Here is a 99,264-nt window from a genome sequence, read left to right on the forward strand (position 1 = left end):
CTCCGGGGCGAGGACCGCAGCCTGCCGCTGGCCGAGCGGCTGTCGCTGCGCCTGCATCAGCGCAGCTGTGGCAACTGCCGCCGCTTTGCGCGCCAGGTGGCGCTGATGCGCCAGGCGAGCGCGCGCTGGCGCAAGTTCAGCGAAGACTAGGAACAGGCCCTAACTCGTCGGCCCGCCTTCGTCCGGGTCGCCCGCGGCCGGTTGCGCATCGCCCGACAGCGAGATCGCGATCGCCAGCTTGATCGCATCGATCTGCGCGGCCAGGCCCATGCTGGGCACGCTGGGCTGGGTGCGCGCGGCCTGTTCGGGCAACGCCGGCAGGTGGATGAAGCCGCTCATCAGGCCGCGGCCGGCGAGGCGGTGCTGAAGCTCGAAGAACAGCTGGTTGCAGACGAAGGCGCCGGCCGACAGCGACAGCCCCGCCGGGTGCCCGGCGGCGCGCAGGCCGTCGCGGACGGCCTTGACCGGCAGCGTCGAGAAGTAGGCCGCGGGCGCATCGGTGCGCACCGGCGTGTCCAGCGGCCGTTCGCCGGCGTTGTCGGCGATGCGCGCGTCGATGAGGTTGACGGCCACGCGCTCGATGGAGACCTCGCTGCGGCCGCTGGCCTGGCCCAGCGCGATGACCAGCTCGGGCTTGAGCACCGCCAGCGCGTCGGCCAGCGCCTGCGGCGCGCCAACGAACGTGGTCGGCAGGCAGCGCGCATGCACCGTCGAGCCGGCAATGACCTGGCCGTGCAACGACCGCGCCACTTCCCAGGACGGGTTGATGACCTCGCCGCCGAAAGGCTCGAAGCCGGTGAGCAGGATGTTCATGAGCCCCATTCTCCCAGCCGGCGCTGCGCAGGGGCAGCAAGTTGAAACCGGTGTTTTTCGGGGCAAACCGCGCGCGGGCCGGCCTCCATAATCAGCCGGCAACCTGCCAACGCCCACGCATGAACGACCCGTCCCAGCCCCTGCCCTGGCCCCACGGCGACGCCGGCTCCTCCGCCGCCGGCCCGGCGGTTGCCGGGCCGGGTTTCTTCTGGCCCAACCCGCCCTACGCCGCCTACCCCCAGCCGCAGGTGCAAAAGGGCTCCGAGGCCTGCGAGATCCTCGGCCTGAACAACAGCCGCAGCACCGGCCAGTTGCTGCACATGGACGCCAGCGAGCGCATGGTGCAGATCAACGTGCCGCCGGCGCGCAACAGCATGCCGCTGAAGTTCAGCCAGTTCCGCGCCGTCAAGCTCATGCGGCCGGTGGTCGTGCCGCCGCGCGACGAGGGTGACAGGAATGCGCCGCTCAGCGTCGACCAGCGCCCGCGCAGCGACTTCCGCGTCGTCTTCAACGGCGGCGACGAACTCAAGGGCGTGACCATCGGCCACCAGCACGACAAGCTGGGCCTGTTCCTCTTCCCGCCGCTGTCCGACAGTGACGACTCGGTGCGCCGCGTCTTCATCCCACGCGAGGTGCTGGCGCATTTCGAGATCGGCGAGCGCATCGGCGACCTGCTGCTGAAGGATGCGCTCGTCACGCAGGAGCAGCTCGCGGCGGCCGCTGTCGAACAGACCGGCCTGCGCCAGAAGCGCGTCGGCGACATCCTGGTCGAGCAGCACATCGTCACCGCCGAGCAACTGCTGCAGGCCATCGAGCAGCAGGCCAAGATGCCCATGGTGCGCATAGGCGAGGCGCTGCTGGCGCTGGACCTGGTCTCGGCCGAGCAGCTGGAGCAGGCCCTGGTGCAGCAGCGCGACGACCGCTCGGTGCCGCTGGGCGAGCTGCTGGTGCGCCGGGGCGTCATCAGCCGTGCGCAGCTGCAGTCGGCGCTGGCGCGCAAGATGGGCTACCCGGTCGTCGACGTGGAGAACTTCGCCATCGAACCCGACGCCGTGCGCAAGCTGCCGCACGCGGTGGCCAAGCGGCTCGAAGTACTGCCGCTGGTGCTGCGCGATGGCCGCCTGGTCGTCGCAATGGAGGACCCGACGCGGCGCGATGCCATCGACGAGGTCGAGTTCATCACCCAGCTCAAGGTTGTGCCGACATTGACCAAGCTGGGCACGCTGCAGTTCGCCATCCCCTCGGCCTTCAACCGCTACGGGGCGGAGGCGCTGCCGCGCGGCGGCGGCGTCGATACGCTGCCCGACTTCACGCCTGACTTCGCGCTGGAGAGTTCCAACAAGCTCATCGAAAGCCTGGAGCGCGATAGCAGCGAACGCACCAGCAAGGAAGACGAGTCGCCGATCGAGCAGAGCGACAACAGCCTGGTGCGGCTGATCAACAGCATGATCATCGAGGCGCACAACCAGGGCGTGTCCGACATCCACATCGAGACCTACCCGGGCCGCGACAAGCTCAAGATCCGCTTCCGCCGCGACGGCGTGCTGCAGCCCTACCTGGAGCTGCCCCACACCTACCGCAACGCGATGATCGCGCGCATCAAGATCATGTGCGACCTCGACATCTCTGAGCGCCGCAAGCCGCAGGACGGCAAGATCAACTTCGCGCGCTTCTCGTCGCAGCACAGGCTGGAGCTGCGCGTCGCGACCATCCCGACCAACAACGGGCTGGAGGACGTCGTCATGCGCATCCTGGCCAGCAGCAGGCCCATGCCGCTGGACCGCATTGGCCTGACGCCGGCCAACCTGGCGGCCCTGAAGCACGCCGTCGCCCGGCCCTACGGCATGGTGCTGTGCGTCGGCCCGACCGGCTCGGGCAAGACGACGACGCTGCACTCGGCGCTCAGCCACATCAACACCGCCGATCGGAAGATCTGGACGGCCGAGGACCCGATCGAGATCACCCAGGCCGGCCTGCGCCAGGTGCAGGTCAACCCCAAGATCGACTGGACCTTCGCCAAGGCGCTGCGCGCCTTCCTGCGCGCCGATCCCGACGTCATCATGGTCGGCGAGATCCGCGACCAGGAGACGGCCGAGATCGCCGTCGAGGCGTCACTCACCGGTCACCTGGTGCTGTCGACCCTGCACACCAACAGCGCGCCCGAGACCATCACGCGCCTGCTGGACATGGGCATGGACCCGTTCAACTTCGCGGACTCGCTGCTGGCCGTGCTGGCCCAGCGCCTGGTGCGGCGCAACTGCAAGGCCTGCCAGACGGCCGAGCCGATGAACGAGACCGAGCTGGCCGAGCTGCTGGATGACTATCTGCACGTTTTCCCGGCCGAGTCGCAGCCGGCGAGGCCGGCGCTGATGGCGGAATGGGTCAAGAATCACGGCAAGGACGGACGCCTGATGAAGTTCAGCAGCCCGGGTTGCAGCACCTGCGGCGGCTCCGGCTACAAGGGCCGCGCCGGCCTGCACGAACTGCTGACGGTGTCCAAGAACCTGCGCCGCATGATCCAGACCGGCGCCCGCGCCGAGGAACTGCAGCAGGCCGCACTTGCCGAAGGCATGCGTTCGCTGCGCCAGGACGGCATCGTCAAGGTGCTGCAGGGCATCACCACCATCGCCGAAGTGCACGCGACGAGCAACGCATGAAGCCTCTTCGCCTCTTCTGAGCTGCCATGGCCGAAACCGCAGATACCGCTGCTGCCCCCCGCCCCAAGCTGCGCCTCGGCGACGTCCTCGTCGAGCAGCAGCTGATCTCGGCCGAACAGCTCGGCCAGGCGCTGGAGCTGCAGCGCGCCACCGGCAAGAAGCTGGGCCGCATCCTCATCGAGGCCAACCTCATCACCGAGGAGGCCCTGGCCCATGTGCTGGCGCGCCAGCTGCGCGCGCCCTTCGTCAACCTCAAGACCTTCCCGCTCAAGACCGATCTCGTGCGCCTGCTGCCCGAGACCCCGGCGCGGCGCTTCCGTGCGCTGGTGCTGGAGGAGCGCGGCGACACGCTGCTGGTGGCCATGGCCGACCCGCTGGACCTGTTCGGCTTCGACGAGCTGGCCAAGATCCTGAAGCGCCGCCTGGCCATGGCCGTCGTCGCCGACAGCCAGCTGCCCGCGGTCTTCGACAAGCACTACCGCCGCAGCGACGAGATCTCGGGCCTGGCCAAGGCGCTGGAGAAGGACATCGGCGACGCGGTGGACTTCGGCGCGCTGCAGGCCAGCGTGGGCCAGGAAGGCGCGCCGGTCGTGCGGCTGCTGCAGAGTGTGTTCGAGGACGCCACGCGGGCCGGCGCGTCCGACGTGCACATCGAGCCGCAGGAAGGCGAGCTGCTGATCCGCAACCGCGTCGACGGCATCCTGCAGACGCTCACGCAGGCCGACAAGCGCATCGCACCCGCGCTGGCGCAACGCCTGAAGCTGATGGCGGGCCTGGACATCTCCGAGAAGCGCCTGCCACAGGACGGCCGCTTCACGCTGCGGCTGTCCGACCGCACGCTGGACGTGCGCCTGTCCACCATGCCCAGCCAGTATGGCGAATCGGTCGTGATGCGGCTGCTCGGTCAGGGGTCGGCGCTGCGCCGGCTGGACCAGATCGGCATGCCGGACGACATGCTCAGGCGCTTCCGCGAGCTGCTCGGGCGCGACGCCGGCATGATCCTCGTCACCGGCCCGACGGGTTCCGGCAAGACCTCCACGTTGTACGCGGCGCTGGCCGAGCTCGACGCCGAACAACAGAAGATCATCACCGCGGAAGACCCCATCGAGTACCGCCTGCCGGGCCTCACGCAGGTGCAGGTCAACGACAAGATCGAGTTCACCTTCGCCAAGGTGCTGCGCGCCGCGCTGCGGCAAGATCCCGACGTCATCCTCGTTGGCGAGATGCGCGACGCCGAGACCGCCGAGATCGGACTGCGTGCCGCCATCACCGGCCACCTGTTGCTCAGCACCTTGCACACCAAGGACACCGTCTCCACGCCGTTCCGGCTGCTGGACATGGGGGCCCCGCCCTTCATGGTCGCCACCTCGCTGCAGGCCGTGCTGGCACAGCGGCTACTGCGCGGCGTCTGCAAGCACTGCGCCGAGCCGCACCTGCCCACGCCGCAGGAGCAGGCCTGGGTGGAGCAGGTGCTGGCCCTGAATGGCGAGACCGAACCGGTGAAGAGCGTCAAGGGCCGCGGCTGCGCCGAATGCAACGGCACGGGCACGCAGGGCCGGCGCGGCATCTACGAGATGCTGGAGCTGGACCCCGACATGGCGCTGGCCATCCAGAAAAGCGATGCCGGCGCCTTCCTGGCCGCGGCCCGACGCGCATTGAAGGGCAAGACCCTGGCCGACCGCAGCCTGGCGCTGGTGCGCGAAGGAAAAACGTCGCTTGCCGAGGCTGTGCGTATCAGCGTGGACGCTGAATGAGCGCCGCTCGCGTAGGTTGGGGTGAGCGCGGCGAACCCCAACGTGTCGCCCGCCGCCCAATGTCGGGGTTTGCACCCCAACCCACGACATGAACTTCGCCTTCAAGGGCCGCAACGGTCGCGGCGAGCTGGTGGAGGGCATCGTCGACGCCGCCAGCAGCGACGCCGTCGCCGCGCAGCTGATGTCCGGCGGCGTCGTGCCGGTCAGCATCGAGCCGACCAGCGAGGCCGTCAGCGCCGCAGGTGGCGGCAACTGGCTGCAAGCGCTGCTGGCCAAGCCCGTCACGCAGGAAGACGCGCTGGTGCTGACGCGCCAGTTCTATACGCTGCAGAAGGCCGGCGTGCCCATCCTGCGCTCGCTCGCCGGGCTGGAGGCGTCCACCAGCCACCCGTGCATCGTGAGCCTGCTGCAGGACGTGCGGGCCAGCCTCGACCAAGGTCGCGAGCTGGCCACGGCGTTCGCGCGCCACCCGACCGTCTTCAGCGCCTTCTACATCGCCATGACGCGGGTGGGCGAGCTGACCGGCCGGCTGACCGAGGTCTTCCAGCGCCTGTCCGAGCACCTGGAGTTCGAGCTCGACATCCGCGCCCGCATCAAGCAGGCGCTGCGCTACCCCACCATGGTCATCATCGCGATGGCCATTGCGCTGGTGGTCATCAACATCTTCGTGCTGCCCAAGTTCGCCGACGTCTTCGCGCACTTCAAGACCGAGCTGCCGCTGATGACACGCATCCTGCTCGGCTTCTCGGCCTGGACGCTGAAGTGGTGGCCCATGGTGGTCGCCGGTGGCATCGGCGCCACCCTGGCCTGGCGCAACTGGATCGCCACGCCCGGCGGCCGCTACACCTGGGACCGCTTCAAGCTGCGCCTGCCCATCGCCGGCGACATCGTTCTGAAGGCCACGCTGGCCCGCTTCGCGCGCAGCTTTGCGCTGGCCAGCAGCTCGGGCGTGCCCATCAGCCAGGCCATGACCGTGGTCGCGCAGACGGTCGACAACGCCTACATCGGCGCCCGCATCGAGCAGATGCGCGACGGCGTGGAGCGCGGCGAGAGCATCTCGCGCTGCGCGACGGCCACGGGCGTGTTCACGCCCATCGTGCTGCAGATGATCGCCGTGGGGGAGGAGACCGGCGAGCTGGACACGCTGATGACCGAGATCGCGCAGATGTACGAGCGCGAAACCGACTACGCCATCAAGGGCCTCTCCTCGGCCATCGAGCCCATCCTGCTGGCTGTCATCGGCGCGCTGGTGCTGGTGCTGGCGCTGGGCGTGTTCCTGCCGCTGTGGAACCTGGGCCAGGCGGCGACCGGCCGTTGACTGCTCCGAAGCGGCGCCTTGCGTGTGACGCTTGCAACGGTTTTCAGGTGGGGCTCGACGGGCTGGGGTCAAGGCGTGCGCTTTTCACTTCCGCCTACGGGCGGCAGGTCCGATAGTCCCGCCACCCCCGGACCACAGCGCTTGCAGCGCAGGAAGGCACCCCATGAACAAGTCTCAACAAGCTGGTTTCACCCTGATCGAGCTGGTGATGGTCATCGTCATCCTCGGCGTGCTGGCTGCCGTCGCCCTGCCGAAGTTCGTGTCCGTCGACACGGAAGCCAAGGCTGCTGCCCTGGCCGGCATCGCCGGCTCGCTGAGCTCGGCATCCGCTATCAACTACGCCGGTCGCAAGGTCAGCACGACAAAGGGCGTCGCCATTGCAAACTGCACCGACGTCGCGAACGCCCTGCAAGGCGGCCTGCCGACGGGTTACAGCATCACGGCGGCGAACATCACCGTCGACACCACGGTGAGCTGCACCCTGACGCAGACCATCAATGGCGTCACGGCGACGACCACCTTCTCCGCCACCGGCGTCTCCTGATGCCCCCGCCACGCAGTACGCGTGGCTTCACGCTGATCGAGCTCATCCTCGTCATCGTGATCACAGCCGCCCTGGCGGTGTTCGCCCTTCCCAAGGTGCTGGACACGACGCTGTGGCGGCTGCGTGCATTTGGGGACGACTTCCAGTCCCGCCACCAGGCCATGCTGCGCCTGGCGCTGCAGCAGCGCCGGCCCATCGTCGAGACCATCACCGGCACCGGTGTCAGCTGGGCCTATGCCAGCGGCGCCAGCCTCGGCGCCCTGCCCTGCCCGGCGACCGAATCCCCCTGCATCGCCGAAGGCGGCAGCCGCACGGTCACCTTCAACAGCGGCAACGGCGGCGCCGTCACGACCAGCACCGCGGCGGACCTGACCATCACGGTGGCTGCCGGCAGCTTCAGCCAGGCGTACCGCATCGCGACCGATACGGGGCTGATCTATCCCCTTCCTTGACGCCTGGCCCTCGGCAGCCCTGGGCTAGCATGAAGCGCATGCGCCTTCCCCGCCAGGCCCAAGGCCTCACGCTGATCGAGCTGCTGCTCTTCATCGTCGTCGTCGGCATCGCGCTGGCGGCCATGCTGCGCGTCTTCACGACGGCCACGCTCGCCAGTGCCGACCCCATGATCCGCCGCCAGCAGCTGGCCATCGCGGAGTCGCTGCTGCGTGAAGTGCAATTGATGCCCATCACCTGGTGCGATCCGGCGACCGCCGCCAATGTCGAGACGGCCACGTCCACCGCCGACTGCGGCGGCGCCGTCGAGAACATGGGCCCGGAAAGCGGCCAGACGCGCTACGGGCCGACCAACTACTTCGACAACGTCAACGACTACGCCGGCTTCTCCATGAGCGGCATCCGCGACCTCAGCAACACCGTGGTCAGCGGCCTTTCCGGCTATTCGGCCAGCGTGGCCGTCGCCGCCGCGGCGCTGGACTCGCTGACCGCCGGCAGCGGCGACGCGCTGAAGATCACCGTCACCGTCACCGGCCCCGATGCCAGCAGCCTGGTGCTGCAGGGCTGGCGAACCCGCTATGCGCCGCAATCGCCGTTCTGACGCCGGCTTTACGCTGATCGAGGCGGTGATGGTGATCACCATCACCGGCGTCGTCATCGCCATGGTGTCCATCTTCATCGCGCCGGCCACGACGGCCTATTTCGCCAGCAGCGCCCGCGCCCAGCTGGCCGACGAGGCGGACACGGCGCTGCGCCGCATCGCCCGCGACGTCGGCGCGGCGCTGCCCAACAGCGCCCGCATCAGCGGCCAGAGCCTGGAGCTGATCCCCGTCAGCGGCACGGCGCGCTACGCGGTCGAGTCGGGCAATCCGCTGCAGTTCGGCGTCACCGACACCGGCTTCGACATCGTGGGCCCGGCGCTGCGCCTGGCGAGCGCCAGCCAGCGCCTGGCCTGGTACAACCTCGGCACCGGCGTGCCCGATGCCGATGCCTACACGCAGGCCAACGTGCGCGTCTCGTCCTCCGCCGCCGGCAACGCAGCCAGCGTGACGCTGACCGGCGCGGCGCTGCCCAACGCGCTGCAGGCGCCGCCCTACCGCGTCTATGCGATCGAACAGCCCGTCACCTACCGCTGCGACACCGCCGCCGAGACGCTCACCCGCCATACCGGCTACGGCTTCCTCGCCACGCAGGCCGACCCGCCGCCCGGCGGCAGCGTCGCCGTGCTGGCCCGGCATGTGAAGGCCTGCAGCTTCAGCTTCGACACGCCGGCCTTCGCGTCGCGCTACGCCCTCGTGACGCTGCGCCTGCAGCTGGGTGTCAACGGCGAGACCGTGTCGCTCTATCAAACCGCCCACCTGGACAACTTGCCGTGAACGCGCGCGGATTCACGATGGTGTCCATGCTCTTCATCCTTGTGGTGCTGGCCGCGCTGGGTGCGGCGCTGGCCTCGTTGAGCCAGCGCCAGCACATGGGTTCGGCGGGCGAACTGGCGGCGGCCAAGTCCTACCAGGCGGCCTTCGCCGGCCTGGAGTGGGGCAGCCACCAGATCCTGCGCGCCGGTGGCACGCCGGCCTGCTTTGCCGCACGCCACATCGCGCTGCCCGACCAGCTCGCCGGCTACACCGTCACCGTCACCTGCACGCGCACGCCGTCCAGCGGCACCGTTGCCGATGGCGACCAGGCGCTGGCCTTCTACACGCTGGTGGCCACGGGCTGCAACATTCCCAGCGCCGGCGCCTGCCCCAACGGCGGCACGACGGAGCCCACCTACGCCGAGCGGCAACTGGTCCGCAACCTGAGCGCAAGCCCATGACACGCTGGTTGACCCGCGCCCTCGCCACAACGGCCCTGGCCTTGCCGACGCTGGCCAGCGCCGTCGCCTACGACCTGCCGGGCAACCCGCCGCCCGGCTGCAGCCGCAGCGGCAGCAACTACACCTGCCCTGGCATCAGCCTGGGCTACAACGACACGCTCACCGTCAGCAGCCCCACCAAGCCAGCGACGGTCACCGTCAACGGCAACTTCGACACCAACACCTCGCAGATCAACGTGGGGGGCGTGGCCAGCGACCTGACGCTGACCATCAGCGGCACGCTGACGCTGGGCTACCAGGCCAAGGTCACGGCCAACATCACGGCCACGGCCGTCAACGACACGGGGGGCGGTGGCGTCGTCATCACCGGCAACCTGGCCGCCACCGGAGGCAACATCTCGCTGGGCCACCAGGCCAGCGTCAGCGGCAACCTGTCCACCAGCGGTGCCGGCATCCTCACCACCGGCGCATTCGGCAGCGTTGGCGGCAACGTCTCGGGCGGCAGCGGCAGCATCACGATCAGCGAAGGCAGCTCCGTGGGCGGCGACGTCACCGGCACCGGCACCATCACGCTGGTGCAGAACACGACGGTATCGGGCAACGTCAGCGCCGGCTCGGGCTCGGTGAGCTTGGGCTTCAAGTCCCGGGTGACCGGCAACCTGACGACCACCGGCGCCGTCACGCTGGGGCAGGAGGCGGTGGTCGGCGGCAATGTCACCGGCGGCACGGGCCACGTGTCGGTCGGCTACGGCGCGACGGTGACTGGGACGCTCACCACCAGCAGCGGCACCATCGACTTCGCGCAGGCCGCCAAGGCCCTGGCCTGCGTCAAGTCCACCAGCAGCGCCAGCATCACGCTGGGCTACCAGAGCAGCGCCCACAGCGTCTGCTGCGGTGGCAGCTGCACCAACAGCTGCGTCGTCAACAACAGCACCGCACCGATGCCGGCCGCCTGCGCCGCCACGACGCCGACGCTGGTCTCCGGCACGCGCTACAGCTTCGAGTCGTACGACGTGCCGGGTTCCTACATCCGCCACAGCAACTACATCGGCTACATCAACCCGGTCTCGGCGAGCAGCGACTCGCTGACGCGGAACGACAGCACCTTCATCGCCCGCCCGGGGATCACGAACCCGGCGTGCTGGTCGTTCGAGTCGGTGAACATCCCCGGCTACTACCTGCGCCACCAGAATTTCATCCTCAAGCTCAACACCTACAGCGCGACGGCGCCCTACCCGGCGGACGCCACGTTCTGCCTGCGCAGCGGCCTGGCCAATCCGTCGGCGATCAGCTTCGAGGCGACCAACTACCCGGCCTACTACCTGCAGCACAAGGTCGACACCAGCATGATCCTGGCCACCGTCGACGGCACCGCCGCCGTGAACGGTCGGGCCACGTTCTACCCGCGCGCCGGCCTGGCGCCGGTGGTCGAGCACTACGAACTGTCGGTGCCCAGCGCCAGCCTCGCCTGCCAGGCTTCCACCTTGAAAGTGACCGCCTGCGCGGACAGCTCCAGCCCGTGCACCAACCCCGTCACGAACGCCAGCGGCCAGACCGCCACGCTCGCCACGACGGCCGGCACGCTGGGCTCGGGCACCGTTACCTTCGACGCCAGCGGCAGCGCGACGACCACGCTTGCGCACGGCGCCGCCGCCAACGGCAGCACGGCGACCGTGACGCTGTCGGGCGAAAGCTCGCTGGCCACCTCGGCACGCCGCTGCTGCCCCGACGGCGCCAGCTGCAGCGCCGCCAACAGCTGCAGCACCACGTTCAGCACGGCCGGCTTCCTCATCGCCGCCAGCGCCAACGGCGGCGCCACCACCGTGCCGGCGCAAACCGCAGGCACGGCGTCGAGCAGCTTCGTGCTGCGGGCGGTGAAGACCAACACGACGACCAAGGCCTGCGAAGCGGCGTTGACCGGCACGACGACGGTTAACTGGGGCGTGCAGTGCAACGACCCGGCCACATGTTCCAGCGGCAACCGCATGACGCTGACCGGCAGCAACGTGGTGGCGGTGCCCGGCAACGCTGCCGGCAGCAGCAGCAACAGCGCCGCGGTGTCCATGACGTTCGACGCCGACGGCACCGCGCCCTTCAGCTTCAGCTACGCGGATGTCGGCCGCGTGACGCTGTTCGCCAGCAAGCCTGCGGGCGGCCCGCTGAAGGCGGCGCTGAGCGGCAGCAGCAATGCCTTCGTCGTCAAGCCGGCGGGGTTCGTGCTGTCGGCCATCCGCTGCGCCAGCTACGTGGCCGGCTCCTGCGCGATCTCGGCCATCGCCAGCCCGGGCAACAACCCTGGCGCGAGCGCGGCCAACGGCAGCGCCTTCATGCCGGCCGGCCGGCCGTTCACGGCCACCGTGACGGCCGTGGACGCGGGCGGCAACGCAACGCCCAACTACGGCCGCGAGACCGTGCCCGAAGGCGTGACGCTCACCGCCACGCTGGTGGAGCCGGTGGGCGGCAATGCGCCGGCGCTGACCAACCCCAGCGCCTTCGGCAGCTTCAGCAACGGCGCCGCGACCGGCGCCACCTTCGCATGGCCCGAGGTCGGCATCATCAAGCTGACACCGGCGGTCGCGGACGGCAACTACCTCGGTGCCAACAACGTCACTGGCACGGCGAGCGGCAACGTCGGCCGCTTCGTGCCGGTGTCCTTCGCGCTCACCGCGGCGACGGTCACGCATCGCAGCGGCGCGGCGTGCTCGCCGGCATCGACCTTCAGCTACCTCGGCGAGGCGTTCAGCCTCGGCTTCACGCTGACGGCACAGAACGCAGCCGGCGCCGCCACGGAGAACTACGAGGGGGCCTTCGCCCGCCTGCCCCTCACCACGGCGACCCGTTTCAACCTCACCGGCGTCCACGGGGCCACTCAGTTCAAGACCGGCAACGCCTCCCTGGTGCTCGGGACCAGCAGCAGCGCCGCCGGTTGGGTCAATGGCGTTGCCTCCGTGACGCTGCCTGCCACCGCGGCGCGCGCCACCACGCCCGTCGGGCCCTTCGACAGCGCCGAGTTCGGGGTCGCACCGGTCGACGACGACGGCGTGGCGGTGGCATCGCTGAATCTCAACACGGACGCCGTCGCGGGCAACGACAGCTTCAAGGTGGGCACAATCCCTCTGCGCTTCGGGCGGCTGCGCCTCCAGAATGGCATGGGCCCCTCAAACCGCCCGCTCAGCCTGCCACTCGAAGCCCAGTACTGGTCCGGTACGGCGTACATCACCAACACCTTGGATTCCTGCACCCGCATCAGCGCCACCAATCTCAGCTTCGGCAATCTGCGCAACGTGCCGGCGGCCAACGCGGCCATGGTGGGCAGCGGCAGCACCATCACGGCCGGCAAGGGAAGCCTCACGCTGGCAGCACCCGGCAACAGCGGTCGTGCCCTCTACGACATCGCCCTGGCGCTGGACGGCACCACGCCGCCCGCCGATGCGTCCTGCCTCAACACCGCTGCCGGCTGGACACGCGCCAAGGCCGCGACCACCGGCGCCAACGTGGCCGCGCTGCGCGGCGCCTGGTGCGGCAACGCCGCCACCAGCGACCCCAGCGCCCGTGCGACCTGGGGCCTGTACCGCGGCGCCGACGGCGTGGTTTACCAAAGGGAGAACTACTGATGCGTTGGCCCTGGCGCCCCCGCGGCAGCTCGCAGCGCCTGACCCTGCGCCGCGCCGGCAGCCAGCACGCCTTCGTGCTGACCGATGGCGCCCCGGGTGACGAGCCCGCACGCCTGCTGCGCTGGGGCCTGCTGCCCGATGCGCGCCCCGTCCCCGCCGGCGAGGCCATCGCGCTGCTCGACCCGGCCGATTACCAGATCCTCAAGGTCGACACGCCCAACGTGCCGCAGGAGGAACTCAAGCCCGCCGCGCGCTGGCAGATCAAGGAGATGGTGGACGTCGACGTCGCCGAGCTGACGCTGGACGTCATGCACGTGGGTGGCGATGTCGACCGGCCGCTCCGACAGCTCTTCGTCGTCGCGGCGCGCAACAGCGCGATCAAGGCGCTGACGCAAGGTGCTGCCGGCCTCGCCGAGCAGGTCGGTGTCGTGGACATCTGGGAGACGGCGCTGCGCAACCTGCTCGCCGCCCAGGCGCGCGCCGACGATCTCGCCGCCCGCGCCTGCGCCGCCGTGCTGATCGACGAGGGCCATTGCATCCTGGTCGTCTGCGCTGGCGACGAGCTCTTCTACACGCGCCGGCTGGAGGGCGACCCCAAGCTGCTGGCGCGCGCCCGCGGCGACGACAGCGGCGCGGCGGTGGCGGAGCTGCCGCTGGGCTTCGAATACCAGCCCGGCGGCGCCTTCGACAGCCCCGGCGTACAGGAGTCGCCGTTGGTCGTCGAATTGCAGCGCTCCATCGACGTCTGGGAGCGCAGCTGGCCGGAGCTGCCGCTGGCGCGGCTGTACGTCGTCACGGCCGAGCACGGCCCCGAGGTCGCGGCGCTGATCCAGCGCGAGCTGGGCCAACGCACGATCGCGCTCGACCCGCTGGCCGCCTTCGCGCCCGACGCGCCCGCGCCGGAGGGTGACGCGCGCCAGGCGCTGGCCGCCTGCCTGCCACTGCTGGGCGCCGCCCTGCGCACCGAGACCCGAAAGCTCTGATGGCGCAGCAAATCAACCTGCTCACGCCCATCCTGCTGGCACCCAAGCGCTACCTGTCGGCGTTGACGCTGCTGCAGGCCACCGGGCTGCTGGTGGCCGCCGGCCTGGCGGCGGCGCTGTGGCTGCAGCAACGCGACCGCGCCGCCGAGGCCCGGCACCAGGCGCTGCTGGCCCAGTACGACGCTGAACGCCAATCCTTGGCCGCCGCCCGCGCGGCCCTGCCCGCACCGATGGACGCTGCCGCTGCCCAACAGCAGTTGCTGCCGCTGGAGGCCGGCAACGCGGAGCGGCGCGCGCTGCTGCAGGTGCTCGGCGCGGAAGGCGGCGGCAAGGACGGGCGCCGTCATTCCGACCTGCTCGCACTGATCGCCCGCGGCCTGCCTGAGCCGGCTTGGCTCAGCGAGCTGCGCTACGCGCCCGGCCGCCTGGAACTGGTGGGCGGCACGCTCGACACCACCGTGCTGCGCCCGTGGCTGACGCAGCTCGCGGCGCATCCCTTGTTGGCCGGCCAGCAGCTGTCGGCGCTGCGCGTGGAGCGCCTGGGCGCCCCCGGCACCGATGCCAGCAACCACCCGCTGCTCGAACGCGGCGACCCACTCGCGCAGGCGACGTTGCCGGTCTGGGCGTTCCGTGTCGTCAGCGCGCCGGCCCTGCCGGCGAGCGGCGCTTCGAGGGCTGCGCCATGAAGGCGCAGACGCCCATCGACCTGGCGCTGCTGCGCCGGCGCATGGCGCCGTTGCGCGCGGCCTGGGAACGCCAGGCCCGGCGCATCGACGCCCTGAGCCTGCGTGAACGCGCCATCCTGTTCGTCAGCATTGCAGCGGTGCTGGCGGCGCTGTTCGACACGCTGGTGCTGACGCCCCAGGCCGCCCGCGCCAAGCAGCGCAGCGAGGCGCAGGCCCGGCAGGCCGCCGAGATGACCGCGCTGCGCGAACAGTTCATCGCCCAGAGCCGCAGTGCCGACGAGCCGGCCGGCCAGCTGCGCCGCCAATTGGACGCGGCGCGGGCCGAGCGCACACGCCTGGACGACCAGCTGCGCCAGGCCGGCTCGCTCAGCGCCGGTGAAGGCCTGTCGGCCGTGCTGCAGCGGCTGCTGGCCCGCCAGCCCGGCCTGGTGCTGGAGCGCCTGACACTGCTGGAAGACACGCCCGTCGTCGCCCCCGCCGCCAGCCCTGCCGCGGCGCAACGCCCCGACCTGCCGCTGATGGCGGGCATGAACTGGCAAGGCGTCGAGCTTCAAGTGCAGGGCCGGTATGCCGACGCCCAGCGCTATCTGCAGGCGCTGGAGCGCGAGCTGCCCGGCCTGCGCTGGGGCGAAATGCAGCTCAAGGCCGTCGGCCACGGCGAGCCGCCGCGGCTGCAGGCCCAGCTCTTCCTGCTGAAAGTGCAGCCATGAAAGCCCTCGCCCTTTTGCTGGCCGTGGCACTGTCGGCCCATGCGGACGATGCGCCGCGCGACCCGACCGCCCTGCCACCCGCGCTGCGCAGCGCCATGGCTGCCGCGTCTGCGGCCTCGGCGGCTTCGGGCGTGCCAGCCGAGGCGGCGGACCACGCCATCCGTCAGGTCGTCTTCGCGGGCGGCCGCGCCTATGTCGTGCAGCGCGGCCGGCGCTACGCCGTCGGCGAGCAGCTGGACGGCGCCCGCATCGAGCGCATCACCGAGCAAGCCGTCTGGCTGCGCGAGTCCGGCCAGGTGCGCCGCGAGCCGCTGTACGGCGGCGTCGAGAAGCGCCCGCCCGCGCCACCTGCAGGCAGTGCCTCGGGCGTCAGGAAATCCAAGGAGAAGCCATGAAGGCCCCAGTCCCCCGTCTGCTGCTGCTGAGCGCGGCCACTGCGCTGCTGGCGGGTTGCGCCGACAAGCCCCTGCAGGTGGCGCAGCCCAGCCAGGCGCTGCGCGAAGAGCTGCAGGCCCAGCAGCGCCTGCCCGCGCCGGCGGCGTCTGCGCCGGTGGCGCAGGCCGTCCCCGTGCCGCTGCCCACTCCCACGCTCCCGGCCGAGCCGCGCTTCGACCTGATCGTCAACGGCGCGCAGGCGCGCGACGTCTTCCTGTCCCTGGTCAGCGACACGCGCTACAGCATGCTGGTGCATCCCGGCGTCGCGGGCACGCTGTCGGTCACGCTCAAGGGGGTGACGCTGCGCGAATCGCTGGACGCCATCCGCGAGGTCTACGGCTTCGACTATTCCATCGACGGCCGGCGCGTCACCGTGTTCCCGCCCACGCTGCAGACGCGCGTCTTCACGATCAACGCGCTGGCCCACCAGCGCAGCGGCCGCAGCGAGGTGCGCGTCAGCTCCGGCGCCGCGCCCGTCGGCAGCCCGAACAACAACGCCAGCGGCAGCGGCGGCACTGCCACCCCGGCCGGCGGCAGCACCAACACCGTGCTGCAGCAGGAAAGCAGCCAGCTCAGTACCCGGGTTTCCAGCGACTTCTGGGCCGAGACGACGACGGCGCTGCGCGCGCTGGTCGGCACTGGCGAAGGCCGCGCCGTCATCGCCAGCCCCCAGTCGGGCACCGTCGCCGTGCGCGCCATGCCCGACGAGCTGCGCCACGTCGAAGCCTGGCTGAAGGCCACGCGCATCGCCGTCGAACGCCAGGTCATGCTGGAGGCCAAGATCGTCGAGGTCGAGCTGCGTGAGGGCTACCAGAGCGGCATCGACTGGTCGCGCATCGGCAGCCACGGCGCCATCGGCCAGACCAGCGTCAACCCGTCCGTCCCAAGCGGCGTCGGTTCCATTATCAACCCGCTCGTCAGCAATGCGCGCGGGCTGCCGACGCTGTCCAGCGGCACGCAAAGCCCCGCCTGGTCCGACCTCATCCCGCTGCCGTCGGCCGGCGGCGGCACCTTCGGCCTGGCGCTGTCGCGAGGCGGCTTCCAGGCACTGCTCAGCTTCCTCGAAAGCCACGGCGACACGCAGATCCTGTCCAGCCCACGCATCGCGACGCTGAACAACCAGAAGGCCGTGCTCAAGGTCGGCACCGACGACTACTTCATCACGGGCATCAGCGGCAGCAACAGCGGCACGAACACCAGCAACACCGGCACGAACGGCACCACCAACCAGATCCCGACGCTGACGCTGACGCCTTTCTTCAGCGGCATCGCGCTGGACGTGACGCCGCAGATCGACGCGGCCGACATGATCACGCTGCACATCCATCCGTCGGTGTCCAACGTGACGGAGAAGGTCAAGCAGGTGGACCTGGGCGAGGTCGGCAACTTCCGCCTGCCGCTGGCCAGCGCGAGCATCAACGAGACCGACACCGTCGTGCGCATCCCCGACGGCCAGATCGTGGCCATCGGCGGCCTGATGCAGATGGAGGCCTCGCGCCGCGGCTCGGGCTTCCCGGGTGCCGACAGCAACCCGCTCACCTCCATGCTGTTCGGCAACCGCGCCAACAGCGGCCGCAAGCGCGAGCTGGTGGTGCTCATCAAGCCCAGCATCATCCGAAGCGCCGAGGACTGGGAGCAGCACAACCGGCTGGTCAGCGAGTCGCTGAACGACACCGAGAACCGCTCGCGCCGGGTGATCCGGCTGGACGGCAACACCGGCCCCGCGGCCAAGTGATGCCGGCCTGACCCCGCGCGACTCAGGCCGCGAAGTCGACGACGACCTTGCCAGCAGGCCGCGCCGTGCCGGCAGCCTCGATGGCCTCGGCCAGGCCGGTGAATGGCACGACGCGGCCGATGGGCAGCGCGATATCGCCGACAGCCACCTGCGCAGCCAACACCGCAAGCCGCGCCGCGTCGGGCCGCATCTGGAACCACGCGCCCGGCCGGCCCTGTGCCGCCTGCGCCGCGATCTCGGGCGCCGCCGTGCTCAACACGCGGCCGGTGGGCGACAGCGTTGGCCACAGCTGCTGCAGCGAGTCGCCGCCGATGAAGTCCAGCGCCAGGTCGACACCGCGGATGGCCGCCAGCGCCTGCGTCGACGCCGAGTCGATGACCTCGTCCGCACCGAGCTGGCGCGCATGGGCTGCCTTGGCGGCGCGCGCCGTCGCGATGACGCGTGCGCCGGCCCGCTTGGCCCACTGCACGGCCAGGCTGCCCACCCCACCGGTGGCGCCGTGGACGAGCACCGTCTGGCCCGCCTGCAGGCCGCCGTCCTCGAACAGGGCCTGCCAGGCTGTCAGTGCCGCGACCGGCAGGGCGGCGGCGGCCCGCATGTCCATCGTGTCAGGCACGGCGGCCAGGCGATCGACAGGCACGACGAGCAGGTCGGTGTAGGCGCCCAGACGACCCAGCGCACCGAACACGCGGGTGCCGGGCGCAAAGCCCAGGGCCGATGCCTCGGGGCCGACCTCCACCACCTCCCCTGCGAACTCGATGCCCAGCGTCGCCGGCAAGGCGAGCGGGAAGGCGTCCTTGACAAAGCCGGAGCGAACCTTCCAGTCGAGCGCATTCACGCCCGCAGCGCGGACGCGCACGAGCACCTCGCCATCGCCAGGCCGGGGTGCGGCCACCGCATCGACACGCAACCCCTCGCTGCCGCCGTAGGCATGCAGCCGCAGCGCGCGGTTGGGCTCGACGCGGGCAAGCGGGTAGTCGATGTAACCCCGCGGCCCGTCGCTGTAGAAGGTATCGCGCTGCGGCTCGTTCAGTGGCGCATGGTGGACGAAGCGCTCCAGCAGGTCGGGGTTGGCGAGGTAGGCGCTGCCGAAGACCACCGCGTCGGCACGCCCAGCATTGAGGTGCTGCACGGCGCTATCCTGCGTCAGCCCACCGCCCAGCAGGTAGGTGCCAGGGAACAGCGGCTTCAGGTGGGCGTGGTAGTCGATGCTCCATGGCGAAGTGGCGACGTGCAGATAGGCCAGCCCGAGCGGCGCGATGGCCTGCACGAGATGGGTGTAGGTGATCACCGGTATCGCGTCGTTGATGTCGTTGAAGCCCATCTCGGGTGAGATCTTGATGCCGACGCGCCCGGCGCCGATCTCGTCGGCCATGGCCTGCACGGTCTCGACGACGAAGCGCACCCGGTTCTCGACGGAGCCGCCGTAGCGGTCGTCACGCTGGTTGGTGCTGGACGACAGGAACTGCTCCGGAAGGTAGCCCGAGGCCGCATGCAGCTCGACGCCGTCGAAACCCGCGTCGATGGCGCGCCGGGCCGCCTGGCGGAAGTCGTTGACGATGCTGGCCACCTCGTCGGTGGCCAGCGGGCGCGGCGTGACGAAGTCGGCCGGACCGGTCGCCAGCCAGGTCTGGCCGGCCGGTTTGACGGCCGACGGCGCCACCGGCGTAGCGCCGCTGGGCAGCAGCGACGGGTGCGAGATGCGGCCGGTGTGCATCAGCTGCAGCACGATGAGGCCGCCGCGGGCATGCACGGCTTCGGTGACGCGGCGCCAGGCGGCCACCTGCGCATCCGTGTGTATGCCGGGCGTGCGGACGTAGCCCTTGCCCATGGCACTCGGGAAGGTGCCCTCGGTCACGATGAGGCCGGCGCCGGCGCGCTGGCGGTAGTAGGTGACGGCGTGCTGCGACGGCACACCGGTGGCGTCATCCGCACGGCTGCGCGTCATCGGCGCCATCACGAGACGGTTGCGCAGGTTCAGGGCGCCGGCGCGGACGGGGGTTTGAAGCGGATTCATCACGGGCTCCACAAGAGGGGTTCGGGTAGAGCGATGATGGATTGCGCCGAATTCGGAATAAATATGATGGAATGAAATAACTGATCCAAATTTGGAGCAATACATGGCGTCGCTGGGCGACATCGAACTGTTTGTGGAGGTGGCCCGCGCCAAAGGCTTCCGCCGCGCGGCGGACCTGCTGGACATGCCGAACTCGACGCTGTCGCGGCGCATCACCGAGCTGGAGCGCCAGGTCGGCGTGCGCCTTTTCCACCGCACCACTCGCAAGGTGGAGCTGACCGAGGCCGGCAGCGCCTACTTCCGCCGCTGCGAAGGTCTGGTGGCCGAGGCCAGGGTGGCGCACGAGGCGCTGCTGGACGTGGCCGAGCGGCCGAGCGGCGTGCTGCGCGTGTCCATGCCGGTGGACCTCGCCATCACCTACCTGGCTGCGCCGCTGCGGGTTTTCGCCGAGCGCTATCCGCTGATCGACTTCGAGCTCGACCTCACCGCGCGCCGTGTGGACCTGGTGGCCGACGGCTTCGACCTGGCCATCCGCCTGGGCGAGCCGCCGGCCACGCCCTCCAGCCTCATCGCACGGCGGCTGGGCGCCGTGAAGCGCCAGCTGTATGCGTCACCGCACTATCTGAAGGCAGCGCCACCCCTGGAACAGCCGCGCGACCTGGCCCGGCACAGCTGCATCATGCTGGTCAGCGCCCGGCAGGCGGGCTGGACGCTGCACGGCCAGGGCCAGCAATTGACCGTGCCGGTATCGGGGCGCTACGCGATGAACAGCCTGGGCATGTGCCGCGCGTTCGCCCGCCTGGGGCTGGGCATCGCCGTGATGGGGCCGGAAGACACTGAAGCCGAGCGGCACGCTGGCGAGCTGGTGCGCGTGCTGCCCGACTGGGCACTGGCGCCGCTGGCGGTGCACGCCATCACGGAATCGCGCCTCCTGCCGTCGCGGGTGCGGTTGTTCGTGGACTTCCTCGCCGAGACGCTGCAGGAGCGCTAAGCCCGCACGAGCAATGGCCGCTCGCCGGCCGCCACGACACGGCCCACCACGGCCGCAGCGTCGAACCCATGGCTGGCAAACAAGGCCAGCACGGCATCCACGGCGCTGGCGTCGCAGGACACCAGCAGCCCGCCGCTGGTCTGCGGGTCGGTCAGCAGCGCGCGGTCCTCGGCGGTGAAGTCCGCCGGCAGCTGCACGTCGCCGCCATAGCCCGCCCAGTTGCGGCCCGAGGCGCCGGTGACGAAGCCGCGCTGCGCCAGCTCGCGCACGCCGGCCAGCAGCGGCACGGCGCGCCAGTCCAGCTCCACCGTGCAGCCGGCGCCGCGGGCCAGCTCCAGCGCATGGCCGGCCAGGCCGAAGCCGGTCACGTCGGTCAGCGCATGCACGCCGGGCAACGCGGCGAGGTCCGGCCCCGGCGTGTTGAGCTGGGTCGTGGTGTCGATCATGCGGGCGTAGCCGTCGGCGCGGAGCTGCTCCTTCTTCAGCGCCGCGCTCATGACGCCCACGCCCAGCGGCTTGCCCAGCACCAGCACGTCGCCAGTCCGCGCATCGGCGTTGCGCTTGACGCGCTTCGGGTGGACGAGGCCCAGGGCCACCAGCCCGTAGATCGCCTCGACGGAATCGATGGTGTGGCCGCCCGCGATCGGGATGCCGGCCGCGCGGCAGACCGAGGCGCCGCCTTCCAGCACGCGGCCGATGGTCTGCGTGGACAGCACGTTGATCGGCATGCCGACAAGGGCCAACGCGAGGATGGGCCGGCCGCCCATCGCGTAGACGTCGCTGATCGCGTTGGTGGCGGCGATGCGGCCGAAGTCGAAGGGGTCGTCGACGATGGGCATGAAGAAGTCCGTCGTCGCGATCAGCGCCTGCTCGTCGTTGAGCTGGTAGACGGCGGCGTCGTCGGCTGTCTCGATGCCGACGAGCAACTCCTTCGGGATGGGCATGCCGGCCGTGCCCTTGAGGATCTCGGACAGCACACCGGGGGCGATCTTGCAGCCACACCCGCCGCCGTGCGACAGCGACGTGAGGCGGGGTTCGGCCGACGGGACGGGACAGGCAGGAGCGTTCATGGCGTGGGGTGGTTCGCAAACAGCGCGCCGACGATGCGGTGCAGTGTGGCCCGCTCAGCCTCGGGCGCAAGCAGCGCCGCGCGGGCGCCCGGCTGGGCGGTGAGTCGTGGCAGCATATCGGCATCGTCGCTGTCGCCCCCTCGCTGCCGCAACTTCTTCGCGACCGGGCGCAACGACGTGCCGGCTGCCTTTCGCAGCTGCGCGGCCGGCTAGAGTCCGGGCCGTGAAACTTTCCTTGCAAGACCTGTCCGCACGCCATGCCACCGCGCGCCGTGGTGCGATCGACGCGCTGGCCGGCCTGACCCTCGACATCGCGGCCGGCGAGCAGGTCGCCGTCATCGGCCCGTCCGGTGCCGGCAAGACGACGCTGCTCGAGGTGCTGGCCTGCGCCCGCCCGCCCTCGGCCGGGCGCCTCGCCATCGACGGCACCGACCCGTGGGCGCTGGCCCGCCGCGCGCTGCAGGCACTGCGCGGCCGGCTCATCCTGGTGCCGCAGGTGCCGCCACTGCCGCCGCGCCAGCGTGTCGTCACCGCGGTGCTGGCCGGCCGGCTGCCCAGCTGGAGCCTGTGGACGGCGTTGCGCTCGCTGTTCTATCCGGTCGACATCCCCGCGGCCGATGCGGCGCTGGAGGTGTTCGAGCTGGGCGACAAGCTGTTCGAACGCGTGGACCGGCTGTCGGGCGGCGAGCGCCAGCGCGTCGGCCTGGCGCGCGCGCTGGTCGCGCCGGCCCGCCTGTGGCTGGTGGACGAGCCGCTGTCGGCGCTCGACCCTGCCCGCGCGCAACGCGCCGTCGCGGCGCTGGTGCGCGAGGCCGGCACGCGGGGTGTGACGCTGGTGGCCACGCTGCATCAGGTGGACGCCGCGCTGGCGCATTTCCCGCGCATCCTGGGGCTGCGCGAGGGCCGGCTCCTGTTCGACCTGCCTGCGGCGCAGGTCACGCCCGAGCAGCTGGCGCGCCTCTACGCCCAGCACGAGGACGAGCTGCATGGCGCCGCACCGCCGGCGGCCGACGACCCGGCGCCCGCGCCGCCGGTGCTGATGCAATGCCGGTGAACGCCGCCGCGCGCCGTGATCCGGCCTGGCTGGGGCGACTCGGCCTGGCCAGCGTCGGGCTGGTGCTGCTGTGGCCGCTGCTGGTCGCGACCGAGTTCAAGCCCTGGCTGCTGCTGGAGGCCGACGCGCTGCGTGTCACCGGCCGCTTCCTCGGCAGCTTCCTGCCACCGGCCCTGGGCGGTGAATTCCTGTGGATGCTGGCGCGCGAAACCTGGCGCACCGTGGCCATCGCCACGGCCGGCGTGGCCCTCGCGCTGCTGCTGGCCGTCCCGCTGACGCTGGCCGCCACGCGCTCACTGTCCGTCTCGGCGCTGTCCGGGCGCATGGCCGCCCTGCCCTATGCCGTGCGCCAGGCGGTGCGGCTGCTGCTCATCGTGCTGCGCAGCATGCCGGAGTTGGTGTGGGCGCTGGTGTTCGTGCGCGTCGTCGGCCTGGGGCCGGCGGCGGGCGTGCTGGCGATCGCGCTGACCTACGGCGGCATGCTCGGCAAGGTCTACGCCGAGATCCTGGAAAGCGGCGACGCCCAGGTCACGCAGGCGCTGCTGCGCAACGGCTCCAGCCGGTTGCAGGCCTTCTTCTACGGGCTGCTGCCGCAGAACGCGGCCGAGCTGACGAGCTACACCGTCTACCGTTGGGAGTGCGCCATCCGCAGCTCGGTGGTGCTGGGGTTCGTCGGCGCCGGCGGGCTGGGCCAGCAGATGGACAGCTCGATGAAGATGTTCGCCGGCGGCGAGGTGGCGACGATGCTGCTGGTGTTCGTCGCCCTGGTCGCGCTGGCCGACCGCTTGAGCGCCGCGCTGCGGCGCGCGCTGGGCTGAACCATGGACAGCAAGCGCCGCCTGCCGCCGCCGCTGTTCAGCGCCCGTTGCCGCGCCTGCTGGCTGGTGGCCGGCGTGGTGGTGTTGGTCGTCGCCAGCTTCCTGTCGCTGGACCTGCACCTCGCGGCCTTCGCGTCGGGCGAGTCGCTGGCCAGCATGGGACATTTCGTGCGCGAGTTCTTCCCGCCGGACCTGAGCCCGGCCTTCGTCGGCCGCGTCGCGGCCGGCGCGTGGGAGACGCTGGCGATGTCGGCGCTGGGCACGCTGCTGGCGGCGCTGCTCGGCGTGCTGATGGCGCTGCCTGCCAGCCACGCGCGCGGCGGCGCCCGCGCCGGCATGCGGCTGCTGCTGAACGCGCTGCGGTCGGTGCCGGAGCTGGTGTGGGCCGCCATGCTGCTGATCAGCGCGGGCCTGGGCCCCTTCGCCGGCACGCTGGCGCTGGCCATCCACACCAGCGGCGTGCTGGGGCGGCTGTTCGCCGAGGCCGTCGAGAACGCGCCGCCCGGCCCCGGCGCGGCGCTGCGCACCCAGGGCGCGGGGACGGTGCGCGTGTTCCTGTACGCCACGCTGCCGCAGGTGCTGCCGCAGCTGATGAGCTACACGCTCTACCGCTGGGAGAACAACATCCGCGCCGCCGCCGTGCTGGGCGTCGTCGGCGCGGGCGGCCTGGGGCAGCTGCTGATGTTCCACATGGGGCTGTTCCAGATGGACAAGACGGCCACCGTGCTGATCGCCATGCTCGTGCTGGTCGCGCTGGTGGACGGTGCCAGCTTTGCGCTGCGCCGCTGGTTGACGCGTTAGGGCAGCGCGCCCGGCAGGTGGCTGGCCTCGCGCCAGCCCAGCAGCTTGCGCACCTCGGCCGGCACCGGCAGCGGTTGCACACCCTCGGGCACCCGCGCCAACTCGAAGCGGCGCAGCTCGGGGCTGCGGAACACGGCGCCCCGGTAATCCGAGAAGAATTTGCCCCGGGCCTCCACGCCCGGCACGGCCTCGCGGAAGTCGTCCAGGCCGGCGAATGTCGTCTGGCAGGCCGCACCCGCCACCGGCGCCCAGCTGATGAGCGGCTGGCTGGCCTTGGTGCCTTCGATGGCACCTTCCATGCGCACGTAGACGTTGCCGTCGACACGCTGGCTCATCGGTTGCATGACCTTGCCGCAGGTTTTCGGCCCCTGCTCGAAGCGCAGCAGCGGGCCCTTGACGCTGGCGTCGGCCACCAGCAGGTTGCCCTCGAAGACATGGCCCACGCGCTCGTGGACGTCCGGGCCGGTCTGCGGATGCCAGCCGAAGTGGTCGCCCTGCGCGCTGCGCTCGTTGCGGTCGATAAGTACCGGCGAATTGACGAAGGTGTTGTGGTGCAGCTTGGCGCCCGCGCTGTTGAGGATGCGGGCGCCCTGCTGGTTGTTGACAAACACGTTGCCGGCGACTGTCAGGCCCTTGGAGATTTCGAAGAAGACGCCGGCCATCGTGCCTTCGACGTGGTTGTCGACGAAGACGCCGTCATGGTTGCCGACGTCCCACCACACGCCGTTGGAGTAAGGCTGCTCGATGACGAGGTTGTCGCGCACGACGACGCGGTGGGACTGGTTGAAGATCTTGACCGCCGACGGGTAGTAGCCCGTCAGCCGCTCGACGTTGTTGCGCCGGACGATGTTGCGCTCCAGCAGCACGTCGGACGAGCCGATGACGTAGATGCCTTCGGTGCTGGTGTCACTGACCAGCGAATTGCGGATGACGAGCTTGTCACCACGGAAATAGCCGGCCACGCGCGAGCAATGGCTGATGGTGACGTTCTCCAGCAGCGTGCCGACGACCTCCTTGCCGTGCTCCGATTCCGGCGACGGGCCGACCGGGTCGTCGGTCGGTTCCTCCGACACCAGCGTGGACGGCTTCTTGCCCTCGATGTCGATGGCGCGGTAGGCGTATTGCGTGAAGGTGATGCCGCGCAGCGTCGGGCCCTTGCGATCCGACGCCTTGCCGTGCACCGGCCGCGACGGCCGGTGCAGCGCGATGTCGTGGGCGGTGATCTCGACCAGCTTGCCAGCCGGGTTCACGCCGATGTAGACATGGCCCTTGGCGTAGTCGATGTAGTAGCCCTTGCTGCCCATTTCGCCCACCCAGCCGGCGGACTGCAGCGCCTCGCCGTCGACGAACACCATGTCGTTGTTGAAGCGGTGCAGCGGCGTCAGGGCGCCTTCGCGGTCGGGCTGCCACCAGCCCATCGGCTGCGCGGGGAACAGCGTTTCCCACTTCGTGCGCCAGACGTTGTTCGGCAGCGCCTGCCAATCGGTGGCCACGCGGGTGCCCTTGAGCACGGGCGTCTCGTCCAGGTAGGGCTGGATGGTGATGCCCTGGTTGAGCTGCAGGCCGCCGGTGCGATAGGTGCCACCGCGCATGACGATGGCGTCGCCGGTGACGACACGGGCGATGGCCGCCTCGATGGTCGTCGGTTCGCCGACCGACGCGCCGGAGGCCTCGGCCTTGCCGTCCGGGGCGACGAAGTAGACATGCGCCGCCTTGGGCACGGCGTAGCGCTGCGGGATGGGGCCGTACGGGCCGCCCGAGGGTTGAGCCGTGGCGGCAGCCGAGGCGGCGAAAGCGCACGCGGCGACGGCCCAGCGGCCGATGCGGGCGAAGCGACGGAAGAACGGACGTGTCATGCGGTCTCCAGACTGTTCATCGCGGCGGCAGCCAATAGTTAGCGCTACCAACCTCTGAAAGGCAGACGCTAACACGCCCTCAGCCGTCGCGGCAAACTCCCATGAGAATCCCGACGAGCGTCACCGTGGTTTCGCTCCCACCAACCCCAGCGCCAGCGCGATGCCCACCAGCACGATGGCGCCGCCCATCACCATCTGCACCGTGATGGCCTCGTGCAGGAACAGCGCCCCCCAGACGATGGCGAACAGCGGAATCAGGAACGTGACCGACACGGCGTTCGTCGGCCCGACGCGGCTCATCAGTCGGAAATACAGCAGGTACGCCACGGCGGTGCACAGCACCGCCAGCCCCAGCGCGCTGCCCCAGGCGACCTGGCTGGGCGGCGTCGCCGGCCACAACCAGGCGGCGGGCAGCGCAAGCAACAGCGTCGCGGCGAGTTGGCTGCCCGTGGCCACGGCGAGCGGTGCGACGCCCGTCAGGTAGCGCTTGGTCGCATTGGCCGCGAGGCCGTAGCAGGCCGTCGCGCCCAGGCAGGCCAGCATGGCCCAGAAGCCGGAATGGTCGGCGCCAGGCTTGAAGCTGGCCTTGTCCCAGGCCAGGAAGGCGACGCCGGCAAAGCCGATGACGAGGCCCAGCACGCGCGACGGCGTCAGCCCCTGCCGCAGCCACACATAGGCGACGACGGCCGTCCACAACGGCGTGGTCGCATTGACGATGCTGGACAGCCCCGCCGTGATGGACAGCGCCGCGAACGAGAACAGCACGAAGGGAATGGCGCTGTTGAGCGCGCCGACCAGCAGCATGGCCTTCCAGTGCTCGCGCAGGCTGGCGAGCTGGCCGCGCGAGGCCAGCAGCGGCACGAGCAGCACGCTGGCCAGGCCCACCCGCACGGCGGCCAGCGCGATGGGCCCGAACTCGTGCGCGCCCAGGCGCATGAACAGGAAGGACGCGCCCCACAGCGCCGCGAGCAGGACCAGCTCGCCGATGTCGAAGGGCTTCATGCGGGGGCGCTTTCCAGGTTGAGCAAGGCCTTCTTGCGGTCCAGCCCGCCGGCATAGCCGGTCAGCGACCCATCGGCGCCGACGACGCGGTGGCAAGGCACCAGCACCGAGATCGGGTTGCGGCCCACGGCGGCGCCGAGCGCCCTTGCCGCACTGGCGCGGCCAAGGCGTTCAGCGAGCGCGCCGTACGTCGATGGTTGCCCCGGTGTGATAGCCAGCAGCGCCTGCCAGACCTCGCGCTGGAAGGCGGTGCCGGCCGGGTCCAGCGGCGGCAGCGCGAAGGGCTTGCCGCTGAAGTAGGCCGTCAGCGCCGCTTCGGTTGCCGCCAGCACGGCGTCGCTGCCGTCGTCCTCGGGCACGGCCAGCGGCCCGGGATGGTGCTTCTGGCCGTCGAACCACAGGCCCGACAGGCCGGCGGCGCTGCGCGCGGCCGTCAGCGGGCCCAGGGGCGTCGCGATGCGGCGCTGCAGGATGTGATGCTGGGTGTTCATGCATGTCTCCAGAGATGAAGGACGGCGTAGCTGCGGAAAGGCCGGTAGGGCTCCGCGGCTTCGAGATAGGCCTTGGGCGACAGCGGCGGCCGGTCGCCGCTGAGGGCCTTGCGCAGCACGACGTCGCCGGGAGGAAAGGCGTCGGGCCAGCTCCAACCGCGCATCAGCATGTAGCCGGCGGTCCAGGGGCCGATGCCGGGGATTTGCGTGAGTTCCTCGGCGGCCGCCTCGGGCGTGCCCTCGCGGCGGGCAAAGGCGAGTGTGGGCCAGGCCTGGGCCAGCGCGATCAGGCTGTCGGCACGGCGGCCGATGATGCCCAGCGACGCGATGTCGTCGCGCGTCGCGGCGGCGATGCGCTCGGACGTCGGGAAGAGGCGCTGGCAACCTGCCGGCGCCTCCGGCAATGGCTCACCAAAGCGTTCGACGAAGCGGCCCGTCAGCGTCCGCGCCGCGGCGACGGTGACCTGCTGGCCCAGCACCGCGCGCACGGCCAGCTCGAAGCGGTCCAGGCAGCCCGGCAGGCGCTGGCCTGGCACAGCCCCCTCGCCCAGCGCCTGCGCGATGGCCTCGGGGTCGGCGTCCAGGTCCAGCCAGCGGCGCAGCAGCGGCAGCAACGAACCGGCGGCCTGCCACAGCGTGGGTGACAGTTCCACGCCGACCTCGCCCGCCTTGTCGAAGCGCACGCGCAGCCAGCCGGCATGGCGCTGGCCGGCGTGGGTCAGGGCCAGCGAGCGCGTCACGCCCTGCCCCTCGACGACCTCGATGCCGGCAATGGCGCGCGGCGCCAGGAAGGCCAGCACGCCGGCGACGTCGTACGGCTGGCGGTAGCTCAGCCGCAGCCGCGACACCGACGCGGTGCCGCCGCCCTCGCGCCGCAACGCCGTCGGCTGCAGGCGGTAGTGCTCGATGAACGCCGCGTTGAAGCGCCGCAGGCTGGCATAGCCGGCCGCGAACGCGACCTCCTGCACCGGCAGCGTGCTGTCGGTCAGCAACGCCTTGGCCAGCAGTAGCCGGCGCGTCTGCAGGTATTGCAAGGGCGAGACGCCGTGCTCGGCCTGGAAGATGCGGCGCAGGTGGCGGCTCGTGATGCCCAGGTGCCGGGCGAGGTCCTCGACGCTGGCTTCCGCGTCGTCGCAGGCATCCAGCCAGGCGGCGGCCTGCTGGGCCAGCGTGCGCGACGCGTCCATCGTCGTCCACGGCAGCGCGCGCGGCGCCAGCTCGGGCCGGCATTTCATGCAGGGCCGGAAGCGCTCGGCCTCGGCCTGGGCCGCGGTCGAGAAGAAGCGGCAGTTCTCGCGCCGCGGCAGGCGCACGCGGCAGACCGGGCGGCAATAGATGCCGGTGGACGTGACACCGACGTAAAGCCGCCCATCGAAGCGCGCGTCATGCGCCTGCAGGGCGGCGTAGGCGGCGTCGGGCGGAAGGAGTTCTGACAACATGACGGCCAGTCTAGGCGGGGCTGCTGCCAGGGTCTGGCAGTTTTCGGACATGCCCCTGGCGGCCCTCAGCCCTCAGGGAAGGCGTCGGGGTGGCGCTTGCGCAGCTGGGCGACGGCGCCGCTGTCGACGAGCTGCTGGTAGGCGAGGCGCACCTTCTGGACCTGCTCGTCCGGCATGGCAGCGCCGGCCGCGGCATAGAGCTCGTGGCCCTGGTCCAGCAGCGTGATGCGCAGGCTGCCCGTGCTCTTGAAGCTGCGCATGACGGCGTCCGGGCCGATCACGGCTTCGACCAGGCCGCGCTGCAGCAGGTTCACCAGTTCGCCGTAATCCTTGCCTTCGACGACATGCCTGGCGCCGGCCGCCGCCAGCATGCTGCGGCTGACGGAGGCACGCATGGAGCCGATGCGGCGCTCCTTCAAGGAGGCGATGTCGCCGGACACCGGCCCGTCCGCGGCGCGCGTGACGACGGCGAAGCGGAAACGGCCGACCGGGAACAGCCAGCGGAACAGCGCTTCGCGGTCCGGCGTGCGCGTGATGACGAGGGCGGCATGGGCCTCGCGCGCCTCCAGCATGCGCAAGGCGCGCGCCCAGGGATAGAACTGCAGTTCCGCCGTCAGGCCGGCCTGGGCCGTCACGCGCTGGAAGAGCTCGAAGGCATAGCCCTCGGCGCCCTTGGCGCCGCGCCACAGATAGGGGGGCACCTCGCCGCTGACCCACAGCGGCGAGCCGGCCCATGCGCTGCTGCCCAGCCCAGCAAGCAGGCTGGCCAGGGTCGGCAGGAATCGGCGGCGCGGCAGCATGGCCGCACTCTAGCGTGGCGCCTACATGGCCTTGAACAGGTGGACGTAGGCCCGGCTGACGGGCAGCTCGCGAGGCAGAACGCCCTGCGGGCCGCGCATGCGCACGAAGAGCCGGCTCTGCTCGTCACGGCGGGTGCCGGCGAGGTGGTCGAGGTTGATGAGGGTCGAGCGGTGCACCTGCCAGAAGCGATCGGGGTCGAGCTGCGCGGCCAGTTCGACGATGGGCGTGCGGATCAGGTGCTCCGCGGCCGCCGTCTGCACGATGGTGTATTTGTCGTCGGCGTGGAAGTACAGGACGTCATCGACCGGGATCTGGTGCATCAGCTCGCCCTGGGCGGCGCGGATGTAGCGCAGCCGGGCCGGCGCGGCCGACGCGGCGGGCAGCAGGCGCTTGAGCGTCTCAGCCAGCGCCGCGTCTTCGCCCGCCGGCGCCTTGCGCAGGCGCTCGACGCAGGCAGCCAGGCGTTCGGCCTTCAGCGGCTTGAGCAGGTAGTCGACCGCACGCGCCTCGAAGGCATCGACGGCGTACTGGTCGTACGCCGTCACGAAGACGACGCGCGTCGCGCCCTCGATGCCCTGCGCCACCTCCAGGCCGGTCAGGCCCGGCATCTGGATGTCCAGGAAGGCGAAGTCCGGCTCCAGCGCGGTGATCGCCTCGGCCGCCTCGATGCCATTGGCGGCGGTGCGCACGATCCGCAGCGCCGGCCATGCCTGGGCGAGCTGGGCCTTGAGGTACTGGGCCAGGTGGGGTTCGTCGTCGGCAATCAGCGCGGTGGGGGCGGTCGTCATGGGGCGGTCGTGAGGGGTAGTTGGATGCGGGCCAGCGTGCCGCCGCCGTCGCGCGGCAGCAGTTGGAGCGACGCGGCGGCGCCGAAGCGGGCGGCCAGGCGCTCGCGGATGTTGGCCAATGCGACGCCGTTGCCACCGCGGCGCCGGGGGGCGTCCAGGCCCTGGCCGTCGTCGGCCACCTCGATCCACAACCGGCCGTCGACACGCCGTGCGCTGACAGCGACCGTGCCGCCGGCAACCTGCGGCTCCAGGCCGTGGTGGATGGCGTTCTCGACCAGCGGCTGGGCCAGCAGCGGCGGCAGCTCGATGCCGCCCAGCTCGGCCGGCAGCGACAGCTCGACGCGCAGCCGCTCGCCCATGCGCAGCTGCATCAGCGCGAGGTAGTCCTCCAGCATCGCGAACTCCTGGGCGAGCGTCGTCGCGTCGTTGCGCAACTGGCCGAGGCTGCTGCGCAGGTAGTCGGTGAAGCGTTCCAGCATCCGCTTGGCCAGCTCGGGATCGAAGTCGATGAGGCTCTGCACATTGGCCAGCGTGTTGAACAGGAAATGCGGCTCGATCTGGCCCTGCAGCAGCTTGAGCTGGGCCTCCGTGACGCGGGCCTGCAGGCGCTCCTGCTTCCAGCGCGAGCGGTAGCGCCAGCCCATCACCATGGAAATGAAGACCGAAATGCCAAGAAACTGTCCCCAGAAGCCCGGTTGGGACAGCACCGCCTGCCAGTTCCGCGTCAGCCAGACGCGGTCCACCACGGCCAGGCCGATGACGACGCCGAGGGCCGAACAGAAGGCCGACACGCCTGCATAGAACAGGCCGGAGCGCCAGTCGTGCCAGCCGACTATTGCGTCGAGCCAGCGTTGCGGCGCCAGCTTCTCGAAGCCACGGAAGACGCCGAAGAAGCACGCAGTCACGCAGGCGCTGACGAGCAAGTGACCGGGCACGGCATGGCGCCACCAGGCCTCTGAGCCGAACTGGCCGCTCTGCAGGCCATGGATGACGGCGAACAGGAAGCCGAAGCCGACGAGCCAGATCAAATAGATCACCATGCGCACGCGCAGACGGTCGGGCCGGTGCTTCATCAGCACGCGCTGGTGGCGCAGGGCCTGGGCGAATTCCTCACTGAACGTCATGGGCCCGAGTGTAGGAAGCCGAGGCGCCCTGCCCCCTGGATGAGCGACGGATCGACAGCCGGGGCGACGAGTGGCCGACATGTGCCGTGCCTACAATCCGCCGCGATTTCAAACCCCCAGCTTCAGAGGCAGTCCATGCAGGTTCACGCATCCATCTTCAAGGCCTATGACATCCGTGGCGTCGTTGGCCAGACCTTGAACGAGGACCTCGCCGAGCACCTGGGCCGGGCCTTCGGCACCGAAGCCAAGGCCCTGGGCGAGAAGGCCGTGGCCGTCGGCCGTGACGGCCGCCTGTCGGGCCCGGGCCTCGTCGCCGCGCTGATCCGCGGCCTGCAGAGCACCGGCCTGGATGTCGTCGACATCGGTGCCGTGACGACGCCCATGCTGTATTACGTCGCCGCCACGCGCGGCAAGCATGGCTGCAACTCCGGCATCATGGTCACGGGCAGCCACAACCCCAAGGACTACAACGGCTTCAAGATGGTGCTCAAGGGCGCCGCCGTCTACGGCGAGCAGATCCAGGGCCTGCGCCGGCGCATCGAGGCCGAGGACTATGCCCAGGGCAAGGGCCGTGTCGGTGCGATGGACATCGTGCCCGAGTACACCGCCCGCGTCGTCAAGGACTGCAAGCTGGCCCGCCCGATGAAGATCGTCGTCGACAGCGGCAACGGCATCCCCGGCGCCTCGGCGCCGGCCATCCTGCGCGCGCTGGGCTGCGAGGTCATCGACATCTACTCCAAGGTCGACGGCGACTTCCCCAACCACCATCCCGATCCCTCGCGCCCCGAGAACCTGGAAGACCTCAAGCGCATCGTCCACGCCTGCGACGCCGAGCTGGGCCTGGCCTTCGACGGCGACGGCGACCGCCTGGGCATCGTCACCAAAGACGGCGAGATGATCATGCCCGACCGCCAGATCATGCTGATCGCGGCCGACATCCTCAAGCGCCTGCCCGGCGCCGAGATCATCTTCGACGTGAAATGCACGCAGCGCCTGGCGCCGTGGATCAAGGAGCACGGCGGCAAGCCGCTGATGTGGATGACCGGCCATTCGCTGGCCAAGGCCAAGCTGAAGGAAACCGGCGCGCCGCTGGCCGGCGAGCTGTCGGGCCACATCTTCTTCGCCGAGCGCTGGTACGGCTTCGACGACGCGATGTACACCGCCGGCCGCATGCTGGAGATCCTGTCCCGTGACGCCGACCCCAGCGCCACGCTGCAGGCCCTGCCCAACAGCTTCAACACGCCCGAGATCAACGTGCCCTGCGCCGAAGGCGAGCACCACGAGGTCGTCAAGAAGCTCAAGGAACTGGTCTCGGCCAAGGACCTGCCCGGCGTCGAGGAGATCAACACCATCGACGGCATGCGCTTCGAGTACGCCGACGGCTTCGGCCTGATCCGCCCGTCCAACACGACGCCGGTGCTGGTGCTGCGCTTCGAAGGCCACACGCCGGAGGCGCTGGAGCGCATCCAGCACGACGTGCTGGCGCAGCTCAAGCGGGTGAAGCCGGACGCCAAGTTTGCAGCTGGGCATTGAACCCGCTAGGTGGCTCTATGCCACCTTGCTGCGGCTGCTGACGCCGCTCTACCTGCTGCGCCTGTGGCGCCGTGGCGCCAAGGAGCCGCTGTACCGGCGCGCGCTCGGCGAACGGCTGGGCTTCTACCCCGGCAAGGGTGAACCGGGCCGGCTGTGGATCCACGCCGTGTCGCTCGGCGAGACACGTGCCGCCAGCGCGCTCATCACCGCGCTGCGCGAACGCGAGCCGGTACTGAAGATCCTGCTGACCCACTCCACCGCCACCGGCCGCGAAGCCGGCCAAGCCTTGCTGCGCGACGGCGATGCCCAGGCCTGGCTGCCCTACGACACGCCGGGCGCCGTGCGGCGCTTCCTGAGCCACTGGCAGCCGCGCATGGGCGTGCTGATGGAGACCGAGGTCTGGCCGACGCTGCAGCGTGAGGCCGAACGGGCCGGCCTGCCCATGGTGCTGGCCAACGCGCGCCTGTCTGAAAAGAGCCTGCGCCAAGGCCTGCGGTTCGCCGCCTTGATGCGCCCGGCCGCGCGGCGCATGACGCTGGCGTTGGCGCAGACGGCGGCCGACGCGGAGCGCATCCGCGCTATGGGCACGGTGCGCGTGGAAGTCGCCGGCAACCTGAAATACGACATCGCCGTCGACCTCATGCTGATCGAACGCGGCAGGGCGTGGGCCGCGCAGCTCGGCCGGCCCGTGCTGATGCTGGCCGTGAGCCGCGAAGGTGAGGAAGCGGCGCTGCTGGCCGAGTGGGTCAAGCAGCCCGCGCCCCGACCGCTGCTGGCCATCGTGCCGCGGCATCCGCAGCGCTTCGACGAGATCGCCGCGTTGATCCGTCAGACGGGCCTCGAGCTTGCACGACGCAGCAGTTGGGCCGACGAGCCCTCGCCCGAGGCGCTGCAGGCCGATGTCTGGCTGGGCGACTCCATGCGCGAGATGCCGCTGTACTACGGCCTCGCGAGCGTCGCGCTGCTCGGCGGCAGCTTCGAGCCGCTCGGCGGCCAGAACCTCATCGAGGCGGCCGCCTGCGGCTGCCCGGTGCTGGCGGGGCCGCACACGTTCAACTTCTCGGAAGCGACCGACCTGGCGCTGGCAGCGGGTGCGGCCGAGCGGTGCGCGGACTTGCCGCAGGCGGTGTCGCGCGGACTTCGCCTGTGCAATGAGCCTCTCGCCCGCGCGACGATGAGCGCGCAGGCCCTGGGTTTCTCCAACGCCCATCGGGGCGCGGCCGCGCGCATGGCAGCGGCCTTGATGGCACTGCGATAACGCAGGCCGCGGGACCATCCCAACCGATGTGCATGTCGTTACGACAGGTAGCGAACACCGCATCAACTCGTTGTTAGATTCCCGCTCTTCCGGCTCAAGGACCGCACATGCTCGTTGATAGATTCCCGTTGATCTGCACGATCGCCATCGCCGCATTGCCACTCTCCGTGCATGCGCAGCCCAAAGGCGTGGGCGCCATCGAGGTGAACGACAAGGTCATCAGCATCAGTGGCAACGGCCATCAGCGCACCTTCCCTTGCAACGGCCGCAAGCTCGAAGTCATGGGCAGCGACCATGTCGTCACGACGACCGGCGAGTGTTCCCACGTCGATGTTTCTGGCGCGAACAACACCGTGAACACGGCCATTCAGGCCAAGGGTGTTTTGGAAGTGGCCGGGGCCAACCAGAAGGTCAACTGGAAAGCCGCCGGGGAAATCAGGCAAGAGATCTCTGGTTCCGACCACAGGATCGTGCGCGTCCCATAGGCACCTCGGCAGCGGCCCGTTCCCGCTCACTCCCTGACAAAACGCGGCGTGGCGCCGCCCTGGAACAGCGTCAGCGCCTTGCCATCGGCATCGAACTCGATCTCCAGCGGCGTGACCTTGGCGAAGAAGCGCCGCGGTGCCTTGGCGAACAGCTCGAACTCGGCCTGCCCCGTCGCCTGCGCAAAGAGGCGCTGGCCATCGGCCCGGATCGTCAGCTTGAACTGCGGCGTGACGGCATACACGCCGGCCAGCGCCTGCAACTGGTCGGCCGGCAGCGTGAGGCTGGCCTGACGCGTGGCGGCGAGGTCGCGCAGCGGCACGCTCTCATCGAGCAGGTGCAGCGCGAGATCGCCCACCGGCACCTGCGCGTTGGCCAGCACGACGCTGGCACGGCCACGGCTCGGATCCAGCCAGAGCGAGCTGCTGAAGCCGGCGGTGCCGCCGTCGTGCGAGAACAGCGTGCGGCCGTTCAGCGAGGCCAGCAGCCAGGCCAGGCCGATCGGGTTGGCCGGCGCGCCGCCGGCGGCGCGGCGCTGCAGGCACAAGGCAAATGCAGCTTTCAGGGGGTGCTCGTAGCCGCCCATCGCGGCGTCGGCATAGCGCAGCAGGCCGCGCGCCGAGCCGTGCAGCGCGCCGGCGCCGGCCGTCGTGCTCTGGAAATGCCAGGCCGGCACCGGCTTGCCTTGTGCGTCGTGGCCCTGCAGCAGCGCCGCATGGCCAAAGCCGATGTGCCGCTGCAGGCTCAACGGCTCCAGCACGCGGCGGGTCAGCAGCGTCGCGTAGTCGGTGCGCTGACGCAGCGCCAGCGCGTGCCCCAGCAGGCCGAAACCGAGGTTGGAGTATTCGAAGCGGCTTGCGCGCGCAACGCCCGGCTGCCAGCTTTTCAAGAACGCGCGCAGTGCCACCTCGTCGTAGTCTGCATAGGGGTCGTCGACGTTGGCCGGCGCCATGTTGGACGCCAGGCGCGGCAGGCCCGAGCGGTGCGTGGCGATGTCGACCCAGCGCAGCGGCTGGCCGGCGCTGTCGCGCAGCTGGATGCCGTCCACTTCGACGGCGTCTTCGAGCTTGAGTTCGCCGCGCACCACGGCATCCGCCAGCAGCAAGGCCGTGAAGGTCTTGGTGATGGAACCGACCTCGAACACGCTGTCGGCATCGGGGCGCGTGCCGCGCTTCGCAGCGCCGGCGAACTCGCTGTTGCCGCTGCTCAGCCGCCCGGCGGCCAGTGCGACGCCGTCTTCCCTGAGACGGGCCTCGAGCAGGTCTTGCATAGGCGCGGTTTCGGGCTGTGCAAATGCGGGCAGGCCGAGGCTGCCGGCGGCCAGCAGGCAGTGGCGGCGGGTGAGGCGATGGTTCATTTGGGTCTCCCGCGGCGCAGCATAGCGACGGGGGAGCCCTGCCCCGCCGGGCCTCCGCTCAAGGGCTTGACCACTTGAGCGGCACTTTCAAGCCCCGCTCGCGTCTCTTGGCGAACTCCAACCACCTCCCAGCGCCTTGACCAGCTGCGCCGTCGCAACCCATTGCGCGCCGCGCAACTGGGCCAATGCGCGCGCCGTGGCCAGCGGCGTGCGTTCGGCCTCCGTCACATCGAGGTAGCTGACGGCGCCCTTGTCGTAGCGGCTGCGTGCCACGGTCAGCGCCTGGCCGGCGGAGTTGAGCGTGCGGTTCTGTGCGTCGACGACGGCGGCGCGGCCCTGCAACTCGGCCAGCGCGTCGTCGACCTCGCGCAGCGCCTGCAGCATGCGGCCACGGAAACCGGCGAGTGACTCGTCGACCTGAGCCTTGGCGCTCGCCAGGTTGGCCTTGTTGCGGCCGCCTTCGAAGAGCGGCAGCGAGATGCTGGGGCCGAAGTTGTAGAGCCGTGCCGGCGCCGAGATCAGCGAGCCCAGGTCTTCGCTGGAGTAGCCGAAGCTGCCCGTCAACTTGATGGACGGATAGAAGGCGGCCTCGGCGATGCCGACCTGGGCCGTGGCGGCGTGCAGCTGCGCGAGGCTCTGGGCCAGGTCGGGGCGGCGCTGCAGCAGCTCGGACGGCAGGCCGGCGCGGATCTGCGGTGGCGCGGCCAGCGGCTTGGCGTCGAGCTTCAGTTCAGCGGCGGCCTGGCCCGTCAGTGCGGCGAGCTGGTTCAGCACCAGGGCCTGGCGGCGCGGCAGGTCGGCGACGTCGGCATCGGCGGCAGCAAGTTCGGCGCGCACCCGCTCCAGATCCTGCATCGTCGACGAACCGGCATCGAAGCGCGTCTGCGCGACCTGGAAGGCCTTGGCGCGGCTGTCGCGCAGCGCTTGCAGCGCGGTGGCTTCATCGGCCAGCGCACGCCACTGCCAGTAGCTGGCAGCGACGTCGGCGGTCAGCGCGACGCGGGCGGCGGCGGCGTCTGTCGTCGCGGCATCCAGCTGGGCCTGGGCGGACTCGGCCTGGCGCTTCACGCGGCCCCAGAGGTCCAGCTCCCAGCCGATGCTGGCGGAAAGGCCGAAGGTCTCGCCTTCGAACGTGACGGGTCGCCCTTGCAGCACCGGCGTCGTCGTGGCCTTGGCGGACGTGCGCAGGCCGCCGGCGCTGGCGCCGACGTCCACGCGCGGCAGCCGGTCGGCCTGGGTCGCGCCAAACACGGCGCGGGCACGCTCGATGCGCGCGGCCGCGGCGGCGAGCGTGGGGCTGGCTCGCAGCGCCTGCGCCTGCAGCGCGTCGAGCTGCGCGTCGCCGAACATCAGCCACCAGTCGCGCTGCAGCTCGGCGCCGGCCGCTGGCGCGGCCGCGCGGTAGGCGGCCGGTGCGTTGGCGGCGGGCGTTTGATAGTTGGGGCCCAGCGTCGTGCAAGCGGCCAGCGTGGCCACGGCGACGAGGGTGAGGACGGACTTGAGTTGGATCATGGTGATCTCCCGATTCAATGTGCGGCTTCGGCGGCGCTGGCACCGGCGCCGCCGAGCACCTTCTTGCTCATCCACACGATGGCCACGCAGGCGAACAGCGCGATGCCGAGGATGAGGAAGGCGTCGTTGTAGGCCATGACGAAGCTGTCCCGGCGCACGACGTTGTCCAGCGCCTTGAGCGCCATGTCCTGCGCCGTGGCGGGGTCGAAGCCGCGCGTGGTGAAGGTCTGCAGCAGGGCATCCAGCCGCGCCTGAGTGGCCGGCTCGTACAGGCTGACGGACTCGCCGATGCGGGCGCTGTGCAGGTGCTCGCGGTTGGTCAGCAACGTGGCCAGCAACGCGATGCCCACGGAGCCGCCGAGGTTGCGCATCATGTTGAACATGCCCGACGCACTGGGCAGCAACTGCGGCGGGATGCCGTTCACGGCGAAGTTGGTCAGCGTGATCATGATCAGCGGCTGGCCCAGTGCGCGCACGATCTGCGCCGCGATCAGCTCGGGGCCGGCGGTGTCGGCGCTCATGTGCGTGTTCATGAAGCAGGATGCGGCGAACAGCGCCAGGCCCAGGCTCATCATCACGCGGTTGTCCAGCTTGGTAGACAGCTTGGCCGCGAACGGCATGATGAACAGCTGCGGCAGGCCCATCCACATGATGACCAGGCCGATCTGCATCGGCGTGTAGCTGGCGATCTGGCCGAGGTACAGCGGCAGGATGAAGGCCGAACCGTAGAGGCCCATGCCGGTCGTGAACGCGATGACGCCGGCGATGAGGAAGCTCGGGCGACCGAGGATGTGCAGGTCGATGAAGGTGTTCTTGCGCGTCAAGCCGCGCCAGGCCCAGCCGTAGATGCCGCCCAACGCCAGCACGGCGGCCGTGATGATGAAGGGGCTCTGGAACCAGTCCTTGGCGTTGCCCTCCTCCAGCATCGCGGTCAGCGAGCCCAGGCCCACGGCCATGAAGGCGACGCCCCACCAGTCCACTTCGCGCAGCAGCTTGAGGTTCATCGGCTCCTTCTCCAGGCCGATGCTGACGCCCAGGATGAGCAGCACGCCGGGCACCCAGTTGATGTAGAAGATGCTGGGCCAGCCATACAGCTCGGTCAGGTAGCCGCCCACCGTGGGGCCCAACGTCGGTGCGAGCGTGGCGGTCATGCCGAACAGTGCCAGGCCGACGGGCCGCTTGTTCAGTGGCAGCTTGCGTGTGACCAGCGTCATCGCCATCGGAATCATCACGCCGCCCGTGAAGCCCTGCGCCGCGCGGAAGACGATCATGCTCTCCAAGCTCCAGGCCATGCCGCACAGCGTGCTGAAGAGCAGGAACAGCACGACGTTGGCGACGAGGTAGCGGCGCGTGGAGAACACCATGGCCAGGAAGCCGGCCAGCGGGATGACGACGATCTCGGCCACGAGGTAGGCGCTGGAGATCCAGGAGCCCTCCTCCTGCGTGGCCGACAGCGCACCGAGGATGTCGCGCAGCGAGGAGTTGGTGATGGCGATGTCCAGCACCGCCATGAAGGCGCCCAGCAGGCTGGCCAGCACGGCCAGCCAGGTGCGGCCGCTGACCTTCTGGTCGGACGGCGGCGGGAGGTAGTTCTCGTTGCCCATTTCGGGTCAGAGCTCTACTTCAACCTGCACCGACAGGCCCGGCACGATGCGCGTCGCGGCCTCGCCCAGGCGTTGAAGGCTCTCGGGCTCGAAGACGACCTTGACCGGCACGCGCTGCACGATCTTCGTGAAGTTGCCGGTCGCGTTGTCCGGCGGCAGCAGCGCGAAGCTGGCGCCCGAGGCGGGGGCGAAGCTGTCGACGTGGGCCAGCAGGTCATGGCCGGGGAAGGCGTCGACCTTGACGTGCACCTTCTGGCCAGGCTTCATGCGCGCGAGCTGGGTCTCCTTGAAGTTGGCGACGATCCAGGTCTCGGGCTCGACGATGGCGGCGAGCTGTTGGCCCGGCTGCACGCGCTGGCCGACCTCCACCGTGCGCTTGCCGATGCGGCCGTCGCTGGACGCGCGCAGCTCCACGTAGCCGAGCTGGTTCTGCGCATCCTTGAGCTGCGCCAGCGTGGCGCCCTTCTGCGCGGCGGCGGACTGGCGCGCACTCTCGGCAGCCACGACGGCCTCCTTGGCGGCATCGGCGCTGGCCTTCCTGGCAGCCAGGTCGGCACGGGCCACGTCGCGGGCGGCGAGCGCCGCGTCCAGCTCCTGCTTGGAAGTCGCGCGCAGCTCCGCGCCGAACAGCGCCTGGCTGCGCTTGGCCTCCAGCTCGGTGCGGGCCAGCACGCTCTCGGCCTGGGCCACCTGCGAGTTCGCGACGGCCGCCTGGGCCTTGGCCTGGGCGATCTGCGCGGCCGTCGTCGCGATGGCGGCGTCGGCCTGCGCGATCTGGGCCTTCAGGCGTTCGATCTGCACGGTCGCGTCGGCAGGGTCCAGCCGAAGCAGCACGTCGCCGGCCTTGACGACCGCGTTGTCCTGCATGTGCATCTCGGTGACGACACCGGCGACCCGGGTGGCGACCGGGTGCAGGCGGCCGGCGACGAAGGCGTTGTCCGTCTCGACGAGATGCTGGCTGCGCCACCACATGCGCCCGCCCAGCCCGATGCCGCCGATGAGCAGCAGCGCGCCGATGACGATCAGCGGGACGGGCGGGCCACTTTTGGCGGGCTTGGGGGCGACGGTGTCTTGCGGTGCGTTCATTGTTTTGGTTCCTTGGGATCAGAGATTCGGGTGGTGGTTCTGGGGCTGAGGCGGCCCATGCCGCCGGTCTGGAAGCGCTGCAGCGCGGCCACGACCTGGCCCTCGTCGCTCATCGCGAAGGGGCCGTGGCGCACCAGCGCCTCGCGCAACGGGTGGCCGCTGAAGCACGCCAGGCGCAGCGGGCCGTCGGCGACGATGCGCGCGGCGCCGCCTTCCGGCAGGCTGAGTGCGCGGCCCGCCGACAACGGCAGGCCGGCCATGTGCTCGACCTGGCCGTGCCCGTGGATGACGATGGCGAAGCCTTGCTCGCCGTCGGCCATGTCCAGCTCGAACGCGGCGCCGGCGTCGATGTCGACGATGGACAGCGCCACCGGCGAGGGCAGCACGAGTTCGGCACGGCCGCCGAACACCTGCACGGCCCGCCAGCCCATGCCGGCGCGGTGCGGCATCCGCTCGGGCGCCAGCCGCATGACGGCGGGCGCGCGCAGCTTCTGGTCGGCCGGCAGGTTGACGAAGATCTGCAGGCCGTGCGCCTCGCGGCCGGCCTCGGCCGGAAATTCATCGTGCATGACGCCACGGCCGGCCAACGTCCAGTGCAGGCCGCCCGGCGGGACCGCATGCTCGCCGCCCAGCGAATCGCGACTGACCAGGCCGGTGGCCGAGTCGTCGAAGAGGTAGGTCACCGCCGAGAAGCCGGCATGCGGGTGCGGCGCGAACACCGGCTCGCTCATGCGGAAGTGGTCGACCATGATGAACGGGTCGAGCAGCGCCGGCGGCTCGCGCCAGCCATCGGCCTGGAAGCCGGCACCGATGCGGTGCCGCTGAGGTGGGAGGAGGCGCGCGGTTGACATGGTGCGGCGGACTGTAGAGAGTTCCATTTCCGGCGAATAGATGCAAAACTCAAACGCATCGTTCCGGAAACGAAACGAAATAAATCGAGATCCAGCGAGATGAACGGCACCATGAAAATCGACGACCTGCTCCTGCTGGCCCAGATCCACAAGGCGGGATCGCTGTCCGAGGCGTCCCGCCAGCTGGACCTGCCAAAAGCCACGCTGAGCCGGCGCCTCACGGCGCTGGAGACGTCGGTGGGCGCCCGCCTCTTCGTGCCCGGCGCCAGCCGGATGACGTTGACGGAGCTGGGCGAGCAGCTCGCGGAGCGCGCGGCGCGGCATGACGACGACATCGCCGAGACGCGCCACTGGCTGGCCTCTCGCGAGGCTACGCCCCAGGGCCGGCTGCGAGTGTCGGTGCCGGCCGAGTTCGCCATGCTGGTGCTGGCGGACAGCTTCGCCCGCTTCGTCCGCCGCTACCCCAAGGTGGAGCTGGAGATCGACACGACGCCGCGGCGCGTGGACCTCTTCAACGAGCCCTACGACGTGGCCGTGCGCATGGGCCCCGTGGACGAGCCCGACCTGGTCGCCCGCCAATACATGCTGCTGGAGCGCGGCCTGTACGCCAGCCCCGTTTACCTGCAGGCACGGCCCGCACCGCAGACGCCGGCCGACCTGGCCGAGCATGATTTCGTCATGCTCAGCCAGGCCAAGGGGATGTACAAGACGCTGCAGAACGGCAAGCAGACCGCCGACGTGCAGATGCGCGGCCCGCTGGAGGCCAACTCCATCGGCCTGGTGCTGTCACTGACGCGCGCGGGCGGCGGCATCGGCAGCTTCCCCTTCGGCATGGTGGCTTCGGACGTGGAGGCCGGCACGCTGGTGCCGGTACTGCCGGAATGGCGCTACGAGCCGCTGCCGGTACACCTGCTGACCGCCAGCAGGCGGCTGATGCCGGCCAAGACGCGGGCCTTCATCGATCACCTGTTCGAGACGGTGCCGCAGTGGGCCCACGCGAAGGGCGTCCTTGCGCCGCATGCCGCGCCGGCCCGCAAGGGCTGATTGCCGCCCACCCCCTCAGGCGTCTGCGGGCCGGAGCTGCCCGGGCGTCGCGCCCAGGATGCGGCGCAGCGAGTGCGAGAGGTGGGCCTGGTCGCTGTAGCCCAGTTCGACCGCCACCTCCGCCGGCCGCACCCCTTGCTGCAGCAGCCGGGCGGCCACGTCGGCACGCACGATCTGCTGCAGCTTCTTGGGGCTCAGGCCGGTCACGTGGGCGCTATGGCGCTGCAGGCTGCGGTCGTCCAGGTTGCGCCAGCCGCTTTCGGCCGCACGCCGCAGCAGGCCGTCCACTTCCAGCAGGCCATGCCGCGCAAGCGCCAGGACGAAATGCTCGGCGTTGTCGAAGGTCGGCAGCTCCAACCGCTGGCCGTCGATGACGCAGTCGCGCCGCCCGGCCAGCGCGTGCACGTGGCCGCGGTTGGTCATGCGGGCGCCGGGCCGCTGCGGCATGTAGACCTCCGGGCGGAAGGCAATGCAGAAGTAGCGGTCGCCGGCTTCGATGGGCAGGTGCACGACGTGGTCGGTCTGCCCGGTCTGCAGCACCATCAGGCCATCGCGCCCGTGGCGGAACACCAGGTCCCAGGTGCCGTCCGGCCGGGCCACGTCCACCGTCGAGGCGGCGTAGTCCACCTGGTCGATGCGGGCGATGAAGCGCGCCGCCGACGGCGAATCGGCCGGGCGCGTCTGGCGGCGGATGTCCGAAGGCATCCGCCCATCGTACGGCTCAGCTCAGGCGCTGGAAGAACTTGCGGATGTCCTCGACCAGCAAGTCGGGCGCGTCCGTCGCGGCGAAGTGGCCGCCCTCGGGCATTTCGGTCCACTGCACGATGCGGCTGTGCGAGCGCTCGACGAAGGCGCGCACGGAACGGAAGTCGTTCGGGAAGGACGCCACCGCCGTGGGTGCCGCGTTGGGCAGCTCGCGGTAGCCGGCGCCGGTGCGGGCATTCTCCAAATACGACTCCGCCGCCTGGCCGCCCGTGGCGGTGAACCAGTAGATCGACAGGTGCGTCAGGAAGCGCTCGCGGTCCATCGTCCTGGCGGCCTCGCCTTCGAAGCCGAAGAACAGCTCGGCGTTCCAGGCCAGCAGCCCGGCCGGCGAATCGACCAGGCTGAAGCCCAGCGTCGCCGGTCGCTTGGACTGGATCTCGACATAGCCGTTGTGCTTCTGGAAGCGTTCGAGGCTGGCCATGCCGGCCTGCTCGAACGGCGACAGCTTCTCCATCTCACCCGGCGCACCGCTGGGGAAGGCGAAGACCTGCTGCAGGTGCACGCCCACCAGCCCCGGTGGGTTCAGGATGCCGAGTTCGCGGGTGACCAGCGCCCCCACGTCGCCACCCTGGGCGCCATAGCGCTCGTAGCCGAAGCGCTTCATCAACCTGTCCCAGGCGGCGGCCATGCGTGCGGCGTCCCACCCCGATCCGGCCAGCGGCGACGAGAACGCGAAGCCCGGCAGCGACGGGATGACGAGGTGGAAAGCCACGGCGGGGTCGAGGCCGTGCGAACGCGGATCGCTCAACGGCCCGATGACGTCGAGGAACTCGGCCACCGTGCTGGGCCAGCCGTGCGTCAGCAGCAGCGGCAACGCGTGCGGCTCGGGCGAGCGCACGTGCAGGAAGTGGATCGTCTGGCCGTCGATCTCGGTTGTGAACTGCGGATGGCGGTTCAGCGTCGCCTCCTGCTGGCGCCAATCGAAGTCGTTCAGCCATTGGTCGGCCAGTTCGCGGATGAAGGCGACCGGCTGGCCGCGGCTCCAGTCCTCGGTCAACGCATGTGGCCAGCGCGTCCGGCGCAAGCGCTGCTGCAGGTCGTCGATGTCGGCTTGCGGGATGTCGACGCGGAAGGGGCGGATGGCGGCGTTCATGGCGGCTCCTGGTGGGGTGGATCGGTGCAGCCAGTTTCGGCAAACGCCCTGCCTGCGTCTTGTAGAAACCCGCCAAGTCGCCGCTGCCCGCCGACGACAGCCAGCCGACGGCTTGTGCCGGCCACGACGCCCCGCTTCGATCGAAACTGCCGGCGGAGCCAAGCAACCGCCGCGTCCCATGGCGGTGGATCTCCCTCAAAGGAAGCACCATGAAGAAGTCCCATTCACTCCACGCGCTTGCCCTCACCGTTGTGACAGTTGCGGCGGCCTTGCTGCCGGCCGCCGCGTTCAGCGCCGAGACGGCCGCCGCCCACCACGCAGCGCACCCCGCTCACTGGACCTACAGCGGCGCGACCGGCCCCGCCAAGTGGTCCAGCATCGACGAGAAGTTCGGCACCTGCGCGCTCGGCCACACCCAGTCGCCCATCGACATCCGCACGGCGGACGTTCACGCCGCCGCCCTGCCCGCGATCAGCTTCGACTACAAGCCCACGCCGCTGAAGATCATCGACAACGGCCACACGGTCCAGGTCAACATCGCGCCGGGCAGTTCCATCACCGTGGGCGACAAGCGTTACGACCTGCTGCAATTCCACTTCCACAAGCCCAGCGAGGAGCGGCTCAACGGCAAGGCCTATCCGCTCGTGGCTCATCTCGTTCACAAGAGCGAGGACGGCAAGCTGGCCGTGGTGGCGGTGCTGATGGACAAGGGTGCCCGGCACCCGCTGGTCCAGGCCGTGTTCGACAACCTGCCCAAGGCCAAGGAAAAAGAGTCCGCAGTCCCCGGCATCGGCATCGACCTGAACGCCCTGCTGCCCGACAACCGCGCCTACTACAGCTTCGCCGGCTCGCTGACCACCCCGCCCTGCAGCGAGGAGGTGAGCTGGTTCGTGCTGAAGACGCCGACGCAGGTCTCGGCAGAACAGATCGCCCGCTTCGGCCGCGTCTACGCGATGAACGCCCGGCCAGTGCAGCCGCTCAACGGTCGGCTCGTCCAGGTCAGCGAGTAAGGCGACCGGGCGCCACTCAGGCGTCCGTGCCGAGCAAGGCGCGCAGGCCGGCTTCATCAAGCACGGTGATGCCCAGCGTGCGGGCCTTCTCCAGCTTGCTGCCGGCCTCCTCGCCGGCGACGACGTAGTTCGTCTTCTTCGACACCGAGCCGCTGACCTTGCCGCCGGCCTCCTCGATGAGGGCTTGCGCCTCGTCACGGGACAGCGTCGGCAGCGTGCCCGTCAGCACCAGCGTCTTGCCCAGCAGCGGCCGCGGCCGGTCATCGGCCTCGCCCGCGCTTTCCTTGGGCTGCACACCTGCGGCCAGCAGCTGCTCGACGACCTCGCGGTTGTGCGGCTGCGAGAAGAAAGTGTGGATGCTGGCCGCCACGATGGGGCCCACGTCGGGCACTTCCAGCAGCTGTTCCACGCTGGCGTTCATCAGCTTGTCCAGCGTGCCGAAGTGGCGCGCCAGGTCCTTCGCCGTCGTCTCGCCGACCTGGCGGATGCCCAGCGAGAACAGGAAGCGCGCCAGCGTCGGCGCCTTGCTCTTCTCCAGCGCATCGACGATGTTCTGCGCGCTCTTGTCGGCCATGCGGTCCAGCGCCGCGAGCTTGGCGACGCCGAGCTTGTACAGGCCTGGCAGGCTCTGCACGATGCCGGCGTCGACGAGCTGCTCGACGAGCTTGTCGCCCAGGCCCTCGATGTCCATCGCGCGGCGGCCGGCGAAATGCAGCAGCGCCTGCTTGCGCTGTGCGGGGCAGAACACGCCGCCGGTGCAGCGGTACTCGATGCTGCCCTTCTCGCGCGCCGCCTCGCTCTTGCAGACGGGGCATTCGCGCGGCATGTGGAAGTTGGGCACGTAGCTGGCGCGCTCGCCGGGCACGCGGCCCACCACCTCGGGGATCACGTCGCCCGCGCGGCGGATGACGACCTTGTCGCCCACGCGCACGCCCTTGCGGCGCATCTCGAACACGTTGTGCAGCGTCGCGTTGGACACCGTCGTGCCGCCGACGAACACCGGCTCCAGCCGCGCCACCGGCGTCAGCTTGCCGGTGCGGCCGACCTGCACGTCGATGGCCAGCAGCGTCGTGACCTGCTCCTGCGCCGGGTACTTGTGCGCCACCGCCCAGCGCGGCTCGCGGGTCTTGAAGCCGAGCTTGAGCTGCAGTTCGCGGCTGTTGACCTTGTAGACGACGCCGTCGATGTCGAACGGAAGCCCGTCGCGCGCCGCCGCCACGCGCTGATGGAAGGCGACGAGGCCGGCCGTGCCTGCGGCGACTTCGCGCAAGTCGTTCACCGGCACGCCCAAGCCGGCCAGCGCATCGAGCAGCCCCGACTGCGTGGCCGGCAGCGCCCAGCCCTGCACCTCGCCCAGGCCGTAGGCATAGAAGCTCAGCGGCTTGTCGCGTGCCTGGCGCGAGTCGAGCTGGCGGATGGCGCCCGCGGCCGTGTTGCGCGGGTTGACGAAGGTGCGCTCGCCCTTGGCGCGCTGGCGCTCGTTCAGCGCCTCGAAGGCGTCGCGGCGCATGTAGACCTCGCCGCGCACCTCCAGCACCGGCGGCGCATCGCCCTTGAGGCGCAGCGGAATCTGGCCGATGGTGCGCACGTTGTGCGTCACGTCTTCACCGGTCTCGCCGTCGCCGCGCGTGGCGGCCTGCACCAGCACGCCGTCCTCGTAGCGCAGGTTGATCGCCAGGCCGTCGAACTTCAGCTCGGCGTTGTAGTCGACGGGCGGGTCACCTTCCTTCAGCCCGAGCTCGCGGCGCACCCGCGCATCAAAGGCGATCGCGCCGCCCTCGGTCGTGTCCGTCTCCGTCGTGATCGACAGCATGGGCACGACGTGGCGCACCGGTGTCAGCCCCGGCAGCACCGCGCCGATGACGCGCTGGGTGGGCGAATCGGCGGTCAGCAGCTCGGGGTGCGCCGCTTCGATGGCCTGCAGCTCCTGGAACAGCTTGTCGTACTCGGCGTCGGGCAGTTCCGGCGCGTCGAGCACGTAGTAGAGGTGGGCGTGGTGGTTGAGCTGGGCGCGCAACTCGGCGGCGCGCTGCTCGACGTCAGTGGCGGGGGCGGCGTTCATGCGGGCATTGTCTCGTCTGGACCGGCCCGCCCGAACGTCGACAGCCGCCCTACCAGCGCGCCTCCAGGCCGACGCGCAGGCTGCGCGGCAGCTCCTCGTAGGAGAACAGCGGCGACTTGGCCGCCAGGCGCGGGTTCGTCGCGTTGTCGATGCCGGCGCGCAGCGTCAGCCCGTGGCCCAGCGCGGCGCTGGCGTGCAGGTTGACGAGGGTCAGCGTGGGCACGGCCTGCGGCGGCCGGCCGGCCACGGCGGAGGCCAGCCGCAGGCCGCTCTGCACGGTCACGTCGCCGCCGGCGCGCCAGCGTCCCTGCTGCCAGTCGGCGCGCAGGCCCAGGCTGCGGCGGGCGCGTTTCTCCAGCGGCGCGCCATGGTCGTCATGCGCGCGCAGCAGCCCGGCCTGGGCCTGCAGCGTCCAACCGCCGCCGCGCCAGCCGGCCGCGGCTTCCAGCCCCTGCAGCACGGCCGCGTCGATGTTGCGGAACTGGTAGACGCCGCTGGCCGGCGTGCCGCTGAGCAGCACCGGCACGATCAGATGGCGGACGCGGTTGCGGTAGGCCGTCAGCGACGCGCCGGCCGGCGTGGTGTCCCAGGCCAGCGTGGCCTCGACGCTGTCGTTGGTCTCCGGCTTGAGCCCGGCCTGGCCGACGTAGGTGTTGGGGCCCTCGTCCTCGCGGTAGCCGGGCTCGATCTGCTTGAGCGTCGGCGCCTTGAAGCCGTGGCCCACGCCGCCCTTGACGACCCAGCCGGCGGCCGGCTTCCAGACCGCGTAGAGGCGCGGGCTCAGCTCGGTGCCGAAGCGGCTGGCGTGGTCGGCGCGGGCGCCGGCCGTCAGGCTGAATGCGGGCGTGAGGCGCGCCTCGTCCTGCAGGTAGACGCCGCCATGCGTCGCGCTGGCGCGGCCGCCAGGCAGGCCGGCGTTGTCCAGCCGTTCGTCGCGCAGCTCGAAGCCGGTCGTCCACAAGTGCGTGGCGCCAACGGGCAGGCTGGCCTGCCCCTCCACCACGCGGTCCGTCACCGTGTTGGGCCGCAACGAAGCCACGCCCTGGGTCTTGACGTTGCTGACGGCGAGCCGGTTCTGATAGACGCGCAACAGCGTCTCGCGGCCGACGCCCCAGTCGGCCTGCCACTGCAGGGCGTGTTGGTCGCGCACGAGGTGGTGCAGGCTCTGGTGGTAGCGCTTGGCGCCGGAGCGCTCGCGGGCGTCCAGCCAGCGCTGCTCGTCGCCGTGACGGCTGTCGACACCGATGCTGTGGCCCGGTGCGGCGCGCCAGCGCAGCTTCAGCGCCGCCTCGCGCGGTTGGCGCCCCTCGACGGCGGTGATGCGCGCGTCGGCCAAGCCGGGCGTGGATTCGCGCCGCGCATCGCTGAGGGCCAGGCCGAAGTCCAGCGCCGGCCCGAAGCCGCCGCGCAGCGCCGCCGCCAGGCGGTGGCCGTCGCCGCCGCCCTGGCCGCTGCGGCCCTCGACGAAGGCGCGCGCCTGCAGCTGTCCGTCCAGCGGCGTGGTGATGACGTTGATGACGCCGCCCAGCGCCTCCGCGCCGTAGAGCACGGACATCGGGCCGCGCACGACCTCGATGCGGGCGATGTCGACGGCGCCGGTCCAGTCGAGCTGGAAGTCGGATGAGCCGACCAGCCCGTCGCTGGCCGAGATGCGCTGGCCGTCCACCAGCACCAGCACGTGGCGCGGGTCCATGCCGCGCAGCGACAGCGCCTTGCGCCCGCCGGTCGGGCGGCCGAAGGCGGCCACGCCCGGCTCGATGCGCAGTGCCTGCAGCAGGTTGTCGGTGCCGCGCTCGGCGAGCGCCTCGGCGTCGACGACGGTGATGGCGGCCGGCGCATCCACCAGCGCCATGGCATGCCGGGTCGCGCTGACGACGACCCGGGGCAGCTCGTTCGGCGCCGCTGCGGCGGGACCGCCAATGGCCAGCAGGGCGGCGGCAGCCAGTGCCGTCGGGCGGGGAAGGGATGAGTGGTTCTTGTTCATGGCCTGCAGCGTCACAGCACCGCGGGGGCGGCGCTTTGACGAGGGGCAATCCCGCGGACCGGCTGTGGGAGGACCTTGATCGACATCAAACCCACGCCAGTCACGCGGAAAAACTTGAACCGGTTCAAGGAATGCGCGCTCCGCCGCTCCGAGCATGGGCCATCGCACCACTGCCAGGAGAAGACATGAGAACCACCCTCCCCCGCGTTGCCCTGATGGCCGCCACCCTGCTGTTCGCCTGGCCGCTGGCCGCGCCGGCGCAGGCCCCTGTCGACGGCGGCAAGAAGGAACTGAAGGAACTCACGCCAGCCGACGTGAAGTACCACGCCGGGCCGTCGCCGCTGGCCAATGTGCCCATGGTGGACAGCCGCAACCCCAAGGCGCCGCCGATGACGCAGGCCGAATTCGACGTCGCCCGCAAGATCTATTTCGAACGCTGCGCCGGCTGCCACGGCGTGCTGCGCAAGGGCGCGACCGGTAAGCCGCTGACGCCCGACCTCACGACGGCCAAGGGCACCGACTACCTGAAGGTCTTCATCGCCTACGGCAGCCCGGCCGGCATGCCCAACTGGCAGACCAGCGGCGAGCTGTCCGAGCAGGAGGTCGACGTGATGGCCCGCTACATCCAGCATGAGCCGCCGACACCGCCCGAGTTCTCGCTGGCCGACATGAAGGCGACCTGGAAGGTCATCGTGCCGCCCGAGGCTCGGCCGAAGAAGAAGGAGAACGCCTACAACGTCGACAACATCTTCAGCACGACGCTGCGCGACACCGGCGAGGTGGCGCTGATCGACGGCGACACCAAGCAGATCATCAACATCGTCAAGACCGGCTACGCGGTGCACATCTCGCGCACCTCGGCATCGGGCCGCTACCTGTACGTGATCGGGCGCGACGCCAAGATCAACATGATCGACCTGTGGATGGCCAAGCCCGACAACGTGGCCGAGATCCGCGTCGGCCTGGAGGCGCGTTCGGTGGACACGAGCAAGTTCAAGGGCTTCGAGGACAAGCTGGCGATCGCCGGCAGCTACTGGCCGCCGCAGTTCACGATCATGAAGGGCGACACGCTGGAGCCGCTGAAGATCGTCTCCACGCGCGGCAACACCGTCGACAAACAGGAGTACCACCCCGAGCCGCGCGTGGCCTCCATCGTGGCCAGCCACTACAAGCCGGAGTTCGTCGTCAACGTGAAGGAGACCGGCAAGACGCTGCTGGTCGACTACCGCGACGTGGATGCGCTCAAGATCACCGAGATCGGCACGGCGCGCTTCCTGCACGACGGCGGCCTGGACTCCTCGCACCGCTACTTCATGGTGGCGGCCAACCAGAGCAACAAGATCGCTGCCGTGGACCTGAAGGAGGGCAAGCTGGCACGGCTGATCGACGTCGGCAAGATTCCCCACCCGGGCCGCGGCGCCAACTTCGTGCACCCGCAGTTCGGCCCGGTCTGGAGCACCGGCCACCTGGGCGACGACACCATCTCGCTGATCGGCACGGACCCCGTCAAGCACCGCGCGCAGGCCTTCAAGGTCGTCGCCACGCTGAAGGGCCAGGGCGGCGGCTCGCTGTTCCTGAAGAGCCACCCGAAGAGCCAGCACTTGTACGTGGACACGCCGCTCAACCCCGACCCGGCCGTCGCCCAGTCCGTGGCGGTCTTCGACGTGAAGGCGCTGGACAAGGGCTACACGGTGCTGCCCATCGCGCAGTGGGCGGGGCTCAGCGACGACGGCGCCAAGCGCGTCGTGCAGCCCGAGTTCAACAAGGCGGGCGACGAGGTCTGGTTCTCGGTCTGGTCGGCCAAGGACAAGCAATCGGCGCTGGTGGTCGTCGACGACAAGACGCTCAAGCTCAAGGCGGTCATCAAGGACCCGCGCCTCATCACGCCGACCGGCCACTTCAACGTCAACAACACCCAGCACGACATCTACTGAGGAGGCACGTCATGCGCAAGACCAGGATCACCCTGCTGCTCGCCGGCCTGTTGGCCGCCGCCACCACGCTGCCGGCCCACGCCGGGCCCGACGAGGCCTTGAACAAGGCCGGCTGCGTGGCCTGCCACGCCCAGGACAAGAAGCTGGTGGGGCCGGCGTTCAAGGAGATCGCGGCCAAGTACCGCGGCCAGAAGGAAGCTGCCGTTCAACTGGCCGACAAGGTCCGCAAGGGCGGCAAAGGCGTCTGGGGCCCCATCCCGATGCCCGCCAACGGGCCGGACAAGATCAGCGATGCCGACCTGAAGGCGGCGCTGGACTGGGTGCTGGCGCTGTAGCTGGGCCGTCAGCACTGGCCCGCCGCATGGCGGGCCAGTGCGGCCGGGTCGGGCAGCCGGATGTCGCGCCGCTCGACCTGCAGCAGCCCGGCTGCCTCCAGCTCGTGCAGCACGCGCGAGAAGTACTCGGGCGTGAGCGACAGCAGCGAGGCCACCGTGGCCTTGGCAGCGGGCAGGCTGATGAGAGCGGGGCCGGGCTGGTCCGGGTCCACGTCGCGCAGCAGGTAGCCGACGATGCGCTGCAGGCCCGACTGCAGCGCGCTGGCCTGCACGTCCTGCACCAGGCCGTGCACGCGCCGCGACATGCCCGACAGCATCCGCAAGGCAAAGCCGGTGTCGCACTGCAGCTCGTGCAGCACAGCCTGGCGCGGCACCTCCAGCAGCAGCACGTCGGTCAGCGCCTGGGCGTTGATCGGACACGGGCACTGCAGGAAGACCAGCGCCTCTGCGAAGCTGCGGCCGGGGCCGACCAGCTCGATGACCTTCTCGTTGCCGTTGGGTGCCGTCATGTAGAGCCGCACCTGCCCGCGCGCGACGATGAAGAACGCGTCGCAGGGCTGACCGGCCCACAGCACCGGCTCGCCGCGGTCGAAGCGGCGCAGCCGGCAGGCGCTGGCCAGCCGCTCCAGCGCCGCGTCGTCCACGTCGGTGAACAGCGGCTGGCTGCGCAGGAACTGGGGAAGGTTGAACGGGGCGAGCATCGTTGGCGCGCATGCTGCAGGCGCGCCGGCCGGGCCCCATTGACGCCGATCAAGCCGACGGCGCGTCGCCCCTTCCCGTGATCATGACCTGGTCGACGCGGTGGCTGTCCACGTCGACCACCTCGAAACGCCAGCCCTTCCACTCGACCACGTCGGTGCGGCGCGGGATGCGCCGCAGCATCACCATCAGGAAACCCGCCAGCGTGTCGTAAGTGCCGGCATGCGGCCAGTCGTCGATGCCCAGCGCGCGCTCCACGTCTGGGATGGGCGTGACGCCGTCGGCCAGGAACGAGCCGTCCTCGCGCCGCACGATCTGCTCCTCGTCATGCGAGGCGATCAGGCTGCCCATCACGGTGCTCATCACGTCGTTCAGCGTGATGATGCCGACCACGCGGCTGTACTCGTTGACGATGACGGCGAAGTCTTCATGGGCCTCGCGGAACTGCATCAGCATCTCGGACAGCGTCAGCCGGTCCGGCACGATGAGCACCTTCTTGACCAGCACGCCGCCGTCCGCGCGCAGGGACAGCGGCTCGTCGCGCAGCACGCGCTGGAACAGGTCGGTCGCGTCGACGTAGCCGACGACCTGGTCGATGTCACCGTCGCAGATCAGGTAGGTCGAATGCGGCGTGTCGGCGATGCGGTTGCGGATCAGCGCGTCGTCGTCGTCGCGCGAGAAGAACACGATGCGCTCGCGGTTGGTCATCACCGTCTCGACGGTGCGGGTGTCCAGTTCGAACACGTTGGCGATGACCTGCTGCTCCTCGTCGGCCACGACGCCGGCCTGGTAGCCGGCCTCGGTCAGCGCCAGGATGTCGCGGTGGCTGATGGTCTCGTCGCGCTTGGCCGGCAGGCCCAGCACGCGGATCAGGCCCTCGGTGATGCTGCTGAACAGCCAGGCCAGCGGCTTGAGCAGGCGGCACAGCAGCAGCATCGGCCCGACCAGCGCCATCGCGACGCGCTCGGGCTCGTTCATCGACAGGCGCTTGGGCACCAGGTCGGCCAGCACGATGAACAGCGACGTGATGCTGATGAAGGAGGCCGCGAAGCCCAGCGTCGCCGCCGGCTCGGGTGCCACCACCAGGCGCAGCAGGCCCTCGAAATGAGGCGTGAAGGCGCCCTCGCCGACGATGCCGGCCAGGATGGCGACGGTGTTGACGCCGATCTGCACGACGGTGAAGTAGTCGCCCGGGTGCTCCTGCACGGCCAGCACCTGGGCCGCGCGGGCGTCGCCCGAATCGGCGCGCTGCTGCAGGTTGAGCCGGCGCGACGCGGCCAGCGACAACTCGGCCATCGAGAAGAAGGCGCTGCCGAGGATCAGCAGGCTGATCAGCAGCAGCGATGTCGTCATCAGCTGAAGAGCCTTCGCGCCGCCGGCGAGCCGGCCGCCAGGTCGCGTTCCGCCAGTGCCTGGTACAGCTTCTTCAGCTCCACGTCGATGGCGGCGAAGGCATGCAGGCCCAGCACCTGCCCGCGGTCGTCGCAGACCTCGGCTTCCAGGTCGCGAGCCAGCGCGCGGGCCGACTCCTGCCAGAGCGCGAAGGGCTCCTGGTCCGACGGCGTCTGGGGCACGTCCAGCGACAACGTCAGCTCCCGCAGCGACAGCGCCTCGGGGTCTTCGGCCAGCGCGGCCTGGGCGTCGAACTGCAGCGTCAGCACCGGCGGTGCGCCCTCCTCGCCGGACGGCATGACGAGGCGGCCCGGCAGCGCGCCCGCCACGAAGCCGTGACGGCCGGCGGCCTGCTGCACGAAGCCGGGCGTCCAGGCGGCGGCCTTGGCGCGCAGCAGCAGCGCCAGCTGGGCGTCGTGGCTGGCGGCGAACTGGTCCAGCTCGCGGGCGCGGGCGACGACGTCGAGCATGTCGGGGAACTGCACGAAGCCGCCGATGCCATCGGCAAACGCCTGGATCTTCTGCACGAACTCCGAGTACTCGATCTCGTTGAGGGCGCCGCTGCGGTTGGCCATCTTCACGCCGGCCTGGAACTCGCTGTAGCGCTGCCCGGGCGTGGGCAGCTCCCACTCGCCCGTCTGGGCGTTCAGGCCTTCGATCTGGAACGGCTTGGTGCCGGCGCGGCGGCTGCCCGGCTGGTGCTGCAGCGCCATCTCGCCCGAGGCGGGCGTCTCGACGGTGATGGTGGCGATGGCGTCGATCAGCGCGTCGACCCGCGAGGATGGCCGGCGGGGCGGGCGGGCGACGGCCGGGAGGGTCGCCTCCAGCGCGTCGGCCGCCGCGGCAGGGTCGTCGCCGAGAACCGGCGCCGGGGCATCGAAATGGGGTTCCTCCGGCGGCAGCACCGCGCGCTTGGGGCCGGCCTTGCGCGCCGTCCAGGCGCCATGGGCAATGACGGCCGCCAGCACCAGGCCGCCGAGGATGGCGAGCAGCGTCGTGAGGCTGAGCGTCATGCCGCCTCCGCCATGGCCAGGGCCTTGTCCATGTCGACCGCGACGATGCGCGAGACGCCCTGCTCCTGCATCGTCACCCCAATCAGTTGTTCAGCCATTTCCATCGCAATCTTGTTGTGCGAGATGAAGAGGAATTGCGTGCCGGCGCTCATCTTGGTCACCAGCCGTGCATAGCGTTCGGTGTTGGCATCGTCCAGCGGCGCGTCCACCTCGTCGAGCAGGCAGAACGGCGCCGGGTTGAGCTGGAAGATCGCGAACACCAGCGCGATGGCGGTCAGCGCCTTCTCGCCGCCCGACAGCAGGTGGATGGTGCTGTTCTTCTTGCCCGGCGGCTGGGCCATCACCTGCACACCGGCATCGAGGATCTCGTCGCCCGTCATGACGAGGCGCGCCTCACCGCCGCCGAAGAGCTCGGGGAACATGCGGCCGAAATGGTCGTTGACCTGGTTGAAGGTCGAACCCAGCAGGTCGCGCGTCTCCAGGTCAATCTTGTGGATGGCGTCTTCCAGCGTCTTGATGGCCGAGTTGAGGTCGGCGCACTGCGAGTCGAGGAAGGTCTTGCGTTCGCGGGCGGCGGTCAGCTCGTCCAGCGCGGCCAGGTTGACGGCGCCGAGCGCGGCGATCTCGCGGTTGATGCGGTCGATCTCGCCCTGCAGGCCGTAGAGCTTGACGGCGCCGTCCTCGATGGACTTGGCCAGCACTTCCAGGTCCACCGCCGCCGCTTCGAGCTGCTCGCGGTACTGCGCGCCGCCGAGTTGGGCCGCCTGCTCTTCCAGCTGCAGCTTGGTGATGGCCTCGCGCAACGGGTCCAGGCTGCGCTCGAAGGTCAGCCGCTGCTCGTCGGCCTTGCGCAGGCGCAGCGACAGGTCGTCGTAGCTGGCGCGCACGGCGGCGAGCTGCCCTTCACGCTCGACCTTCAGCGCCAGCGCGTCCTGCAGGCCGGCTTGCGCCGCGGCATCGTTGAAGCCGTCCAGTTCGGTCTGCAGGCTGGCGGCGGACGTGGCCACAGTCGCGATCTGGGCCTGGGCGGTTTCGATGCCACGCTGCAGCTCACCGCGGCGGGCCGCCAGCGTCTGCGTGGCGAAGCGCGCCTCCTGCGCGCGGCGTTCCAGCGCCCGCAGCTGCTCGCGGGCATCGGCCAGCTTGCGTTCGGCGGCGATGGTGCCGTCCTCCAGCTCGGCATGGCGCTGCTGCGCGTCGCCCAGCTGGATGTCCAGCTCCTCGAAGCGCGCCTCGCCGACGGCGCGGCGCTCCTGCAAGCCCTCTTGCTGCGCGGCGATCTCGGCCAGCTCGGCGTCCAGCGCACTGCGGCGCTGCTGGCTGGCCTCGGCCTGCTGTGTCAGGCGCAGCAGCTCGACGTGGATCTGGTGGGCGCGCGTCTGCGCTTCGCTGGCCTCGCGGCGCAGTGTCGTGAGCCGCCCGTTGGCGTCGTTGAACTGGTGCTCGATGCGGCTGAGCGCCAGGCGGGCTTCGTCGGCGATCAGGTTCTGCGCGCGCTGTGCGGTCGTCAGCTGCTCGATCTCCTGGGCGCGGGCCAGCAGGCCGGCCTGCTCCGAGTCGGGTGCGTAGAAGGTGACAGAGAACTGGCCCACCGCGTGGCCCGCCGGCGTCAGGATCAGCTCGCCATGCGTCAGCTTGCCGCGCGCGGCCAGCGCCTCGTCCAGCGTGGGCGCCGTGTAGACGCCTTCCAGCCAGTCGTTCAGCAGCGCCGCCAGGCCCGCGTCGTCCAGGCGCAGCAGCGCGGTCAGCTTGGGCAGTGTCTCGTGCGTGTTGGCGATCGCGGCGGCCGGCGTCGAATAGAAGGCCAGCCGGGCCGGCGGTGCATCGGCCTCGAAGGCACGCACGGTGTCGAGCCGGCCCACGCTGAGCGCGCCCATGCGTTCGCGCAGCGCGGCTTCCAGCGCGTTCTCCCAGCCTTGCTGGATGTGCAACCGCGTCCACAGGCCCTGCAGCCCGTCGAGGCCATGCTTGGCCAGCCAGGGCTTCAATTTGCCCTCGGTCTGCACCTTCTCCTGCAAGGCCTTCAGCGCTTCCAACCGCGCCGTCAGCTCGGACTGCCGGGCGAGCTGGGCATTGGCGTCTTGTTGCGCGTTGCGGCGCTGTTCTTCGAGCTGCGGCAGTTGCTCGGCCAGCTCGTGCAGGCGCGCATCCGACAGATCACGCGCCTCGTCGGCCTCCGCGCTGCGGGCCTTCAGCGCCTCCAGCGCGTCGTGGTCCGGCGCACCCAGCGCACGCGATTCGGCCGTCAGCCGGTCCTCGCGTTGGCGCAGCGCCCTCGCCTGCTCGTCCACGCTGCGGCTCTCGGCCGCCAGCACCTGGATCTGCTGCTGCACCTGCGTGACCAGCGTGCGTTGCTCGTTGGCGCGCGCCTGAGCGGCGCGCAATGCGTCCTCGGTCTGCGGCAGCTGCGCCTGCTGCTCCTCCGCCTGGGCGGCGAGGATCTCGCTCTGCTCGTCGGCACCGGCGATCTGCTCGGCAATGCCTTCCAGCTCGGCCTTGGCCTGCTCGACACGCTCGCGCCACTGTTGGTCCTGGGCATGCAGCTCGGCCAGGCGCTGCTGCGCGCGGTTGCGGCTTTCGACGACGAAGCGGATGCGCTCCTCCAGCCGGCTCACTTCCAGCTGGGCTTCGGCATAACGGCCTTGTGAAGCATGCAGCTCGTCGCCCGCCGCATAGTGCTGCTGGCGCACCTCCTCCAGCTCGGCCTCGACGGCGCGCAGCTCGGCGGTGCGCGCTTCCAGTGCCGTCAGCGCCTCGGCGTGCGCGGCCTTCACGCGGGTGGCCTCGTTGCCGGCGTCGCGCAGCTTCAGGAACCACAGCTGGTGCAGCTTCAGCGTGCCGGCGTCCTGCAGGCTGCGATAGCTCGCCGCCACCTCGGCCTGGCGCTCCAGCTTCTCCAGGTTGGCGTTCAGCTCGCGCAGGATGTCGTCGACGCGGGTCAGGTTCTCGCGCGTGTCCTTGAGCCGGTTCTCGGTCTCGCGACGACGTTCCTTGTACTTGGACACCCCGGCCGCTTCTTCGAGGAACAGGCGCAGCTCTTCCGGCTTGCTCTCGATGATGCGAGAGATGGTGCCCTGGCCGATGATGGCGTAGGCCCTTGGCCCCAGGCCGGTGCCGAGGAACACGTCCTGCACGTCGCGTCGGCGCACCGGCTGGTTGTTGATGAAGTAGCTGCTGGTGCCGTCGCGCGTCAGCACGCGCTTGACGGCGATCTCGGTGAACTGGTTCCACGGCCCGCCGGCCCGGGCGGACTGGTTGTCGAACACCAGCTCCACGCTGGAGCGCCCTGCCGGCTTGCGGTTGCCCGAGCCGTTGAAGATGACGTCCTGCATGGACTCGCCGCGCAGCTCGCTGGCCTTGCTCTCGCCCAGCACCCAGCGCACGGCGTCCATGATGTTGGACTTGCCGCAGCCGTTGGGCCCGACCACGCCGACGAGCTGCCCGGGCAGCTGGAAGGTGGTGGGTTCGGCGAAGGACTTGAAGCCGGCGAGCTTGATCGAGTTCAGCCGCATGAAGACAGGCGCGTAAGCCTTTGATTTGGCTAAAGAAAAGCGCCTTTGACGGGCGCTTCGACGGGGTCGGATGATAGCATTCGCCCCCTCGCAAGACCCCCATGATCATGGCCACCAAGAAGTCCACCGCCCCCGTCGCCAAGAAGAACAGACCCAAGATGCGCGAGGTGCCCAAGAACCCGCCGACCAAGCCGAGCAAGGACATCCTGGTCTTTCCCAACCCCAACCCCGAGCGCGACTACGTCATCCAGTTCCAGGTGCCCGAGTTCACCTGCCACTGCCCGCTGACCGGCCAGCCCGACTTCGCGCACTTCACCATCGACATGATTGCGGACGAGCTCTGCGTGGAGCTCAAGAGCCTGAAGATGTACTTCTGGAGCTATCGCAACGAGGGCGCCTTCCACGAGAAGGTCACCAACACCATCCTCGACGACATCATCAAGGTGACCGACCCGCGCTTCATCCGCATCACCGCCAAGTGGTACGTGCGCGGCGGCATCTACACCAACGTGGTGGCCGAGCACCGCAAGCCCGGCTGGACGCCCGCGCCGAGGGTGGACCTGCCGGCGCATGGCTTCGAATCGGGGATGCTGGGCTGATGAATCCCTTGCTTGATCGGCTGCAGCCTTATCCGTTCGAACGCCTGCGCGAGCTGACCACGGGCATCCAGCCCAATCCCGATCTGGCGCCCATCTCGCTGGGCATCGGCGAGCCCCGCCACGCCGCGCCCAGCCTGATCGCGGAAGCGATCAACGGCGCCATGGCGGGCCTGTCGGGCTATCCGGCCACCGGCGGCACGCCCGCGCTGCGCGAGGCCATCGCCGGCTGGATCGGCCGCCGCTACGGGTTGACGCTCAACGCGGCCACGCAAGTGCTGCCGGTCAACGGCTCGCGCGAGGCGCTGTTCGCCATCGCGAAGACGGTGGTCGATGCAAGTCGCGCGGGCGCGACGGTCGTCTGCCCCAACCCCTTCTATCAAATCTACGAAGGCGCGGCGCTGCTGGCGGGCGCCGAGGTCGCATTCGCCAACGCCGACCCGGCGCGCAACTTCGCGGTCGACTGGCGCCAGATCGACGACGCGACCTGGGCGAAAACGCAGCTGATCTATGTCTGCTCGCCGGGCAACCCGAGCGGCGCGGTGATGCCGCTCGCCGAATGGCAGGCGCTGTTCGAGCTGAGCGACCGGCACGGCTTCGTCATCGCGTCCGACGAGTGCTACTCGGAGATCTACTTCCGCGATGACGCCCCGCTCGGCGGCCTGGAGGCCGCGGCCAAGCTCGGCCGCCACGACTTCAAGAACCTGATCGCCTTCACGTCGCTGTCCAAGCGCTCCAACGTGCCGGGCCTGCGCTCCGGCTTCGTCGCCGGCGACGCGGCTTTGCTGAAGAAGTTCCTGCTCTACCGCACCTACCACGGCAGCGCGATGAGCCCGCTGGTGCAGGCGGCCAGCATCGCGGCGTGGAACGACGAGGCGCATGTCATCGAGAACCGCGCGCGCTACCGCCACAAGTTCGCCGCCGTCACGCCGCTGCTGGCCAACGTGCTCGACGTTGCGCTGCCGGACGCCGGCTTCTACCTGTGGGCCGGCGTTCCCGGCGGTGACGATGTCGCGTTCGCCCAGGAGTTGCTCGCTCAATACAATCTCGTCGTCCTGCCGGGCAGCCTGCTCGCCCGGCCTGCCCACGGCGTCAATCCGGGCGCCGGCCGCATCCGCCTGGCCCTGGTGGCCGACGAGGCCGAATGCCTTGAAGCCGCCCGCCGCATCGTCTCCTTCACGCAATCTCCTTGATTCCTCCGTCCATGAACACCGCTGAACTCCAAAGCCTGATCGATCTCGCCTGGGACAACCGCGCGTCCCTCGACCCCGTCAACGCGCCCGAAGTGCGTCAGGCCGTCGAGCACGTCATCGCCGAACTGGACGCCGGCCGCCTGCGCGTGGCCACACGCGAGGGCGTGGGCCAATGGACCGTTCACCAGTGGATCAAGAAGGCGGTGCTACTGTCGTTCCGCCTGAACGACAACCGCATCATGGGCGACAAGGAGCTGACCTTCTTCGACAAGGTGCCCACCAAGTTCGCCGGCATGACCGAAGCCGAACTGCGCGCCACCGGCGTGCGCGTCGTGCCCCCGGCCGTTGCCCGCCGCGGCAGCTTCCAGGCGAAGAACGTGGTGCTGATGCCGTCCTACGTGAACATCGGCGCCTATGTCGACGAAGGCGCCATGGTCGACACCTGGGCCACCGTCGGCTCCTGCGCGCAGATCGGCAAGAACGTGCACCTCTCCGGCGGCGTGGGCATCGGCGGCGTGCTGGAGCCGCTGCAGGCCAACCCGACCATCATCGAGGACAACTGCTTCATCGGCGCCCGCTCCGAGGTCGTCGAGGGCGTCATCGTCGAGGAGAACTCGGTCATCTCGATGGGCGTCTACATCGGCCAGAGCACGCCCATCTACGACCGCGCCACCGACACCGTCAGCTACGGCCGCATCCCGGCCGGTTCGGTCGTCATCTCGGGCTCGCTGCCCAAGGACGGCGGCCGCTACTCGCTGTACGCGGCCATCATCGTGAAGCGCGTCGACGCCCAGACGCGCTCCAAGACCAGCATCAACGAACTCTTGCGCGCCTGATCATGAGCAGCCCCAGCGCCGGCAACATGGAACGCATCCTGCGGCTGATGGCCGACAAGGGTGCGTCGGACTGCTACCTGTCGGCCAACATGCCGGTGCTGATCCGCATCAACGGCCAGACCGTGCAGTTGTCCGACCAACTCCTGACGCCGCCGCAGCCGCGCCAGTTGATCGCCGAAGTCGTCGACCCTGCCAGCCTGGCGGAGCTGGACAACTCGGGCGAACTCAACATGGCCGTGTCGGTGCGCGGCGTGGGCAGCTTCCGGCTGTCGGGTTTCCGGCAGCGCGGCTCCATCGCCGGCGTGTTCCGCCACATCCCACACGACATCCCGACACTGGAGAGCCTGATGCTCCCGCCGGTGCTCGGCACGATGATCAAGGAGAAGCGCGGCCTCATCCTGATGGTGGGCGCCACCGGCACCGGCAAGAGCACCACGCTCGCGTCCATGCTGGAGATGCGCAACCAGACGATGACCGGGCACATCCTCACCATCGAGGACCCGATCGAGTACCTGTTCAGCAACAAGCGCTCGGTCGTCAACCAGCGCGAGATCGGCCGGGACACCGCCTCGCTGCAGATCGCGTTGAAGAACGCGCTGCGCCAGGCGCCGGACTGCATCCTGATCGGTGAGATCCGCGACCGCGAGACGATGACCGCGGCCATCAGCTACTCGCTGTCGGGTCACCTGGTGCTGGCCACGCTGCACGGCAACAACACCTACCACGCACTGAACCGCATCCTGTCGTTCTACACGCCCGAGTCCCGCCCGGCGCTGCTGAACGACCTGGCGGCCGGCCTCAAGGCCGTCGTGTCGCAGCGCCTGGTGCGCGCCACGGCCGGCGGCCGGGTGCCGGTGGTGGAGATCCTGCTGAACTCCAAGCTGGTGTCCGAGCTCATCGAGCAAGGCGACTTCGCCGGCGTGAAGGAAGCGATGGAGAAGTCCATCGCCGAGGGCTCGCAGACCTACGAAGAGCATTTCGCCAAGCTCATCACCGAAGGCACCATCACCCGCGAGGAAGGCCTGGCCTTCGCCGACTCGCCGACCAACCTACTGTGGCGGCTGCAGAACGAGGCACCGGGCCAGCGCCTGGTCAGTGCGCCACGCAGGGAAGAAAAAGCCGCCGACGAGGCGAGCTTCACCGAAATCACGCTGGACGTGCGCACCTCTTGAACCTGATCTCTTGCATTGAATCCGAAGCCGCCCGCTTGACCCAAGCGGGCTTGTTTTTTGGCCACGGCACGACGAATGCCTTCGACGAAGCGGCCTGGCTGGCGCTGTGGCGCCTTCAGCTGCCGTTGGACGCGCTGGACGAGCATGCGGAGCGCGAGCTGAGCGACGCCGAACACGCCGCCATCGCGGCGCTGGTCGACGAGCGCATCGCGACCCGCAAGCCCGCCGCCTACCTGACCGGCGAGGCCTGGCTGCAGGGCGTGCCGTTCACCATCGACGAGCGCGCCATCGTGCCGCGCAGCTTCATCGCCGAGCTGATCGCCGACGCCAGCATCGACCCCTGGCTGCACCCAGACAGCCGCCGTGTGCTGGACCTGTGCACCGGCAACGGCAGCCTGGCCGTGCTGGCCGCGATGGCCTGGCCGGACGTGGAAGTGGATGCGCTGGACATCGACACCCACGCGCTCGCAGTCGCGAAGCTGAACGTCGAGCGCCACAACCTCGCGCTGCGCGTGCGCCTGCTGCAGGGCGACGGCCTGGCTGGGGCGGATGGACCGTATGACCTGATCCTGTGCAACCCGCCTTACGTCAACAGCGCCAGCATGGCCGCGCTGCCCGCCGAGTACCGCGCCGAGCCCGAGCTGGCGCTGGCTGGCGGCGCCGACGGCATGGACTTCATACGCGCGCTGCTGCGTGCCGCACCCGCCGCGTTGAACGACCAGGGCGTGCTGGTGCTGGAGATCGGCAACGAGCGCGAACACTTCGAGGCCGCCTTCCCGGCGCTGGAGGTGGTCTGGATGGAGACTTCATCCGGCGCCGATCAGGTGCTGCTGGTGACGAAAGAAAACCTGCTGTGATCACCCTACGCGACATCACGCTGCGCCGCGGCGTCAAGGTGGTGCTGGACGGCGCGTCGGCGACGCTGCAGCCCGGCGAGAAGATCGGCCTGGTGGGCCGCAACGGCGCCGGCAAGTCCAGCCTGTTCGCCCTGCTGACGAACCGCCTGGGCAACGACAGGGGCGAGGTCGAGGTGCCCAGGCACTGGCGCCGCTCCGAGGTGGCCCAGAACATGCCGGAGACCGACGACGGCGCCACCGACTACGTGCTGCAGGGCGACCTGACCCTGGTGGCCGCCCGCGTGGCGCTGGCCGAGGCCGAGCAGGCCAACGACGGCCACGCGATGGCCGAGGCGCATGCCGCGCTGGCGGATGCCGGCGCCTTCGATGCCCGGTCGCGCGCCCAGGCGCTGCTGATGGGCCTGGGCTTCAAGACCGAGCAGTTGGACGCCCCCGTCAACAGCTTCTCCGGCGGCTGGCGCATGCGCCTGCAGCTGGCCCGTGCGCTGATGTGCCCGGCCGAGCTGATGCTGCTGGACGAGCCCACCAACCACCTGGACCTGGACGCCCTGGTCTGGCTGGAAGCCTGGCTGCAGCGCTACGACGGCACGCTGATCGTCATCAGCCATGACCGCGAATTCCTCGACGCGATCACCAAGGTCACGCTGCACCTGGACGAAGGCAAGCTGGTGCGCTACGGCGGCAACTACACCAGCTTCGAGACGCAGCGCGCCGAGCGCATGGTGCTGCAACAGGCGGCGTTCGCGAAGCAGCAGGACCGCGTCGCCCACCTGCAGAAGTTCATCGACCGCTTCAAGGCGAAGGCCAGCAAGGCCAAGCAGGCACAGAGCCGCGTGAAGGCGCTGGAGCGCATGGAGCGGCTGGCGCCGGTGCTGGCTTCCGCCGACTTCAACTTCGAGTTCCGCGAGCCGCTGAACCTGCCCAACCCGATGCTGATGTTCGACGACCTCAGCGCCGGCTACCGCGGCGATGATGGCGACAAGATCATCGTGCGCGGCGTGGACCGCTCGGTGCTGGCCGGCCAGCGCATCGGCATCCTCGGCGCCAACGGCCAGGGCAAGTCCACGCTGGTGAAGACGATCGCCCGCGCCCAGGCGCCGATGGGCGGCAAGCTGACCGAGGGCAAGGGCCTGTCCATCGGCTACTTCGCCCAGCAGGAGCTGGACGTGCTGCGCCTGGACGAGGGCCCGCTGGAGCACATGGTGCGGCTGGCCCGGGAAGTCGGCCCGCAAGGCCGCGAGCAGGAGCTGCGCGACTTCCTCGGCCAGTTCCGCTTCACCGGCGACATGGTCAACCAGCAGGTCGGCAGCCTGTCCGGCGGCGAGAAGGCGCGCCTGGTGCTGGCCATGCTCGTGTGGCAGCGCCCCAACCTGCTGCTGCTGGACGAACCCACCAACCACCTGGACCTGAACACCCGCGAGGCGCTGTCGATGGCGCTGAACGAGTTCGAAGGCACCGTCATGCTGGTCAGCCACGATCGCGCGCTGCTGCGCGAGGTCTGCGACGAGTTCTGGCTGGTGGCCGACGGCGTCGTCAAGCCCTTCGACGGCGACCTGGACGACTACCAGCGCTGGCTGCTGGAGCAGAGCAAGGAGGCCGCCCGCGCGGCCAAGAAGCAGTCGGCCGCGGCGCCTGCGCCGGTGGTCGCCGCGGCCCCCGCCCCGGCGCCCGCGCCGCGCGAGGACCGCAAGGCCTCGGGGCAGGCGCGCGCCAAGCTGGCCGATCAGACCCGGCCGCTGCGCAAGGAGATGGAAGCCATCGACAAGCGCCTGCACGCCCTCGCCGAGGAGCGCAAGGAGATCGAGGCGCAGCTGGCCGAAGGCGCCGCTGCCTCGGCCATCGCCGAGATGGGCAAGCGGCTGAAGGCGATTGCCGACCAGCTCGAAGCCGACGAGATGCGCTGGCTGGAGCTGGGCGAGCAGATCGAGGCGCTCAGCTGAGCAGCACGGCCGCCAGCGCCAACGCGCCCGGCAGCGCCTGCACGAAGAGGATCTTCCTGGACGCCGTGGCCGCGCCGAACACACCCGCCACGACGACGCAGCCCAGGAAGAACACCAGCCACGGCTTGCCCGCGCCGGTGGCGCCCTGCATCAGCCCCCAGGCAAGGCCGGCCACCAGGAAGCCGTTGTAGAGACCCTGGTTGGCCGCCAGCGCCTTGCTCTGCTCGGCAAAGTCGGCCTTGAGCCCGAAGGCCTTGCGGCCCAGCGGCTTGGTCCAGAAGAACATCTCCAGCACCAGGAAGTAGGCGTGCAGCAGCGCCACCAGCGCGGCAAGCACGATCGCGACCATCTCCATCTTTCTTCTCCTCGGGGTTCGTCATTGGGGGTGGCGCATCGTCTCAGATCGCACTAGCGTCCGGTGTCGCCAAAAAGACCATTTAAGTTGTGCGCAATTAAATTGCCAACTACATTTCACCTCATGGCACGCAGCAAGGCCCCCGCCCCCGACGACTCCCGCGCGCAATGGCTGCGGCTGGACCGCCAGCTGTGCTTTGCGCTCTACAGCAGCTCGCTGGCCATGACCAAGCTCTACAAACCGCTGCTGGCGCCGCTGGGCGTCACCTACCCGCAGTACCTCGTCATGCTGGTGCTGTGGGAGGCCGACGGCCTGAGCGTGTCGCAGCTCGGCCAGCGGCTGTCGCTGGACTCCGGCACGCTGACACCGCTGCTCAAGCGCCTGGAGGCACTGGGCCACATCGAACGCCGCCGCGCCAGCGACGACGAGCGCCGCGTCGACATCTTCCTGACGCCCCGGGGCCGCAAGCTGCGCCAACTGGCACTGGACATCCCCGGCCATCTCGCCTGCGCCAGCGGCTGCGAGCTGGACGAAGTCATCGCGCTGACGCAGCGGTTGCACCAGCTGCGCCAGCAACTCACCCGGTCGGCCACCGAGGCCGGCTGATTCCTGTCCCCACCCACCCCTGAAGGAGCCACCATGGCCATCGAAAAAGCCCTCTACACCGCCACCGCCACTGCCACCGGCGGCCGCGCCGGCACCGCCAAGTCGTCTGACGGCGCCATCGACGTGACGCTGTCCACGCCCAAGGAGCTGGGCGGCGCTGGCGGCAACGGCACCAACCCCGAGCAGCTGTTCGCGGCCGGCTATTCCGCCTGCTTCATCGGCGCGATGAAGGCCGTCGCCGGCAAGCAGAAGATCAGCCTGCCCGCCGAGGTCTCCATCACCAGCGACGTGGCCATCGGCCCGCACGCCAACAAGCCGGGCGCCTTCGGCATCCAGGTCGACATGAAGATTTCCGTGCCGGGCATGGAGCGTGGACAGCTGGAAGAGCTGGTGAAGACGGCCCATGAGGTCTGCCCCTACTCCAACGCGACGCGCGGCAATGTCGACGTGACGCTGACCGTCGTCTGACCCCGCGGCTGGGTGGCGCGAGCCGTGACCCCCGTCACGAGCGCGTCACGCCAGCTGGCCAGCATCGCGGGCTTTCCATCACCGACGGAGACCCGCGATGCGCCCCAGCTTCCTTCCCACCCTCGCCAGCGCCCTGCTGGCCGTGGCCGCCCCCTCCCAAGCGGCTGAGCCGGTGCTGATCGGCATGGGCACGTCGAGCGGTGCCATCAGCGACTTGTCCGGCCTGAACTACGCGCTGGAAAGCGGCATCGCCGCCAACCAGCTCGGCGGTGTCGGCTCGGCACTGGCCTGGGCGGGCGGCAACACCTTCCTGGCCCTGCCGGACCGCGGCCCCAACGCCGCGGCGTGGACCGACAACGCCGCTTTCGGTGCCACGGTCGACAACACCACGTCGTTCGTCAGCCGCTTCCACACGCTGCAGCTGAATCTCGTCGCCACGCCCGGCGCCGCCCTGCCCTACGCCGTCCAGACGACATTGAAGGCCACGACACTGCTGTCCAGCCCGACGGCACTCACCTATGGCGCCACCGCGCCCACGCTGACCGGCCTGGTCAGCAGCAGCACGTTGACGGCAGGCAGCACGAACTACTTCTCCGGCCGCTCCGACAACTTCGCCGCCGGCCTGTCGACCCACCCGAACAACGCCCGCCTCGACCCCGAAGGCCTGCGCGTCTCCAACGACGGCAAGAGCGTCTTCGTCTCCGACGAGTACGGTCCCTACGTCTACCAGTTCGACCGCGCGACCGGCCAGCGCATCCGCAGCTTCGGCCTGCCGGGCAGCTTTGCCGTTTCGAACCCCACGCCTTCGGTCAACACCGAGATCCCGGGCAACACAGCGGGGCGTGTCACCAACAAGGGCATGGAAGGCCTGGCCATCTCGCCCGACGGCAAGGCACTGTTCGGCTTCATGCAAAGCCCGCTGCTGCAGGACGGCGGCGACGGCGGCCGTTACAACCGCATCGTCAAGATCGACATCGCCACCGGCGACGTCAGCCAGTTCGCCTTCGACAACCGGATCAACGGCAAGAGCTACAACAGCAGCGAACTGCTGGCGCTGAACGACCACGAACTGCTGGTGCTGGAGCGCGACGGCAAGGGCCTCGGCGACGGCTCGCCCGGCTCCAAGGCGGCAGTCAAGCAGCTCATCAGGGTCGACCTGACCGGCGCGACGGAAGTCAGCGGCATCGCCGACCTGCGCACGCAGCCCGGCGCGGCCATCGTCGGCACCCGCTTCCTCGACATCAAGGCCGCGCTGAACGCCGCCGGCATCCCGGATGCCATGGTGCCGTCCAAGCTCGAAGGCATTGCCTTCGGTGAAGACGTCTTGCTCAACGGCAAGACCATGCACACGCTGTACCTGTCCAACGACAACGACTTCCTGGGCGACGTGCTGCCGAGCGGCAGCGCGACGCCAGTGGCCTACGGCAACCAGTTCTACGTCTTCGCGTTCGAAGGCGCCAATCTGGTCCAGCAAGGCATCTCGGCCGTGCCGGAGCCGAGCAGCTACGCTCTGCTTGTCGGCGGGCTCGGTACGCTGGGCTTCGTGGCCCGCCGCCGCCGCGGCTGATCAGCCGTTGGCCAGCAAGGCCAGGATCAGCTCGATCCTGGCCTTGACCGGGCCCAGCGCGCCCGCGCTGGGCAGCAACCCAGGCAGCTCCATCACCGGCCCGGCATCGCAGCGGGTGCTGCGCACCACGCGCACGCCTTGGGCTTGCGCCTCGAGCAGCGCCGCCTCCAGCGCGCGGCTCAACGTGCCATTGCCCGTGCCGGCCGCGACGATGCCGTCGACGCCCGCCGCCAGCAACGCGCGCACGATACGGCCGTCCGCGCCGGCATGGTTGAGCACCACGTCCACCCGCGGCCAGTGTTCGGGCGCCCTCGCGATGCGCGCCAGGCCCACGCCCTCGCCCACCGGCCACCGGCCGACCCAACGCACGGCGCCCTCCTCCACCCGGGCCACCAGCGCCCCGTCGGCCGACTCGAACGCATCGACGCGGTAGCTGTGCGTCTTGCGCACCTGCGTTGCGTCATGCACCCGCCCCGCAAAGGCGACGACCACGCCCGTCGCCCCGGGCGTCGCAGCCACCTGGACTGCGTCGAAAAGGTTCTGCGGCCCGTCCGGCACCAACGCGGTCGCCGGTCGCATGGCCGCGGTGAACACCACCGGCTTGGCCGGTGCCAGCACGCGGTGCAGGAAATATGCGGTCTCCTCCAGCGTGTCGGTGCCATGGGTGATGACGATGCCGGCGACTTCCGGGCGCGCGAGGTGCTCCTGCACGGTGGATGCGAGCCGCTGCCAGGTGGCGTGGTCCATGTCCTTGCTGTCCAGCTGGACCAGCTGGTGGGCCTCCAGCCGGCGGGAAGCCAGCGGCGGCACGGCGGCCAGCAAATCCTCCACACGCAATTGCGCGGCCGTGTAGCCGACGCCGTCGCTGGTGGTTTTGGCTGTGCCGGCAATGGTGCCGCCGGTCCCCAGAATGACGATCAGATCAGCTGGCATTTGCAATGGAGAGGGTTCCTGGACAAAAATACAGTTGCTGGACAAATCTCCAGCCACCTACCAAAGGCCCCGCCGTGCAAGACCGACCCAAGCTTACCGCCCGCCAGCAGCAGATCTTCGACCTGGTCCGCCACGCGATCGAAAGCACCGGTGCCCCGCCGACCCGCGCCGAGATTGCCGCCGAACTGGGCTTCAAGTCGGCCAATGCCGCCGAGGAGCACCTGCAGGCGCTGGCCCGAAAAGGCATGCTTGAACTCGTTGGCGGCACCTCGCGCGGCATCCGGCTCAAGTCCGACACACTCAGCGCGGTGAACCGCGCGCGTCAAATCAACCTGCCGATTCCCGCGCTCGCCCAGCTCACGCTGCCGTTGATCGGCCGGGTCGCCGCCGGCGCGCCCATCCTGGCCCAGGAGCATGTCGAGCAGACCTACACCGTCGAGCCCGGCCTGTTCTCCAAGAAGCCCGACTACCTGCTCAAGGTCAAGGGCATGAGCATGAAGGACATCGGCATCCTCGACGGCGACCTGCTGGCGGTGCAGTCCGCCAAGGACGCCCGCAATGGCCAGATCGTCGTCGCCCGCGTCGGCGAGGAGGTCACCGTCAAGCGCTTCAAGCGGGGTGCCGACGGCATACAGCTGCTGCCCGAGAACGCCGATTTCGAACCCATCCTCATCAACGAGGACAGCGAGGGCTTCAGCATCGAAGGCCTGGCGGTCGGCCTGATCCGCGGCCATGGTTTCAACTGACGTCACGCCGACCGCGAGGCGAAGGCCCGACCGATGGTGTCGGGCCTTTTGCTTTTGGGGGCTGGCACGTGGCCTGCCCCATGGGCGCATGGCCAAGTTGCGTTCCCTCAGAGGCGAGATCCGTATCGGCATTTCCGGCTGGCGCTATGAACCCTGGCGCGGCGTCTTCTACCCCGAGGGCCTGGCCCAGCGCCGTGAGCTGGAGTTCGCGTCGCGCATGGTGCCCTCCATCGAGATCAACGGCTCCTTCTACTCACTGCAGCACCCCGACTACTACGCCCAGTGGCGCGACGAGACGCCCGATGGCTTCGTGTTCGCCGTGAAGGCGCCGAAATACATCACCCACATGCGCCGCCTCAAGGAGGTGGAGACGCCGTTGGCCAACTTCCTGGCCAACGGCCTGTTCGAACTGCGCGACAAGCTCGGCCCCATCCTGTGGCAGTTCCCGCCCATGCTGCCTTTCAAACCGGAGCGTTTCGAAGCCTTCTTCGCGATGCTGCCGCATGACACCGAAGCCGCCGCACGCATCGCCGCTCAGCATGACGAGCGTGTTGCCGACCGCATGAGCCTGGAGATCGACCGCAAGCGGCCGATGCGCCATGCCGTCGAGATCCGTCACCCCAGCTTCGCCGACCCGGCCTTCATTGCGCTGCTGCGGCGCTACAACGTCGCGCTGGTCGTGGCCGACACAGCCGGCAAGTGGCCGCTGCTGGAAGACCTGACCGCGGATTTTGTCTACGTGCGGCTGCACGGCGACAAGGAGCTGTACGCGAGCGGCTACAGCGACGAGGCATTGGACCGCTGGGCAGCCCGGTTCGACGCCTGGAGCCAGGGCCGCCAGGTGAGCGACGCCCGCCTCGCGTCCCCGCAGGCCGCGCCCCGGCACGCAAGGCGCGACATCTACTGCTACTTCGACAACGATGTGAAGGTGCACGCACCGTACGACGCCGCCGCCCTCAGCCGCAAGCTTGGCATGGAGAGCCCGATCGGCGCGCGCGGCGCACCGCTGCCGGAGGCATTCACGGCCCGGCCGCGAGCCCGTGCCCAGGGTTTCAGGCTGCAGAGGTAGCCTGCATCGGCCGCTGGCGGGCCCGCTCCAAGGCTTTCCGTCCCGCGATCGGTCGGCTTCTGCAAGCCATGGGCAGACCAGGGTATACACCGGTAAGACCAAATTCGCAGGCATGGAAAATTGGCATGACCAAATTTACGGCGTCACTGGACGCCGTTGCTTCCTGCCGATGCGCTGACGCGCTGATGCCCGTTTCACCCTGCGGCCCACCGCCGCCGATCTGCTTTTCTCCACGGCAACATGCTGAAGAAGTCCCTCGCCCGTCTTCGCCGGACCGGGCTGGCAGCCCTTGGCCTGCTCATTGGCTCCGCTGCCATCGCCGCCGAAGCGCCCCGCCTCGCCCAGAGCAACGGCCGCCACGCCCTCATCGTGGACGGCGCGCCGTTCACGCTTCTTGGCGCCCAGGTCCACAACTCCAGCAACTACCCCGAGGCGCTGAAGAAGGTCTGGCCCGCCGTGGCCGACATCCACGCCAACACCGTCGAGGTGCCGATCGCCTGGGAGCAGGTCGAGCCGATCGAAGGGCGCTTCGATTTCTCCTTCGTCGACACCCTCCTCCAGCAGGCGCGCGAGCACAAGGTGCGTGTCGTGCTGCTGTGGTTCGGCACCTGGAAAAACACCAGCCCGCAGTACACGCCCGCCTGGGTCAAGTTCGACAACCAGCGCTTCCCGCGCATGGTCGACGCGACCGGCAAGGACAGCTACTGCCTCTCGCCGCACGGCGAGGAGACGCTCAAGGCCGACCAGCGCGCCTTCACCGCGCTGATGGCGCACCTCAAGAAGATCGACGAGAAGGACCGCACCGTGCTGATGGTGCAGGTCGAGAACGAGGTCGGCACCTTCGGCCTCGTGCGTGACTTCGGCAAGCGGGCCCAGGCGCTGTTCGAGCAGGATGTGCCGCCCGCGGTGCTGGCGCGCAAGAAGGCGCCGGTGCCGGGCGCGGCCAAGGGCAGCTGGCGCGCCGTCTATGGCGACTACGCCGACGAGTACTTCCACGCCTGGGCCAAGGCGCGCTACATCGGCGAGATCGCCAAGGCCGGCCGCGCCGTCTACGACCTGCCGATGTACGTCAACAACGCGCTGCGCGACCCGCTGGAGCAGCCCCCCAAGCCCTGGAACAAGAACTTCGCCAGCGGCGGCCCGACCTACGACGTCATCGACATCTACAAGGCCGCCGCGCCCGCGATCGACATCGTCGGCCCCGACATCTACAACCCCGAGTCGGCCAAGCTCGACGCCAACCTGGACAAGTTCAAGCGCCCCGACAACGCCTTGTTCGTGCCGGAGATCGGCAACAGCGATCTCTACGCCCGCTACCTGTACCAGATCCTCGGCCGCGGCGCGATCGGCGTCGCGCCCTTCGGCATCGACTACTTCGACTACGCCAACCACCCGCTGGGCGCCAAGACCAACGACAAGGCCACGCTGGAGCCATTCGCCAAGGTCTTCGCCGCCTTCCGCCCGATGCAGCGCCAGTGGGCGCAATGGGCGTTCGACGGCCGCACCTACGGTGTCGCCGAGCCCGACGACCATGCCGACCGGTTCGTCACGATGAAGGGCTGGAAGGCCCACGTCACCTTCGGCCAATGGCAGTTCGGCGAGCGCGAATGGCCGGGCAACCAGAAGGAGAAGCCGGCGCATGCCGACAAGCTCGTCGGCGGGGTGTCCATCGCGCAGATCACCGACGACGAGTTCATCCTCGTCGGCCAGCAGGCGCGCGTGCGCATCGACGACATCGAGGGCAGCGGCCGGGCGCTGATCGAGTACGTCGAGGAAGGGCGTTACGACGCCAACGGCACGTGGACGATGGAGCGCCGCTGGAACGGCGACCAGGTCGACTGGGGCCTGAACTTCGTCGCCAACCCGCGCGTGCTCAAGGTCAAGATGGGGCGCTACAAATGAGCGGCGCTCGCAAGGCCATGCTTGGCACGCTGCTGGGCACGGCGTTCTTCGGCACCCAGGCGCAGGCCGCGCCGGACATCACCATCCTGCCGGCGCCGGCAGCCGCCTGGCGTACGGTCGTCGGCCACTGGGAGGCCCAGGCCGAGCTGAGTGGCGACAGCGTCACCGTGCCGGCACCCACGGCCGAGTACGCGCGCGCCAGCACCCTCGCCGCCAGCGCGCGCAGCACCGCCGGCCAGCGCGAGGCCGTGCTGCTCGACTGGAAAGAGCTGTGGCAGGCCACGCTGCGCTTCGAGTCGCGCCAGCCGCTGGACCTGCGGCCCTACCTGGGCGGCACGCTGGAGTTCGACCTGGACGTCGCCGAGCTGGGCCAGGGCGGCGTGCGCGCCAAGGTGGCCTGCGGCGACGGCTGCGAGCGCGGCGTCAACCTCATGGCGCCGGCGCGCGGTTGGGCCGGCAAGGGCTGGCAGCGCGTGGCGCTACCGATGAGCTGCTTCGCGCGTGAGGGTGCCGACTTCTCCAAGGTCAGGCTGCCGTTTGCGCTGGACAGCACGGGCAGCGGCCGCATCAGCGTCGCCAACGTGCGCATCACGCGCGAGGCCAAGCCAGGCCTGGCCTGCCCGGACTACCGCACGGAGTCCGTCACGCCCGCGATGCTCGACGAATCCTGGGCCGTCGACTGGTGGCTGCCGCGCCACAAGGAGAAGCTCGAGGAAAAGCGCAAGCTCATCGAAGCCGGCACGCCGCCCGAGGTCGTCTTCATCGGCGACTCCATCACCCAGGGCTGGGAGAAGGAGGGCCGCGAGGTCTGGCAGCGTCACTTCGCCAAGCTCAACGGTCTGGCGGTGGGCTTCGGCGGCGACCGCACGGAGAACGTGCTGTGGCGCCTGCAGCACGGCGAGATCGACGGCATCCGCCCGAAGGTGGCCGTGCTGATGATCGGCACCAACAACACCGGCCACCGCGCCGAGAACCCCACCACCACCGCGGCCGGCATCAAGCGGCTGGTCGACGAGATCCGCCAGCGGCTGCCCGACACGAAGCTGCTGCTGCTGGCCATCTTCCCGCGCGGCGAGAAACCCGACGACTTCCAGCGCGGCCTCAACGAGCGTGTCAACAAGCTCATCGAGGGTTATGCCGACGGCCGCAACGTCCACTTCCTCAACATCAACGCCGCGCTGCTGAACGCCGACGGCACACTCAGCAAGGACGTCATGCCCGACCTCCTGCACCCCAACGAGAAGGGCTACGGCCTCTGGCAGCGCGCGATGGCGCCGACGCTGGACAAGCTGCTGGCCACGCCCCGGTAAGCGGGTGCCGCCCGCCACCTCGAGAGACAAGATGACCCATTTCAATCCCACCCGCCGCGGCTTCGTCGCTGGCGGCACCTCGCTGGCCTGCACCCTGGCCGCCTTGCCGGTCTTCGCGCAAAGCGGTGCCGCCAAGCTGGCCGACGACTCGCTCATGCTGTGGTACGACCAGCCCGCCGGGCCCTGGATCGAGGCATTGCCGGTGGGCAGCGGGCGCCTGGGCACGATGGTCTTCGGCCGCCCGGCGCAGGAGCGGCTGCAGTTCAACATCGACACGCTGTACGGCGGCGGCCCCTACGTCCAGGACAACCCGAAGTTCCGCGAGGCCCTGCCTCAAGTGCGGGCCCTCATCGACCAGGAGCGCTGGAAGGAGGCCAACGACCTCGTCTCGGAAGCGCTGATGGGCAAGCCGATCAAGCAGATGCCGTTCAGCGGCGCCGGCGACCTGCTGCTGGACTTCCCCGGCGTGAAGGCCGCAGCGCGATATCGGCGCAGCCTCGACCTCGACAGCGCCATCGCCACCACGCAGTTCATCGACGGCAGCGGCCGCCACCGGCGCGAGACCTTCTGCAGCGTGCCGGACCAGGTGACGGTGATCCGGCTGGAGATCGAAGGCGACGGAGCCATCGACGTCGACCTCGGCTACCGCCACCCCGACTACCAGCCCTACGGCGGCTTCGGCGACACCAAGTACGACAAGGATGGCGTCGTCTTCGTCGGTGCGCCCTGGGACCACCGCGAATCTCTCAATGCCGAGAAGCGGCCGGGGTCGCTGGCGGTGCGTGCCGACGGCAGCGACGCACTGCTGATCGAGGGCCGCAATGTGCAGGCCTTCGGCATCCCGGGCCAGCTGCGCTATGCGCTGCGCGTGCAAGCAGTGGGCGACGGTCGCATCGAGGCCGTCGGCGACCGGCTGCGCGTGCGCGGCGCGCGCCAGCTGACGCTGGTGGTGGCCGGCGAGACCAGCTACGTCAACTGGCAGGACACCAGCGGCGACCCCGTGGCCGCCGTGCGCCAGCGCACCGCCGCGGCCGCGCGCAAGCCCTTCGCCAAGCTGCGCGACGACCACCTCAAGGCCCACCGCGCGCTGTTCCGCCGCCTGCACATCGACCTCGGTGGCCGCGAGGCCAATGCCCGCACCACCGATGCCCGCATCAAGGACGTGCCCCGCCAGCCCGACGCCGCGCTCGCCGCGATGTATGTGCAGTACGCGCGCTACCTGCTGCTGTCGTCCTCTCGGCCGGGCAGCCAGCCGGCCAACCTGCAAGGGGTGTGGAACGAAGTGCTGCACCCACCGTGGGAAGGCAAGTACACGATCAACATCAACACGGAGATGAACTACTGGCCCGCCGGGCCGGCCAACCTGGGCGAGTGCGTCGAGCCGCTGCTGAAGATGGTGGAGGACCTGGCCGTCACCGGCGCCCGCACCGCGCGCAACAGCTACGGCGCGCGCGGCTGGGTCGCCCACCACAACACCGACCTGTGGCGCGCCACGGCACCGCTGGACGGCCCGCTGTGGGGCATGTGGCCCACCGGCGGCGCCTGGCTTTGCACGACGCTGTGGCAGCAGTACCAGTACAACCCGAGCCCGGCCGTGCTGCGTCGCCTGGTGCCGCTGTTCAAGGGCGCCGCGCTGTTCTTCCTCGACACGCTGATCGAAGACCCCAAGGGCCGCGGGCTGGTCACGTCGCCATCGTCGTCGCCGGAGAACAACCACCATGCCGACATCGCACTGTGCGCCGGGCCGGCCATGGACCGCCAGATCCTGCGCGACCTGTTCGACGCAGCCATTGCGGCACAGGCACAGCTGGGCGAGGACGACGCGGCATTCACCGCTGCCGTCCGCAAGGCGAGAGCCCGCCTGCCCGCCGACCGCATCGGCGCGCAAGGCCAGTTGCAGGAGTGGCTGGAAGACTGGGATGCGTCGGCCACCGACCAGCAGCACCGCCATGTCTCGCACCTCTACGCCGTCTACCCCAGCGAGCAGGTCAATGTGCGCGACACACCCGCGCTGGCCCAGGCCGCCCGCAAGACGCTGAACACCCGCGGCGACGAAAGCACCGGCTGGGCCACCGCCTGGCGGCTCGCGCTGTGGACGCGCCTGGGCGACGGCGAGCGGGCCTACAAGGTACTGCAAGGCCTGCTGGGACCCGCGCGCACCTACCCCAACATGTTCGACGCCCACCCGCCCTTCCAGATCGACGGCAACTTCGGCGGCGCGGCGGCCATCCTGGACATGATCGTGCAGTCCTGGGGCGGCGAGGTGCACCTGCTGGCCGCCCTGCCCAAGGCCTGGCCGACCGGCCGCCTGCACGGCGTGCGCGCCCACGGCGGCGTCGAGGTGGACGTCGATTGGCAGGCTGGGCGCCTGACCCGCGTGCGCCTGCGCGGGCCGGTGCGCGCCGGCGTCGCCCTGCGTCATCTCGGCCGTAGCGTGGCGGTCAAGCTCGACGCGCGCGGCCACGCCCGCCTGAGCGCCAGCGATTTCGCGGCACCGACATGAAGCCTGCCGCCGGCCCGGCCGTGTCACGCCCGCCATCGCTGGCCGCGCTCGTGTGCACGGACGGGGCGGCGCCGGCACCGAGCCTTGGTAGCCTGCGCGGCGCCGGCCTCGGCGGCGGCAGTTTCCGCAACCCCGTGCTGGCGGGCGACCACCCCGAGCCGGCCCTGCTGCAAGACGGCGCCGACTACTACCTCAGCTGCGCCTCCTTCCAGTCCTGCCCCGGCGTGGTGATCTGGCACTCGCGGGACCTCGTGCACTGGGTGCCGATCGGCGCCGCGCTCGCCCGGGTCATCGGTTCGGTGCACGCCGTGAACCTCATCCAGCACGCAGGCCGCTACTTCATCTATCTCGGCGTGCGCACGCCGCAGGGCACCGCCATCCATGTCGTCCATGCCGACGACATGCGCGGCCCCTGGAGCGCCCCCATCGACCTGGGCCTGCCGGGCTGCGCGGCCCCCGCCCACGTCGTCGACGAGGCCAGCCAGCGGCATCTCCTCGTCAACGGCCTGCAGCGCGTGCGCCTGAGCGACGACGGCCTGGCGACCGCGGGCGGCCTGTCCGGCACCGACTGCCCTGCGCTCGAAAGCGCACGGATGCTGCGCCACGGCGAGTTCGTCTACCTGATCACCACGGCAAGCGGCAGTGCCGTGCACCGCGCGACCGTCGCGCGCGCGCCGTCCGTGCATGGGCCGTGGGAGGCCTGCCCCTTCGACCCCGTCACAGGCTCCGCCGGCGCCGCCGATCCCTGGCAGACCGGCGGCCCTCTGAACCTGGTGCAAGGCCCGGCCGGCGACTGGTGGATGGTCTGCCATGGCCACGAGAAGGGGTTCCGCACCCTCGGCCGTCAGACGCTGCTGCAACCGGTCGGCTGGACGCGCGAGGGCTGGTTCCGCGTCACCGGCTCGGCGCTCGACCGGCCGCAACGCATGCCTCGCGGCGGCACAGCGGGCGCTGAGGCAATGGCGGCGGCGGGGCTGTCCGACGACTTCACGCGCGACCGGCTCGGCACGCAATGGAGCTTCTTCGACGCCGCCCCTGACGAGTTGCGGCGCGCGCACTACGACGGCGCCGGCCTGTTGCTGCGCGGCAAGGGCACGGGGCTGGCCGACTGCTCGCCGCTCACCTGCACCGTCGGCGACCACAGCTACGAGGCGGAACTGGACTTCGAGCTGATCGGCGCGGTCCAGGGCGGCCTGGCGCTGTTCCATGATGCCCGCGGCTTCGTCGGCGTCGGCATCGGCGACGGCCTCATGCACACCTACAACTATGGCCAGGAGCACAACTGGACGCAGCAGCCGGTGCTAGGCGTGCGCCACCGCCTGCGCGTGACCCACCACCAGCAGCGCATCACCTTCGAGCACGCCGCGGGCGACGGGCCCTGGGTGCAGAACCCCTGGTTGAACGAGGTCTCCGCCCTCCACCAGAACGTCTTCGGCGGTTTCCCCAGCCTGCGGCCGGCGCTCTTCGCCGCGGGTGCCGGCGAGGTGCGCCTGCGCCGCTTCAGCTACCGAGCCACCGTGGGCCTTGCGGCCCTTGCGGGCACGACATAACAAGAACGAGGAGTCTCATGACCTGGACACCACCCAACCCCGACACGCCCGAGGCCGAATCCAAATCGCGGCGACTGTGGCCGCGCGGCTTCAATGGCTACGCGCTGATCATTGCTGTCGTATTCCACCTCCTGATCCTGGTGGCGGTGCTGTCGTGGCGCGCCAAGGCGCCGCCGCCAAAGAAGCCTCGCAGTACCGATGTGAGCGTCGTCCTGCAGAAGGACCCGCCGAAGCCCGAGCCCTTGATGCCGCCCCCGAAGATGCCCGATCTGCAGCCGCCGAACCTGCCGGCGATACCCGAGCTGCCGGTGATCGAGGTGTCCAAGGTCGAGGCCGCGCCGCAAGCCCCGCCGCCACCGCCGCCGCCGACGGTCGCCCCGGCGCCTCCTCCACCGGTCGCACCACCGGTGGCCCCGCCGCCGCCAGCCCCGGCCGCCAGCAGCGCCAAGGTGTTCGAGGAATGCGAGGAAGGGTCGGACCGCAAGATGGTGGCCGACGTGTTCCGCCTGCGCCCGGGATTCAAAACGGTGAGGGATATGCGCCGGGGCAACAAGCCCATCAAGACCGTCTGCCTGGCCCAGCTCGACGTCACCCCCCGGAAGTTCAACGACGGGTTCCCGGGCCTCGACCTGGTCGAATGGTTCGGCCTGGACATCCGCTTCACCCTCAACATCCCGGAAGACGGCACATGGGAGCTGATGCTGCTGTCAGACGACGGTGCCATCCTGACCGTGGACGGCGTCGAGGTGATCAACAACGACGGCATCCACGCGCCCGAGCCGGCGATGGCCACGGTCAAGATGGCCAAGGGCCCGCGCGATTTCCGCGTGCGCTACTTCCAAGGGCCCGCGCCAGACCTGGCCCTGATGCTCGCGTGGCGCAAGCCAGGCGTGGCGGACTTCCAGTACATCCCGCGCCGGCTGCTCGGGCGCCCCGCGGCCACTGCCTCTCCGACGCCGTAACGGGCGCATCAACCGCAGGCGATCCAATCCAAGGGAGTGCAACGAGATGGCAAAGACGGGGAGTGATCGAAGCCGCCGCCGCACGCACTATGCAGTGGCCTTCGCAGCGATCGTGCTTGCAGGCGGTGGCGCAGTTGCATGGCTGCATGGCGACAAACCGGCCAGCGGTGCTCCGGCAGCCACGCCGGCTGCGGCGCTGGAGCTGCCCGCAGCAACGGCCGAACCGGCCAGCACCACAGCAGTAGGCCTGGCGGTGCCGGCGTCGTCCGCCGTTGCGGCCAGCGGCATGGCGGCATCTGGCAAACCTGCGGCGGCTGCGCGACCGCCGGAAGAATCACCGGCCGAAACGCTGCGCCAGGTGCAGCTGGCGCTGAGCGGTGGCAGCCCGGAAGATGCGCTGAAAGCGGCCCAGACGCTGCGGCACTGCGCGACGATGTCCCGGGCTCCGGAGGCCCTGTTTGCCGTTCGCGATCAGCCGGACCTGATGCCAGCCAACGTGAAGAAGGCGCTCAAGGAGATGGGCGGCGAGGACGGCGTGAGCAACGAGACCATCGCCCAGGCCCAGCGCGATCAGCGACGCTGCCAGGTCTTCGACGCCGCCACGCTGGCGCGCAGCGGTGAGCTCCTGCAAAAAGCCTATGAGGGCAAAGCTCCAGGAGCGGCACTGGCCTATCTGCAATCGCTGCAGTCGCCGGACGCCAAAGACAAGGCGGACCCGGCGCTGATCGCCAGGCTGCAGGCCGATGTGCGCCAGGCGGCCCAGGCCGGCGACCCCAACACGCTGATGTCGCTTGCCATGGCCTCCGGCGATATGGCGCGCGATCTGGGCATCACGCCGGCACAACGCAGCGGCTACAGGAATGCCTATGTGCAGATACAGGACGAGCTCGTGCCGGGGCTGGGCAAGGGGATGGTTAAAGTCATCGATGCGGTCGCGCTGATGAACCCGACGGCGCCCCTCACCGCCGCGCAGCAACGCGAGGCCGACGCGCTGACCACGCAGGTGGTCGAAGCGTGGCGGCGCGGGCGCAAGAGCTGATCACCTCGGACACCGGCACTCCAGATGCAACCCACCAAGACACTGGCCACACTCGCGCTGCTGGCACTCGCCACCGCTGCCTCGGCGCAAGGCGTCGAGACCGTCACGCCGGACCGGGCGCGCGCCAACTTCGGCCGCCCCATCACGCTCGCGGCCGACGACGTGCGCGCCTTCCCCGCGCCGCCCGCCGGCTTTGCCGATGCGCGGCCGGGCGTGGCGGCCGGTCGTGTCGAGGACCTGAGCTATGCCTCCGGCGTGACCGGTACGCAGCGCAAGGCCAGCGTCTACCTGCCACCCGGCTACTCGGCAGAGAAGCGCTACCCGGTGCTCTACCTGCTGCACGGCATCGGCGGCAACCAGCACGAGTGGCGTGGCTACGTGCGGGCCGACGCCGTGCTGGACAACCTCATCGCCGACGGCAAGTCGCTGCCGATGATCGTCGTGATGCCCAATGGCCGGGCACTGCCGGACGACACCCCCCCGCCGGCCGACCGCGTGTTCACGCCGGAGCACGCCAGCGCTTTCGCCAAGTTCGAACGCGACCTGCTGGAGTTCCTCATCCCGGCTGTTGACGCCAAGTACCCGACGCTGGCGGACCGCGGCCACCGGGCGATCGCCGGGCTGTCGATGGGCGGTGGGCAGGCGCTCAATTTCGGCCTTGCGCACCTGGACACGTTCGCCTGGATCGGCGGCTTCTCCTCCGCCCCCAACACCAAGCCGGTCGCGGCGCTGCTACCCGACCCCGCTGGGGTGCGCCGCCAGCTCGCGCTGCTCTACCTGTCCTGCGGCAACAAGGACGGCCTGATCAACGTTTCACAGGGCGTGCATCAGGCGCTCAAGCAGCATGAGATTCCCCACCTGTGGAACGTCGACGAACACGGCCACGACCGCGAAAGCTGGGCCGAGAACCTGTACCACTTCGCGCAGCGGCTGTTCCGATAGGCGGCCTCGGGCCGGTCAAGGCCTGACCGGGGGCTTGGGATTGAGCTTCAACGCCCATTCGATGCCGCCCAGCACGTGCTGCTGGAACGCTGGCAGTTGCCACACCGCCTCGTTGTGGCCCAGTGCCGTGTAGAACACCCGACCCTGGCCCTCCTCGCGAGACCATGAGAGCGGGAAGTTGCCGGGCGCGCCCGTGTTGGGATGACGGTCCAGCACGAGCAACTCATGCACGCGGTCCGGCCGGTAGTTCTTGAAGACGTAGATCTCCTCCAGCTCGCCATCGAGGTTCCAGGTGGACGGCAGATGGCGATTCGCCGAGTGCGAAGCATCCCGGTTCAACGCCTTGATGCGGACCTGCTCGCGGTGATAGTCGAATTCGCCGCCCAGCAGGTCGAGGTAGGGACGGTAGGCGTGGAACGTGTCGGAGGCGCTGTGGATGCCGATGAAGGCGCCGCCGTCCCTGACCCACTGGATGAATGCGGCCTTGTCGGGCAGCGGCAGCTCGCCCGTGGTGCTGGCGAAGACGATGCCGTCGTAGCGCTTCAGAGCTGCGGCGTTCATCTTGCCTTCCAGCATGGCGTGGACCTTTTGCCTGTAGGCATCCGACCCAGCGTCGCCCGCGGGCGTCACGGCAGCCAGCTCGACCTCATAGGAACCGGAGGTCTCGCCCAGCGACGTCAGCACGCGTTCGGCCGTCTCGATGGAAGCGTGCCGGAAACCCAGCGTCGTCGTGACGACGAGCAGCTTCTTGGGCGGAGCGGCCGTCACGTCGCCAACGATCCCGCAGGCCATCGTGGCCAGGCAGGTGAGCCACAGAAAGCACTTCATCTGTCGAGTCTCCGCAAAGAACTGGTCTGGCCAATGCTAATTTGTTCGGCTGACCAATCAATGCATGAATGCAGACAGGAGCGCTATGGATCTGCGCCTCCCTGTTCTGTTTGGCCTGGATAGGTGTTTTTCCCGGTAAGACCAAAACTTTATCGTGCGAAACTGGTATTACCAATAACAACAAGGGCGTGCGGAGCTTGCGGTTCTCCTCGACGCGCCGAGCAGGGCCTGATAACCATTCAACCATAGACAAACATGATGACGACATTCAAATTCGCACTTGGCGCGGCCCTGATCGCCGCTTCGCAACTGGCCGCGGCCGATGTGGCGGAGGTCAAGGTATCGGACGTGACACTGTCCGTCGCCGGTGGGTGGTACTACATGCCCGTCGAGGTGGAATGGAGAAGCCTTACCGCCGGCACCAGCGTCGGCCTGCAGAACCCCAGCTTCCTCGACAGCATGACGGCTTGGCACGGCCGGGTGGCTGGCTCTTCCGTGACCGATGGTGCTTCGTCTGCAATGGCTTCGTTGACCGCCAGAACCGCCGGCGAGCATCTCGAAGGCGTCACCGCACAGGCCAAGGTTGACGTGAGCGGTGGCCAGGCGGGCTGGTCGTTCGCCAACGTCCTCGACAACCAGATCCTGGTGGCGGTCGGCGCGACCATCACCTTCAGCGTGAAGGTGGACAGCCTGCTGGCCAGCGGCGGGATGTCGCAAGGCAACGCCTACATCGAGCTGTGCAGCACCGACTTCACGACGGACACCTGCCTGCCCGGGAACTACGCCGAAGCCGTCGTCTTCGGCGACTCGCCCTACAGCGGCCCCTCCATCCTGACGGCCAGCTGGACCAACCCCAGCGCCACAGAAAACACCTGGGCCAAGGTGCGCATCGGCCTGAGCGCCTCTGCGGATTCGGTGAGCGCGGTTCCCGAGCCCGCGACCTACGCGCTGTGGCTGGGAGGGCTCGCCGCCGTCGGCGCCATCGCGCGCCGCCGCCGCCGCGACTGACCCGCTCCAACAGGTCAAGCCGCCAGCGCCAAAGCGCCGGCGGCTTTTGCCTTTTGTGCCGCCGCTTGCGAGTCCGCCAGCCCACGAATCGCCCACCCGCCCGTTTGCGGTTCAATCCGCAGCTCACCTCGACAGGAAGTCCCGCATGCTCCGCGCTTCGTCCCTCTTCAACTGGCTGGTCGCCGCATGCCTGGCGGTGCTGATGCTCGGCACGCAAGCCGCCCAGGCCGCCGGCCATGAACGCCTGTCGCTGGACGCCGGCTGGCTCTTCCACCGCGGCGACGTGCCCATGCCTCCGATCAAGGGCCATGGCATGAGCTATCACAACGGCAAGGCCAACAACGGTTGGGGCGCTGCCGCCGCGGACTTCGACGACTCCGCCTGGCGCCGCCTGGACCTGCCGCACGACTGGGCCGTCGAGAGCCCGTTCGACCGCAACGAGAACGTCTCGCAGGGCTACCGCGCCCGCGGCATCGCCTGGTACCGCCGCTACGTGCAGCTGCCCGAGGCCGACCGGGGCCGCCACATCGAGCTGCAGTTCGACGCCATCGCCACTCACAGCACCGTCTGGGTCAACGGCATCGTCGTCGACCGCAACTGGTCGGGCTACAACGGCCGCAGCATCGACATCACGCCCTACGTGCGCTACGGCGCCGACGTCAACACCATCGCCGTGCGCGTCGACGCCGACGCCCAGGAGGGTTGGTGGTACGAGGGTGCCGGCATCTACCGCCACAGCTGGCTGGTCAAGCGCGACGCGCTGCACATCGCCACCGACGGCCTGCATGCCAACCCGGTCAAGCAGGGCGGGCGCTGGACCATCCCGGTGGAAGTGACGCTGCAGAGCAGCGCCAAGGGCACGCGCGAAGGCGTCGTCGACGTGGTCGTGACCGACCCGGCCGGCCGCGAGGTGGCCAAGGGCAGCGCGCGCGCGCGCGTCGGCGCGCTGGACTCGGCCGTCGCCCGCATGAAGCTGGACGTGCGCGATCCCAAGCTGTGGTCGCTGGCCCGGCCCAACGTCTACCGCGTGCGCGCCGTGCTGCGCGAGGGCGGCAAAGAGCTCGACCGCACCGAGGTGCAGACGGGCTTTCGCACCATCCGCTTCGACGCCGACCGCGGCTTCTTCCTCAACGACGAGTCCGTCAAGCTGCAGGGCGTCTGCATCCACCAGGACCATGCCGGCGTCGGCGTCGCCGTGCCCGAGTCCATCTGGGAGTTCCGCCTGCGCCGCCTCAAGGAGATGGGCACCAACGCGATCCGCTTCGCGCACAACGCGCCGGCCGCCGAGGTGCTGGACATGGCCGACCGCATGGGCATCCTGGTGATGGACGAGAACCGCAACTTCAACCCCTCGCCCGACTACATGAAGCAGCTGACCTGGCTGGTGCGGCGCGACCGCAACCACCCCAGCATCATCCTGTGGTCCATCTTCAACGAGGAGCCGCTGCAGAGCACCGAGGCCGGCTACGAGATGTCGCGCCGCATGGTGGCCGAGATCAGGAAGCTGGACACGACGCGGCCGGTGACGGGCGCCATGCACGGCGGGCTCACCACCGACCTCAATGCCGCGGACGCCATCGACGTCGTCGGCCTGAACTACCAGATCTGGATCTACGACGACTATCACAAGAAGCACCCCAAGCGCCCGCTGACGAGCACCGAGGACACCTCGGCCTTCATGACCCGCGGCGAGTACATCAGCGACAAGGCCAAGCAGGTGTTCGGCAGCTACGACGACGAGCCCTCCTCCTGGGGCAACACGCACCGCCAGGCGTGGAAGGCCATCGGCCAGCGCCCCTTCATCGCCGGCAGCTTCATCTGGACCGGCATCGACTACCGCGGCGAGCCCACGCCCTACCAATGGCCCAGCGCCGGCTCCTTCTTCGGCGCGATGGACCTGGCCGGCTTCGCCAAGGGCGCGTTCTGGATCCACCAGGCGCAATGGGTCAAGGTAGAGGACCGGCCGGTCGTCAAGCTGCAGCCGCACTGGAACTGGGCCGGCCAGGAGGGCAAGAGCATCCGCGTGATGGTGACGAGCAACGCCGAGCGCGTGCGCGTGGTGCTCAACGGCAAGGACGTCGGCGAGCAGGCCGTCGACCCCTACGAGATGAACTTCTTCCAGGTGCCCTACGCGCCCGGCCGCATCGAGGCCGTGGCGTTGAAAGGCGGCAGGGAAGTGGCGCGCGACGTCGTCGAAACCACCGGCGCCCCGGTACGCCTGGTGCTGACGCCCGACCGCAAGGCGCTGGCCGGTGACGGCCTGGACGCCGTGCCCATCACCGTCAGCGCCGTCGACGCGCAAGGCCGGTCGGTGCCGCTCGCGCAGAACAAGGTCGGCTTCGCGCTGGAGGGCCAGGGCGCCATCATCGGCGTCGGCAACGGCGACCCCAACTCCCACGAGCCGGACAAGGCCAGCGAGCGCAGCCTGTTCAATGGCCTGGCGCAGGTCATCGTGCAGAGCCGTCGCGAGGGCCGCGGCACGCTCAAGCTGCGCGCCAGCGCCGACGGCCTGCAGGCCGCCGAGGTCGAGCTGGCCCTGAACGCCGTCGCCGCCCCGCCCCAGGTGCCGACGGCCGAGCCGACGACGCCGCTGCTCAGCTGGCGCGTCTCGCCGGCCACGGCCGCGCGCCCCGACCCCAACGTCGTGCTGGCCGAGACCGACATGAACTCCTGGGGCTGGGACGAGCCGCCCATGCGCCGCGGCCCCGAGGCCGGTGCCTTCCGCCTCTACCGCAGCAGCGTCAACGTGCGCGACGACCGCAACGACGGCCGCGCCCAGCTGACCTTCGGCACCCTCGCCGGCAAGGCCGAGGTCTGGGTCGACGGCGCCAAGCTCGGCGAGAAGACCAGCGCCGAGCCGGCACCCTTTGCCGTGACCCTGCCCAAGGGCGGACCGCGGCGCGAAGTCACCATCCTCGTCGAGGCTGCGGCTGGGCAGCCCTCGGGCCTGTGGGGCCGGGTCGTGCTGGAACGTGGAGCCCGATGATGCTTCGTCCCCTGCTCGCCCTGCTGGGCCTTCTCGTCGCGCTGCAGGCCCAGGCCGCGCGCACCACCACGCCGCTGGATGCCGCCTGGCGCTTCCAGCGCGCCGACGTGGCAGGTGCCGAGGCCCCCGGCTTCGACGACGCCGCCTGGACGGCCATCACCCTGCCCCACACCTACAACGGCGTCGACGGCGAGACCGGCGGCACGCCCTACCGCGGCCCGGCCTGGTACCGGCGCACGCTGGACATCCCGGCCGGCGCCGGCACCCGCCGTTTCCTCGAGTTCGACGGCGCCACGCTGGCGGCCGACGTCTGGGTCAACGGCCGCCATGCCGGCCGGCATGAAGGCGGCTTCGCACGCTTCCGCTTCGACATCACGCCGCTGCTGCAGCCCGGCCGCAACCTGCTGGCGGTGCGGGTGGACAACACCCGGCTGCCGCATGTCGCGCCGCTGGGCGGCGACTTCACCGTCTTCGGCGGCCTCGTCCGGCCGGTAGGCCTGGTCGAGACCCCGGACACCCACATCGAGCTGATGGACCATGGCGGCCCCGGCGTGCGCGTGGACATCGAGACGCTCGACACCACCCGCGCACGGCTGAAGGTGCAGGTGCAGCTGCGCAACGACGGCAGCCGGCCCGCCGGGCGCGAGCTGCGCCTGACGCTGCGCGATGCGCAGGGCCGCAGCGTCGCGCAGCAGACCCGGCGCCTGAGCCTGCCGGCGGGCGGCACCGACGCGGTCACCGCCATCGTGAACGTGCCCCAGCCGCACCTGTGGCAGGGCGTGAAAGATCCCTACCTCTACCGCCTCAGCGCCGAGCTGCTGGACGGCCGTGACGTGGCCGACACCGTGCAACTGCCCGTCGGCCTGCGCCAGTTCGGCGTGGACCCGCAACGCGGTTTCCTGCTCAATGGCAAGCCCTACCCGCTGCATGGCGTCAACTACTTCCACGCCGGCCGCCCCGGCCGCGGCGTGGCCATCGGCAAGCCCGAGATCGACGAGGACTTGCGCATCCTGATGGACATGGGCCTCACCGGCCTGCGCCTGGTGCACTACCAGCACCCCGCCTACACCTACGAGCGCGCCGACGAGCTGGGCCTGGTGCTGTGGACCGAGATCCCGCTGAACTCGGCGATGGAGGAAACGCCTGCCTTCCGCGACAACCTCTACAGCCAGCTGCGCGAGCTGGTGCGGCAGAACCACCACCACGCGTCGGTCGCCGTCTGGGGCATCGGCAACGAGGTCTATCGCAGCGACGAACCCATCCGCGCGCTGCTGGCCGACCTGCATGCGCTGGCCAAGCGGGAAGACGCCTCGCGCCTGACCAGCTACGCGCACTGCTGCGCGCCGGACGACCACCCGATGGCGTTGCAGACCGACCTGGCCTCGTACAACCGCTACTGGGGCTGGTACGACGGCCAGTTCAAGGACATCGGCCCCTGGGCCGACAAGCTGCATGCCAAGCTGCCGGCCAAGCCGATCGGCTTGGGCGAGTACGGCGCGGGCGCCAGCGCCATCCAGCAGGAAGACCCGCCGCGCCGCCCCGAGCCCGGCGGCCGCTGGCACCCCGAGCAGTACCAGGCGCTGTTCCACGAGACCTATGCGGCAGAGATCGCCAAGCGGCCCTTCATGTGGGGCACGTTCATCTGGCTGGGCTTCGACCACGCCGCCGCCAACCGCCACGAGGGCGACACCACCGGCCGCAACGACAAGGGCCTGGTGACCTACGACCGCAGCAAGCTCAAGGACGCCTACCACCTGATGCGCGCCTGGTGGCAAAGCAAGCCGGTGCTGCACATCGCCAACAAGCGCCTGAGCACGCGGCCCGCCGGCACGCTGGCGATCAAGGCCTACAGCAATGCCGCCAAGGCCACCCTCGAAGTCAATGGCAAGGTCATCGGCACGGTGGACGTGGTCGACCGCGTCGCCGTCTGGCCGGCAGTGACGCTGGCCGCCGGCCCCGCCACGCTGCAGGTGCGTGACGACCGCGGCAGCATCGACCGCGTCGACTGGCAGGTCGAGGGCTGCGCCGCCGACGCGCTGGGCACGCAGCGCGTGCTGCAGCTGCCGCGCGAAGGCGCCGCCTACGGCTCACCGCACGCGCGGCTGCCGCTCGCCGCCAACGAAGTGGTGCTGACCTTCGACGACGGCCCGAAACCCGGCGTCACCGAGCGCGTGCTGCAGGCGCTGAAGGCCGAATGCGCCAAGGCCACCTTCTTCATGAACGGCGAGCCCATGCTGCAGAACCCGGCGCTGGCCCAGCGCGTGCGCGCCGAAGGCCACACCGTCGCGATGCACGGCCACAAGCACCTCGCCTTCGGCCAGTTGCCCGCCAAGGACCAGCTGGCCGATCTCGAAGCCATGCAAAAGGCCTACCGCCACGTGATCGGCGGCGACGCCGCGGCCTGGCGCTTCCCTTTTCTGGCGGAGACGCCGGACCTGCGCGACGCGCTGCGCAAGCAGAACGTCACCGTGATGTCGGTCGACACCGGCGTGGAGGACTGGGTGCAGGGCCAAAGCCCCGAGGTGCTGGCCGAACGCCTGGTGAAGGGCCTGCGCGAGAAGGGCGGCGGCGTCGTGCTGCTGCACGACGTGCATGACCAAACCGCCGCGGCGCTGCCGCTGATGCTGCGCCGCCTGAAGCAAGACGGCTGGCGCCTTGTCCACCTGCAATGGGCCGAACCCACCCGCTGATCCCTCTTCCCATGTCCATTCACCCGTTGAACCGCTCCCTCGCCCGCAACGCCGCGCGTTTCGCACTGCTGCCCCTGGTGTTGGCGCTGCAGGCCTGCAGCCAGGCGCCGCTGGCCACCCAGGCCGCGCAGCCCGCCGCGGCCGTCGCGCCCGCCACCGCCGCCATCCAGCTCAACCAGGTCGGCTACCTGCCAGCCGGCAGCAAATGGGCCGCGCTGCCCGACGTGGCGGCGGACAGCTTCGCCGTGCTGGACGCCGCCACCGGCCGCGAGGTCTGGCGCGGCCCGCTCGGCCCGGCGCGGCGCTGGGAACCGGCGCAGGAGGCGGTGCGGCTGGCCGACTTCTCGGCCTGGCGCCAGCCCGGGCGCTACCGGCTGCAGGTCCAGGGCCTGCAGCCCTCCGCACCGTTCGACATCGCCCCGAACGCCTATGTGGCGCTGAACGCCGCGGCGTTGAAGTTCTTCTACCTCAACCGCGCCGGCATGGCGCTGGACACGGCGCACGCCGGCACCTGGGCGCGGCCCGCCGGCCACCCGGACGACCGCGTGCTGGTGCACGCCTCGGCCGCCGGCCCCGGCCGGCCCGAAGGCACGGTGATCTCCGCGCCCAAGGGCTGGTACGACGCCGGCGACTACAACAAGTACATCGTCAACTCCGGCATCACCGTCTACACGCTGCTGGCCGCCTACGAGCATTTCCCCGGCTTCTTCAAGGCGCAGCAGCTCAACATCCCCGAGAGCGGCAACGGCTTGCCCGACATCCTGAACGAGGCGCTGTGGAACCTTGAGTGGATGCTGGACATGCAGGACCCCGCGGACGGCGGCGTCTATCACAAGCTGACGGACAAGGGCTTCGACGGCGTCGTCATGCCGCATGCCGCCCGGCATGACCGTTATGTGGTCATGAAGACGACGGCCGCCACGCTGGACTTCGCCGCGGCCATGGCCCAGGCCAGCCGCGTGTTCGCGGCCTTCGAGGCGCAGCGGCCGGGCCTGTCGGCACGCATGCTGGCCGCCTCCCGCCGCGCCTGGGACTGGGCGCGCGCCCACCCGAACGCCATCTACCGCCAGCCGGCCGACATCCACACCGGCGGCTATGACGACGCCAAGCTGGACGACGAGTTCAGCTGGGCCGCCGCCGAGCTCTACATCACGACGCGCGACGACCGCTTCTGGCAGGCCATGCAGCCGCCGGCGGCGAAGCTGGAAGTGCCCGGCTGGGCGACCGTCGAGGCGCTGGCCTGGGTCAGCCTCGCGCAACACCGTGCGGCCCTCACGCCCAAGGCCGACCGCGCGCTGATCGAGAGCCGCATCCTCGCGATGGCCAGCGACATCGCCACGCGCTGGGAGAGCTCGCCCTACCGCGTCGGCATGCAGACGCAGGACTTCATCTGGGGCAGCAATGCCGTCGCGCTGAACCAGGCGGTGATGCTGATCCAGGGCTATCGCATCGGCGGCGACCGCCGCATGCTGGACGCAGCCCAGGCGGCGCTGGACTTTGTGCTCGGCCGCCACCCGACCGGCTACGCCATGGTCACCGGCTTCGGCACGCGCTCCCCGCTGCATCCGCACCACCGCCCCTCGGGCGCGATGCCGCAGCTGCCACCGGTGCCCGGCATGATCGTCGGCGGTCCGCACCCGGGCCGTGGCGACGACTGCAAGGCGCCCTACCCCTCGCAGGCACCGGCCAAGGCCTTCCTCGACGACTTCTGCAGCTACACCACCAACGAGATCGCGATCAACTGGAACGCGCCGCTGGTGTACGTCTCCGCGGCACTGAGTGCGCTGACACCGGCGCCTTGATCCGACCGGCCCGCGCAGCGAGTGCACGGGCCGTCGGCGCCTGCCGATTGAAAACGCTGCGCCGCGGATGCCGATGACGGCGCGGTTGACGCCCTGGTTCGTCAGCGTTTCCGTTCGTCCGCGCTGCTCGCGTCGATCGAGCGGAGGAACTCGACCAGCGCGCTGCGGTCTGCGGCGGACAGCGGCTGCGTGCCGCCATGCCCCGTCGTGAACACCTCCTGCAGCGTGGCCGCCTGGCCGTTGTGGAAGAAGGATGGCGCGGCCCACAGCCCGTACAGCGGCGGCGTGTGAAAGCCGACACCGGCGAGCGCCTGCTTGATGCCCTTGCCCGACGATGGCTGGACCGTGCCGACGTCGTGGCGCAGTCCGTCGCGCAGCGTGGCCCCGGCGTGGCAGGTCGCGCACTGCATGGCGCCAAACACCTGCTGCCCGCGCAGGGCCTCCACGGTCAGCGTGCCGTCGGCCTGGCGCGCCGGGCTGCGCCCGCGGTGCGACAGCGAGGTCATGTAGGCAGCCAGGTCGTCGAGGTCACGGCTGCGTCCCACCTTGGGTGCACCGAGCGGGTCTGCCGTGGCGAAGAAGTCGCGGTCGCTCAGGAAGCCCGTGCCGCCGAAGGCACCGCGGATGTCGTTCTCGAAGTCCTGCAGCTCGTCGAAGTTCGCGGTCCAGTGCGCATGGCCCTGGCCGGGGTTCTGGCGGCTGCGCAGGTTGATGGTGCGGCGCAGGCCTTCGCCGCGCTGCGTGAAGTCCCACACCATGCCGTCGTCGCCGCCATCGGCGTGGCAGCTCGCGCAGGACATGTAGTTGTCGCGGCTCATGCGCCGGTCGGCGGCGTTGTAGAAGACCCGCTTGCCGCGCAGCACGGCTGGCGCCAGCGTCTCGGCGGCCACCGCCGCCACGGTCGCGAGCGGCCGGGCGGAGAAGGACTCCGCCGACAGCACCGGCGCGATGTCGTACACGCCGACCGAGCGCCCCAGGAAGTTGTTGACGTACAGGCGCTGGCGGCGCTCGTCGACATACAGGCCGTGCGGCGCGCGATCGGTCTCGATCTCGCCGCGCACCGAGCGGTTGTAGGCGTCGACGACGGCGATGCGGTTGCCCTCCATCTGCGCGACGAACAGGTAGTCGCCGTTGGGCGCATAGGCTGCGGCGCGGGCCGGCGCCCGGTCGTTGAAGTCGAGCTGCTCGGCGAACACCTCGGCGGCGTCGGGCACCAGCGCGAGCTGCGACACGATGGAGCGCACGGTCGTCTCGTGTGCCAGCGGCCGGCCATCGCGGAACACGCCGCCGACGATGTTGTCCTTCTTGGACGGCAGCGCGGCGCGCAGGCCGTCCGGCGAGATGACCACCTGGTGCAGGTAGTTGGGCACGCCGCGCGCGCGGTTCTCGGCGTCCACGGTCGTCGTGTCGACGCGCAGGGCGACCGTCTGGTACAGGGCCAGCTTCCCGTTCAGGCCGACACGGTGCACCTCGCCGCGGTCCATGCGCGAGCGAAAGCGCGTCACCAGCGCCTGGGATGAATCGGCGCTGACGGCGACGCCGCGCACGTCGCCGGCCAGCTTGAGGGACGCACGCGCTGCGCCGTTGGCTGGGTCGAAGCTCATCAGCGTGCTGCTGCCCTCCAGCGTGACCAGGCCCATGCGCTGGTCCGGCGTGAAGACGACGCCATGCGGCGCGCTGCCATAGGGCAGTTGGACGGCGGCGGAGACACTGCCGTCTTGCGCGTTCAGCGCGACGAGCTTGTCCTCGCCCTGCACTGTGACCCACACGCGGCCGTCGGGCCCGATGGCCAGCGTGCGCGGCTCATCGCCGACGCGGGCCTCCCAGGCCTTGGCCAGCGTGTCGGCAGCGATGGCGGTGACCGTGCCGCTGTCGGGGTTGACGCTGAAGACCTGCGTGGCGTTGCCGACGATGTTGCTGCTGTGCGTGGGCGCCTTGGCGGTGCGCGGGTTGACGACCGTGCGGTGCAGCGCATGGGTCTGCTCCGCGCCGTCGGCCGTGCGCACCGTCAGCACCACGTTGTAGTGGCCCGCCACCGTGAACCGGTGCGAGGCCGCCAGCGTGCGCGAGAGCGCGGTGCGCGGTGATCCGTCGCCGAAGTTCCAGCTGTACCGGGCCCCACTGCGCGCCAGCATGGTGGGGTTGAACTCGGCCCGGCCGCCGACCACGAGGGTCTCGCTGCCGACCGCCCCGGCGATGCGCACCGCGGCCTGGCGCCGCAGCGCTGCGGCCTCCGCGTCGCTGATCACGCGGTTGTAGACGCGCACGTCCGCCAGCCGACCGCGGAAGAAGTCGGCGCTGCCCTGGATCTGGCCCAGCATCTGCGGCTGAGCGGGCGGGGTCAGCTGACCCGCGGGCCCCTTGCCGCTGCGCTTGATGCCGTCGACCAGCAGGGTCAGCGCACCGCTGGCCGCGTCGCGCGTCAGCACGACGGCGTGCCACTGGCCGTCGTTGACCGCGCCGGCCGACGCAAGGCCTGGATGGGTGGAGGACGGCTCGCCGACCGACAGCCGCAGCCGGCCCTGATCGTCGATCCAGCCCCACCGCACGCCCGCCGGGCCGTGCCCGAAGATGCCGGGCGCCTGCACGGCGCTGGCGTGGCCGCGCTGGGTGGTCTTCATGTGGAAGCTGACCGTGGCGGTGCCGGCGGCCAGGTTGGCGCTGTCGGGCCGGGCCAGCAGCACGCCAGCGCTGCGGCCGGCAAAGTTCAGGCCGCCGTCGCGGAAGCTGTCGCTGGGCGTCGTCTGGCCATCGTTGCCGGCGACGATGTCCTGCAGGCCGCGCGCCAGAGGCCAGTGGTGGGCCAGGCCGGTGGTCGGCGCGGTGTCGATGCCGGCCTGCTGGCTGCGATCGCCGGTCGTGAACTGCGCACTGAAGGCGGCGGCGATGGCGTTGCCGGCGTAATCCTTCAGGCCACCGGCCGGCAGCAGCACTTCATAGGTCGTGTTCGGGGCCAGCGGCTCGGCAGGCGCGAAGTTGACGATGCCCAGCTGCACGCTGTAAGTGCCGGCGAGCGCAGCGCCGCCACGCGGGCGCACGATGAAGCTGGCGGCGTGGAGGCTCTCCGGCAGAATGTTGTCGGTCAGCCCGATGCCGATGCGCGAGGTCGTCGCCTGCTTGAGCGCGCCGGGCCGAGGTGAGACCTGGCGCACCTTGGGTGGCGTCGTGTCGGGCTTGCGGTCGTGCACGATGAAGCCGCTGCGCTGGCCGTGGTCGTTGCCGATATAGACCAGGTTGCCCATCGGGGTGACCTGGCCGTGGTCCGAGTGGCTGGCTTCGTCCGAGCCTTCGGGATAGAGGCCGGCCTTCGCGACGTGCCGGTGGTTGAGCGGGTCGCTGACGTCGACCTTGTGCATCCTCAACTGCGCGCCCTGGAAGACGAACTGGTCCTGCGTGCTGCAATAGAGCTGCTCGTCCATCAACAGCCGGTCGTCCTTGGGCACGAAGCGCGCCGGGTCGTCCAGGTCGTAGGAGAACATCCGCCCGTCATCGCCTCGGCCGCGAGCCGAACCGTAGATGTTGCGACCGTCGAAGCAGGTCGAATAGAAGAAGGGCACATTGCCGACGCTGTCCAGCAGCCGCGGGTTCAGCGGGTCGGAGATGTCCAGGCTCGCCAGCCCGGAGTAGGTGTCCATGGAACTCAGCACGAGGTGGTTGCCCATCGTGAAGATGGGCCCGACTCGGAAGCCACCGAGCTCGCCGGTGGGCACCGGGTTGGGCCGCCCGCCGCCGCGTTGCGCGAGCTGGGGATGGGCCGGGTTGCGTGCGTCGACGATGTACATGCCGTCCTCGGCCGACGCGACGTAGACGTACGGTGCCTGCCACCAGAGCTGCCAGGTGACCTTGGAGTAGTCGCCACCGTCGACCGTCGGCAGCGCGAGCTTGCTGACCTGGCGGATGTCGTTGACGTCGCTGAAGTCCCAGAACTCGATGCCCTTGGTGCTGGGCACGGCCAGGTACTGCCGGCCGTCGATGTTGGCCTGGCCGATGGCATGTGGCTCGCGGAACTGCGCGGTCCGCCCCTCGGGCTCGTAGATCTTCTTCACCAGCCTTGGGCTGCGGGGGTTGGAGACGTCGTAGACAAGAAAACCGCCGCTCGACTGCCCGCTGTCCGGCGCGAACATCACGACAAGGTAGCCGTTGAGCATCAAGGCAACGTTGGTGCCGTACTCCTGGCGGCCCGGATAGCGGAAGGGTATGTCGCCGTCGCCCGCGCCCGGTGCGGTCTCGGTCTTGATCACCGAGACCGGGTTGAAGAGCTCAGCCTCGGTGTAGCTGAGGTTGCCCAGGCCGGGGCCTTGCTTGGGTTCACCCGTGACCAGCGCAGCCAGCGAGGACAGCAGCGTCAGCGCACTGCCGCCGGTGATGGCGGCATGCGCCAGGAAGGCCGCGCCCAGGCTGAGCAGCGCAACTGCGGCGGTTCGGCATTTCGTCGCTTGTCTCATCGTTCTCATCGGCCGCTCAAGCGGCTCTTAAAAGGTGTCGACCGTCAGCGTCGCAGCCTGCAGGCCGTCGCCGGTGGCCCGCAGCGTCGCCTTGCCGGCGCTGCCGGTGGACTGCAGGATCACCTGCGCCTGCCCGTTGAACACGCTGCGCTGCCACGGCACGGCGGGTTGGGTGGTGCGCAGCGTGACCCAGCGCCGGCCGCCCTGTGCATCGTCGAACAGCTTGCGCGTGCCCTCGGCGGGCGTGGCGAAGACCAGGGTCAGCGTGTTGGTGTCCTTCAGCTGCGCGGGGTCGAGATCGATCACGCCCATGCCATCCTCGGACCGCGGCGTCACAGCCTTGCCGTTCACGTAGACCTGCAGGCCCGGTGCGAAGTCGCCCACGAACAGCGCCGCGCGTCCCACCGTGGCGGCCGGGCGGGCAAAGGTGGCGCGCACGACGTTCCAGGCGCCGTCGGCCGGCTGCTTCTCGGGCGGCAGCCAGGCGAAGGGGTCGCGCCAGCCGGCAGCCCCCGCATCGGCCATCAGCGCCGCCGCGTCTTCCTGCCTGGCCACGGCCTTGTGGCGCCAGTCGCCGGCGGCGGCGTAGCGGTGGAACTCGGCCGGCTTGTCGGCCTCATGCGAGCCGGGGTCGCCATTGCCCATGCCGATCAGGCGTGCCGGGCCCGAGACCTCGAAGCCGATGCGCTGGTTGGCGGTGGGCACGACGCGGCCTTCGCGGTCGACGACGCTGACCCGGACCACCGCCACGTCGCCCCCGTCGGCGCGGACGCGCGCGCGGTCCACCGTCAGCCGCACGGCGCTGCCGTCACCGGTGGTGGCCACGGTCTCCGATGCGACCAGCTGACCAGCCTTGTAGCCACGCGCCACCAGGCTGCCGGGTGCATAGGGCACGCTCCACTGCAGGTGGCCGTAGCGCGTCAGCGCCTTGCGGCCCAGCGAGTGGCCGTTCAGCAGCAGCTCCACCTCGTCGGTATTGGCGTAGACGCGCACGTCGATCGGCTGGCCTTCGCGGCCGGGCCAGTTCCAGTGCGGCAGCACGTGCACCATGGGCTCGGCGGTCCAGGCGGCCTTCAGGTAGTAGCCGCTGTCTTTCATCGCGCCGGTGGTGTCCATCATGCCGAACTGCGACGACACGGCGGGCCAGCCGAAGGGCGTGGTCTCGCCGCGATAGTCGAAGCCGGTCCAGAAGAACACGCCGGCAATGAACGGGCGCTCGGCGTTGTAGCGCCAGGCCTCCTCGATGGATGCCGTCGACGCGCCGCCGGAGCGCTTGTCGTAGGCAGCGATGTGCACGCGGGACGGGTCGTCGGCGTAGATGCCGCGCGTCGCGTAGGTCAGGCCTTCCTCGGTGACGACGATGCCGCGCTCGGGGAAGCGCTTGTGCATCGCATCGATGTCGTGCTGGGCTTTGTAGTTGAAGCCCAGCACGTCGGAGCCGACTGCCGTGCCCTCCGGGCCGCCGGAGCTGGAGGCGGCCAGCGTGACGGGCCGCGTCGGGTCCATGCGCTTGACGATGGCCTGCATCTCGCGGGCGAGGCGGGTGCCGATCTCGGTGTTCTCTATCGCCCATTCCTCGTTGCCGACCGACCACAGGACGATGGACGGGTGGTTGCGGTCGCGTCGCACCATGCGCGCCATCTCGTAGCGCAGCTGCGGCGCGGTGCCCATCATGCGGTGCTCGTCGATGACCAGGATCCCCAAGCGGTCGCAGGCGTCCAGCAGCTCGGGCGTGGCCGGGTGGTGGGCCGAGCGGATGGCGTTCACGCCCATGCCCTTGAGCATCTTCAGCCGCGCCTCGTGCATGGCGTCGGGCAGCGCCACGCCGATGCCGGCATGGTCCTGGTGGTTGTTGACGCCGTGCAGCTTGACGTGGCGGCCGTTGAGGAAGAAGCCCTTGTCGGGGTCGAAGCGCAGCGTGCGGATGCCGAACGGCGTGTCGTGACTGTCGACCACGCGGTCGCCCTGCTTCACGCGCGTCGTCAGCTTGTAGAGCTGGGGCGTCTCCAGCGACCACAGCTGCGGCGCCGGCACACGCAGCGTCGCGGCGACGTCGGTGCTGGCGTCCACGCCCACGCGGCGGGCCGGCACCGTAGCGCGCGCGACGACACGGCCCGCCGGGTCGCGCAGCTCATGCTCCAGAGTGAACGACTCGCCCGCCTTGCCGTCGTTGCGCACCGTCGTGTCGACGGCCACCTCGGCGCGGTTGCCGTTGACCGTGGCGCGCACGAACGTGCCCCAATGGTCGACGTGCAGCGGCTCGGCCTGCGTCAGCCAAACGTGACGGTAGATGCCGGCGCCCTCGTACCACCAGCCTTCCTGCGTCGTGGCGTCCACGCGCACGGCGACGACGTTGCGGCCGCCGTAGTTCAGGTAGTCGCTGATGTCGACGCGAAAGCTCGAATAGCCGCTGGCCTCGCGGTTCAGGTAGTGGCCGTTGACCCAGACCACACTGTCGCGGAAGACGCCATCGAACTCGAGCGCGATGCGCTTGCCCTGGGCGGACGCGGGGATGGCGAGTTCGCGCCGGTACCAGCCAACGCTGTTCTCCGGGAAGGCGCGGCCAATGGCCTTGGAGCCGTGCGTCGAACTGCCGCGGGCGTCAAAAGGCAGCTCCACCGCCCAATCGTGCGGCAGATCCAGGCGGCGCCAGGTGCGGTCTTCGAAGTCGGCCGCTGCAGGGCCGTCGCCGAAACCAGCCTTGGCAAAGAAGAAGGCCCGCGTGCTGTGGCCGTAGTCCTGCGCCGGGTCATGCGCATGGCCGAGCGCAAACCGCCAGCCGTCGTCGATGCGCGCGCGCTGGCGAGGGCTATCGGCCGCCGCGGGGCCCGCGACCATGGCCAGCACCAGCGCGAGGATCAAGCCGAAGAAAGAAGGTCTGGTCATGGAAGTTGTCTAGACAAGAGGCCTGCACCGATGCAGGCCGTGAATGATTCGTTCAGGGAAATCCTCGGCAGCTGCCACAGGCTGCCCTCGCATTTCCCGATCAAGTTCTGCTTAAAGACCCTGGGGCAGCACCCACTCGATGCCGATGCGACGCGTGGCCGTTCCGTCGCGCAATTGCGCCGGGTCCGGGGCAGCGGCGGGTGTGGCGGCGGCGCGTGCGAGGCTCGCCGCATCCAGTTCGCGCTCCAAGGCCAGAGCCGGCACCCCGCGAACGCCGGCCGCCGTGATCTCGCGGCGCTGCACGAAGCTGCGCACGATCTTGCCGGCGGCATCGAGGTCCTGTTCCACGACGACCGTGCCCGCAAGCTCGGCGCGGCGCGCGAACAGCGGAAAGCCGTTCGCGTCGGTGGCGCCCGGCCCGCTGCGTGGCACATCGGGCAGCAGATAGGCCTGCGAACGCACGGCCAGCGCGGTGCGCCAGGCTTGCAGCGCGCGCGGCGCCGTCATCCGTCGGCTGCGCACCTGCTCCTGGCTCCACCAGCGCAGCAGCTCGCAGCGCGATGCTGGGGATTGGCCGGCATAGGTCCAGCCCGCCGCCTGAAGCGCGTCGCGCACCTCGGGGGCAAGGCTGGACATGTCGCCCGGCGGCTTGGGCAACATGGCGGCGAGCTCGTCCTCGAACGCGCGGTCCGGTGAGGGCGGCACCTGCCGCGGCACCTGCCCCCATCGAGCCAGGCACTCCGCTTCGCCCTGCCACGCGGCGTGGCGCTGTGCCGCAGGCAAGGCTTCGATCAATTGCGCTACCTGAGCCGCAGGCCGAGACTGATCCAGCCCCTTGCAAATGCCAGGCGTCTTGAGTGCTTCGATCCAGATCGTGTCGCTGGCCTGCGGTGTCGTATCGGCCTGCCAGAGCGCCACTTCGTTGAGCACGCGATTACTCAATCGCTGCGCGGCCACCTCGGCGCGCAGCTCGCCCTTGCCCTGGGCGGTTTCCTCGTTCAGCCATGCTGCCCAGCCGGCCTGGGCGCGCTCACGTTGTTGACGCAGCACCTCCTCGGCCACACTGCGGTGCTCCGGAGAAAGCTTCAGGTCGGCAGGCAACTGGAACATGCCCGCCAGCAAGTCCACCGGCTGGCGCAGCAGCCCCGCATCGCGCTCCAAACGCTCACGGAGCTTTGCCCGCTGTTCGACCATCAAACGGCGCGCGGCTTCGTCACGCTGCTGGTCGATCAGCTCCTGCGCCATCTGCTTGTTTTTGGCCGCAGCAGCCGCCTTGTCTGGTTTTTCTCCTTCGGCCGTCACGCCGCCCACGCGACCGGGCTCCATGCCGGGAAAGGTGCCCTGAGCCAGCACCGCCGCCGGTGCATGCAGGAGCGCCGCCAACGCAACCAGCCGCAGAGAAAAATGCCGCCCGTAACCCGGCATCACGTCATTGCAACGTCCGACGCGTGATGCTTTCATGAACGCTCGCAATTCAGAGTTTTGCCTTCGCCCAACACCGCACTGCGGCGCCCATCGACCTCGATGCACCAGTCGCGCAGCGCGCCCTCGGTGACCTGGGCCGTGTACTGCCCACCCTGGCGGCTGACCGTGCCGCGTGCAGCCACCGTGCCGTCCATGCCCACGACCGTGAAGCCCGCGCTGGCCCCGTCGGCCAGCTCGAACACCCGCAGCACCGTGCCGCGGGCGTAGTCGTAGTCCGGCCGCTCGGTCTCCGCACCCCAGGCGATGACGCTGTTGGGTGCTGCGTACAGCGGCATGCTGAGGAAGCCATGCGTT

At 70.0% G+C, this 99,264-nt stretch carries 77 protein-coding genes and 1 pseudogene (1 of these 78 running past the window's edge); 48 read left to right on the forward strand and 30 right to left on the reverse strand.

Annotated elements, in window-relative coordinates; all coding sequences use genetic code 11:
- Positions 1-150, forward strand: the 3' portion of a protein-coding gene (locus ASD35_RS17490; RefSeq protein WP_235538383.1) for a zf-HC2 domain-containing protein. 45 nt of this gene lie to the left of the window's left edge; 150 of the gene's 195 nt are visible here — the last part of the coding sequence; its start codon lies off the left edge, out of view; it ends in the stop codon at positions 148-150.
- 9 nt (positions 151-159) lie between these two features.
- Here the strand turns inward: ASD35_RS17490 and pcp are convergent, their stop codons facing one another.
- Positions 160-822, reverse strand: coding sequence for a pyroglutamyl-peptidase I (gene pcp, locus ASD35_RS17495; protein ID WP_369819230.1), 663 nt, complete (start codon positions 820-822; stop codon positions 160-162).
- 110 nt (positions 823-932) lie between these two features.
- On the opposite strand from pcp, the gene ASD35_RS17500 reads away from it, so the two are divergent.
- The 14 genes from ASD35_RS17500 (at position 933) to ASD35_RS17565 (ending at position 17,515) form a co-directional block, all read left to right on the forward strand.
- Positions 933-3,470 (forward strand): GspE/PulE family protein, encoded by a 2,538-nt coding sequence (locus ASD35_RS17500; RefSeq protein ID WP_082580246.1) that lies wholly within the window; start codon positions 933-935, stop codon positions 3,468-3,470.
- A 26-nt stretch (positions 3,471-3,496) separates the two neighbouring features.
- Complete coding sequence (locus ASD35_RS17505) at positions 3,497-5,224, forward strand: GspE/PulE family protein (RefSeq protein WP_056876249.1); 1,728 nt, start codon at positions 3,497-3,499, stop codon at positions 5,222-5,224.
- Positions 5,225-5,312: 88 nt separating this feature from the next.
- Entirely contained in the window at positions 5,313-6,542 is a 1,230-nt protein-coding gene (locus tag ASD35_RS17510) for a type II secretion system F family protein (protein ID WP_056876250.1), read from the forward strand.
- A gap of 163 nt (positions 6,543-6,705) precedes the next feature.
- Positions 6,706-7,086, forward strand: coding sequence for a prepilin-type N-terminal cleavage/methylation domain-containing protein (locus tag ASD35_RS17515; protein WP_056876251.1), 381 nt, complete (start codon positions 6,706-6,708; stop codon positions 7,084-7,086).
- Positions 7,086-7,538: a prepilin-type N-terminal cleavage/methylation domain-containing protein gene (locus ASD35_RS17520; RefSeq protein ID WP_056876252.1), complete on the forward strand. Its 453-nt coding sequence runs from the start codon at positions 7,086-7,088 to the stop codon at positions 7,536-7,538. Before ASD35_RS17515 ends, ASD35_RS17520 begins: the two co-directional genes overlap by 1 nt.
- Before the next feature lie 38 nt (positions 7,539-7,576).
- Positions 7,577-8,137 carry a prepilin-type N-terminal cleavage/methylation domain-containing protein gene (locus tag ASD35_RS17525; protein WP_056876253.1) on the forward strand — a complete coding sequence of 187 codons (561 nt, stop codon included), beginning with the start codon at positions 7,577-7,579 and terminating at the stop codon, positions 8,135-8,137.
- Positions 8,115-8,912 carry a type II secretion system protein J gene (locus ASD35_RS17530; protein WP_056876254.1) on the forward strand — a complete coding sequence of 266 codons (798 nt, stop codon included), beginning with the start codon at positions 8,115-8,117 and terminating at the stop codon, positions 8,910-8,912. The genes ASD35_RS17525 and ASD35_RS17530 overlap by 23 nt, the downstream gene beginning before the upstream one ends.
- A gap of 26 nt (positions 8,913-8,938) precedes the next feature.
- Complete coding sequence (locus ASD35_RS17535) at positions 8,939-9,352, forward strand: agglutinin biogenesis protein MshP (protein WP_157275630.1); 414 nt, start codon at positions 8,939-8,941, stop codon at positions 9,350-9,352.
- Positions 9,349-12,966, forward strand: a complete 3,618-nt coding sequence (locus tag ASD35_RS17540; protein WP_056876256.1) for a DUF6701 domain-containing protein — start codon at positions 9,349-9,351, stop codon at positions 12,964-12,966. The genes ASD35_RS17535 and ASD35_RS17540 overlap by 4 nt, the downstream gene beginning before the upstream one ends.
- Positions 12,966-13,949, forward strand: a complete 984-nt coding sequence (locus ASD35_RS17545; protein WP_056876257.1) for a hypothetical protein — start codon at positions 12,966-12,968, stop codon at positions 13,947-13,949. Before ASD35_RS17540 ends, ASD35_RS17545 begins: the two co-directional genes overlap by 1 nt.
- Entirely contained in the window at positions 13,949-14,635 is a 687-nt protein-coding gene (locus tag ASD35_RS17550; protein ID WP_056876258.1) for a hypothetical protein, read from the forward strand. Before ASD35_RS17545 ends, ASD35_RS17550 begins: the two co-directional genes overlap by 1 nt.
- Positions 14,632-15,345 carry a hypothetical protein gene (locus ASD35_RS17555; RefSeq protein ID WP_056876259.1) on the forward strand — a complete coding sequence of 238 codons (714 nt, stop codon included), beginning with the start codon at positions 14,632-14,634 and terminating at the stop codon, positions 15,343-15,345. The genes ASD35_RS17550 and ASD35_RS17555 overlap by 4 nt, the downstream gene beginning before the upstream one ends.
- A complete protein-coding gene (locus ASD35_RS17560) occupies positions 15,342-15,740 on the forward strand; it encodes a hypothetical protein (protein WP_157275631.1) in 399 nt (132 codons plus the stop codon). Before ASD35_RS17555 ends, ASD35_RS17560 begins: the two co-directional genes overlap by 4 nt.
- Positions 15,737-17,515: a pilus (MSHA type) biogenesis protein MshL gene (locus tag ASD35_RS17565; RefSeq protein WP_056876261.1), complete on the forward strand. Its 1,779-nt coding sequence runs from the start codon at positions 15,737-15,739 to the stop codon at positions 17,513-17,515. The genes ASD35_RS17560 and ASD35_RS17565 overlap by 4 nt, the downstream gene beginning before the upstream one ends.
- Before the next feature lie 22 nt (positions 17,516-17,537).
- On the opposite strand, the gene ASD35_RS28605 is transcribed toward ASD35_RS17565, so the two are convergent.
- Positions 17,538-19,532: a zinc-binding dehydrogenase gene (locus ASD35_RS28605; RefSeq protein WP_056876262.1), complete on the reverse strand. Its 1,995-nt coding sequence runs from the start codon at positions 19,530-19,532 to the stop codon at positions 17,538-17,540.
- Between the two features lie 103 nt (positions 19,533-19,635).
- Here ASD35_RS28605 and ASD35_RS17575 point away from each other — a divergent pair, with 103 nt between their 5' ends.
- Positions 19,636-20,523 carry a LysR family transcriptional regulator gene (locus ASD35_RS17575; RefSeq protein ID WP_056876263.1) on the forward strand — a complete coding sequence of 296 codons (888 nt, stop codon included), beginning with the start codon at positions 19,636-19,638 and terminating at the stop codon, positions 20,521-20,523.
- Here the strand turns inward: ASD35_RS17575 and selD are convergent.
- Positions 20,520-21,593, reverse strand: a complete 1,074-nt coding sequence (selD, locus tag ASD35_RS17580) for a selenide, water dikinase SelD (protein WP_056876264.1) — start codon at positions 21,591-21,593, stop codon at positions 20,520-20,522. The two genes, ASD35_RS17575 and selD, sit on opposite strands and share 4 nt — an antisense overlap.
- 223 nt (positions 21,594-21,816) lie before the next feature.
- On the opposite strand from selD, the gene ASD35_RS17585 reads away from it, so the two are divergent.
- The 3 genes from ASD35_RS17585 to phnE are packed head-to-tail and all read left to right on the forward strand — an operon-like array spanning position 21,817 to position 24,266.
- Complete coding sequence (locus ASD35_RS17585) at positions 21,817-22,647, forward strand: phosphonate ABC transporter ATP-binding protein (RefSeq protein WP_056876265.1); 831 nt, start codon at positions 21,817-21,819, stop codon at positions 22,645-22,647.
- Positions 22,638-23,465, forward strand: a complete 828-nt coding sequence (locus ASD35_RS17590) for an ABC transporter permease (RefSeq protein WP_056876266.1) — start codon at positions 22,638-22,640, stop codon at positions 23,463-23,465. Before ASD35_RS17585 ends, ASD35_RS17590 begins: the two co-directional genes overlap by 10 nt.
- Positions 23,466-23,468: 3 nt before the next feature.
- Positions 23,469-24,266 carry a phosphonate ABC transporter, permease protein PhnE gene (gene phnE, locus ASD35_RS17595; protein WP_056876267.1) on the forward strand — a complete coding sequence of 266 codons (798 nt, stop codon included), beginning with the start codon at positions 23,469-23,471 and terminating at the stop codon, positions 24,264-24,266.
- Here phnE and ASD35_RS17600 read toward each other — a convergent pair.
- From ASD35_RS17600 to ASD35_RS17630, 7 genes are all read right to left on the reverse strand, one after another.
- Positions 24,263-26,122 (reverse strand): right-handed parallel beta-helix repeat-containing protein, encoded by a 1,860-nt coding sequence (locus ASD35_RS17600; RefSeq protein WP_082580248.1) that lies wholly within the window; start codon positions 26,120-26,122, stop codon positions 24,263-24,265. The two genes, phnE and ASD35_RS17600, sit on opposite strands and share 4 nt — an antisense overlap.
- 120 nt (positions 26,123-26,242) lie before the next feature.
- Positions 26,243-27,124 (reverse strand): DMT family transporter, encoded by an 882-nt coding sequence (locus ASD35_RS17605; protein ID WP_056876268.1) that lies wholly within the window; start codon positions 27,122-27,124, stop codon positions 26,243-26,245.
- Positions 27,121-27,615 (reverse strand): methylated-DNA--[protein]-cysteine S-methyltransferase, encoded by a 495-nt coding sequence (locus ASD35_RS17610; protein ID WP_056876269.1) that lies wholly within the window; start codon positions 27,613-27,615, stop codon positions 27,121-27,123. Before ASD35_RS17610 ends, ASD35_RS17605 begins: the two co-directional genes overlap by 4 nt.
- Positions 27,612-29,054 carry an Ada metal-binding domain-containing protein gene (locus tag ASD35_RS17615; protein ID WP_056876270.1) on the reverse strand — a complete coding sequence of 481 codons (1,443 nt, stop codon included), beginning with the start codon at positions 29,052-29,054 and terminating at the stop codon, positions 27,612-27,614. The genes ASD35_RS17610 and ASD35_RS17615 overlap by 4 nt, the downstream gene beginning before the upstream one ends.
- Before the next feature lie 65 nt (positions 29,055-29,119).
- A complete protein-coding gene (locus tag ASD35_RS17620; protein WP_056876271.1) occupies positions 29,120-29,854 on the reverse strand; it encodes an ABC transporter substrate-binding protein in 735 nt (244 codons plus the stop codon).
- 21 nt (positions 29,855-29,875) lie between these two features.
- Positions 29,876-30,643, reverse strand: coding sequence for a LytTR family DNA-binding domain-containing protein (locus ASD35_RS17625; protein WP_056876272.1), 768 nt, complete (start codon positions 30,641-30,643; stop codon positions 29,876-29,878).
- A complete protein-coding gene (locus ASD35_RS17630; RefSeq protein WP_056876273.1) occupies positions 30,640-31,767 on the reverse strand; it encodes a sensor histidine kinase in 1,128 nt (375 codons plus the stop codon). Before ASD35_RS17630 ends, ASD35_RS17625 begins: the two co-directional genes overlap by 4 nt.
- Before the next feature lie 135 nt (positions 31,768-31,902).
- Between ASD35_RS17630 and ASD35_RS17635 the strand changes: the two genes are divergently transcribed.
- From ASD35_RS17635 to ASD35_RS17645, 3 genes are all read left to right on the forward strand, one after another.
- On the forward strand, positions 31,903-33,300 hold the full coding sequence (locus ASD35_RS17635; RefSeq protein ID WP_056876274.1) for a phosphomannomutase/phosphoglucomutase: 1,398 nt from the start codon (positions 31,903-31,905) through the stop codon (positions 33,298-33,300).
- A complete protein-coding gene (locus tag ASD35_RS17640) occupies positions 33,284-34,558 on the forward strand; it encodes a 3-deoxy-D-manno-octulosonic acid transferase (protein WP_056876275.1) in 1,275 nt (424 codons plus the stop codon). The genes ASD35_RS17635 and ASD35_RS17640 overlap by 17 nt, the downstream gene beginning before the upstream one ends.
- A 107-nt stretch (positions 34,559-34,665) precedes the next feature.
- Positions 34,666-35,043 (forward strand): DUF3060 domain-containing protein, encoded by a 378-nt coding sequence (locus ASD35_RS17645; RefSeq protein WP_082580250.1) that lies wholly within the window; start codon positions 34,666-34,668, stop codon positions 35,041-35,043.
- Positions 35,044-35,069: 26 nt separating this feature from the next.
- Here the strand turns inward: ASD35_RS17645 and ASD35_RS17650 are convergent, their stop codons facing one another.
- The 5 genes from ASD35_RS17650 to ASD35_RS17670 all read right to left on the reverse strand — a co-directional run bounded on the left by ASD35_RS17650 (position 35,070) and on the right by ASD35_RS17670 (position 41,451).
- Positions 35,070-36,398 carry a serine hydrolase gene (locus ASD35_RS17650; protein ID WP_056876277.1) on the reverse strand — a complete coding sequence of 443 codons (1,329 nt, stop codon included), beginning with the start codon at positions 36,396-36,398 and terminating at the stop codon, positions 35,070-35,072.
- Between the two features lie 87 nt (positions 36,399-36,485).
- Positions 36,486-37,910, reverse strand: coding sequence for an efflux transporter outer membrane subunit (locus ASD35_RS17655; RefSeq protein WP_056876278.1), 1,425 nt, complete (start codon positions 37,908-37,910; stop codon positions 36,486-36,488).
- A 14-nt stretch (positions 37,911-37,924) separates the two neighbouring features.
- The gene (locus tag ASD35_RS17660) at positions 37,925-39,514 is read right to left on the reverse strand and encodes a DHA2 family efflux MFS transporter permease subunit (RefSeq protein ID WP_056876279.1); all 1,590 of its coding nucleotides are present in this window, start codon (positions 39,512-39,514) and stop codon (positions 37,925-37,927) included.
- 6 nt (positions 39,515-39,520) lie between these two features.
- On the reverse strand, positions 39,521-40,600 hold the full coding sequence (locus ASD35_RS17665) for an HlyD family secretion protein (protein ID WP_056876280.1): 1,080 nt from the start codon (positions 40,598-40,600) through the stop codon (positions 39,521-39,523).
- Positions 40,597-41,451 carry a pirin family protein gene (locus ASD35_RS17670; RefSeq protein ID WP_056876281.1) on the reverse strand — a complete coding sequence of 285 codons (855 nt, stop codon included), beginning with the start codon at positions 41,449-41,451 and terminating at the stop codon, positions 40,597-40,599. The genes ASD35_RS17665 and ASD35_RS17670 overlap by 4 nt, the downstream gene beginning before the upstream one ends.
- 111 nt (positions 41,452-41,562) lie before the next feature.
- Between ASD35_RS17670 and ASD35_RS17675 the strand changes: the two genes are divergently transcribed.
- Positions 41,563-42,495, forward strand: coding sequence for a LysR family transcriptional regulator (locus tag ASD35_RS17675; protein ID WP_162254486.1), 933 nt, complete (start codon positions 41,563-41,565; stop codon positions 42,493-42,495).
- Positions 42,496-42,510: 15 nt separating this feature from the next.
- Here the strand turns inward: ASD35_RS17675 and ASD35_RS17680 are convergent, their stop codons facing one another.
- Both ASD35_RS17680 and ASD35_RS17685 read right to left on the reverse strand, forming a co-directional pair.
- Positions 42,511-43,200, reverse strand: a complete 690-nt coding sequence (locus tag ASD35_RS17680; RefSeq protein WP_056876283.1) for a helix-turn-helix domain-containing protein — start codon at positions 43,198-43,200, stop codon at positions 42,511-42,513.
- A gap of 16 nt (positions 43,201-43,216) precedes the next feature.
- On the reverse strand, positions 43,217-44,353 hold the full coding sequence (locus tag ASD35_RS17685) for an epoxide hydrolase family protein (RefSeq protein WP_056876284.1): 1,137 nt from the start codon (positions 44,351-44,353) through the stop codon (positions 43,217-43,219).
- A gap of 209 nt (positions 44,354-44,562) precedes the next feature.
- On the opposite strand from ASD35_RS17685, the gene ASD35_RS17690 reads away from it, so the two are divergent.
- The gene (locus tag ASD35_RS17690; RefSeq protein WP_056876285.1) at positions 44,563-45,363 is read left to right on the forward strand and encodes a carbonic anhydrase; all 801 of its coding nucleotides are present in this window, start codon (positions 44,563-44,565) and stop codon (positions 45,361-45,363) included.
- 16 nt (positions 45,364-45,379) lie between these two features.
- Here the strand turns inward: ASD35_RS17690 and ligA are convergent, their stop codons facing one another.
- Positions 45,380-47,425, reverse strand: a complete 2,046-nt coding sequence (gene ligA, locus ASD35_RS17695; protein WP_056876286.1) for an NAD-dependent DNA ligase LigA — start codon at positions 47,423-47,425, stop codon at positions 45,380-45,382.
- A 49-nt stretch (positions 47,426-47,474) separates the two neighbouring features.
- Positions 47,475-49,409, reverse strand: coding sequence for a TonB-dependent siderophore receptor (locus ASD35_RS17700; RefSeq protein ID WP_162254487.1), 1,935 nt, complete (start codon positions 49,407-49,409; stop codon positions 47,475-47,477).
- Positions 49,410-49,594: 185 nt separating this feature from the next.
- Here ASD35_RS17700 and ASD35_RS17705 point away from each other — a divergent pair, with 185 nt between their 5' ends.
- Both ASD35_RS17705 and ASD35_RS17710 read left to right on the forward strand, forming a co-directional pair.
- Positions 49,595-51,343 carry a nitrite reductase gene (locus ASD35_RS17705; RefSeq protein WP_056876288.1) on the forward strand — a complete coding sequence of 583 codons (1,749 nt, stop codon included), beginning with the start codon at positions 49,595-49,597 and terminating at the stop codon, positions 51,341-51,343.
- Between the two features lie 11 nt (positions 51,344-51,354).
- On the forward strand, positions 51,355-51,678 hold the full coding sequence (locus tag ASD35_RS17710) for a c-type cytochrome (RefSeq protein WP_056876289.1): 324 nt from the start codon (positions 51,355-51,357) through the stop codon (positions 51,676-51,678).
- An 8-nt stretch (positions 51,679-51,686) separates the two neighbouring features.
- On the opposite strand, the gene ASD35_RS17715 is transcribed toward ASD35_RS17710, so the two are convergent.
- From ASD35_RS17715 to smc, 4 genes are read right to left on the reverse strand one after another with little or no spacing between them, the layout of a single operon-like run.
- Positions 51,687-52,379 carry a Crp/Fnr family transcriptional regulator gene (locus tag ASD35_RS17715; protein WP_056876290.1) on the reverse strand — a complete coding sequence of 231 codons (693 nt, stop codon included), beginning with the start codon at positions 52,377-52,379 and terminating at the stop codon, positions 51,687-51,689.
- A 49-nt stretch (positions 52,380-52,428) separates the two neighbouring features.
- Positions 52,429-53,730: a hemolysin family protein gene (locus tag ASD35_RS17720; RefSeq protein WP_056876291.1), complete on the reverse strand. Its 1,302-nt coding sequence runs from the start codon at positions 53,728-53,730 to the stop codon at positions 52,429-52,431.
- Positions 53,730-54,782: a cell division protein ZipA C-terminal FtsZ-binding domain-containing protein gene (locus tag ASD35_RS17725; protein ID WP_056876292.1), complete on the reverse strand. Its 1,053-nt coding sequence runs from the start codon at positions 54,780-54,782 to the stop codon at positions 53,730-53,732. Before ASD35_RS17725 ends, ASD35_RS17720 begins: the two co-directional genes overlap by 1 nt.
- Positions 54,779-58,294, reverse strand: coding sequence for a chromosome segregation protein SMC (gene smc / locus ASD35_RS17730; RefSeq protein ID WP_056876293.1), 3,516 nt, complete (start codon positions 58,292-58,294; stop codon positions 54,779-54,781). Before smc ends, ASD35_RS17725 begins: the two co-directional genes overlap by 4 nt.
- Before the next feature lie 158 nt (positions 58,295-58,452).
- On the opposite strand from smc, the gene queF reads away from it, so the two are divergent.
- From queF to ASD35_RS17760, 6 genes are read left to right on the forward strand one after another with little or no spacing between them, the layout of a single operon-like run.
- The gene (gene queF, locus ASD35_RS17735) at positions 58,453-58,893 is read left to right on the forward strand and encodes a preQ(1) synthase (RefSeq protein ID WP_056876326.1); all 441 of its coding nucleotides are present in this window, start codon (positions 58,453-58,455) and stop codon (positions 58,891-58,893) included.
- Entirely contained in the window at positions 58,893-60,083 is a 1,191-nt protein-coding gene (dapC, locus tag ASD35_RS17740) for a succinyldiaminopimelate transaminase (protein ID WP_056876294.1), read from the forward strand. Before queF ends, dapC begins: the two co-directional genes overlap by 1 nt.
- Before the next feature lie 11 nt (positions 60,084-60,094).
- Entirely contained in the window at positions 60,095-60,919 is an 825-nt protein-coding gene (dapD, locus tag ASD35_RS17745; protein WP_056876295.1) for a 2,3,4,5-tetrahydropyridine-2,6-dicarboxylate N-succinyltransferase, read from the forward strand.
- Positions 60,920-60,921: 2 nt separating this feature from the next.
- Positions 60,922-62,091, forward strand: coding sequence for a PilT/PilU family type 4a pilus ATPase (locus ASD35_RS17750; RefSeq protein WP_235538384.1), 1,170 nt, complete (start codon positions 60,922-60,924; stop codon positions 62,089-62,091).
- Complete coding sequence (prmB, locus tag ASD35_RS17755; protein WP_056876296.1) at positions 62,088-62,948, forward strand: 50S ribosomal protein L3 N(5)-glutamine methyltransferase; 861 nt, start codon at positions 62,088-62,090, stop codon at positions 62,946-62,948. The genes ASD35_RS17750 and prmB overlap by 4 nt, the downstream gene beginning before the upstream one ends.
- Positions 62,945-64,888 carry an ATP-binding cassette domain-containing protein gene (locus tag ASD35_RS17760; protein WP_056876297.1) on the forward strand — a complete coding sequence of 648 codons (1,944 nt, stop codon included), beginning with the start codon at positions 62,945-62,947 and terminating at the stop codon, positions 64,886-64,888. Before prmB ends, ASD35_RS17760 begins: the two co-directional genes overlap by 4 nt.
- Here the strand turns inward: ASD35_RS17760 and ASD35_RS17765 are convergent.
- On the reverse strand, positions 64,881-65,243 hold the full coding sequence (locus tag ASD35_RS17765; RefSeq protein WP_056876298.1) for a DUF1304 domain-containing protein: 363 nt from the start codon (positions 65,241-65,243) through the stop codon (positions 64,881-64,883). The two genes, ASD35_RS17760 and ASD35_RS17765, sit on opposite strands and share 8 nt — an antisense overlap.
- Before the next feature lie 123 nt (positions 65,244-65,366).
- On the opposite strand from ASD35_RS17765, the gene ASD35_RS17770 reads away from it, so the two are divergent.
- The 3 genes from ASD35_RS17770 (at position 65,367) to ASD35_RS28160 (ending at position 67,884) form a co-directional block, all read left to right on the forward strand.
- Positions 65,367-65,849: a MarR family winged helix-turn-helix transcriptional regulator gene (locus tag ASD35_RS17770; RefSeq protein ID WP_056876299.1), complete on the forward strand. Its 483-nt coding sequence runs from the start codon at positions 65,367-65,369 to the stop codon at positions 65,847-65,849.
- A 33-nt stretch (positions 65,850-65,882) separates the two neighbouring features.
- Entirely contained in the window at positions 65,883-66,317 is a 435-nt protein-coding gene (locus ASD35_RS17775; RefSeq protein WP_056876300.1) for an organic hydroperoxide resistance protein, read from the forward strand.
- A 97-nt stretch (positions 66,318-66,414) separates the two neighbouring features.
- Positions 66,415-67,884 (forward strand): esterase-like activity of phytase family protein, encoded by a 1,470-nt coding sequence (locus ASD35_RS28160; protein WP_056876301.1) that lies wholly within the window; start codon positions 66,415-66,417, stop codon positions 67,882-67,884.
- On the opposite strand, the gene ASD35_RS17785 is transcribed toward ASD35_RS28160, so the two are convergent.
- A complete protein-coding gene (locus ASD35_RS17785; RefSeq protein WP_056876302.1) occupies positions 67,885-68,817 on the reverse strand; it encodes an asparaginase in 933 nt (310 codons plus the stop codon).
- A gap of 74 nt (positions 68,818-68,891) precedes the next feature.
- On the opposite strand from ASD35_RS17785, the gene lexA reads away from it, so the two are divergent.
- The 9 genes from lexA to ASD35_RS17830 all read left to right on the forward strand — a co-directional run bounded on the left by lexA (position 68,892) and on the right by ASD35_RS17830 (position 80,840).
- Positions 68,892-69,563, forward strand: coding sequence for a transcriptional repressor LexA (lexA, locus tag ASD35_RS17790; protein WP_056876303.1), 672 nt, complete (start codon positions 68,892-68,894; stop codon positions 69,561-69,563).
- 88 nt (positions 69,564-69,651) lie between these two features.
- Complete coding sequence (locus tag ASD35_RS17795; protein ID WP_056876304.1) at positions 69,652-70,632, forward strand: DUF72 domain-containing protein; 981 nt, start codon at positions 69,652-69,654, stop codon at positions 70,630-70,632.
- Between the two features lie 240 nt (positions 70,633-70,872).
- Positions 70,873-72,534: a DUF5597 domain-containing protein gene (locus ASD35_RS17800; RefSeq protein WP_056876305.1), complete on the forward strand. Its 1,662-nt coding sequence runs from the start codon at positions 70,873-70,875 to the stop codon at positions 72,532-72,534.
- Positions 72,531-73,844 (forward strand): GDSL-type esterase/lipase family protein, encoded by a 1,314-nt coding sequence (locus ASD35_RS17805; protein WP_056876306.1) that lies wholly within the window; start codon positions 72,531-72,533, stop codon positions 73,842-73,844. The genes ASD35_RS17800 and ASD35_RS17805 overlap by 4 nt, the downstream gene beginning before the upstream one ends.
- A gap of 31 nt (positions 73,845-73,875) precedes the next feature.
- A complete protein-coding gene (locus ASD35_RS17810; RefSeq protein WP_082580253.1) occupies positions 73,876-76,347 on the forward strand; it encodes a glycoside hydrolase N-terminal domain-containing protein in 2,472 nt (823 codons plus the stop codon).
- Positions 76,344-77,897 (forward strand): family 43 glycosylhydrolase, encoded by a 1,554-nt coding sequence (locus ASD35_RS17815; protein ID WP_056876307.1) that lies wholly within the window; start codon positions 76,344-76,346, stop codon positions 77,895-77,897. Before ASD35_RS17810 ends, ASD35_RS17815 begins: the two co-directional genes overlap by 4 nt.
- A gap of 17 nt (positions 77,898-77,914) precedes the next feature.
- A complete protein-coding gene (locus ASD35_RS17820) occupies positions 77,915-78,859 on the forward strand; it encodes a PA14 domain-containing protein (RefSeq protein ID WP_056876308.1) in 945 nt (314 codons plus the stop codon).
- A gap of 46 nt (positions 78,860-78,905) precedes the next feature.
- Positions 78,906-79,898, forward strand: coding sequence for a hypothetical protein (locus tag ASD35_RS17825; RefSeq protein ID WP_157275633.1), 993 nt, complete (start codon positions 78,906-78,908; stop codon positions 79,896-79,898).
- Between the two features lie 24 nt (positions 79,899-79,922).
- Positions 79,923-80,840: an esterase family protein gene (locus ASD35_RS17830; protein WP_056876310.1), complete on the forward strand. Its 918-nt coding sequence runs from the start codon at positions 79,923-79,925 to the stop codon at positions 80,838-80,840.
- A 15-nt stretch (positions 80,841-80,855) separates the two neighbouring features.
- Here the strand turns inward: ASD35_RS17830 and ASD35_RS17835 are convergent, their stop codons facing one another.
- Positions 80,856-81,668, reverse strand: coding sequence for a ThuA domain-containing protein (locus ASD35_RS17835; protein WP_056876311.1), 813 nt, complete (start codon positions 81,666-81,668; stop codon positions 80,856-80,858).
- Positions 81,669-81,926: 258 nt separating this feature from the next.
- Between ASD35_RS17835 and ASD35_RS27830 the strand changes: the two genes are divergently transcribed.
- The 4 genes from ASD35_RS27830 (at position 81,927) to ASD35_RS17855 (ending at position 90,154) form a co-directional block, all read left to right on the forward strand.
- Positions 81,927-82,676 carry a PEP-CTERM sorting domain-containing protein gene (locus ASD35_RS27830; protein ID WP_235538385.1) on the forward strand — a complete coding sequence of 250 codons (750 nt, stop codon included), beginning with the start codon at positions 81,927-81,929 and terminating at the stop codon, positions 82,674-82,676.
- Between the two features lie 145 nt (positions 82,677-82,821).
- Positions 82,822-85,662, forward strand: a complete 2,841-nt coding sequence (gene galA / locus ASD35_RS17845; RefSeq protein ID WP_056876313.1) for a beta-galactosidase GalA — start codon at positions 82,822-82,824, stop codon at positions 85,660-85,662.
- Complete coding sequence (locus ASD35_RS17850; protein WP_162254488.1) at positions 85,662-88,352, forward strand: polysaccharide deacetylase family protein; 2,691 nt, start codon at positions 85,662-85,664, stop codon at positions 88,350-88,352. The genes galA (ASD35_RS17845) and ASD35_RS17850 overlap by 1 nt, the downstream gene beginning before the upstream one ends.
- 11 nt (positions 88,353-88,363) lie before the next feature.
- Positions 88,364-90,154: a glycoside hydrolase family 9 protein gene (locus tag ASD35_RS17855; RefSeq protein WP_082580254.1), complete on the forward strand. Its 1,791-nt coding sequence runs from the start codon at positions 88,364-88,366 to the stop codon at positions 90,152-90,154.
- 101 nt (positions 90,155-90,255) lie between these two features.
- Here ASD35_RS17855 and ASD35_RS17860 read toward each other — a convergent pair whose 3' ends face one another.
- The 4 genes and pseudogenes from ASD35_RS17860 to ASD35_RS17875 form a co-directional block, all read right to left on the reverse strand.
- A complete protein-coding gene (locus tag ASD35_RS17860) occupies positions 90,256-94,599 on the reverse strand; it encodes an Ig-like domain-containing protein (RefSeq protein ID WP_056876315.1) in 4,344 nt (1,447 codons plus the stop codon).
- Positions 94,600-94,626: 27 nt separating this feature from the next.
- Positions 94,627-97,485: a beta-galactosidase GalA gene (gene galA / locus ASD35_RS17865; protein WP_056876316.1), complete on the reverse strand. Its 2,859-nt coding sequence runs from the start codon at positions 97,483-97,485 to the stop codon at positions 94,627-94,629.
- 111 nt (positions 97,486-97,596) lie between these two features.
- Entirely contained in the window at positions 97,597-98,946 is a 1,350-nt protein-coding gene (locus ASD35_RS17870) for a hypothetical protein (protein WP_157275634.1), read from the reverse strand.
- A pseudogene (locus ASD35_RS17875) lies at positions 98,943-99,264 on the reverse strand (hypothetical protein); the annotation flags it as partial. The pseudogene ASD35_RS17875 and the gene ASD35_RS17870, both read right to left, overlap by 4 nt.

Source organism: Pelomonas sp. Root1444 (assembly GCF_001426885.1).
Classification (GTDB): Bacteria; Pseudomonadota; Gammaproteobacteria; order Burkholderiales; family Burkholderiaceae_C; genus Pelomonas.

What these genes read in the sequence shown, in the direction of transcription:
- pcp (WP_369819230.1), bottom strand. Translation starts at nt 822, where the DNA reads ATGGGGCTCATGAACATCCTGCTCACCGGCTTCGAGCCTTTCGGCGGC.
- ASD35_RS17500 (WP_082580246.1), top strand. Translation starts at nt 933, where the DNA reads ATGAACGACCCGTCCCAGCCCCTGCCCTGGCCCCACGGCGACGCCGGC.
- ASD35_RS17505 (WP_056876249.1), top strand. Translation starts at nt 3,497, where the DNA reads ATGGCCGAAACCGCAGATACCGCTGCTGCCCCCCGCCCCAAGCTGCGC.
- ASD35_RS17510 (WP_056876250.1), top strand. Translation starts at nt 5,313, where the DNA reads ATGAACTTCGCCTTCAAGGGCCGCAACGGTCGCGGCGAGCTGGTGGAG.
- ASD35_RS17515 (WP_056876251.1), top strand. Translation starts at nt 6,706, where the DNA reads ATGAACAAGTCTCAACAAGCTGGTTTCACCCTGATCGAGCTGGTGATG.
- ASD35_RS17520 (WP_056876252.1), top strand. Translation starts at nt 7,086, where the DNA reads ATGCCCCCGCCACGCAGTACGCGTGGCTTCACGCTGATCGAGCTCATC.
- ASD35_RS17525 (WP_056876253.1), top strand. Translation starts at nt 7,577, where the DNA reads ATGCGCCTTCCCCGCCAGGCCCAAGGCCTCACGCTGATCGAGCTGCTG.
- ASD35_RS17530 (WP_056876254.1), top strand. Translation starts at nt 8,115, where the DNA reads ATGCGCCGCAATCGCCGTTCTGACGCCGGCTTTACGCTGATCGAGGCG.
- ASD35_RS17535 (WP_157275630.1), top strand. Translation starts at nt 8,939, where the DNA reads ATGCTCTTCATCCTTGTGGTGCTGGCCGCGCTGGGTGCGGCGCTGGCC.
- ASD35_RS17540 (WP_056876256.1), top strand. Translation starts at nt 9,349, where the DNA reads ATGACACGCTGGTTGACCCGCGCCCTCGCCACAACGGCCCTGGCCTTG.
- ASD35_RS17545 (WP_056876257.1), top strand. Translation starts at nt 12,966, where the DNA reads ATGCGTTGGCCCTGGCGCCCCCGCGGCAGCTCGCAGCGCCTGACCCTG.
- ASD35_RS17550 (WP_056876258.1), top strand. Translation starts at nt 13,949, where the DNA reads ATGGCGCAGCAAATCAACCTGCTCACGCCCATCCTGCTGGCACCCAAG.
- ASD35_RS17555 (WP_056876259.1), top strand. Translation starts at nt 14,632, where the DNA reads ATGAAGGCGCAGACGCCCATCGACCTGGCGCTGCTGCGCCGGCGCATG.
- ASD35_RS17560 (WP_157275631.1), top strand. Translation starts at nt 15,342, where the DNA reads ATGAAAGCCCTCGCCCTTTTGCTGGCCGTGGCACTGTCGGCCCATGCG.
- ASD35_RS17565 (WP_056876261.1), top strand. Translation starts at nt 15,737, where the DNA reads ATGAAGGCCCCAGTCCCCCGTCTGCTGCTGCTGAGCGCGGCCACTGCG.
- ASD35_RS28605 (WP_056876262.1), bottom strand. Translation starts at nt 19,532, where the DNA reads ATGAATCCGCTTCAAACCCCCGTCCGCGCCGGCGCCCTGAACCTGCGC.
- ASD35_RS17575 (WP_056876263.1), top strand. Translation starts at nt 19,636, where the DNA reads ATGGCGTCGCTGGGCGACATCGAACTGTTTGTGGAGGTGGCCCGCGCC.
- selD (WP_056876264.1), bottom strand. Translation starts at nt 21,593, where the DNA reads ATGAACGCTCCTGCCTGTCCCGTCCCGTCGGCCGAACCCCGCCTCACG.
- ASD35_RS17590 (WP_056876266.1), top strand. Translation starts at nt 22,638, where the DNA reads ATGCCGGTGAACGCCGCCGCGCGCCGTGATCCGGCCTGGCTGGGGCGA.
- phnE (WP_056876267.1), top strand. Translation starts at nt 23,469, where the DNA reads ATGGACAGCAAGCGCCGCCTGCCGCCGCCGCTGTTCAGCGCCCGTTGC.
- ASD35_RS17600 (WP_082580248.1), bottom strand. Translation starts at nt 26,122, where the DNA reads ATGACACGTCCGTTCTTCCGTCGCTTCGCCCGCATCGGCCGCTGGGCC.
- ASD35_RS17605 (WP_056876268.1), bottom strand. Translation starts at nt 27,124, where the DNA reads ATGAAGCCCTTCGACATCGGCGAGCTGGTCCTGCTCGCGGCGCTGTGG.
- ASD35_RS17610 (WP_056876269.1), bottom strand. Translation starts at nt 27,615, where the DNA reads ATGAACACCCAGCATCACATCCTGCAGCGCCGCATCGCGACGCCCCTG.
- ASD35_RS17615 (WP_056876270.1), bottom strand. Translation starts at nt 29,054, where the DNA reads ATGTTGTCAGAACTCCTTCCGCCCGACGCCGCCTACGCCGCCCTGCAG.
- ASD35_RS17620 (WP_056876271.1), bottom strand. Translation starts at nt 29,854, where the DNA reads ATGCTGCCGCGCCGCCGATTCCTGCCGACCCTGGCCAGCCTGCTTGCT.
- ASD35_RS17625 (WP_056876272.1), bottom strand. Translation starts at nt 30,643, where the DNA reads ATGACGACCGCCCCCACCGCGCTGATTGCCGACGACGAACCCCACCTG.
- ASD35_RS17630 (WP_056876273.1), bottom strand. Translation starts at nt 31,767, where the DNA reads ATGACGTTCAGTGAGGAATTCGCCCAGGCCCTGCGCCACCAGCGCGTG.
- ASD35_RS17635 (WP_056876274.1), top strand. Translation starts at nt 31,903, where the DNA reads ATGCAGGTTCACGCATCCATCTTCAAGGCCTATGACATCCGTGGCGTC.
- ASD35_RS17645 (WP_082580250.1), top strand. Translation starts at nt 34,666, where the DNA reads ATGCTCGTTGATAGATTCCCGTTGATCTGCACGATCGCCATCGCCGCA.
- ASD35_RS17650 (WP_056876277.1), bottom strand. Translation starts at nt 36,398, where the DNA reads ATGAACCATCGCCTCACCCGCCGCCACTGCCTGCTGGCCGCCGGCAGC.
- ASD35_RS17655 (WP_056876278.1), bottom strand. Translation starts at nt 37,910, where the DNA reads ATGATCCAACTCAAGTCCGTCCTCACCCTCGTCGCCGTGGCCACGCTG.
- ASD35_RS17660 (WP_056876279.1), bottom strand. Translation starts at nt 39,514, where the DNA reads ATGGGCAACGAGAACTACCTCCCGCCGCCGTCCGACCAGAAGGTCAGC.
- ASD35_RS17665 (WP_056876280.1), bottom strand. Translation starts at nt 40,600, where the DNA reads ATGAACGCACCGCAAGACACCGTCGCCCCCAAGCCCGCCAAAAGTGGC.
- ASD35_RS17670 (WP_056876281.1), bottom strand. Translation starts at nt 41,451, where the DNA reads ATGTCAACCGCGCGCCTCCTCCCACCTCAGCGGCACCGCATCGGTGCC.
- ASD35_RS17675 (WP_162254486.1), top strand. Translation starts at nt 41,563, where the DNA reads ATGAAAATCGACGACCTGCTCCTGCTGGCCCAGATCCACAAGGCGGGA.
- ASD35_RS17680 (WP_056876283.1), bottom strand. Translation starts at nt 43,200, where the DNA reads ATGCCTTCGGACATCCGCCGCCAGACGCGCCCGGCCGATTCGCCGTCG.
- ASD35_RS17685 (WP_056876284.1), bottom strand. Translation starts at nt 44,353, where the DNA reads ATGAACGCCGCCATCCGCCCCTTCCGCGTCGACATCCCGCAAGCCGAC.
- ASD35_RS17690 (WP_056876285.1), top strand. Translation starts at nt 44,563, where the DNA reads ATGAAGAAGTCCCATTCACTCCACGCGCTTGCCCTCACCGTTGTGACA.
- ligA (WP_056876286.1), bottom strand. Translation starts at nt 47,425, where the DNA reads ATGAACGCCGCCCCCGCCACTGACGTCGAGCAGCGCGCCGCCGAGTTG.
- ASD35_RS17700 (WP_162254487.1), bottom strand. Translation starts at nt 49,409, where the DNA reads ATGAACAAGAACCACTCATCCCTTCCCCGCCCGACGGCACTGGCTGCC.
- ASD35_RS17705 (WP_056876288.1), top strand. Translation starts at nt 49,595, where the DNA reads ATGAGAACCACCCTCCCCCGCGTTGCCCTGATGGCCGCCACCCTGCTG.
- ASD35_RS17710 (WP_056876289.1), top strand. Translation starts at nt 51,355, where the DNA reads ATGCGCAAGACCAGGATCACCCTGCTGCTCGCCGGCCTGTTGGCCGCC.
- ASD35_RS17715 (WP_056876290.1), bottom strand. Translation starts at nt 52,379, where the DNA reads ATGCTCGCCCCGTTCAACCTTCCCCAGTTCCTGCGCAGCCAGCCGCTG.
- ASD35_RS17720 (WP_056876291.1), bottom strand. Translation starts at nt 53,730, where the DNA reads ATGACGACATCGCTGCTGCTGATCAGCCTGCTGATCCTCGGCAGCGCC.
- ASD35_RS17725 (WP_056876292.1), bottom strand. Translation starts at nt 54,782, where the DNA reads ATGACGCTCAGCCTCACGACGCTGCTCGCCATCCTCGGCGGCCTGGTG.
- smc (WP_056876293.1), bottom strand. Translation starts at nt 58,294, where the DNA reads ATGCGGCTGAACTCGATCAAGCTCGCCGGCTTCAAGTCCTTCGCCGAA.
- queF (WP_056876326.1), top strand. Translation starts at nt 58,453, where the DNA reads ATGCGCGAGGTGCCCAAGAACCCGCCGACCAAGCCGAGCAAGGACATC.
- dapC (WP_056876294.1), top strand. Translation starts at nt 58,893, where the DNA reads ATGAATCCCTTGCTTGATCGGCTGCAGCCTTATCCGTTCGAACGCCTG.
- dapD (WP_056876295.1), top strand. Translation starts at nt 60,095, where the DNA reads ATGAACACCGCTGAACTCCAAAGCCTGATCGATCTCGCCTGGGACAAC.
- ASD35_RS17750 (WP_235538384.1), top strand. Translation starts at nt 60,922, where the DNA reads ATGAGCAGCCCCAGCGCCGGCAACATGGAACGCATCCTGCGGCTGATG.
- ASD35_RS17765 (WP_056876298.1), bottom strand. Translation starts at nt 65,243, where the DNA reads ATGGAGATGGTCGCGATCGTGCTTGCCGCGCTGGTGGCGCTGCTGCAC.
- ASD35_RS17770 (WP_056876299.1), top strand. Translation starts at nt 65,367, where the DNA reads ATGGCACGCAGCAAGGCCCCCGCCCCCGACGACTCCCGCGCGCAATGG.
- ASD35_RS17775 (WP_056876300.1), top strand. Translation starts at nt 65,883, where the DNA reads ATGGCCATCGAAAAAGCCCTCTACACCGCCACCGCCACTGCCACCGGC.
- ASD35_RS28160 (WP_056876301.1), top strand. Translation starts at nt 66,415, where the DNA reads ATGCGCCCCAGCTTCCTTCCCACCCTCGCCAGCGCCCTGCTGGCCGTG.
- ASD35_RS17785 (WP_056876302.1), bottom strand. Translation starts at nt 68,817, where the DNA reads ATGCCAGCTGATCTGATCGTCATTCTGGGGACCGGCGGCACCATTGCC.
- ASD35_RS17795 (WP_056876304.1), top strand. Translation starts at nt 69,652, where the DNA reads ATGGCCAAGTTGCGTTCCCTCAGAGGCGAGATCCGTATCGGCATTTCC.
- ASD35_RS17800 (WP_056876305.1), top strand. Translation starts at nt 70,873, where the DNA reads ATGCTGAAGAAGTCCCTCGCCCGTCTTCGCCGGACCGGGCTGGCAGCC.
- ASD35_RS17805 (WP_056876306.1), top strand. Translation starts at nt 72,531, where the DNA reads ATGAGCGGCGCTCGCAAGGCCATGCTTGGCACGCTGCTGGGCACGGCG.
- ASD35_RS17810 (WP_082580253.1), top strand. Translation starts at nt 73,876, where the DNA reads ATGACCCATTTCAATCCCACCCGCCGCGGCTTCGTCGCTGGCGGCACC.
- ASD35_RS17815 (WP_056876307.1), top strand. Translation starts at nt 76,344, where the DNA reads ATGAAGCCTGCCGCCGGCCCGGCCGTGTCACGCCCGCCATCGCTGGCC.
- ASD35_RS17820 (WP_056876308.1), top strand. Translation starts at nt 77,915, where the DNA reads ATGACCTGGACACCACCCAACCCCGACACGCCCGAGGCCGAATCCAAA.
- ASD35_RS17825 (WP_157275633.1), top strand. Translation starts at nt 78,906, where the DNA reads ATGGCAAAGACGGGGAGTGATCGAAGCCGCCGCCGCACGCACTATGCA.
- ASD35_RS17830 (WP_056876310.1), top strand. Translation starts at nt 79,923, where the DNA reads ATGCAACCCACCAAGACACTGGCCACACTCGCGCTGCTGGCACTCGCC.
- ASD35_RS17835 (WP_056876311.1), bottom strand. Translation starts at nt 81,668, where the DNA reads ATGAAGTGCTTTCTGTGGCTCACCTGCCTGGCCACGATGGCCTGCGGG.
- ASD35_RS27830 (WP_235538385.1), top strand. Translation starts at nt 81,927, where the DNA reads ATGACGACATTCAAATTCGCACTTGGCGCGGCCCTGATCGCCGCTTCG.
- galA (WP_056876313.1), top strand. Translation starts at nt 82,822, where the DNA reads ATGCTCCGCGCTTCGTCCCTCTTCAACTGGCTGGTCGCCGCATGCCTG.
- ASD35_RS17850 (WP_162254488.1), top strand. Translation starts at nt 85,662, where the DNA reads ATGCTTCGTCCCCTGCTCGCCCTGCTGGGCCTTCTCGTCGCGCTGCAG.
- ASD35_RS17855 (WP_082580254.1), top strand. Translation starts at nt 88,364, where the DNA reads ATGTCCATTCACCCGTTGAACCGCTCCCTCGCCCGCAACGCCGCGCGT.
- ASD35_RS17860 (WP_056876315.1), bottom strand. Translation starts at nt 94,599, where the DNA reads ATGAGACAAGCGACGAAATGCCGAACCGCCGCAGTTGCGCTGCTCAGC.
- galA (WP_056876316.1), bottom strand. Translation starts at nt 97,485, where the DNA reads ATGACCAGACCTTCTTTCTTCGGCTTGATCCTCGCGCTGGTGCTGGCC.
- ASD35_RS17870 (WP_157275634.1), bottom strand. Translation starts at nt 98,946, where the DNA reads ATGAAAGCATCACGCGTCGGACGTTGCAATGACGTGATGCCGGGTTAC.